Origin of the sequence: Psychroflexus salarius (genome assembly GCF_900129035.1) — a bacterium.
Taxonomy (GTDB): Bacteria; Bacteroidota; Bacteroidia; order Flavobacteriales; family Flavobacteriaceae; genus Psychroflexus; species Psychroflexus salarius.
The window spans coordinates 173,015-288,357 of sequence record NZ_FQTW01000002.1; the positions used below are offsets into that span (position 1 = coordinate 173,015).

Here is a 115,343-nt window from a genome sequence, read left to right on the forward strand (position 1 = left end):
ACGGTTTGATCTATAAATTGTTGGCGTAATTCATCATTAGTTTTACGCTTTAATTTCCACTTCATAGATTGCTCGGTATGTGTAGACTCTTCGTCTGTCGGGCCAAACATCATTAAAGAAGGCCACCACCAACGGTTTAGTGCATCTTGAGCCATTTCTTTTTGTTCTTCAGTTCCGTTACAAAGCGTTAGCATAATTTCGTATCCTTGACGCTGGTGAAAACTTTCTTCCTTGCATACACGCACCATTGCACGTGCGTAAGGACCAAATGAGGTGTTACATAATGGCACTTGGTTAATAATTGCAGCGCCATCAACCAACCAGCCTATTGCACCAATATCTGCCCAGGTTAAAGTTGGATAGTTAAATATACTTGAATATTTTGCCTTACCTGTGTGTAATTGCTCGTATAATTCTTCTCTAGAAATACCCAAAGTTTCACAAGCTGAATAAAGATAAAGACCATGTCCAGCTTCATCTTGAACCTTAGCTAATAGAGCTACTTTTCTTCTTAATGAAGGTGCTCTAGTAATCCAATTACCTTCTGGTAGCATACCAACAATTTCAGAATGTGCATGTTGAGAAATTTGACGGATATGCGTTTTACGATACTTCTCAGGCATCCAATCTTTTGGCTCTATTCGTTCATCTCTCGCAATTTTTTCTTCAAAAATTTTCTCTAAATCTTTAATTTCATTTTGACTCATAGCTTCAGATTTTATTGATTTTTAAACATCAAAATCGACAACAACGTCTTTTGATGTTGGGATGGCTTGACAACTCAGAACAAAATTTTGTTCAACTTCATCTTTTTCAAGCGCATAATTAATTTTCATTTCTACTTCACCCTTAACCACTTTACACTTGCAAGTACTACAAACTCCACCTTTACAAGCAAATGGCAAATCCGCTCCAGCTGTTAAAGCAGCATCGAGTATATTATCATCGGTTTTAGACATTTCAAAGTGAAATTCTTTTCCGCCATCTAAAACCGTTATTTGAGTTCCATCTTTTCGTTTAGCCATAGCCGCTTCAGCACGTTTTTTGTCTGCTTCAGAAACACCTGTCACAAAAAGCTCGTAATGAATGTGGTCTTTAGATAAACCTTTTTTAACGAGCTCATCTCTAATCATGAATATCATTTGCTCTGGACCACAAATAAAGCAATCACTCACAGCATCTACGTCTAAAACAGTTTCAGTTAACTGTTGAATTTTCTCAGGTGTAAAGCGACCATTAAACAACTCAATATCACGTTGTTCTCGCGTTAAAAAATAAAATATTTCTAACCGACCGAAATATTTATTTCTAAGTTGTTCAATTTCTTCTTTAAATATAATTGATTTAGCGTTCTTATTCAAATAAAATAACTGACATTTTGCATTTGGCTCTTCTGCCAAATGCGTTTTTATCATCGATAAAACAGGCGTAATACCAGAACCAGCAGCAAAAAAGACATAAGTGTTATCAGACTCAGGCTTTACCTCAACACCAAAATCTCCACTTGGTGGCATGACTTCTAGAGTGTCACCTGCTTTAAGTTCTTGATTAACAAATGTTGAAAATTTACCTTCAAAAATTTGCTTTACAGCAACTTTCCATTGCCCTTCAACAGGACTTGAACACAGCGAATAAGAACGCCTTACATTTTCACCATTAATAATTTTTTTTAGTGTTAAATGCTGCCCTTGATGAAATTGAAACTCTTGCGCAAGGTCTTGAGGAACGTCGAAAGTGACTACCGAGCAATCATCGGTTTCTTTGTAAACCTCACTAACGTTTAACGGAAAAAATTTTGCCATTTATAAATCGATTTACACAAAACTAACAATTGTTAGTTTATACATCAATAAAAATCATGTTAATTTTTAATTTTCTAGAAAGTTTTAAGACACTTGAAATTATAAGTTAGGATTTATTCTGCCTTATTATACCGTAAAGCAAAATAGTTTCTAGGTCAGCTTTTAAGTCTTCAACAGTGAGATGTTTGCGCTTAGCCACCCATAAATTGAGTGTTCTAAGTGTTGATAAAATTGAAAATAATATAACTTCAGGGTCGCGTTTGGTAATTGATTGCTCTTGAATACCATTTTTTATGATTTCTCTTAGCTCTTGTTCATATGTAAAACGCTTAGCTTTAAATTTATCTAAAGCTTCACCATTTAAATGAATCCATTCTGTATTTAAAACAGCTACGCTTTCAGGCTGTTGCAAACTTAAATCGATATGTTGCTGAATGATTTCAGATAATTTTTGTCTTGTTGAAAAACTAGGATTTTGATTGACATCGTGAATATGATTTACAAACGTATTGGCCAGATTTAAGACAATTGCTTCTAAAATAGCTTGTTTAGATGGTAAATGATTATACAAACTTGCCGCTTTAATATCAACCGCCTTGGCAATATCACGCATACTAACAGCCGAATAACCTTTTAGGCTAAATAAAAGTCCTGCCTGTTTAATAATTTCATCTCGTCTTGTCATTAATTAACTATTAATAAAATTCATGTGAGGAAACTTTTGTTTTAATTGACTTATTTTCACTTCTAAATTAGCCATAAATTTTTGATGAGCTTCACTTTGAGGATTGAAAGCCTTATGATGAAGTCCTTTTTGTATAGCTTCAACTTGGTTCATAACCTCTAAAGTTGATTGGTCTATGTAAACCGACTTAAATTTTTCCCAAATAAATTTAACTGCAGACAAACTAGGATGTGCTAAATCAGGCTTGTAAAATCGATAATCCCGCAACTCATCTACCAACAATTCATAAGACGGAAAGTACATCAAATCATGTTCAGACTCATCTATAAATTCATGTACAGCAGCAATTAGATGCGCTTTACTTCTAGAGTTTTCAACCAAACCATCCTTGAGATGCTTAACTGGCGAAACCGTAAATACCAGCTTAGACTCGGGATTTAACTTATTAACCAATCGAACAATTTTAGTAAGATCTTGTTTTAATTCTGCCACCGAACTTAAGTGTTTGGCAAACTCTTTAGATGGTATTTTATGGCAGTTGGCTACAAATGCTGAATTTATTTGTCGAGAATAATACCAAGCCGTTCCTAAACTAATAAATATCAAAGTAGAATGCTGAAGTGCTTGGCGTAGAACTTCAGTTGAAGTTTCTAGTTGATGTATAACCTCATCTTGGGTTGAAGCTGATAGTGAAGAATGTGCCAAAAAAGAATGATGTAAACCATCATGTTCAATCAACTCAAAATCTTGACGATATCCTGCCGCTAATTCAATTGTTTTTAAAATAGCTTTAGGATGAAACAAAACCCCAAACGGATTAGCTTTAGCTTGAAATTGATAGTAGCTTAATTGGTCATGAATATGGGTAGCAAAGCATGACCCTAACAACAAGATTTGACTTGAATAATCAAGCTTATAATTTGATGTTGGGAGATTAACTTCACTAAAAAATTTCATTTATAAAAGTGTTTGGGCTGCTTCAAGCGCATCAGGAATTCCTTCTGGTTTTTTACCGCCAGCTGTGGCAAAAAATGCCTGACCGCCACCGCCGCCTTGAATATATTTACCTAATTCACGGACTATTTTACCAGCATTTAGTTCTTCTGAAACAATAGACTTAGAAATATAACAAGTTAGCAAGGCTTTATTATTATATTTTGAAGCCAAGATTATAACTAAATCATCAAACTCTCCACCTAATTGAAAGGCTAAATCTTTCATAGAACCCGCGTCTAAATCAACTTGAGCTATTAAACGATTTATTCCGTTAATTGGTTTAATTTGAGATTTTAATTCACTTTTAATGTATTTTGCTTTTTCAGCTTTAAGTTGCTCGTTTTCCTTTTGCAATTGCGCAGATTCGCTTAAAAGCTTATCAATAGCCTTAGAAACATCTTTAGGCTGATTAAGTAAGGCTTCTATTTGAGCTAGTTTTTGGGCTTTATCATCTAAATAAGACTTCACCGCTTCTGCTGTAATGGCTTCAATACGCCTAATTCCAGATGCTACTGAACTTTCGCTAGTAATTTTAAAACTCCATAACTCACTTGTGTTTTTTACATGAGTTCCACCACATAATTCGGTTGATTGCCCAAACTGAATTGTTCTTACAGTATCATCATATTTTTCACCAAATAAAGCAATAGCACCTTCATTTATGGCCTGATCATAAGGTATATTTCTTTTTTCTACTAAGTTGAGTTGTTCTTGAATTCTAGCGTTAACAAAAGCTTCAACCTTAACTAATTCATCACTAGTTACTTTAGAAAAATGTGAAAAATCAAATCTTAAACTTCCTGAATGTACCATTGAGCCTTTTTGTTCTACATGAGTTCCTAAAACGTGACGCAAAGCTTGATGCAATAAATGAGTTGCTGTATGGTTTGCAGCAGCACATTGACGCTGATTAGCATCTACAACGGCATTAAAAGTAGCATTAATATTTTTAGGTAAACTTTTTGTAATGTGAATAATTAAATTATTCTCTTTTTTGGTATCAATAATATAGGTAATATCACCTGAAGGTGACTCTAAATAACCTTTATCACCAACTTGGCCACCACCTTCAGGATAAAATGGTGTTAGATTAAAGACTAGTTGAAAAAGCGCTCCATTTTTTTTTGAAGTAACTTTTCGATATTTAACGATTTTAACCGATGTTTCTAAATAATCGTAACCTATAAATTCTTCTTTATCATCTTCTCTTAAAACCACCCAATCCTCAGTTGAAGTTTCGGCCGCTTTTCTAGATCTTGATTTTTGCTGTTCAAGTTCAGCATTAAATTCGTCTTGATTTAATGTAAAACCATTTTCTTCTAAAATCAATGCGGTTAAATCAATAGGAAAACCAAAAGTATCGTATAATTCAAAAACTTTTTTTCCTGAGATGGTTTTAGTTGCACTTTGCTGCATGATTTGGTCTAACAATGTTAAGCCTTGATCTAATGTCCTTAAAAACGAATGTTCTTCTTCCCGAATCACATTTTGGCAAAGTTGCTTTTGCTTTGTGATTTCAGGAAATGCCTTACCCATTTGCTTACTTAGCACATCAACTAATTTGAAGATAAAGGCTTCTTTCATCTTTAAAAATGTAAAACCATACCTAATCGCGCGACGTAAAATTCGCCTGATCACGTAACCTGCGCCATTATTACTTGGCAATTGGCCATCTGCAATAGCAAAAGCAACAGCTCTTACGTGGTCGGCTATAACGCGTATTGCAATATCTACATCTTCAGTTTTACTGTAACTAAAACCTGTAATCGTTTCAATTTCAGAGATAATTAGTGTAAAAACATCTGTATCATAATTAGATTGTACACCTTGCATCACCATCGCTAAACGTTCAAAACCCATTCCGGTATCAATGTGTTTTGCTGGTAACTCAACCAATTTTCCATTAGCTAAACGATTAAACTGAATGAATACCAAATTCCATATTTCAACAACTTGTGGATGGTCTTGATTAACTAATTCGTGACCGGGCTTTTTGGCCTTTTCAGCATCGGTTCTAATATCAACATGAATTTCAGAAGCTGGACCACAAGGACCTTGATCACCCATTTCCCAAAAATTATCTTTTTTATTGCCAAGTAAAATTCGGTTTTCAGGAACAAATTGTTTCCAGATTTCAAAGGCTTCAGTATCTTTTGCTATGCCATCAACCTTGTCACCTTCAAAAATTGTAACATAAAGACTGTTTTTATCAATTTGTAGTACTTCAGTTAAAAACTCCCAAGCCCAAGAAATAGCTTCATTTTTAAAATAATCACCAATACTCCAATTCCCAAGCATTTCAAACATCGTGTGGTGGTAGGTGTCTTTACCAACTTCTTCTAAGTCGTTATGTTTTCCGCTAACCCGTAAACATTTTTGTGAATCTGTGATTTTAGTGATCTTAGGTTTAGAATTACCAAGGAAATACTCTTTAAACTGATTCATACCAGCGTTAGTAAACATTAAGCTTGGATCGTCTTTAAGTACAATCGGTGCTGATGGCACAATTTGATGTGATTTAGAAGCAAAAAAGTTTAAAAATTTATCGCGTAACTGTTGGGATTTCATAAGGCTTTACTAGTTGATGTTTGTGTTCAGTTTGTTTTGTCTTATCTTTGTAAGATACAAGGTATAAATTTGCTTAACTTGAGCAAAAATACTATAAATTTAAGGAATGAGTAAAGTAAAATATTACTACGATAGTGAAACCCTATCCTACCGCAAAATTGAAGCTAAAAAAAGTAAAAAATTTGCTGTAGTACTTACTTTTTTACTCGGTATAGTTGTTTCAAGTTTTTTACTGTTAATGCTCTACTTGAATATTCCAGGGATCGAAACACCAAAAGAGCGAAAGTACAAACGTGAGATTACACAAATGAAGCTTCAATATGAATTGTTGGATAAAAAAATGAACAATGTAGTTGAAGTTTTAGAAGATATTGAACAACGAGACAACAAAATATATCGCGTATTTTTTGAAGCCAACCCATTAACTTCAGAACAACGTCAGTCTGGTTTTGGAGGAATAAATCGCTATGAAAATCTCGAAAGTTTCGAAAACTCTGAGCTCATTGTATCAACTTCAAAAAAACTTGATGTTTTAACTAAACGCCTTGCTATTCAATCACAATCCTTAGATGAAATTGTACAACTTGCTAAAAATAAAGAAGCATTACTTGAAGCTATTCCAGCCATTCAACCTGTTAAAAACGATGATTTAAAACGTACTGCTTCAGGTTATGGAATGCGTTATCATCCGATTTACAAGTATCGTAAAATGCATAATGGTATGGATTTTTCAGCTCCGCGAGGCACTGAAGTTTTTGCTACAGGAAATGCAAAAGTTAAAAAGGCGCGTTTAACTTCTGGTTTTGGGAATCTTATTATTTTAGACCATGGTTTTGGTTATGAAACCTATTACGCACATTTAAAAGACTTAAATGTTAGGCGCGGGCAAACTGTTAAACGTGGTGAAATTATAGGTACAGTTGGAAATACAGGTGTTTCTACTGGTCCACATTTGCACTATGAAGTCAGAAAAGATGGCCGACCAACCAACCCGATGAATTTTTATCATGGCGACTTAACGCCTGAAGAATACGATATCATGTTTAACATGTCTACACTTGAAAATCAATCTTTAGATTAAACATGAAATTAAGTGAGCAACATAAGTTATACTACACCATTGGTGAGGTAGCAAAAGCATTTAACGTTAACACTTCGCTGATTCGATTCTGGGAAAAAGAATTTGATGACATCAAGCCGAAAAAAAATGCAAAAGGCAATCGAAGATTTTCTCATGAGGATTTAAAAAAATTAGAACTTGTCTATCACTTAGTTAAAGAACGTGGTTTTACACTAGAAGGTGCCAAAACTCATCTTAAAGAACAACGGCAACAAACCTTATCTAAATTTGAAATGATCAGTAAATTAAAAGGTATAAAAGAAGAATTAACCGAAATAAAAAATAATTTATAATATGAAAAAGTGGCTAATCCCCGTAATTATAATTGTTCTAGTGGCAATTGGACTTTATAGTTGGACAAAAGGTTTTAATAACACTGCTGTAACTTTACAAGAAGATGCTAAAACCAAATGGAGTAATGTAGAAAGCGCCTACCAACGCAGAAGCGATTTAATTGGGAATTTAGTAAAAACAGTACAAGGTGCTGCTGATTTTGAAAAGAGTACATTAACTGAAGTTATTGAAGCAAGAGCAAAAGCAACATCAGTTAATATTGATGCTGGTAATTTAAATGCCTCACAAATTCAAAATTTTAGTCAAGCACAAAGTGGATTAACGTCGGCCTTATCTAAACTTTTAGTAAGTGTGGAGCGATACCCAGATTTAAAATCGAATCAAAACTTTATGAACCTTCAAAACCAACTTGAAGGTACTGAAAACCGTATTAATATAGAGCGTAATAAATTTAATGAAACCGTAGGCAGCTATAACAAACACATAAAAATATTTCCTAACAGTATTTTTGCTGGGTGGTTTGGTTTTGAAGAAATGACACGCTATCAAGCCGATGAAGGCGCTCAAAATGCACCTGATGTTGAATTTGATTTTAATAAATAAGTTATGAGTGATTTATCTGCATACATCTCAAAAAAAGAAGAAAAGTATATTGTTGACGCCATAAAAACTGCTGAGAAAAATACTTCTGGTGAAATTCGCGTTCATGTAGAAAAAAAATGTCCTGCTGATGATGCTTTTGATCGAGCCTTAGAAGTTTTTGAAAAACTAGAAATGCATAAAACCGAACTACAAAATGGTGTTTTATTTTATGTTGCCATCGAAGATCATAAATTTGTTATATGCGGTGACAAAGGTATTAATGATGTTGTTCCAAAAAATTTCTGGGAAAGTACCAAAGATATTGTAATTAGTAACTTTAAACTAGGTAATTACTCTCAAGGTCTAGTTGACGGCATTTTAAAAGCTGGAGAAGAACTTAAAGCACATTTTCCTTACCAATCTGACGATGAAAATGAACTCTCAGATCAAATTTCAAAAGCTTAGTTTATGTATTTAAAATCAACAAAAAATCTATTTGTATTAGTCGTCTTTACACTAATTACAGCAATTAGTTTTGCTCAATATTCAATTCCAAAAATACCTAAGACTGAAACTGCAGTTTATGATAAAGCCGATATCCTTGACCAAGATGAAGAACTGGCGTTAACTAGAAAATTAATTAGCTATGCTGATACAACATCAACACAAATTGTTTTTGTAAGTATAAAAAGTCTTCAAGGAGAAAATATTAACCTCTTAGCAGCCGAATGGGCAGAAAAATGGAACATTGGTCAACAAAAAAATGATAATGGTTTGATTATTTTAATGTCTGAAAATGATCGTGAAATAAGCATTCAAAACGGGTATGGCTTAGAACCTTACTTAACTGATTTAACAACTAGTACAATCATTAATCAAATTATTATTCCTGAATTTAAAAAAGCAAATTACTATAAAGGTTTAGACCAAGGAACCTCAGCCATCTTTGAAGTTTTAGCAGGAAAATTTGATCCTCAAGCCATTAAAAATAAAAATAGTGACGTTTCATGGTCGTTTCTAATCTTTCCCATCTTAATTGTGATTGTTATTTTTATTATTGCATCACGTCGTAAAAACAATGGTGGTGGCTCAGGTGGTAGACGTTCAGGCTCACCTGATTTGTTTGATATATTAGTTTTAAGTAGTCTTGGTCGAGGTGGCTTTGGCGGCGGCAGTTTTGGCAGCGGTTCATCTTCAGGTGGTTTTGGCGGCGGATTTAGTGGTGGCTTTGGCGGTGGAAGCTTTGGCGGCGGAGGCGCTAGCGGAAGCTGGTAAATTATACCAAATCTCCTATAAAATAAGATAAATAAATAGTTTCTAATTGCCTTTCTCTTTGTCTCATCTTGTAGAATGTGTGGTATTTCTTCTATTGCTCGATTTCGAAAATTTCTTCTACAGTGGTTGTAAACGCTTCAGCCATTTTTAATGCCAATAAAGTTGAAGGTACATATTTACCCTTTTCTATGGCGTTAACTGCTTGACGACTACTACCAATAGCTTTAGCTAAGTCGGCTTGTGTCATATTTTTTTTGGCACGCCAAACTTTGATGTGGTTTTTTATGCTACCTTCCATTTGAACTCAATTTTAATTTTATTTGAAATCTTGCAATAAAAATAATAAGTAAGGTAAACATATTGTAAACCATTATAGAAAAGAAGTCTAAACCATGAACAAAAATAAATGCTAAAATCAAAACAGCATAGTTTACGTAAACTGCCCAAGCTAGTGATGATAGCCGAAGTTGAGCTATAAACTCATCTTCAATTTTTTCTTTAGAAAAGGCAACTAAAATTCCGCCTATAATCACAAAAGTACCTGCCAAATCGTTTAAAATATTTTGGGAAGTCCAAATGAAAAAACCATTTTTATCAGAATCAAAGCTATCTGAAGTATAAAAACTGAGTAGCTTCACATCAAAAAACTCAGGTTCTAAGTCGTTTGATAAAACCACTAAACCACCAATTATACCAATACTAAAAATAAGCCAACCTACTAGTTTTACTGAATTTGGAAATAAATACGTTTGCATAGTCAATTATTTTATACCAAATGTAAACAATAATTTACAAATGTCAAAAATAATTTACTTTTTACGCATATAAACTGAAATCGGAACACCTGTAAAATCAAAATGTTCACGTAATTTATTTTCTAAAAAACGTTTGTAAGGTTCTTTAACGTATTGCGGCAAATTACAGAAGAAAGCAAATTGAGGTTGCGGTGTAGGCAACTGCGTTATAAACTTAATCTTTACATATTTACCTTTTGTTGCCGGTGGTGGATAATTTTGAATAATTGGCAGTAAAACATCATTAAGTTCACGTGTTTTTATGCGTTTACTTCTGTTTTTATAAACCTCAACAGCTGTTTCTATAGCCTTATATATACGTTGTTTATTTAAAACAGATACAAATACAATTGGTACATCTGTAAAAGGTGAAATTCGAGCTTGAATAGCTGCTTTGTAATCTTTCAGTGTATTGGTGTCCTTTTCTATTAAGTCCCATTTATTGACAAGAATTACAATCCCTTTTCTATTTTTATCTGCTAGCCAAAAAATATTTTGAACCTGACTATCAAAACCGCGATTGGCATCTAAAATTAAAATAATGACATCTGAGTTTTCGATAGCACGAACACTTCTCATGACAGAGTAAAACTCTAAATCTTCTTTTACTTTAGCTTTACGTCTAATACCAGCCGTATCCACTAATTTAAAGTCGAAACCAAAGCGATTAAATCGCGTATCGATTGAGTCCCGCGTTGTCCCTGCAATATCAGTTACAATGTAGCGGTCTTCGCCAATTAAAGCATTAATAAATGATGATTTTCCAGCGTTTGGTCGGCCGACAACGGCAAATTTGGGTAGCTCATCAAAATCGTCAACAGCATCTTCTGGAAGTGCTTCAACAACTTGGTCAAGCAATTCACCGGTTCCGCTTCCATTAATTGCGGAAATACAATAAATCTCACCTAGACCTAAATTATAAAACTCAACTGCATCTAGGCGTGCCTTGTTAGAATCGACTTTATTAACCGCTAAAACTACAGGCTTATCGTGTTTTCGAAGTAATTTAGCCACTTCATTGTCCATTGGAGTAATCCCAGAAGTCACATCAACTACAAACACAATTACATCAGCTTCATCAATGGCAAGTTCTACTTGTTTATCGATTTCTGCTTCAAAAACATCATCACTACCAACAACATAACCGCCGGTATCAATTAAGGTAAATTCTTTTCCATTCCAATCAGATTTACCGTAATGCCGATCTCTTGTAACGCCACTTACAGCATCTACAATGGCTTCACGCCTTTTGATTAAACGGTTAAAAAAAGTTGATTTGCCTACGTTTGGTCGGCCTACTACTGCTACAATTCCCATGAGTGATAATTAATAATTTGCAAATTTACGTCATTATTTAGAGATATAGTTGAAATACTTAAGCTAAGCTCTAATTTTGAAAATTTATGTACTTTTAGTTTTTTATAATTTTATGGCTAAAATTTTAAGTGTAGAAGAATTAAATGAGCAACTTCAGCTAAAACCTAGATTTAAAGTTGAAGTTAATGATGCTAATATTCAAAAACGTTTTTCAGCTGAAAAAAATCATCAGTCTAAAAATAATGTGATCATCAAGTCTTTAGACGAGCATATTTGGCTGTCCATTCAAAAAATAGAAAAGCGCTATTATTCTCCGCGTTTACATGTTGAAATTGAGCAAAGAGAAAAACATTGCATATTGCATTGCACGTTTGGGCCTGACCCAAATTTGTGGACGATGTTTATGTTTGTACACTTCTTTTTAGGCTTAGCTTTTATTGGGGTATTGACCTTATATTACACCAATACCACTTTAGGAAATTCTAACATCTTAGCTTATAGTTTAATGCTTACGATTGCTTTATTGTGGATTGGTTTATACGTTTTTGCAAGGAATAACAGACAAAAAGCAGCACCTCAGTCAAAACAGCTGCTTAAGGTTTTGGCAAATGTAATTAGTTAGAATTATCGTATCCGAAGCGTTTAAGCTGATTGGGATTGCTACGCCAGTTTTTATTAACTTTTACATACAATTCTAGGTGAATTTTTTTATCAAAGAATTTCTCTAAGTCTTTTCGAGCTTCAGTACCAATACGCTTAATTCCTTTACCTTGATGACCGATAATAATACCGCGTTGTGAATCACGCTCGACCATAATAATACTTCTGATCTTAATGATTTTATGAGACTCTTCGAAGGCTTCAGTTTCAACTTCTACACTGTAAGGTATTTCTTTTTTATAATGAACTAAAATACGTTCACGAATCTTTTCATTGACGAAAAAGCGCTCAGGTTTGTCTGTGAGTTGATCTTTAGGGTAAAACGCAGGTGATTCAGGAAGTAGTTCAACTAATCTAGATTTGAGATTATCTACACCGAAATTATTTAATGCCGAAATGGCGTAGACTTCAGCCTTTGGTAATTGTTGTTTCCAATAATCGATTTGCTCTTCAACAAATTCTTGATCGTTTAAATCGATTTTATTCAACAATAAAATGACTGGAATAGCTGTATTTTGAAGTTTAATGAAAAAATCTTCATCCTTTAAAGCTTTTTCACCTGTTTCAACCAAATATATAAGTACATCAGCGTCTTGAAAAGCAGATTTCACAAAATCCATCATCGACTCTTGTAAGGTATAAGCCGGTTTTATAATTCCTGGTGTATCACTAAACACCATTTGGTAATTTTCATCGCTTAAGATACCTAAAATTCGATGACGTGTGGTTTGAGCTTTATTGGTTATAATTGACAATTTTTCACCAAGAATAGCATTCATTAATGTTGATTTTCCCACATTGGGATTCCCAATGATATTTACAAATCCTGCTTTGTGTTTCATAATTAAAATTTTATTCAAAAAAATTGAGCTACCTTATTTTAAAGATAGCTCAATTTAAATAATACCAAATCTCCCATAAAATAAGATAAATAAATAGTTTCTAATTGCCTTTCTCTTCGTTAAAAAAATGAAACGTAGCTATGGCTATGATTAATTTTTTTGCCTTGATTAAGACAATTATAATTCAATTTCTTTTGGTCTCATCTTATAGAATATTTTGTATAATTCTTTAAACCTTGTTTTATTTCAATTTCTTTTTGACTTCAACTTCTTGGTAAGCTTCAATAACATCGCCTTCTTTCAGGTCGTTGTAGTTTTTAATCTGCATACCACAATCGTAGCCTTTAGAAACTTCTTTTACGTCATCTTTAAAACGTTTTAATGATGCTAGTTCACCAGTGTAGATTACAATTCCATCACGGATTAATCTAATGCCAGAATTTCTATAAATTTTACCAGAAGTTACCATACAACCAGCTATAGTACCAATTTTAGAGATTTTAAATGTTTCTCTAACTTCAGCGTTACCAGTTATTTCTTCTTTAAGTTCTGGAGACAGCATGCCTTCCATAGCATCTTTAATATCGTTAATCGCATCATAAATAATTGAGTACGAACGGATATCAATTTCTTCTTTATCAGCAAGCATTCTAGCATTTCCAGCAGGCCTAACATTAAAGCCAATAATTACAGCATCAGATGCTGATGCTAGAAGCACATCGCTTTCAGTAATGGCACCAACGCCTTTATGAATTATATTGACTTGAATTTCTTCAGTAGATAATTTTTGTAAACTATCAGTTAAAGCTTCAACAGAGCCATCAACATCTGCTTTTAGAATAATATTTAATTCTTTAAAGTCTCCTAATGCAATACGTCTTCCGATTTCATCAAGTGTAATGTGTTTTTGTGTTCTTACGCTTTGTTCACGTTGCAATTGTGTTCGTTTAGAGGCAATATCTTTCGCTTCACGTTCATCTCGCATCACCTGGAAGGTATCACCTGCCTGTGGCGCTCCATCTAAACCTAGTAATGACACAGGTGTTGATGGTCCAGCTTCTTTAATTTTATGACCACGCTCATCGTGTATTGCTTTTACTTTACCGCTTGTGGTACCAGCTAAAACATAGTCTCCTACTTTTAATGTTCCTGATTGAACTAAAACTGTGGAGACATAACCTCTACCTTTATCTAAGAAAGCTTCAACAACAGTACCTGTAGCCGTTCGGTTAGGGTTTGCCTTAAGTTCTAAGATTTCAGCTTCTAATAATACTTTTTCTAATAAATCTTTAACACCATCACCTTTTTTAGCAGAAATATCTTGTGATTGAATTTTACCGCCCCAATCTTCTACTAAAAGATTCATATTAGCTAAAGATTCTTTTACTTTGTCTACGTTAGCAGTAGGTAAATCGACTTTATTAATTGCAAATATAATTGGCACACCAGCGGCTTGTGCGTGAGAAATAGCCTCTTTGGTTTGAGGTTTTACATCATCATCTGCTGCAATTACAATAATGGCAATATCAGTTACTTGAGCACCTCTTGCACGCATAGCTGTAAAAGCTTCGTGACCTGGTGTATCTAAAAAGGCTATTTTTTGACCACCTTCAAGAATAACGCCATAGGCACCAATGTGTTGGGTAATTCCACCACTTTCGCCAGCGATAACGTTTTCTTTTCTAATATAATCTAATAAAGATGTTTTACCATGATCAACGTGTCCCATTACGGTAACTATAGGAGCACGAGGTTCAAGATCTTCATCATTTTCTTCTACTTCTTCAACAGGTGCTTCAATTTCTGCTGTTACAAACTCTACTTCATAACCAAATTCTTCGGCAACAACTGAAAGTGTTTCAGCATCAAGACGTTGGTTCATCGTCACCATCATACCAAGTGACATACAGGCTGAAATAACTTTAGTTACGGGAACGTCCATCATAGAAGCCACTTCACTAACGGTTACAAATTCAGTTACCTTTAATACTTTGCTTTCAAGTTCTTGTTGGTCTGTTTCGTCTTGAGAACGTTGACGATGTTGTTGACGTTTATCTTTTCTATATTTAGCACCTTTACCTTTACTAGATTTTCCTTGAAGTTTTTCAAGTGTTTCTCTAATTTGCTTTTGTACATCAGCTTCAGAAGGCTCTTCTTTTACAACTTGTTTTTTCTTATTGCCGCCTTTAGATCTGTTATCTCTAAAGTTTGGTTTATTAGGTGCGTTTTTATTGATACGCTTACGCTTACGTTTTTTTGAGGCGGAGTTGTTTGAAGATTTTTTATCATCTTCTTTCTTTTTAGGTGTCTTTTTAAACTGATTTAAATCAATTTTTTGACCCGTAAAATTAGGTCCTTTTAACTTTGTGTACTGAGTTTCGTGCTTAACATCTTCAACTTTTTCTTCTGAATCCTTTTTTGGTGTTTCTGTTTTTGAAGTCTTATCTGAAACTTTTGAGGCTGAAGGATTATTTTGACTTGGTTTTTGAGCTGATTTTTTGGGTTGGTCTTTATTTGTTTTAGGCTTAGGCTTTTTGGCTGATTTGTCTAAGTCTATTTTACCAACTTGTTTTGGTCCAGATAGTTTTGTTTTATTGGACTGCTTTTCTTTCGCTTCGGCTTCTTTTTTTGCTTTTGCTTCGGCTTCAGCTTCGGCAGCTTTTTTGGCTTTTTCAGCTTCGGCAGCTTTTTTTGTGGCTTCGGCTTCGCGCTTTGCTTCTTCTTCTTTTTTCTTTAGAAGTTCTTTTTCTCTTGCGAGTCGAAGTGCTTCTTTTTCTTTTTTACGCTCTTCACTTACTTCTTTAGATTCAACACGCTTAGATTTATCTGTCTCAAATTTATCAAATAACACTTGATAAACATCTTGAGATATCTTAGTTGTGGGACGCGCCTCAATTTCGTAACCCTGAGAACCTAAATACTCGACAGCTCTATCAAGTGATATATTAAATTCTTTAAGTACCTTATTTAATCTTTTTTGTTTTGCTTCAGCCATAAATTGCCTCTAATAATTCTAATTTAATATTCAACAAAGATGAGTTTAAAAAACTTATTCTTCAAACTCTTCTTTTAAAATTTTGATGACGTTTAAAATCGTTTCTTCTTCTAAGTCAGTTCTTTTTAACAAATCGCCGACTTCTAATTCTAGTATACTTTTGGCTGTATCAAGGCCAATTCTTGAAAATTCGGCGATCACCCAATCTTCAATTTCATCTGAAAATTCAGATAACTCAACATCTTCATCCTGAACATCATCTCTAAAGACTTCAATATCATAACCTGTTAATTTACAAGCTAATCTAATATTGTGACCACCACGACCAATCGCCTTAGAGACTTCTTCTGGTTTTAAAATAACCTCAGCATATTTTTTATCTTCATTCAGTTTTATATCTACTATTTTAGCAGGACTTAAAGAGCGTTGAATATAAAGTCTCGGGTTGGTTGTGTAATTAATTACATCTATGTTTTCATTGCCGAGTTCTCTAACTATTCCGTGGATTCTAGAACCTTTCATTCCTACACAAGCACCAACAGGGTCAATTCGATCATCATAAGTATCTACTGCAACTTTTGCTTTTTCTCCTGGTACACGTACAGCATCTTTGACATTGATTAAACCATCAAAAACCTCAGGAATTTCTTGTTCAAATAATTTTTCTAAAAACTTAGGTGAAGTTCTTGATAAAATGATTGATGGTTTATTACCCTTAAGCTCAACATGTTCTATAACACCCCGAATATTGTCTCCTTTTCTGTAAAAATCTGAAGGTATTTGATGATCTTTAGGAATCACTAACTCATTACCTTCATCATCAAGTAAAATTACAACATTACGTCTTACATGATGAACTTCTGCAGAGTAAATCTCACCAGTTAATTCATTAAAGTGTTTGTAAGTATTTGTACTATCATGCTCATTAATTTTAGAAATTAAATTTTGACGCAAAGCTAAAATTGCTCTTCGACCGAGTTGAAATAATTTAACTTCTTCAGAAACATCTTCGCCAACTTCAAAGTCAGGTTCTATCTTTTGAGCTTCAGAAAGTGATATTTCTTTATTTTCATCTTCAACTTCACCGTCATTTACAACGATACGGTTTCGCCAAATTTCAAGATCACCTTTATCTGGATTAATGATAATATCGAAGTTATCGTCTTCACCATACTTTTTTTTCAATGCGTTTCTAAACACATCTTCAAGTATAGCCATTAATGTAACTCTGTCTATTAATTTATCGTCTTTGAACTCAGAAAACGAGTTAATTAAATCGATATTCTCCATATCACTTTTTGTTAAAATTTATCATCACTTTTGCTTCAATTATATCTTGTAATGGGATGGTTTTAGTTTTTTGAACTGTATGTTTCCCTTTTCCGACAGGCTTAGGTTCTCTTGCTTTCCACTCTAAAGAAATACTTTCGCCGTTAGCCTCAACCAAATCGGCTTTTATGGTTTGATCTTCTAGTTTTACCTCTAGTTTACGATTAATATTTTTTTGAAATTGCCTTGGCAAACGCAAAGGTGAAGTAGCCCCAAATGATGAAACATCTAGTGAAAAATCTTCAACTTCACGATCTAAATTATGCTCAACAGCACGACTTAATGCAATGCAATCTTGAATTGAGACATCTCTATCGCCATCAATAACCAGTTTAATATGGTTTTGAGAAGATATATCAAAATCTACTACAAATAAATGCGTATGTTCTTCAAGTGCGCTGTTTATTAAACGTTCTATGTGTGAAGCATCTAGTGCCATAAGCCTATAAAAAGAGGGGACAATTGTCCCCTCGCATAATTAATCTTTTGCAAATATACATATTTATTTTGATTTAGAAAAAACAAAGCTTATTCGGAATAAATTTTGTATTTTTAGTTAAAATTTAAGATCAAAATGAATAAAATTTTAGTCCCAACAGATTTTTCCGAACAAGCCAATAATGCATTAAAAGTTAGCGCTCAAATTGCTAAACAACATGATTGTGAAATTTACTTATTACACTTATTAGATTTACCATTAGACTTAATAGATCCCGTAAATGAAGGTGTTGGTAACGATTTACCTGAAGCTTTATTTTTCATGAAGCTGGCACACAAACGTTTTACAGAAACTTTTGAAACTTTTGAAAAAGAACTTGAAGGTATAAAAGTTCATGAAACAGTTGAGTTTAATGAAGCTTTTGATGGAATTTTAGAAATCTCAAAAAAATACGAATGCGATATGATTGTTATGGGTTCTAACGGAGCTGAAGGCTTAAAAGAAATATTTGTTGGCTCTAACACTGAAAAAGTAGTTAGACATGCAGAAATTCCGGTATTAGTTGTTAAAGAAAGTTTAGACATATCAAAAATTAAAAGCATTTCATTTGCATCAAGTTTAAAATCTAGCCAAAAATCTACTTTTACAAAAGCCATTAATCTTGCTCAAAGTTTTAATGCTCAACTCAAATTAGTTTACATCAACACACCAGAAAATTTTAAGACAACCCGACAAATCAACGAACGTTTTAAAACTTTTACAGAAGACATTAACCTTGATGAAATTGATTTTAAGGTTTATGCCGACAAGTCTATTGAAGAAGGCATAAAAAACTACTCGGAGGATATTAATGCTAACATGATTAGCATTGGTACACATGGCAGAAAAGGAATTTCTCACTTCTTTAATGGCAGCCTTTCTGAAAACCTAGTCAACCATTCTAAACGACCAGTAATTACATTTAAAATTTAAGCAAAGCTTGTTTTAAGCCAGAATTTACAAAAGACCAAATAAAATTCCATAAAGATTTAGTTTGGTCTTTTTCTATATTTTGTAATTGAAAAGAAGTGTTTAGAGAACGCTTAATCATTTTATTAGCCATTAAACTTACAAATTGGCGTTTGCGACCTTTATTATTATACAAAGTCACTTCAATATCAGATGAATTTAAATTAAAAATGCCACTAGCTGAATTATCTCGTGATCTTATGTTAGTCTTAATTGAATTAAACTTACCTGAAATACCCGTTTTAATACTTTGCTCTAGTAATTCTGAAAAACGATTGGCTAAAATATTTTGACCACTTATTTCGGCTGTAAAATCTTCGGTTGAAGTAGATAAATTGTAAGATAATCCCAAATTAATTTCGGAAGCTTTATTAAGCCTAAATTGAGCATTTAGTCGAGCTAAATTAGATGACTTTGGTAGTTTAAAATTATTTAAATTAGTTAAAGTTAAATTCAAATCATTAAATACAACAGGCGCAAAATCTTTATTAATCCTATGTTTTTCTGCGTAAGTAATCGTTGCATGATCAACCCATAAGCTGTCAAGCATAAATCTAAAATTTAAATTTTGTAGCTGCTGTACATAATTAAGTTTTAAGCTTTTGTCGTCTTTAAGCGTTTTATCTCTTGAAATTTTAAAGTTTAAAGAATCTGTTTTTAAACGACTTAATCTTAGATTAGAAATACTTGTGTTTTTAAAATTTAATTCTGCCAAAGTTGAATTAATTGAAAAGGCTTCTAAATGCATTAAATCGGTTTCATGACTAATTTGTTTCCCGTAATCATGTTTTGAAAACAGCGGTAAAATTTTGAGTTGAGCTATTTCAAATGCCTTATTTTTATAATTAAACTTACTAAGCTGAAGTTTTTGTAAATGATTAATAGGATAGTTTAAATGATCAAATCTTAAATAACTTAATTGTTCTAAGTTGAAGTTTTTATAGATATTAACTTGATTAACTAATGTATTTAGATTAGTTAATTTTCCTGTTTTTTGAGCTTTGTTAATTGTAAAATTGACATTTTTTAGCTCAAGTTGATTTAAGCTTACTTTTTTATCCTGGGACTGACTCGATTTTTGAGTAGTTTTATTTAGTGCGTTAACTTCAACAGAAGCAGTGTTTAATTGCAAGTATTCAATTTCAACTTGGCTACTCGTGATTGTAGATAGGTAATTCAAATTCAGTTTAACTTCTTCTGCATCAATCTTCAACTTGGGTGACTTATAATTAACATTTACAAGCGATAAATTTCCTAATAAACTAATATTTAATTCAACAAAATTTAAGCCTTTAATGCCAAGGAGTTTCTGTTCAGCTTTATGTTTAATAATGGTAAGACCTATAAAATACAGGCTAAAAACGACTATTAAAGTAATAAGCGGTTTTTTGTAACTGATTGTTTTCATAAGTGTTTACTCGAATTATACATTAGAAAATCTATTACGGCCTGAAACTACTTCAAAATCAACATTTCATTGGTGATTTTATCGTGTTTTCAAACCTCATCATAAAGTTCTAGCGCATATATCAAGTTTAAAGATACACTTTATCTATATAATTTAGCCATGTAAAAACAACATTGGTAAATTGTTATGGCAAATTTGTTTTGCAGAGTTTTTCTTAGTCGAGAAAACCAGATTAAATACGCTTAAATTTTTAGCAAACATGACTATAGTGTCATAACCAACGCTGGCGCATTTTTTAGCAGAAGAGATATGATTTTCTGAAATTCTTTGAATGCCAATATTAGACAAAACTTCGTTGATTTTTTGCTTGGTAGTTAATTGTATTTGCGTTAATTCAAGGTTATTTTGTACTGAAAGCAAGTCTATGTTTTTCTCTGAAAAATCATAAATTTCACTTAACACAGAAAACACCTTGTGTTCAACATTAATAGAAAAGTCTGTTGGGAGTAGTAGTTTTTTAGGTGATTTTAGACATGTGTTTTTAGACACTAATAAAACAGGGCAATTAACCTTAGTAATAACATCAACCGTTTTTTTATCTAAATCAATTTCGTCTTCAATTTGGTGTTGATGGCTATTACCAACAATAATTAAGTCTATATCTTGGCGTTTAACAAAATCGCGAATACTATCAAGATATTGACCTTCAATAAAATGTGTATTTAATTGATGTAATGGATTGTTTTGATCTTTAAAAACCTTTAAATCTTTGTTGAGTTTAGATTCAAAAATTGTGTTGCATTTTCCAGAGCAGGAATCTCCGGAGCAAGGCTTTTTGACGTGCATTAACGTGATTTTCGCAGGCTTATCTCGCAAAAGAATGCTTGCATACTTCATCACGTGATTAGCTGTGCTAGAAAAATCGGTTAATAATAAAACATTCATAAGCCTAAATATGGCTACAAATGTATTTTAGAGTTTTTAGTATTTACATGACAAAAATCATGTTTCAAGAGATATTTTTAAGTGCTTCAAAATCATTGATTTTAATATTTCTTCCTTCAACATCTATAATGCCTTCTTTCTTAAATGTAGAAAGTGTTCTAATTAAACTTTCTGAAGCGATCCCGGCAACTGCAGCTAAATCTGCTCTTGAAATTCTTATTTGTTTCAGTTTGTTTTTCTTTAAACGTTCAGCAAAGAGTAAAATGGTTTGGGCAGTTTTCTTTTTCACAGAACTGTAAGCCATTTCTAAAAGCTGTGTTTTAGTTTCGTTTAATGAATCGCCCAAAGTATCGATAAACTCAAACATAACTTGTGGGCTCTGAACAAAAAAGTTTTTAAAATCCTCTAATGAGATTTCGTAGAGTTTGGTTTTTTCTAAAGCTGTAGCGTTCTCGATAAAGCTAGTGGTTTTGGTAAAGCTGATGTGTCCAAAAAAGTTATCGTCTCTAAAAAGTGCTGTTGTCAACTCTTTACCATTTTCTTCAATTTGATGTGTTTTAACAACGCCGTGTTCTATCAAAAAAACTTTATTAGCTGTTTGTCCTGCCTCATAAATATGCTCGCCAGCTTGGTAAAATTTAAGCTCAAAATCTTTGATTTTTTCTTTTAAAGCCTCAAAAGATTGTAAGTTATTATTAGTTGAATTTTGTGCTTGTAATATTTTTGTCTTGGCTAAACGGCTTTCTATGGCACTGATAAGCTCGTCTTCTTCAAAAGGTTTTGTCAGGTAATCATCGGCGCCGAGATCCATTCCTTTTCTAATATCTTTATGATCGGTTTTAGCAGAAAGAAAAATAAAAGGTATGGCTTGTGTTTTAGGGTTATCACTTACAGCCTTTAAAACATCGTAACCATCAACTTTTGGCATCATGATATCGCATACAATAATATCAGGCATAAAGCCTTCAACTTTTGCAATACCAATTTCGCCATCTTGTGCTGTTTCGACAGTATAGTCTGAAAGTTCTAAAATTTCAGCTGTATTCTCTCTAACAGTTGTATCGTCTTCAATTAAAAGTATTTTTTTACTCATGTCTTTTTGGGATTTCAACGAAGAAGCTAGTACCTTGATTTTCTTCACTTTCAAACCTAATATGTCCGTTTAAATTTTCTAAATGTACTTTTACAATATTGAGACCAATGCCAGTGCCTTGGTTAAGAAGTGCATTTTCGGCTCTAAAATAGCGTTCAAAAATATGTTTATGATCTTTTTGTGGAATTCCCATTCCTTGATCTTTAACTTCAAATTTAATGAATTTTGAGTCGCTATTATCAATATCAAAATAAATGTTGGTATGCTCTGGCGAGTATTTGATAGCGTTATTAAGAAGGTTAGATAAAATAAGCTCAAGTACATTTTTATCTTGGCGTAAGATAAAGTCTTCAATTTGTTTTGGGTAGTGTAAATCTTGACCTTCTTTTAATGTAATATTGGCACTATAAACTACTTCATTAATAAGGTTTACAAGGCTAAATTCTTCAAATTTATAAGTCACTTTTCCAGACTCTAAGCGTTCTACTGAAAGAAAATCGTTTAAAATTCCGGTTAAATAGTGAACTTTATTTTTTATGGTTTTAAGGTGCTTTTCGCGTTTTTCTTGTTGTTCTTTTTCGGTGTATTTTCCGATTAAGGTTGTTGATGTTAATATGCCGCTTAAAGGTGTTTTAAATTCGTGCGAAACTAAAGATAAAAATTTGGTTTTCAAGTCGTTAAGCTCGCGTTCTTTTTGAAGTGCGTCTTTAGTTTTAGCTTCAGCAATTTTACGTTTTTTAATTTCTTTTTCTAAAGTTTTATTGAGCTTGGTAAGCTCTTCTATAGAAGATTGAAGCTCTTTAGTTCTTGATTTAACTTTAGCTTCGAGCTCTACATTTAACTGCTCTATTTCTTGCTCGTTTTCTTTACGAAGTGTAATATCGGTAATCAAAGACATCACATAGTGTTCGCCGTCAAACTCAAAAGGATTTAAACCTGCTTCAACGGGAAATTCATCACCATTTTTTCTCACCCCAAATAAATCTCGCCCAATTCCCATTTGGCGTTTTTTAGATTGCTCCATGAAATGGTCCACATGTTTGTGGTGGTTATGATGGTATTTTTTTGGGATTAAAATATCGAGTTTTTTACCGATAAGTTCGGCTTTTGAATACCCAAACATTTCAGCTGCAGAGGTATTAACTTCAATTATAATTTGGCTGGTGTTGACTACCAAAACACCTTCAGAAATACCTTCAAAAAGAAGTTTAAAAACTTCAATATCTTTAGAAATTCTACTATTATTCAATCAATAAATTTTGTTAACAAATATAAGCCTTATTTCAAAACTGTTGAAGTTATCAAGCTAAATTTAGCTTGTTTATACTTTAAAGACTTTTATTGCCAATTTAATTATAAAGCTGTTTTTTAATGAAAGCTGTTTTTTAATTTAGTAAAATCTAAACAGTTAAAAATATGGGCTTACTTGGTTCAATCGTTAAATCTGCGGTTACATTAAATCAGAAATTAAACATCAAATCACAACCTAGTAAAAAAACGCAAGAAGCTGTTTTACGTGAGCTTTTAAAAGCTTCTAAAAACACTGCTTTCGGGAAATACTATGGTTTTCATCAAATATTACAATCGAAAGATTTGCTTCAACAATTTCAAAGCAATGTACCTATTCATACTTATGGCAAAATGAAATTTTGGTGGGAACAACAGCAAAAATTTAGCGATATTACATGGCCTGGAAAGCCAGATTATTTCGCTAAAACAAGTGGCACCACTGGTAATAAGAGCAAACGCATACCAATTACTAATGATTTTTCTGATAGTATGCGAAAAGTAGGCCTATCCTTAGCTACTGAGCTACCAAATTTTCCTGTACCCGAAGAAGTTTTTGAAAGCCACGTGTTAATGCTTAGCAGTTCAAGTAATTTAAATCTTCACGAAAATGGGCATTTAGAGGGTGAAATTAGCGGTATTAATATTCATAATTTTCCTGATTGGTATGACTATTTTTATTGCCCAGGAAAAGAAATTGCTGCGATTGATAATTGGGATGAGCGCATTGAAGAAATTATTAAAAAAGCGCCAGAATGGAATGTTGGCTCTATCGCTGGTATTCCTTCTTGGGTGTTAAGAATGTTGCAAGCCATTATGGAGCATCACCAACTTGATTATATTCAAGATATATGGCCTAACTTTAGAGTTTATGTGAGCGGTGGCGTCGCCTTTGAAACTTACCGAAAAGATTTTGAAAAAATTTCGAATAAAAGTCTCATTATCATTGATACTTACCTGGCTTCTGAAGGCTTTTTTGCTTACAGCGCTCATCCAAATTCAATGGCTATGCGGCTTGCTATAAATCATGGCTATTTTTACGAGTTTATACCATTTGATGAACGCGGTGTAGATGAAATGGGCGAAATTTTAGAAAACCCTAAAGTTTTTGACTTATCTCAAGTGAATACGACTGATGAATATATTTTAGTCGTTTCAACAAATGCTGGTGCTTGGCGATATGTTATTGGAGATACCATAAAATTCACTAATCTTTCGCCATTTGAAATTAAAATTACCGGTCGCACAAAATTCTTTTTAAACGTGTTTGGCTCTCAATTGTCTGAAGAAAAGCTAAATGCAGCGGTTGTTTACACAGCCAACAAACTTGAAGCTAGTGTTAACGAATACATGGTTGGTGCCTTTAGTGAAAATAACCAACATATACATCAATGGATTGTTGTTACTGATGACAACATCAATCACAAAAAATTTATAAGCTTACTTGATGATAAGTTGAAATCATTAAACCATAACTATAAAGTTGCAAGACAAAAAACAATAGATGAAGTTAAACTTAAAGTTATCAGTAAAAGTGATTACGCCAAATACTTAGAGAAAACGAGTAAAAAAGGCGGTCAGGTAAAAGTTCAAAAAGTGATGCAAGGTGAAGCTATAAAGACTTTTTTAGATTTTTTTGATTAAAGATCTAGGTAAGGCTCTAAAATCGACTCGTCTTGTGAACATAGCAGCACATCTTCTTTTGGCAAATAGTATTTTAAAATTTTGCGCTTGTACTTTTCCCCTATTAAATCATGTTCTATAATGAAGTTCTTTGTAGCTAGAATCTCTTCATGAAATCCATGTGAAATCGCAATATAATCTGCGTCATGTTCTACTTTCTTTTTGAATTTTTTAGACCATAAATATTTAATTCCAAAAATGATCATTTGTAAGTTGGTGTGCTGTTTATAATCAACAATATGACCCAACTCATGTGCAAACCAACCTTTTAAGACCTGGCTAGGAACATCGTCAATTTTTAACTCTTTATGATCTCTAATATGAGCATTCAGTTTAATTCTGTACTGTTTAACACCTGTAAAAATTGAGCTCAACGAAATAATGGGTTGAGCCTGCATGGTAGAGGATTTAACACTTACTTTTTCAAGGCTAATTTTAATATTATTTAAGGTTTTATACTGTTGAGCCACCTCACGAAAGCAAGTTTTAATTCTGTCATTATTGATGTGCTTAAAGCTAATTTGCATAATATTGAAAATATTCAAATTAGGATAAATCTTATATTTTAGTTAATAATGAAGTGTTAAGATTTAATTTTCTTCATTAAAGATAAAATTCATGAGTTTCAATCATTAAAAACTTAATTCAAAAATGTGATTTTAGAAACAAGAAAAAGAGCAATTCTAAAACTCTTCAAACTAAAACATCGTAATCTAAATAAAGCTTTTCTTGTAAGCTTATTTTAATTCAAAATTAAAATAGATTATCATTAAAATTAAGCATGCTTTTGACGTTATCATACAAATCTGGAAACTGAGTTTTGAGTTCTTTCGGTGATTCGAAAAAAGTTTCAATGAGTACCGAAATAAACTCAAAATTGTTCGTAAATGCATAATTTCTTAGAAGTTTTGAAGCCTTAAGATGTTGTCTAAATCCTGCATTGGAATGTATTTTATGCTTAATTTTATCATAGTGTCGCATAAACAGAGTTGCTCCTATGGCACTATTCTTTCGCTTTTCAAAATCAAAATGCAGCACATGCACGAGTTCATGAATGCCGAGATTAAGATTGTCATTTTCAATAGCATAACCTTCTAAAAAGTCTTTCCAAGAAAATACGACCGCTTTGTAAGCTGGGTTAAACTCGCCTTTGTGTAATGCTTTATTCGATGTAGATTGAAATGCCTCAGGATAAATCACAAAAGTACTCAGAGATTTAAACCTGTAATTTCTATACCCAAAAGTGAGCATGATTGCAGTAGATGCAATAAGAACTTTATGTTGATTAGTAATGTAGACGCCTGACCTACCTTCAAATTGATGATGCTTGATGAATCTTGCTACACGATGTTCAAAATATAATTTCTTCTTAGGTTGAAGTTTCTGGTAAAACCCAAATTGATTTTCGAGTATATATATCTGATCTTCAGAAAGTTTCCGTTTTCTAAAATATAGATGAGTGTAGAAGGGTTTTGGTGAAATATAACTTACCCATAACTCTTCAACTAAAGCAAACATTGATCGTATAATTACGATTAAAAGAATTAATACTGACAATAGCATAAGAGCTGTAATTATAGAACGTCCTAGTGCTTTGTTATCAAATAGAGAAGCTTCGATCATCAATGAAATGTTTAAAACATCAGCTAAATAACTCATCATATTCATTAAATAATAAAGAGCAAAAACTATAATTCTTATGCAAACACATTATTAAATCACTTAAGTTTAAAAGAACTTAGGCTATTTGTTGCTTCGTCTAAATATTTAGAATATTTAAACTCATTAGCAGAGTAGCTAAATTTATAGACCTTTTTATTATGTTTATAGTAATAGACTTTATATAAATTAGCAGCAAACTTGTATTTTGAATCTCGTCGATAGCCTTGACGACGAAAGCTTAAGATAGATAATTGATCTGAAACTTTTGAATGCTTAAAGTTATTACTATTTGGTTTAATTTTAGCTATTTCAGTATTTAGGTAGTCATCAAAACTTTGCTGATTCAAATTTAACCGCTTCAAATTTATTATGGCTGAAGAATACTCGCCTGCGTCAGCATCAATTATAGTTGAATTTTTATCTTCAAATTGATCTTTGTTTTTTTTATTGCCTCTTGCACGATAAACTTTGCCATTAACAGTTGTTTCTGAAATATAAAGCGGATAAATTTGTTTTTTGGGCGCAACGCTTACTAATATTGAGTCATAATAAGCTTTGTCCAAGTTTAGTTGTCTCCATCGTTTTGGATAATAAAAACTGAATTCTTCGGTTTCATAAACCTTAACAACGGTGTTAGTTCTTGGATCTAAAATGGTTTTTGTTCCACCACATGAGGTACACAAACCAAAGGCAAAGATTAAAAAGAGGACAACTATTCTCATATAATATTAAAAATTAGCAATTAGGTAATTTTAAAAAATCTCAAACTTAATAGAATTAATTGAAAATGAAGGCTACTAAATTAAAATTATACTAATAAATAAAAGTAAAATTAAATGGGTGCAATAAAATTTAAAACTCACCTGTCACCTTACATAAAACTTAGCCTTTGAGTTCATTTACATCATCAAAACTTCAAAGAATGAGTAAATAAATATTTGTAATTTTCTATAAATTAGTCTGAATTAAATTGCTAATTTTTAGTTCAGTAATTAGTTAATTAAACGCACCCGTATTATATAAATGAAAAAGCCCAAACTTAAGCAACTAATTGACAAAAAAGATGAAGACTCAGATTCACTATTAGCTTTAATCTATTATTTTGCTAAAGATTGGATGCGTCCTTCACCATCACATTCTCTAGCATTACAGATTCTTATTTTTATTTTAAAATTGCCTGCTTTAATCTTGTTTCTTACTTTATCGCCTGTGATTTTTATAGTAATGTTTATCACACTTGTAATTGGCTTATGAAACAAGAGCGTGCAGTCTTTAGCTTAGTTATAGTTTCAGGATTACTGTTTTTGTTTCATCAGTATCTTCAAAATGAAACCGATATAAATATTACTTTTCTTAATAACTATTTAGACCCTTTTTTGCTTATGCCTTTACTCTTATATGCCGTGCTTTGGGAACATCGGATTGTTTTAAAAAATAAAAACATGGTTTTAAGCTATACAGAGATATTTGGTTACTTTGTATTGATGGTGCTCTTGGGAGAAGTATTGTTTCCACTCATCAGCAAAAAGTTTACAGCTGACTATTGGGACATTCTAGCTTATGCTTTAGGAACTCTTGCTTATATCATCGCAAAGGAGATTTCGTCTTTTAAGAAAACAAAATTAAAGCATTTATTAGAGTGATGTTTTAATATTTAAAACTGTTTGAGTATGATCGCTATAAGCAGAAATTAAACTCTTAATAATATAATCTGAAATCTAATAGTTTACAAAGCTTATACTGTTTTTGAAACATCTTTTCAACCACTTCTTTTATATCATCATTCTGATAAAACAAGCTAAAAAACAGGCGATCTATGGTAAAAGCACTTGACAAACTATCAGACTGAAAACCATAGCCTGAAATAGCTCGAGCTCCTGTAACATCTAAAAAATACTGGCATTCTTCATCAGTGAGATCTAGAACCTTGAGATTAGAAAAATGAATAATTTTCCCTGTCATTTGCCCTTCAAAAAGCTCTGCAATTTCTTCTATGCTATAGTAATAATCGTTTATTAAAATATTGTTTATTTCACCTGGAAAAACTAGATAAATAATTTCATAATCTTGAAAATGATGATCATCATATAATAAAGCGTTGAGACTTTCTTCTAAACCCTCAATCGTATCACAGGTTTTATATATACTTGAAATTCCTTGCGTCAGGGCTATATCCTCAAGTATTTGGACCACATTGGTGGCTTTTACACTATCAACATCCGGAACAGCTTCAAGACAATAAATAAAATTTTCATTTTCCATGAGTCATCATATCTTCAAAATAGCTTAATTAGATCAATTACGAAATCATTCAGAGATAATCTTCTTCAACTACACTTTTTTAAGTTAAAAAAAATCAAACAATCTAGCTACTATTTTTACTCATTAACACAAACAGACACCTATATAAAATATAATTAATTCACCTCACCTGACGGACGTTTTTGGTGATGTAACTCAAAGAAACTAAATAGAGTAATTACTTAACTAAATTGAAACTAATTTTAATTTAGTTTAAGGTATGTTAATGTTTGTATATAAAAAAGGTATGATCTTCTCAGTATATAATACAAAAAACCCGGGAGCTTGTCCGGGTTCTATAATTCAATTTTTTATAGTGCAGAATTAATGCTCAATGATTAATGGGCACTTATATAATGCGAATATACATATATACTTATTATGAACAAAGCTATTAACACTTTTATTTACAAACCTAACTCTAATGTAATACCAACGTTTATGAATCAAAATTATAGCCTATTTTATTTTCTATAATATCTTTAATTGAATCATTATTCTTAAAATTAGCAAATAGAGAATCTATTTTAGATGTTGTTTCCTTACATCTATTTACTGATATTTTCTCTAGAAAATAACAAATAACTTTAATAGAAGAAGACAAAGAATGTTTTTTGTTCTTTTCAACATTAATTAGTGGGGTAGATTTAATACCTAGCGGTGTGTAAGAATCAAATAACAAATCACTATGCGCACAGATGTTGCGAACAAACAAAATAGTTGAAAGGTAATTTTCAAAAACACTCAAACTCTTAATTCCGTAATTATTTGCAATTGTTTTCTTTAACTCTTTGTTATGTAAAGACAAAAATAATTTAATGACGCTACCAAAAGTTAAATACTCTAAAGTCTTCCAAGCTGGTGCATAAATATCGTTTTTATGTTTACTATGGTGCTTTTTAATCGGCTTATTATTTTGAACAAACTTCTCATTATAAATAGATGGAAATCCATTTACGTATTTGTATGAAACAATTTTTTTATCAGCAAACCAAGTAGGATTTTTATCGTAATAATTAGAAACATAATAGATAAGTTGCGTCTTGAAATTTATCTCTATTCTATTTAGTGCTTTTAATAAAATATGCTTTAAATCAACATCTAAGTAATACAGTTTTACAACATCAGAAAATTTCGTGCCTTGTTTTAGATTATGGTCTTTATCAACTTCAAAAGGATGCCAGTAAAAACCTAAACGATAGTAACCTATGTCCAACAAGATTTCTTTAGCTTTTTCAATACCTAAATCCATCACCATATTTCGTTTCTGAAGCTTATTTATTTGTTCTTTAATTGTAGTAGCCTTTTTACCCATTACTTATTTCTTTTTCTATTATCATACTGTAAGCTTATCCTAAAGCCAAACTATTCAAAAATATAATATAATTTTAATCTATGAACGCAAACTAACTTGTTATAAGAATAATGGTTGATACGCAACATCCACTGACATTTCTGGAGATGTAACTCAAAGAAACTAAATAGAGTAATTGCTTAACTAAATTGAAACTACTTTTAATTTAGTGTGAGGTATATTAATGTTTGTATATAAAAAAAGCTCTGACCTTCTCAAAATATAACACAAAAAAACCCACTAATAAAATTAGTGGGTATCTTAGTAGCGGGAACTGGACTCGAACCAGTGACCTTCGGGTTATGAGCCCGACGAGCTACCTACTGCTCTATCCCGCGATATATGTTTAAAAGTATCTTTTTAACTATCGGACTGCAAATATAAGATTAATTATACGTTTGACCAAATAAAAAATAAATTTATTTATTGCTCTATGCTTGTCGACTGAAATTCAATTAATTGCCCAGCACTAAATTTTGCTCGGACTTGAATCGGATTACAACAAACCTCACAATCTTCTATATATTCTTGAAAACTCACTGAAGTATCTAAAAGAAAACTAATGCTTTCCCAACAATGTGGGCATTGAAAAAAGTGCTCATACATCTTAAAACTCGACATTTAATAATTGTCCCGTTAATTGAAGAAGCTGAAGCTCTGCTAACTTAGCATCATATTTCGCTAAATTTAAACTCGTCTGAGCGTTTAACAAATTAAGCTGTGCTTGCCTAAATTCTACTGATGTAACTTGGCCTAGCTTAAAGCGTTCTTGGGTTCTTTTAAAATTGTTCTTGTTTGTCTCTACATTTTTGCGTTGTAAATTATAGATATAACGTCTATTTTTATAATTATCGAAAGCATTCTGAATATCACGCTGAACATTTTGCTTGATTTGTTCCTTTTGAAGCTGCTGATTTTCGTAGGCAATTTTAGCATTTTGAATTCTCACTGAAGTCTGACCACCATCAAATAAATTCCATGTTAAATTTACGCCTGCAGAGTAGCCATCGGTGGTTTGTGTAGAACCAGGAAAAAAGGGCGATTCTGGACTTATATTTCTATTCCAGCCATAAGAGCCAAATAAGTTTACTGTTGGTAAATATCCCGAATAACTAATTTTTTTGTCATATTCTGATATTAGTAAGTTTTCTTCAATTTGTTGAATCGATACATTGTTGGCTTTGTATTCAGAAATATACTGCTCAAGTTTTAAAATTGGTAAAAAACGAACGGTTGTATCAACTTTAAAATTATCATCTAAATCATCTTCATTTAAAACAACTTTTAAGTCTCGCTTAATGTTAAATAAATTTTGTTGTTCATTGATTAGTGAAATACTATCATTAGCCACATCAACTTCAGCATTTAAAACATCTAACTTATTAATTTGTCCATATTGAAATTGATATTCAACACGTTTTAATCGTTCACGTGATAGACTAAGTGTATTTTTTAAAACCTCGACATTCTTAAGTCGTCTTGCCAACTCATAATACACCGTAAACATTTGTGTTATTGTTGTTTCTATGGTTTCGCGTGCTTCTAACTTTGATAAGTTATACTGAAGTTTTAATTGCTTAAAATTATAACGTCGGCCTAGGCCATCGAATAAAGTATAATTAAAATCTAAGCTCGTATTATAACGTCTTGTTTCTAAATCAGTTTGGTCGATTGGGTCTTGACCCTCAACTTCAGCTAAACGATCTTGTAGACTAAAATCGAAACCAAAATTAGTACTTAAAGTAGGTAAATATCCTGAGTTTAATATACTGGTATTATTTTCTGAAATTTCAACATTATTTTCAGCTATTTTAATACCATAGTTATTATCAAGTACATGATTTATAGCTTCAGCTTTTGTAAGAACTTCTTGTGCAGTTGAAGTGACTACAACTAAGCATAAACCTAAAAGTAAAGATAGTTTATTGTTTTTCATTATAGTTGTCTTCTTCTAATTGTTCTTTAATCGCTCGCTCCACTTGTTCTTTTTCAACTTGGCTTCCTGTAAAAAGCCATTTTGTTTTAACTTTTACTGAATTACTTATAGACAAGAAAATAGGTAATAAAATTAGGGTTAAAACAGTCGCCACACCGATACCATAAGCGATAGATATGGCCATAGGTATTAAAAACTGCGCTTGTCGGCTTTGTTCAAAAATAAGTGGTGCAAGGCCTGAAATTGTGGTAAGCGAGGTTAAAAATATAGCTCTAAACCTAGATTTTCCAGCCTCAAACAAGGCATCATTAAATTTTAAGCCTTCTCTTAAATTTGAATTAAACTTACCTATAAGCACTAAACCATCATTAACCATTATACCAATAAGTGCAATAACACCTAAAAGAGATAAAATATTAATTGGAAAGCCATGAATATAGTGTCCCCAAGCAACCCCAATTAAGCTGAATGGTATGAGTAAAATAAGCATAATTGGCTGACTAAAACTTCTAAAAGTAAATGCTATGACTACAAATATTAAAAATAAAATCACAGGGAAAACTTGACCAGCTGAACCACTTGTTTTACCAGCTTCCCGATTTTGACCTTCATAAGAAACTGAAAGTGATGGATATTGATTTAAAATATCAGGCATTACAGTGGTTTTTATTTCATCTAAAATTTCAGTAGAGCTGTCATTAGGGTTTTCTAAATCGGCTGAAACCTGAATTTCTCGACGACCATTTAAATAACTAATAGATTCGGTTCCTCTAACAATTTGATAGCTTGCTATTTCATTAAAAGCCACTCGCGACCCATTAGGCGTAACAATTCGTAAATCATCTAAATTTCTAATAGACGATCTTTGATTTTCATTATATCTTACCCAAACTCTAATTTCGTCTTTACCACGTTGAAATCGCTGCGCTTGAGCACCAAAAAACGCGTTCCTAACCTGACGCATCACTTCACCTAAGTCAAGTCCTAAAGCATAAGCCGTTGTTTTTAAATCGATTTCAATTTCTTTAATACCTTTTGGGTCATTATCTGTAACATCTTTCAGCTGCGCATTATTTTCCATCCAACTCCTAAGCTCAACTTTTGCCGATTCAAGTTCATCTAGGTTATTACCCAACAACGAAACAGATACTGGCAACCCACCAAAATTACTACCAGAACCAAACGTAATACTCTCTACGCCATAAATAGGTCCGGTTTCTTCTCGAATAGCATTTGTAATTTCAGCTGAAGAAAAATCTCTCGCTTCTCCCGGTAGTAAATTAACTTGCAACGAAGCTTTATTATTTCCAGGGCCGACCCGTTTGACTGTGTTTTCTATAACTTGAAGATGATCAGTTTGCTTTTCGGTAAAAGTTTTATTTACACGCCAAGCCGCTTCTTCAACTATTGAAATAATTGAATCAGTTTTTTGTGGGTTTACACCTTCTGTCATTAACAAGCTTACTTCAACGCGATCGCTAGCGACACTTGGAAAAAAAGTAACACGAATAATACCGCCACCAACCGAGCCTATTGTTAAGGCTAAAGCTGCAATTAAAATAGCCATTGAAAATAAACGATTGTTTATGACAAATCGCAAAACTGGAGCGTAAGAATTATCGCGTAAATATCGCATAACGCGATCTCCAAAAGCATTTACATGTCGCATTTTGGCAAAAAATCGCCCTAAAAGTGTTCGTTTCTTTACTTTCTTTTTCTTTGGCCTAATAGCCTTAGAATGCGCAATATGTGCTGGTAATATTAAAAAGGCTTCAATTAGTGAAATACTTAGTGTTAATAAGACTATAATTGAGACTTCACTAAAAAATTCACCTATTCGACCTTCTAAAAAGAAAAACGTCGAAAAAGCTAAAATAGTTGTAATAATCGCTGAAATAATAGGCGGTATAACTTCAACTGCACCGTCAATTGCTGCTCGTATAGGTGACTTTCCTTTTTCATATTGTTGATAAATATTTTCAGCAATAACAATTCCATCATCAACTAAAATACCAATAACAATAATCATCCCAAATAGCGATAATACATTTATGGTTACCCCGAATGCATTAGCAAAAATAAACATACCTAAAAATGAAAGCGGCAAACCTACTGAAACCCAAAGCGCTAAACGTATATTTAGAAAAATTGAAAGGAAGATTAAAACGAGTAAAATACCAACAGCTCCGTTTTCTATTAATAGTTTAGTACGCTGATTAAGCGTTATTGATGAATCACTAACAACATTGAGTTGAACATTATTGTTTTTAGCATTAAAGTTGGCAATATATTCTTTTATGGCGTCTGCAGATGAAATTAAATCTTCTGAATTAGTATTGCTAATCACCATTGTAACTGCAGAGTCGCCATTATAAAAAAGGGCATTTGGTGTTTCTTCAAATTTATCGCGCACTTTTGCTACATCTGATAGTAAAATTGATGACCCACTTGGTGTTGATTTAACTATAACATCATTTAGTTTATCTGCATAATAGCTGCGATTATCAGCACGAATTAGATAATCTTCAGCATCGGTTTTTATTGTTCCTCCTGTTGAAAGTAAATTAGAGTTACGCACTTTTGCGGCTACTTCTTCAAAGGTCAAATTATAAGCTAATAGGGCATCTTGACTTAAAGCTATTTCAATTTCCTCTCTAGGAAAACCACGGATTTCTATTTGAGAGATACCATCTATTAACCGCAAGTCAGATTCAACTTGATAGCTAATATCTTTTAAGGTCTTTAAGGGAATATTTTTACCAGAAATTGCAAATTGTATAGTTTGTCTTGTAGTTTCAGTCTTGGCAACCACCAAAGGTTCCATCCCAACAGGAAAATTTGGAACTCGATCAACAGCATTTTTCACTTCAGTTAGAAGTACATCAATATCTTCACCTTCTTCAATTTCAACTGTAATAGAACCACCGCTTTCTCTAGCAACAGCTGTTGTTCTATCAATACCTTCAAGTCCTTTAAGATTGTCTTCAATTTTTAAAATAATACCTTCTTCAATTTCTTCTGGTGAAGAACCTGGATAAGTAATATTGATATTGATTATTTTTGATTCTTGAAGCGGAAAAAATGATGATTTTAAGCTTAAGGCACCAACAATACCAAATATTATAAATGATAGAATAACGACGTTAACAGCAACTTCGTATTTTATAAAATAAGTAATTAATTTTTTCAAAGCCTCTGTTTATTTTTTAAGCTTAATCAACATTCCTGAATAGGCGCTTGACAAATTAGACGTCATGATGGTATCGCCATTAGCAAGGCCTTTTATAATCGCTGTATTTTCGTCGTAATAAACAGGTTTAACTTGTTTTAAGGCTAAAACTGAATCTTTAACGATAAAGACTTCAGCGTTGTTTCTGACCAAAGACCGACTTATTTTGTAAGCATTTTTAACCAGCTGGCCATATATTTCAGCTTCTAGATACATACCTTCTTTTACCCGTGAATCGTTTACCATAATAAAGGTTTGTACGCTTTGAGAGTTTGAATCAACTTGTGTATTAATTCGAGTTATTTTTCCTTTGGTCTGAAATTTTTTATCGATGCCAAATAAATTTACAGTATCGCCAATTTCAACATAATCTACCAAAGCCTTTTGTAAAGCAACTTCTAACTCAAATTCGCCAGGTTTAATAAATTCTCCTAAACGCTGGCCTGGTCTCACTAAAGTTCCTGGAGTTATACTAGCCTCGGTTAATATACCATCAAAAGGTGCTTTTAAATGAAATTTTGCCAATCTGACTTCTAGATTTTTAATGTTATAAAATGAAGTGATCACACCACGACCGTTGATGAAGTATCTAAGATTTGAAGACTCGATTTCAGGCAATGGTTGAAGTGGTTCATGAACTGAAAAATCTTTGACGTAGGCATCCCATTCTTCAAAATGTTCTGGATAATCTAATCTGATGTCTGGAAGAATTGAAATTAATAAATTATAAAATTCGCTTTTTGTTGACTTTAAGTTTGCAACAAACTCTTCATTATTAATTTTGACCAAAGTTTCGTCTTTTTTGAAAGCTTGACCTGGCCTAAATAATTTATCGCTTTGTTCAAAAATACCTTGTACTTCGCTAAACAGCTCAAATTTATTTAAAGCGGTAACTTGACCATTTGTTTTAACAACAACCGGTATCGTAGTGTTTTTAACAGTTTTTACTGCTATTGGTTTAGCGATGGTTTTATTTGGACCTACTGTTTTTGTATTGCTCTTTACTATATAAATAGCGCCAAAAACTGAACCAGCTATGATAATGATTCCAAGAACAATTAATATTATTTTTCTCATTGATAAACTATTAATTTGGCGGTAAAATTAGCAGATTACTCAAGTTTAGTTGGTTAATACAATCACAATTATTTAATATCATCTAACTGAAGTTGAACTTTCTCCCAATTTTCCATTTGCGTTTCTAAATCTGATTTTAGTGATTTATAATTTGTAAAAAAATCAGGTTGACTTACAGTTTCATCGTAATTTTCAGCCATTTTTTGATCAATATCAGCAATCTTCTTTTCTAATTTTGTGATGTTAGACTCAATTGAACTCAATTTGTTTGATAGCTTTTTATACTTTTTCTGAATCTGATAATCTTGTGCAGGCGAATTTTTAGATTTCACTGCTGGTTTTTCTTCAGTTTTTTGCTCGACTTGACGCATGTTTTCAAGCGCTCTTGATTTTAGATAATCATTAATATCACCTAAGAATTCTTTTACCTTATGGTTTCTAAATTCATAAACCGTATCGGCGAGACCTTGTAAAAAGTCTCGATCGTGCGATACTAAAATTAGAGTGCCTTCAAAATTGGCCAAGGCCTTTTTTAATACATTTTTAGATTGAATGTCTAGGTGATTTGTTGGCTCATCCATGATTAAAACGTTAAATGGTGCTAAAATCATTTTAGCCAAAGCCAATCGGTTTCGTTCACCTCCGGAAAGTACTTTAACGTATTTTGAAACATCATCACCTCTAAATAAAAATGCACCTAAAATATCACGGACTTTACTTCTATTAGATTCATTTGCTGAATCAATCATCGTGTCTAAAACTGTTTTATTAGGGTCTAAATATTCAGCTTGATTTTGAGCAAAATAACCAATTTCTACATTGTGCCCTAACTTCAAATGGCCATCATAATTAATATCACCAACAATTGCCTTTGCCAAGGTTGATTTTCCTTGCCCATTTTGGCCTACAAAAGCAATTTTAGCGTTGCGTTCTATCGTAAAATTAACATCACTAAAAACTTGATGCTCCCCAAAACTTTTGGCAAGATTGTCGGCTTCAACAACAACTTTTCCAGGATTTTTAGAAATTGAAAAGTTTACAGCCATGGTGCTTTGATCGTCTTGATCAACTTCAATAATATCTGTCTTTTCTAACTTTTTAATCAGTGATTGAGCCATTGAAGCCTTGTTGGCTTTAGCTCGAAATTTATCAATTAACTTTTCGGTTTGTTTGATTTCTTTTTGCTGATTTTTTTGAGCGGCAAGTTGTTGCTCTTGAATAGTTTTACGCAACTCTTTGAATGCTGAATAAGGTTTGTTGTAGTCATAGATTTTACCAAGCGAAATTTCTATGGTACGGTTAGTTACATTATCTAAAAACATAGTATCGTGAGAAACAATGACTACGCAACCTGAAAAAGAAACCAAAAAGCTTTCTAACCACATGATACTTTCTATATCAAGGTGGTTGGTTGGTTCATCGAGTAAAAGGATGTCGTTACTTTGCAATAATAGCTTGGCAAGTTCTATACGCATTCGCCAACCGCCAGAAAAGGTATCTGTTTGCGCTTGAAAATCTTCAGCTGTAAAACCTAATCCCTTTAAAACGCGCTCGGTTTCACCTTGATAGTTGTAACCGCCTAAAATTTCATACTGGTGCTGATAATCGTTAAGATCTATCATTAATTGATTGTAGGCTTCACTTTCATAATCAGTACGTTCTGCTAATTGCGTATTGATGTCAAGGAGTTTAGATTCAATTTCTACAATACTATTGAAAGCTTGATAAGCTTCTTCTAAAACAGTCCGACCTTCTTCAAAATCTATATCTTGCCTTAAAAAACCAATATTAATATTTTTTTCTTTGGCTATTTCACCTTCAAAATCTGTTAAATCACCTGCTAATATTTTGAGCATAGTTGATTTTCCAGCACCATTTTTACCGATGAGTCCTAGCCTATTTCCTGCGCTTAACTTAAAGCTGATGTTATTAAACAAATAAGTTCCACCGAAGGAAACTGATAGTTTATTTATATGTAGCATTTATTACACTTAATTTGTGCAAATATTGGTATTTTTGTGATTCAATACTAAACAAAACCCGAGAATGTTAAAAGGCACTAAATTATATAGCATTTTTACTGGTACTTGCCCAGTTTGTCATGAAGAAAGCATGTATAAAGAATCTAACCCATACAATCTAAAAGCAATTTATGACATGCATGAACGATGCTCTAATTGTGACACAAAATACAAAATTGAACCTTCATTTTTTTATGGTGCTATGTATGTGAGTTATGGTTTAGGTGTCGCATTTGCTGTAGCAACTTTTATTATAGCTCATTTCTTTATAGGCTTAAGTTTGCTAAGTTCATTTGTATCTATAATTGTGGTTCTTGTTTTATTAATGCCGGTTATTATGAGGCTTTCCAGAAATATATGGATCAATTTCTTTTTTAGTTACAACAAAGCAAAGGCTAAACGACATAACGCTTAATATCTACGTCATCTAGAATTGGTTGTTTATAAAAGATATGTTGAACCATATTTTCGGCTAGATAAGGTGAAGCCAAAACACCACGGCTTCCATTACCATTAAATATAAAAAGTTGAGAATACTTTTCATGTTCGCCTAATATAGGTCTTCTGTCTTTTACAGTAGGACGGACACCAGCTAACTGGTCAACAATCTGGTAGTCTACAGAAAACATCGTTTCAAAAGCTTTAGACAGTTCTAATCGTATTGCTTCTGTTGGCTCATTATTCAATTCATGTCTTTGGTAATTAGCCCCAAATTTATACAAATCATTACCTAGTGGAATTAAAAAGTATTTCGATTTATAAATACTTTGGTTTGAATTAAGATCTTTAGAATGAATAATCAAATATTCACCTTTGTTTCCATAAATAGGTAAATGATTAAAAAAAGGATTATCAATTACACCATAACCCTCGCAAAAAATAACATATTGATAAGATTTTGATTGATATGAAACTGATGAATTACCAATCTTTAATTTATTATAGTTGAAATTATCAAGATAGAATGAATCATTAAAATACTTCATAGATTCATCTAAATAAGTGTTTAAGTCAAGCGTGTATATATGATTAACTTCGCCCAATTTAATGACTGCATTTGACAAATGTGGATGAGAAGGCGATTTAATGCTAGTAAGAAAATTAGAAATATAAGACCGTTCTGTAGCTGAAATAAAGTCGTTACAATCTTGAGGCGATTGAAGTAATTTAAACAAATTAGGTTGCTGGATGAAAGTTGTTTTTAATTTGGTTTCTATAGAAGAATAAAATTTAACTGCAGAAGCGTAAAATTCTTTTGCCATCCATACTTTTTTGTAACGTTTTAAAACTATTGGATTAAGAACACCACCAGCAACGCGGGTGGCTTGTTGCGAATTGTTAGAAACAATATCAAAACTCTTACCTAACTGCTCTAATTGATGTGCTAAAGATGATCCTGCAATACCAAAACCAACAACTAATACGTCTTTATGAGTCATAAAAAAAGCCTTTACGAAATGTAAAGGCTAATATATTGATTAAAAATGTAGAATTAGTAATTCCACATATCCAATTCGAAATTTCTAATTTCCTCTTTTAAACGTCTTGCTTCGAGTAACTGCATTTGTGCGTTATCATTAATGTAGTCAGTAACTTTTCTATCTTCATAAACATTTTCGGTTTTGTAGATAAAAGAATTAAAACGTCTTGAGTTCAGTAAGTGATCGAAGCTAATTGGCATAGCACTATTTTGAGGATTCAACACCTTAGAAGTGTGTAGTACCTGTCTTGCATCAGAAAACCAAACCCAAAAATAAGGGATTATTTGAGGCTCGCCACTATAAGTTGGGTTTTGAGATTGAATATCATAACCAGCCGGTGCAATACCTAAAAGACGATATTTCATTTCACCCTGACGTTTATCAAAATACCACATACCTTTGATAAAGTATTCTTTTATATCAGCAGCTGTAATTTCAGTTGCAACTAGGTAAGGTTTCATTTTTTTGATTAGCTCTTGTGGGTATAACTCAGGATAATTTTCAAGTTCTCCAGCAAGCGATCGTGTTTTAAAGGTTTCAACGGCTTCTGTACCTGTAATACCATACTGACCTAAAATACTTCCAGCTGCGTTAGGCAAAAATATAGCCTTGGTTGCATCTTGAATTTCCTTAAAATCACGCTTTTTGTTAAAGTAACTTGTAGCGTAGACTTCGGTTATACCTAAAGAATCATCAGGATTTTTAGCACCTCTTTCTATAGCTTCAACTAAAGTTGCAAAAAGTGATTTTCTGTTACTACTTACCGAGTTATCTTGGGTTGGATATAATAATGGAAAATTAATTTTTTGATTGAGATCAATTCGTTCCCAAACAACTTTAGACCATAGTATATCTCTATCTCCTACATAACCGTAAGGTAAAGGTTTATCATCATCAAATCTTTTTTGTTGAGCTGCTAAGTCTTCAATCTCTGAAGGCTTTTCAGCATTCAAAATATTTGACTGAGCAGATACTGTTACTGAAAACAGCAAAAAAGATAGTCCGATAAAATTAGCTTTAAATTTCATTATAATAATTTAATTAGTTTGTAAGTTGAACTAATAAAGCAGGCATATTTTTAACATTTACACCTGGTACATCAGCTTTAACATCAAAAATCTGTATGATATCGCCTGTTCTAGCAAGTTCTAATAAATCTTTAGCTCTTGCATTTAGCATATTGCCATTAACAACAACCGCTGGCTGACCAGGTACACTAATTGTAAAACGCTTTACAACAGGTGTAATATCAAAATCAAAGTTCTCAAAAGTTGCACCAATAGGCGAAATTTTAAGTGCATTACGTGGCATTTTAATAGCGCCACCTTCTTGTATTTGATCTCTTACAGTTGGTGTAGGTCTAGGCAAATCTTTAATTCTAAAAGTAGTTGAAGAAGTAATTTTTTCACCTTCAATTTCACCAGTTACATTAATTTTTAATTTAGTACCAGTCGTTGGTCTCACAACATATTGAGAACCTTTTACACGTTTCATGCCTGGAGCTGAAGCATTAACCTTATTTCCTGGAACACCAGGCATAGAAACCGTTATAGGGTTTTCAATACCACGGTAAACAACATTCATCTTATCTGCTGATACAATGGCTTGATTAGGTTTAGGAATAACTGAGTATGATTGGTTAACCGGTACTTCAATTTCTTTACCATCTTGGTTAAAAATCAATTTACCTTCAATCGTGTGATCACCAGCATTACCAGCATTTACATTTAATTTAACTTGACCACCTTCTAGAGTAAAATCTTCACCTTGTGTTAAAGATCTACCGTCAAGTTTTAAGTCCACTTTATTTGGCACTGTTGAATTATCAGTACGACCAAGAACGATAGCACCATCAAATGTATTACCTTGATAATAAGCACCTCTTGAAGTTTGTAATAAAGTAGAGTAGTTGTCCATTGAGGCAATTTGGGTTAATTGGCCTGAAAGCATTGATGATAAGATTTCATTCTCAAGAACTTTCAACTCGTTTTGCAAGGCTGTTATTTTAGTAATAGCTGAAATTAACGGAAAGCCTACATAATGATGACGAATATAATTTTGAGGCGTTGCTGCTTCAGGTGCATCTTTAGGCATAACTGGATCTGCACTAAACTGAGAATTTATAGATTCTAAGAAAGTTGCGTACTTAGAATCACCACCTAATACACTATTCATTTTATCTTTATAAGCTCTCATGTTTGCGATAAATTGTTCACCTTCAGGCTTCAATTTTTCGCCTTTCACAAAAAGTTCATTAACATAAGAAGATTTATCCATAGTTTCATAATCGGTAGGGTCTTCAACTGAACCATACATCCCTTCCTTAATTCCAGCAAAATAATTATAAAGTTCAGTAGTAGCTGCTGTTACCTGATCAGCTTTTTGTTTTACTTCAGCAAATTGTTCAGGTGATTCACTTGCTTTAACTGCTAAACCACTAAGAGCAGCCTGATTTTTGCTTTCAAACTTAACATTTGACTCTTCAAGTGTTTCATTTATTGAACCAAACGCAGACAAAACTTCCTTAGACATATTTAGTGCTAACATAGCGATAAACACTAAATACATTAAGTTAATCATCCGTTGTCTTGGTGTTTCTTTTCCTCCTGCCATAATTTATATCTTAATTAATCTAGTTTATAATTAGGCTTTAGGTCTCATAGCAGTTAACATACCACCATAAACTCCATTAAGCGAATTAAGGTTAGCCGTTAACGATTCCATTTGCTCTTTTAATTTACCTGCATTATCAGCAACTGCTTGGTTAATTTCTGCTTGTTTAGAAGCAGATTCAACTTGAACTTTATATAGACTGTTTAATGATTCCATTTGCGCAGCTGCCATAGTTAACTCTTCTCCATATTTTTTCTGAGAATTCATAGCTTCAGTTGTAGGAGCGATACCTTTAGCTGCTCCTTCAAAATTTTTGATGCTTTCACCTAAACTCTCCATAAGCTTAGAGTCAATTTTTGCTTCCTTAAGCATATCATCTAATTTTTTAGAAAGCATACCACTTTCATCCTTAGCCTCTTTTTTAGCTTGTTTAGAGTTTGACTCTCCGCCTGTTAACTCAGGATAAACCTTAGACCAATCTAATTCACTATCAACTGGTTCAAAAGCAGAAACTGTAAATACAAGCGCCTCTGTTACAAGACCGATTGTTAACATTAATCCTCCAGTTAAAGGTCCTATTTCAATATGCTGAATTTTAAATAATGCACCAATAATTACGATTGCGGCACCTAAACCGTAAACCATATTCATTAATTTCTTTCCTTTGTTTGACTTAGCCATAATAATTAATTTAATTTAGTTGTTTATTGATTGTTGATTTTTTAAAGTTGTATTTATCTTCTATTTAAGTTTAAAGAGTTGCCCAAGTAGTTTTGTACATTTCTAAAACCTATGTAACTTCTAGCTGTATCGGCATATTCGAAATCTCTAGTACTTACTTGAAGATAATAACTAACATCTTTCCAAGAACCACCTCGAATCACCTTACGCTTGTTGTTTTTATTATTAACATTAGGGCTCATACTTGACATATACTCGTATGAATTTGCATTATATGATGTATTGACCCATTCTGCAACATTACCAGACATGTTATACAATCCAAAACCATTTGGATCATATGCGTCGGCTTCTACAGTATAAAGGGCTTCGTCTGCTGCATAATCACCTCTTAATGGCTTAAAGTTTGCCAAAAAGCAAGCACGATCATCTTTAGTGTAAGGACCACCCCAAGGATAAGTCGCAGCCTCTAAACCACCACGTGCTGCATATTCCCACTCAGCTTCAGAAGGCAATCTAAATGACTGAACTCTTGAAGATTCATTTTTGCGACCTTTATTCTTTTTATAACTACTTAAATATTGTGTTCTCCAATCAGAAAACGCTTTAGCTTGATTCCAATTAACGCCAACCACTGGGTAATTACTAAAAGCAGCATGTTGAAAATAATCATTGTGCATTGGTTCATTGTACGAATAAGAAAAATCTTTTATCCAAACCGTTGTATCAGGGTAAACCTCAACAACATGCTCTTCAATAAAGTTCGTACGATCACCTTTGGCTCTTGCAGCCGCTTCAATATCCATCTCCTTGTAACTATACTTGAATTTAGTAACGTCTTTCATGCGCTCACCATTATACGACTGGTCTGAAGGCAAAAAGAACTCATCCATCACCATTACATAATCTTGGTCTGGATATTCTGAAGGTTTCCAGATTATATCAATATCCCAATTCAACTGCTTGTCAGTTGGATCATACAAAGTTGAGTATTGTTCGTACGGTGTTTGATTTTGTTGATTGTTTCCTCCAGCGTTTTGAGTTTGTGCATTTTTAAATGCAAAATCTTGAATAGAACCAGAATTTCCACCACCTTGACCGGCCTGACCTCCACCAGCTGTTGAAGCCATTTCAGCAAGACTTTGTCTTACAACAGAATCTCTAACGTAAAACACAAACTGTCTATACTCAGCATTAGTGATTTCGGTTTCATCCATATAAAAAGATGGAACAGTAACTGTTTTGGTAGGTGCGTTTTTCAGGCCTGCAATATCATAATCTGCCTTTCCCATAATAAAAGCACCACCTTCTACAAGTACCATACCGTATGGCTTTTCAGGATTCCAAGACTTACCATCAACTCCAACTAGCTGACCTTTGTCATTTTTACCACAACTTACTACAAGTAATGCAACAACAAAAATTTGGACGATTTTTTTCATTTCTTAATATTATTTCTAATAATTAGGCCGTAAACCTAAAATTTAATTTACAAAAAAACAATAATTTTCTTAATAATAGCTTAAAATAAGTAAAATTAATCAAAAATACCCTTTGAGTTTGGCATTATACCAGCGCTGAGGTATTTTACCAGCACATGCATCTTTATAATCTTGCTCGCAACATGATATAAACGTAAAATGAACGTTATTATTATGCAAAAAATTATCTGAGGCTTTAATCCACCATTTATTTGAACGCTTACTATGCAAGAACTCTAAATAATCATCATTTTTAAAATTTAAAGGCACTTTATAACTAATAATATTGCTATTTTCAATTGAAATATGTTCTGATAACTTTAAATTAAAACCTTCAATAAAATACCACAACATTTGTACTACAAGATGATTGAAAGTAGAAGTTGAAGATAGAGCATCAAGCTCTCCTAAATGAAAGCACTTTACACGATTACTCATTCCTGAATATCTAGCAATTGTACACATCTCCATACCATTAAAACCATTCGGCATGAAATGAGCCGAATCGGCCAAGGTTGACGAACTCAAGCAACTCAAATCTATTGTCACTAAATCTGAATCTCTTAAAACAGGCTCAACAATTGTAACATCTTTATTGATTTCTCCATACCTGTAAGCTTCAAAAAAAAGCTTTTCCATCAAATCAATTTCGTGTTGTGCATTATGAAATGTCAAATATCCTAAATTAGCATAATTGAATAAATTATAGGGTTCATCAACAATTATTTTACCTACAAACGAATGGTTTGAAAACTCCTCTTCTGCACTACCTAAATCAAATTTTGCATCGACATTAGTAACATTAATCATGTATTGAAAACCGTCAAAAGCTCTATAAATTGGATAAACAATATCTTGACTACCTCCAATTATTAAAGGAACTAGTTTATTTTTAAGTAATTCAGACACTACTGATTTAACCAGAAAAAAAGTATCATTAACAGTTTCTCCATATGTAATATGTCCTAAATCTATAATCTTACTACTCCAAGAACCAGGATTCAAGCTATAAAAATCATATCTTATTTGCTCATAATCTCCACTGTTGCATTTTGGCTTTAGGCTATTTCTATTTTCATCTACACTTAAAATTGCGATATCATAATCTTTTAATTCAATAGCTTCATCATGCCTATAAAATTTAACTTGATGAAACAATTGAGTTATCGCAGAAGGATTAAATTGACCTTTAAACTCTTCAGAAACAACCTGTAAGAACTCTAAATTCATTTATTTCTTTGATTTAGATTTACCTGTTCGGGCTTTAGATTTTGATTTAGCCTTTGTCTTCGCTTTTCGTTTTGGCTTTTTAGTATTTTTCTCTAAAATAGCTTTTGCTTCATCTAAAGACATCTCTTCAGCTTCAGTTGTTTTTGGTAGCTCTACTTTAGTTTTTCCTTTAGATAATTTAAATCTTCCCCAACGTGCCTTTTCAAGCTTAATCCCTTCATCTTCCCAATGATGAATTAACTTTTCACGTTCTTTTTTTAATTTATCTTCAATTAATTCTTCAATATCTTCATTAGATAAATTATCAAAATCGTATTTTTTATTGACATTGATAAACATACCATCCCATTTCAGGTAAGGCCCAAAACGTCCTACACCTTTTTGAACACCTTTATCTTTGTAGTGATAAATGGGTGCATCAGCCTTTTCTTTAGCTTTAATCAATTCAATTGCACGATCATAATCTACATCAAGCGGATCTTCACCTTTATCTAAAGAAATAAACTTTTTACCATAACGCAAATAAGGTCCGTATCTCCCTACATTAGTTTCCATTTTTTCTCCCTCATATTCCCCAATCTCTTTTGGTAATTTGAATAATTCTAAAGCTTCTTCATAAGTTATTGAACTTAAAGACTGATTAGGCTTCAGGCTAGCAAATTGTGGTTTTTCATCATCTTCTACACTACCTATTTGAACCATTGGCCCAAATTTACCTAAACGAGCACTGAGTGGTTTTCCTGTTTTAGGATCTTTACCTAGAACACGTTCGCCTACTTCACGTTCAGCATTTTTAGCAACATCCTCGACTATTGGATGAAAATTTTTGTAAAAATCGCTCATAATGGCAGTCCACCTAGCGTTTCCATCTGCAACTTCATCAAAATCCTGTTCTAACTTAGCTGTAAAATTATAATCAACAATACTGCTGAAATGATTGACTAAAAAATCATTAACGACCATACCAACGTCAGTTGGCACTAATTTACCTTTATCACTACCAACCATTTCTGAAAGCTGATGTGTTTTGAGCTCATTGTTTTTTAAAGTCAGTTGAATGTACTCACGTTCTTTTCCTTCAACTGATCCTTTTTCTATATATTTTCTATTTTGAATTGTCGAAATAGTTGGTGCATAAGTTGAAGGTCTTCCGATACCTAATTCCTCTAACTTCTTTACAAGAGAAGCCTCTGTATAACGTGCTGGCGGTCTTGTATAGCGTTCAGTTGCTTTAATGTATACATTTTCTAAGGCATCACCTTTAACCATTTTAGGTAAAAGACCTGCCTTTTCTTCGGCTTCTTCGTCGCTACCTTCTAAATAAACTTTTAAGAAGCCTTCAAAAGTGACAATTTCGCCATTAGCAGTAAAGTGTTGATCGCTTTTGTTGGAAGCAATTTTTACATTGGTTCGTTCTAGTTTTGCATCACTCATTTGTGAGGCAATACCACGCTTCCAGATTAATTCATACAAGCGTTGTTGATCTCGCTCTGCTGATATACTATGGTTCGCAAAATTGGTTGGTCTTATGGCTTCATGAGCTTCTTGAGCGCCTTTAGACTTACCTTTAAAATTTCGACTTTTATGAAACTCATTACCATAAGCTTTTTCAATTTCGGCTTGAGCTCCTTTTTTTGCGTCTTTAGACAAATTAACGCTATCTGTTCTCATATAGGTAATATGACCAGATTCGTAAAGTCTTTGCGCAATTTGCATTGTTTTACTCACTGAAAAGTATAATTTTCGAGAAGCTTCTTGTTGCAAAGTTGATGTTGTAAATGGTGGTGCTGGTGACTTTTTGGCTGGCTTTTTTGTAAGGTCGTCAACTTTAAAATTAGCTGATTTGTGTGCTTCTAAAAACGACTCAACTTCAGCTTGTTCTTTTAAGTTTTTAGGCAACTTAGCTTTAAACTTACTACCAGAATCTGTTGCAAATTCAGCATCAACACGAAATGATGCTTTTGGCGTAAAACTCAAAATTTCACGTTCACGCTCCACGATTAAACGAACAGAAACCGATTGCACTCGACCAGCAGACAAACCGCCTTTAACTTTTCGCCACAAAACCGGTGAAAGTTCATAACCTACTAAGCGGTCTAACACACGACGCGCTTGTTGCGCATCAACCAAATTATAATCTATTTCACGCGGATTTTCTATCGCACGTTGAATAGCTGATTTGGTAATTTCAGAAAAAACAATACGTTTTGTTTTTGATTTATCAAGATTTAACTCTTCGGCAAGATGCCAAGCTATCGCTTCTCCTTCACGGTCTTCATCACTAGCTAACCAAACCATTTCAGAAGAATTAGCAAGTTTGGCTAGCTTTTTAACCACATCTTTTTTGTCGCTATTAACAACATATTTTGGCTTAAAATCGCCATCAACATCAACACCTAACTCTTTTGAAGGCAAGTCTGCAATATGACCAAAACTAGATTCTACTTTATAATTTTTTCCTAAAAATTTTTCGATTGTTTTTGCCTTTGCTGGAGACTCAACTATTACAAGATTTTTTGCCATGAATTTGAAAATTTCTGTTACAAAAGTATGCGATTTTTTTGATTTCAATTAAAAATAAACGCTAAACTGAATTTAAGCAATCTTAAAACGAGCCATGACAACATGATTACAAATTAACTAAAATTAGGAAAAATGACACTTTGTCAGTTGTTTTATTACGTGTATCTTTGCGCAAAATTGAATGCGGTTATGGAGAAAGTCATAGACGAAGCAAAACAGGGCACAAGCTTAGTTAATACTCAAAATAGTAAGAACACGAAAAAACTATATATAGAAAGCTACGGTTGCCAGATGAATTTTAGCGACAGCGAAATTGTAGCTTCTATCTTACATAATAATGGTTACAACACAACCAATCAACTTGCCGAAGCTGATTTAGTTTTGGTAAACACATGTTCTATTCGTGACAAAGCAGAACAAACGGTAAGAAAGCGCCTTGAAAAATTTAACGCTGTAAAACGTGACCAACCCAACATGAAAGTTGGCGTTTTAGGTTGCATGGCAGAACGCCTTAAAAGTAAATTTTTAGAAGAAGAAAAAATCGTAGATCTTGTTGTGGGCCCAGATGCTTATAAAGATATACCAAATTTACTTCAAGAAGTTGAAGATGGTAAAAATGCAATGAATGTTATTTTATCTAAAGAAGAAACTTATGGTGATATTTCACCTGTAAGACTTCAAAGCAATGGTGTTTCTGCATTTGTTTCAATTACAAGAGGCTGTGATAATATGTGTACCTTTTGTGTTGTTCCATTCACACGAGGAAGAGAACGAAGCCGTGACCCAAAAAGTATTTTAGATGAAGTTAACGACTTATGGAATAAAGGCTTTAAAGAAATTACACTACTCGGCCAAAATGTAGATAGTTATTTATGGTATGGCGGCGGACTTAAAAAAGATTTTGAAAATGCTTCTGAAATTCAAAAGGCAACGGCTGTAAAATTTTCTGGTCTATTAGAATTAGTAGCCAAAGCACAACCTAAGATGCGAATCCGGTTTTCTACTTCAAACCCTCAAGATATGACACTTGATGTTATTGAAGTCATGAGTAAATACCGTAATATTTGTAATTATATTCATTTGCCTGTCCAAAGTGGAAGCGACCGAATTCTTAAAGCCATGAATCGCCTTCACACCAGAGAAGAATATTTTAACCTCATTGATAATATTAGAAAAATAATTCCTGATTGTGGCATCTCACAAGATATGATTGCTGGGTTCCCAACCGAAACTGAAGATGACCATAAAGATACTTTATCTTTAATGAAATACGTGAAATATGATTTCGGCTTTATGTTTGCCTATTCTGAAAGACCAGGAACTTTAGCGGGACGTAAAATGGAAGACGACGTACCTGCAGATGTTAAAAAAAGACGGCTTCAAGAAATTATAGCTTTACAACAAGAACATTCGCTTTATCGCACAAAACAACATTTAGGTAAAGTTGAAGAAGTGCTTATTGAAAAAGAATCTAAAAAATCTGATGCGCATTGGAGCGGCAGAAACTCACAAAATACAACCGTAGTTTTTCCAAAAGAAGATTATAAAATTGGTGATTATGTTAATGTAAAAATAATTGACTGTACGAGTGCCACCTTAATTGGCGAAGCAGTTGGTTATGGTGAATTACAATCTTAATTAGTAAAAATGGAATCTACCCAAGCAATTAAGCAACGTTTTGAAATTATAGGAAACGACCCTGGTTTAAATCGAGCAATTGAAAAATCTATTCGAGTTGCACCAACCGATATTTCTGTTTTAGTAACTGGAGAATCTGGTGTTGGTAAGGAAAGTTTACCTAAAATAATCCATGCCTTGTCACATCGTAAACATGCTAAATATATTGCTGTTAACTGTGGTGCAATTCCTGAAGGCACAATAGATAGCGAATTATTTGGTCATGAAAAGGGCGCATTTACAGGCGCAACTCAGTCTCGTGATGGCTACTTTCAAGAAGCTGATGGCGGCACCATTTTTCTAGATGAGGTTGGCGAGCTACCTTTAACAACACAAGTTAGGCTTTTAAGAGTCTTAGAAAATGGCGAATATATTAAAGTGGGATCATCGCAAGTTCAAAAAACCAATGTAAGAATTGTAGCCGCTACAAATGTTAATATGTTCGATGCTATTAAAAAAGATAAATTTCGGGAAGATCTTTATTATCGCTTATCTACCATCGAGATTAACTTACCTCCATTACGCGATCGCGAAGGCGATATACATTTATTGTTTAGAAAATTTGCCTCAGATTTTGCACTCAAATATAAAATGCCAACAGTTAGACTTGATAACGAAGCCGTAAAACAACTTAATAATTGCCGTTGGCCAGGAAATATTAGACAGCTTAAAAATGTTGCTGAACAAATTTCAGTATTAGAAACTAAACGAGAAATTTCAGCACAAACGCTATTGAATTATCTCCCAAAACAATCTTCTAACTTACCTTCAGTTATCAATGAAAAATCATCAAATAATAAGGGTGATTTCAGTAATGAAAGAGAAATTTTATACAAAGTGCTCTTCGACATGAAAAATGATTTAAATGATTTAAAAGAACTTACCTTAGAGTTGATGAACAAAGGTAATCTAGAACATGTTAAAGAAGAAAACGAAGGTTTAATCAACAAAATATATGGTGATGATGACGGTGAATTTTCAAAAACTTCCGCTCAAGACAAACTAGAAATTCTTCAAATTCCTGAAAAAAGCAAAGTCGAAAAACCAAAAAATGACCCTTACGATTTTGCTGAAGAAGTTGAAGAAGAAGAAACGCTATCTCTACACGAAAAAGAGGTCGAACTCATTAAAAAATCACTAGAACGTAATCAAGGTAAACGAAAACCTGCAGCAGATGAGTTAGGCATTAGCGAGCGAACACTTTACCGAAAAATCAAACAATACAACTTATAGATGAAACTAAAATACATCATTTTCGGACTTTTAAGCATGCTTTTAGTAAGCTGTGGAATTTACTCCTTCACAGGAGCTGACACAGGTAATGCAGAAACATTTCAAGTTAATTATTTCCAAAACAATGCTCGATTAATAGAACCTGGCGTTGATCGTGATTTCACACTAGCTCTACAAGAATTAGTTCAAAACCAAACGAGTTTAAGCCTGGTTAATCAAAATGGTGATTTAATCTATGAAGGTGAAATTACACGTTACGATGTATCGCCGATGACAGCAACTTCAAATGACAGAGCAGCTCAAAACCGTTTAACTATCGGTGTAAATGTGAGGTACTTTAATACGCTAGAACCCGAAAAGGATTTTGAAAAAAGTTTTTCATTTTATTTCGATTTTGACGCTAACCAACAATTAGTTGGTGCCGTAAGAGATGAAGCACATGAAGAAATTTTCACCCGTATTTGCCAAGACATTTTCAACGAATCATTAACCAATTGGTAAAATGAATTTAAGTAGGCTTCAACATATACTCAGATTCCCGAATGAAATTAATTCAACTGATGAAGACATCTTAAATGAAGCCATTGAACTTTACCCTTATTTTCAAGCCCTATATGCGTTAAAATTGAAATATCTCGCCAACACTAATAGTTTCAGGTTCAATCAATTTCTAAGAAAAACAGCCACTAGAACAACCAACAGAAAAGTTTTATTTGATTTTATAACGTCAACTGAATTTAAACAACTAAAAACGGTAAACCTCATTAATCAAAATCAACAAAAACTTGAAGAATTAAGCGAGCTAGAAAAAACTTTAGGCTTATCAAAACAAGAAGCCGAAACCATTGAAAATCCCGATTTATTTGAAAAAAAGAATCACTTAGAATTTGAAAAACAAGACAAGCATTCATTTAATGAATGGTTAAGCTATCTAAAAGTTGAGCCTGTCAATACTGAAAATAAAAAAGACAAGTCAAAAGATCTTGAAATTAAATTTGAAGATAATGAAGTGGCAAAACAACAAGAAATCATTAACAACTTCATTAAAGAAAATCCAAAAATTAAACCTGAAAAATCTAACCGAAGTCTTGAAAGAAAAATCGAGTTGAAATCAAATCCTTCGGAAATGATGACCGAAACATTAGCTAATGTATACTTAGAACAAAAGCGATATGACAAAGCAATTCAAGCATTTAATATATTAATTTTGAAAAATCCCGAAAAAAGTAGTTTATTTGCAAATCGAATTAATGAAATAAAGCAACTTAAAGAAAATAACATATAATGAGTACATTTTCAATATTTTTAATTTTAATCGTCATCGTAGCTTTTTTATTAATTGTTGTTGTGATGGTGCAAAACCCAAAAGGTGGTGGTTTATCTTCGTCTTTTGGAGGTGGTGGTTCACAGCAAGTAGGTGGCGTTAAACAGACATCAGATTTTTTAGACAAAAGTACTTGGGCATTAGCAACGCTACTATTAGTTTTAATTTTATTAGCTAACTCAAGTATTCTAAGTAACAAATCGGTTGGAGACTCAAAACTCCTTGATGAAAATTCAACTACTCAACCTGTAGAAAATACAAACGATTTAGATTTACCAGAAGCAGAATAATTTTTTAAAATAAAAAACAATAAATAATGCCAGCTTATGACAAGCTGGCATTTTTGTTTATTAAATGTCAGCAATTTTAAATTGGCATAATTTTCGTTTAGAAGTTTTCATAATTATTAAACTAAAAAAAATTAAATAATGGCAGTAAACATTAAACCCTTAGCAGATCGAGTGCTTGTTGAGCCTCAAGCAGCTGAAACCAAAACAGCTTCAGGAATTATTATTCCAGAAACCGCTAAAGAGAAACCACAACGCGGTAAAGTAGTAGCCGTTGGCAAAGGTAAAAAAGACCACGAAATGACGGTTAAAGAAGGTGATATTGTTCTCTATGGTAAGTATGCCGGAACAGAATTAAAGCACGATGGTGAAGATTACCTAATCATGCGCGAAGACGATATTTTAGCAATTGTATAATTATATAACACTAAAAACAAAATAAAATGGCAAAAGATATAATTTTTGATATTGAAGCAAGAAATGGCGTAAAAAGAGGTGTTGATGCACTTGCAAACGCTGTTAAAGTAACATTAGGCCCAAAAGGCAGAAATGTAATTATTGGTAAATCATTCGGTGCACCTTCAGTTACAAAAGATGGTGTGAGTGTTGCTAAAGAAATTGAGTTAGAAGATGCTCTAGAGAATATGGGAGCTCAAATGGTTAAAGAAGTCGCTTCTAAAACCAATGATCTTGCTGGTGACGGTACAACAACCGCAACTGTATTAGCTCAAGCGATTGTAAAAGAAGGTTTAAAAAACGTTGCCTCAGGCGCAAATCCTTTAGACTTAAAAAGAGGAATTGATAAAGCTGTAGAGGCAGTTGTTGCAGAATTAACTAAACAGGCCAAATCTGTTGGTGATACTTCAGAAGAAATTAAGCAGGTAGCATCAATTTCAGCTAATAATGATGACAAGATAGGCGAATTAATCGCTGAAGCTTTCGGAAAAGTAGGTAAGGAAGGCGTAATTACAGTTGAAGAAGCTAAAGGAACTGAAACTTATGTTGATGTTGTAGAAGGTATGCAATTCGACAGAGGTTACTTGTCACCTTACTTCGTGACAGATAGCGAAAAAATGACGACAGATCTAGAAAGTCCACATATTTTAATTGTAGACAAGAAGATTAATGCAATGAAAGAGCTGCTTCCTGTACTAGAGCCAGCGGCTCAAAGTGGAAAGCCTTTATTAATTATTGCAGAAGACATTGAAGGCGAAGCACTTGCCACATTAGTCGTAAATAAATTAAGAGGATCGCTAAAAATCGCTGCTGTAAAAGCGCCAGGTTTCGGTGACCGAAGAAAAGCAATGTTAGAAGATATTGCAATACTTACAGGTGGAACAGTAATATCTGAAGAACGCGGATTTACTTTAGAGAATGCTACTTTAGATATGTTGGGTACTGCAGAAAATGTTACAATAGATAAAGATAACACAACTATTGTTAATGGTGCCGGAGATAAAGACAACATTGTTAATCGTGTAAACCAGATTAAAGCCCAAGTAGAATCTACGACAAGTGACTACGACAAAGAAAAACTACAAGAACGTTTAGCAAAACTTTCAGGCGGTGTTGGTGTACTTTATGTCGGAGCAGCATCAGAAGTAGAAATGAAAGAGAAAAAAGACAGAGTCGATGATGCATTACACGCAACGCGTGCTGCTGTAGAAGAAGGCATTGTTTCTGGTGGTGGTGTAGCACTAATCAGAACTTTAAAAGCTTTAGAAGGTCTTAAAGTTGAAAATGCAGACGAGCAAACAGGTATCAACATTATCGCAAAAGCAATTGAAGCACCAATGAGAACAATTGTAGAAAATGCTGGTGGTGAAGGCTCTGTTGTCATCAACAAAGTTCTAGAAGGAACTAAAGGCTATGATGCAAAAACCAGCACATATGTCGACATGCTTAAAGCAGGTATTATAGACCCTAAGAAAGTTACACGTGTAGCTTTAGAGAATGCAGCTTCGGTATCAGGAATGATTCTGACAACTGAATGTGCACTTGTTGACATAAAAGAAGATGATAACAATGCTGGCGGTGGTGGAATGCCTCCAATGGGTGGCGGCATGCCAGGTATGATGTAATTCTAAATATCATATTAATCTTTATAAGCCGTTTCAATTTTTGGAACGGCTTTTTTTATTTTTTAAACTTAATCGACAAGAGATAGTCTCAAATGTGTATTTTTAATCTAAAAAAGTGTTTATGAAACAATTAGCCTACATTACGTTTTTAATTAGCTTAGTCAACTTCAGCTGGGCTCAAGAAAAATCTATTACTCAACATAGTGTAGATATTAATGGAGAGTCTATTGATTACACTGCAGAAGTAGCCACACTTCCGCTTTTGAATAATCAAAGAGAAGCAATTGCTCACATTCAATACACCTATTACACTAGAAACAGTAAAACTTACAAAACAAGACCACTAGTTATTTCTTTCAATGGCGGGCCAGGTTCGGGTTCTGTTTGGATGCACTTAGCTTATACAGGACCGCGTGTTCTTAAGATTTCAGACGAAGGATTCCCTGTTCAGCCTTATGGACATAAACAAAATCCGTTTAGTATTCTTGATGTTGCTGATATCGTTTATATTAATCCTGTAAATACTGGTTATTCAAGACCTGTCCTAAATGAAGAGGGAAAATTTGATAAATCTAAATTTTTTGGAGTCAATGCAGATATTAATTATCTATCTGAATGGATCAATACATTTGTTACCAAGAAAGATAAGTGGCTAGCACCAAAATTTTTAATCGGCGAAAGTTATGGGACAACTCGTGTTTCTGGCTTAGCTAATGCACTTCAAAACCAGCATTGGATGTATATTAATGGCGTTATATTAGTTTCACCAACCGAATTAGGACTTGATTTATCTGGACCTGTTGAAATCGCTAATCGCTTACCTTACTTTGCCGCTGCTGCTTGGTATCACAATAAATTAGCCCCTAACTTACAAAACAAACCTATTTTAGAAATGCTAAAAGAGGTGGAAGATTACACGATTAACACTTTAACGCCAGCACTTATAAAAGGTGGCTTTATAAAAGACTCTAGAAAACAACAAGTGGCTAACCAAATGGCTAAATATTCAGGTATAAAATCTGAAATCTTCTTAGAAAACAATTTAGATGTTAGCTACAATCTATTTTGGAAATCACTTAAGAAAAATGATGGCTTTACTATTGGAAGGTTAGATTCAAGATATTTAGGATTAGATGAAAAAACGGCTGGAACAAGGCCTGACTACAATGCTGAATTAACCTCATGGCTTCAGTCTTTTACGCCTGCAATAAACAACTACTATCGAAATGAGTTAAATTATAAAACAGATCTTAAATATAACATGTTTGGTAATGTTTATCCTTGGGATAGAACACAAAATAATAATACTGGTAAACAGCTTCGACAAGCCATGGCTCAAAATCCTAGTTTAAATGTTATGATTCAGTCAGGATTATTTGATGGTGCAACGACTTATTTTAATGCAAAATATACCATGTGGCATATAGACGACAGTGGAAAATTAAAAAATCGATTTACATTTAAAACCTATGAAAGTGGCCATATGATGTATTTAAGGAGAGATGATTTACAAACAGCTAATAATGATTTAAGAGATTTTATTTTAAAAAGTATTCCTAAAGAAAACAAGCCTATTAAATATTGATTTTAAAACTTTTCAAAACTAAAAAAAGCGAGGTGAAATTAAGCCTCGCTTTTTTTTTAATTTATATAAAAAATTACTCTACTATAAATTTACCTTTCATCAAAGCTAAGTGACCTGGAAAGCTACATATAAAATCGTATTCACCTTTCTCAGGAGCATCAAAAGTAATAGTTGTCTTTTCACCGCCACCAAGCATTTTTGTGTGAACAATTATATTGTCAGTGCTTTCTGGGATGTAGTTATTATCCTTAAATTCAACTGCTTTAGCACCAAACTCTTGCATGTTAGTTCCTTGAGCCAAAAGAACAAAATTGTGTCCCATAGTTTCAACACTCATCTTACCTACATGCTCTAAAGTTAATTCAACTTTATCGCCAGCGTTAACACGTATTTCAGACAGGTTATACTTCATTTGGTCATTACCTGTTAATCTTACTTTTGTAACACCTTCTTCTTTAGCTGATTTGGTTTCTTCAACTTTAGGCGTTGAATTTAATTTGATTTCTTTTTCTTCTTTCTTTTCTGTGTTTGACCCACAAGCTGCAAAAAGAATAGCAAAGCTTAAAGTTGAAATTTTTTTAAACATTTTCATAAATTAATTTAATTAAATTTTAATTGCTTATCTATTATCTAACTCTTTAAAACTTCTGTGGTTTTCACCAACATAAACCTGTCTTGGTCTACCAATAGGCTCTTTTTTTAATCTCATTTCTCTCCATTGAGCGATCCAACCTGGTAATCGGCCTAAAGCAAACATTACGGTAAACATATCTGTTGGTATACCTAGGGCTCTATAAATAATTCCTGAATAGAAATCAACATTAGGATACAGTTTACGCTTTACGAAATAATCATCTTCTAATGCTTCTTTTTCAAGACCTTTAGCAATATCAAGTATAGGATCTTCTACACCTAAATTACCTAACACTTCATCAGCAGATTTTTTAATGATTTTAGCACGTGGATCGAAGTTTTTGTAAACACGGTGACCAAAGCCCATTAGCCTAAATGGATCTTCTTTATCTTTGGCTTTAGCCATATATTTTTTAGTGTCACCACCATCTTCTTTAATTCCTTCTAGCATCTCAATAACGGCTTGGTTAGCTCCACCATGGAGTGGTCCCCAAAGTGCAGATATTCCAGCTGAAATTGAAGCAAATAAACCAGCATGTGAAGAACCAACTATTCTAACCGTTGAAGTTGAACAGTTTTGCTCATGATCTGCATGAAGAATTAATAGTTTATTTAGTGCTGATGCAATGACAGGATCAACATCATAATCCTGATTAGGCTTTTTGAACATCATTTTTAAGACATTTTCTACGTAACCAAGATTATTATCACCATAATCTAATGGCTGACCTGTACGCTTTCTTAGAGCCCAAGCACATATAACTGGAAATTTAGCAAGCAATTTAATAATTGCATTGTACATTTCTTCTTTAGAGTCTACATTTACTGAAGATGGATTAAATGCAATTAATGCACTAGTTAGTGATGAAACAACACCCATTGGATGAGCTGATTTAGGAAAACCATCTAAAATTTTCTTCATCTCTTCATCTACATTAGATTCCGATTTGATATCTGCATAGAATTTATCTAATTCAGATTTTGTAGGTAATTCACCAAAAATTAAAAGATAAGCAACCTCTAAAAAGCTAGCTTTATCGGCAAGCTCTTCTATAGAGTAACCTCTATATCTAAGAATTCCTTCTTCACCATTAAGAAAGGTAATTCCACTTTCGCAAGAGCCTGTATTTTTAAATCCTCTATCTAAGGTAATTAATCCCTTTGTAGAAGCCCTCAATGTAGAAATATCTATGGCATGTTCATTTTCGGTTCCCTTTACTACTGGCAACTCATAAGAATTGCCGTCAAAATCTATTTTGGCTTTCATATATTTAATTTTAATTTCAATGTTTACAAATTTAATGATTTACATGTTAATTAGGAGTTAATAAGCCTTAATAAAAAAGGATTTATTAAGGCTTATCGTTAAACTTATCAAAAAATAAAATTGAAATTTTACATCTGTATTTTAAATGCTGAACGTTGAGGGTAAATAGCGGTATCCCCTAATTCTTCTTCAATTCTAAGAAGTTGATTATATTTAGCCATTCGGTCGCTTCGTGAAGCGGAACCTGTTTTAATTTGGCCAGTGCTTAATGCAACTGCGAGGTCAGCAATCGTATTGTCTTCAGTTTCACCTGAGCGGTGTGACATAACAGCTGTATACCCAGCATTTTGCGCCATTTGAACTGCGCTAATTGTTTCTGTAAGTGTACCAATTTGATTAACTTTAATCAAAATAGAATTAGCTATATTTTCGGTTATACCTCTTGAAAGACGTTCTACATTAGTTACAAACAAGTCATCACCAACAAGTTGAACGTTTTTTCCTATCTTATCAGTTAAAACTTTCCATCCTTCCCAGTCATTTTCATCCATACCATCTTCAATTGATATGATTGGGTAATTATCGGCTAATTCTGCAAGATATTCGGCTTGCTCTTCAGAAGTTCTAACTTTACCTGTACTTCCTTCAAATTTTGTATAATCATAAGTTCCATCAACGTAAAATTCTGCTGCAGCACAATCGAGAGCTATCATAATTTCCTCACCAAATTTATAACCGGCATTTTCAACAGCTTTTTTAATAGAATCTAAAGCGTCTTCAGTTCCTTTTAATTTTGGCGCAAAACCTCCTTCATCACCAACAGCAGTGCTTAAACCTCTTTCTTTTAAAACCTTTTTTAAATGATGAAAAATTTCTGTTCCCATCTGCAATGCTTCAGAAAAATCTTTTGCTAGCACAGGCATCACCATAAATTCCTGAAAAGCAATAGGAGCATCACTATGAGAGCCACCGTTAATAATATTCATCATAGGCACTGGAAGTGTTTTAGTTTGAACACCACCAATATATCTATATAATGATAAACCAAGTTCGTTCGCAGCCGCTTTTGCACAAGCTAAAGAAACACCCAAAATAGCGTTAGCACCAAGTTTAGATTTATTAGGAGTTCCATCTAAGTCAATCATAATTTGATCTATTAAACCTTGATCAAAGACAGATATTCCTAGTAATTTATCAGCTATTAGTGTATTGACATTATTAACAGCTTTTAAAACACCTTTACCCATAAAATCCTTTCCACCATCTCTTAGTTCAACAGCTTCGTGCTCACCAGTAGAAGCGCCAGATGGAACAGCAAACCTTCCTAATGTTTCTGTTTCAGTAATTACATCTACTTCAATGGCTGGATTACCTCTTGAATCAAAGATTTGTCTAGCGTGGATATCTAAAATTACACTCATTATATATTGTTTTATTTGTTGCAATTTACGAAAACCTCTAAAAACAAAATTAAATTAAGTTGAAGGAAATTGAATTATTTCAACTTAATCGTTATAGTGTTGAGAAATAAATAATAAAACAACTCATATTTTATTCTTAATTCAGTTAAAATGAAGTTAATCGGCAATTCATTAGTTTACAATAACTAATATTTACAAAAAAAAAGCTATGAAAAAGATTAAATTATTTATGCTAATTGCATTATTGAACCTAAGTGCATTGACTATTGCACAAAACAAAATGGTTGGTGGAGCTGAAATGTATCCAACAAAAAACATTGTTGAAAACGCTGTAAATTCTGAAGTACACACAACTTTAGTTACTGCTGTAAAAGCAGCTGATTTAGTTTCAACTTTACAAAGTGATGGCCCTTTTACAGTTTTTGCACCAACAAATGCTGCTTTTGAAAAAGTACCTGCTGAAGCTTTAGAAAATTTACTGAAGCCAGAAAACAAAAAGCAACTACAAACAGTTTTAACCTACCACGTAATAGCTGGTAACTATATGGCTAAAGATGTTGTTGGTTTAATTAAAAAAAATAACGGTAAAGCGAAAGTTAAAACGGTTAGTGGAAATTATTTAACATTAATGTTAGATGGAAAATCTGTTATTATCCAAGATAATAATGGAAACAAGTCTAAGGTTACTATCGCAGACGTTAAACAATCTAATGGGGTTATTCATGTTGTAGATACTGTTTTATTGCCTTAAATTAGAATTGGTTTTATTTTTTGAAAGCCGTCTTATTGTTGTAAGACGGCTTTTATTATTTAATCATTTGTAGAAAATCATCAAATAAATAAGTTGCATCATTAGGACCTGGTCCAGCTTCTGGGTGGTATTGAACAGAAAAAGCCTTTTTATTTTTTAATTTTATACCTGCAATAGTTTGATCATTCAAATGAATATGGGTCACTTCAACATTTGGATTTTTTTGGGTTTGCTGTTTATCTATTGCAAATCCATGATTTTGGGAAGTAATTTCACTTTTACCAGTCTGTAAATTTTTGACAGGATGATTAATTCCTCTATGACCATTATGCATTTTATAAGTGGAAATACCAATTGCCTGAGCGAGTATTTGGTGACCCAAGCATATTCCAAAAAGAGGAATCTTTTTATCTAATACGGACCTAACAAGTTGAGTAACTTCAGTTAGTGGTTCAGGGTCACCTGGCCCATTTGACACAAATATGGCATCAGGCTGAAGTTTTAAAATGTCATCTAAAGAAACATTGTAAGGAAACACGGTTAACTGAGCATCCCTTTTAACTAGATGCTTCAATATATTAGTTTTACAACCTAGATCTAAAACGGCAATTTTGGGACCTGAATTAGATTCACCTAAATTATAAGTTTTTGAAGTTGAAACCTTTGATGCGAGCTCAAGACCCTTCATGTTTGGGTGATTAGCTAGTTTTTCCTTTAGCACATCTATACCTAAATCGAGATTACCTATAATAGCATTCATTGCGCCATGTTTTCTGATGTGACGTACTAAAGCACGAGTGTCTACATCTGAAATACCTTGGAGTCTGAATTGCTCTAAAAAAGATTTCAAACTATCATCTGAATTGACGCGCGATGGATTTAAAGAGAAATTTTTACAGACAAGACCTGAAATTTGTACCGTTTCAGATTCACTTTCGTCTGAATTAACACCATAATTGCCAATATGCGCATTGGTAGTAACCATAATTTGTCCAAAATATGATGGATCAGTAAAAATTTCTTGATAACCTGTCATTCCAGTATTAAAACAGATTTCTCCAAGAGTATAATTTAGCTTACCGATTGATTTACCATAAAAAGCTGTACCATCTTCTAGTATAACTACAGCTTTAGCTTTTTCATTAAAAGTTCTTGTGCTCATTAAATTAGATTAAAAAAAAAGGGATAAATGCGACATTTATCCCTTTTAGATTATAAATATTTTTGAGAGAAACTATTCATTCTCATTTTTAACATTATCACCTGAAGTTGCTTCTGGTGAAGCGTTCTCAGACTTAGTTTTTTTACCAGCTCTACGCGTTGATTTTTGTTTTGATTTATTGTTATCTAAGCTATAGACATCATTAAAATCTACAAGCTCAATCATAGCCATTTCAGCTGCATCGCCTAAACGATTACCAAGCTTAATAATTCTTGTATAACCGCCAGGTCTGTCACCTACTTTTGGTGCTACCTCTCTAAATAATTCAACAACAGCTTCTTTTTCTTTTAAAGAAGAAAACACTAATCGACGATTATGTGTAGTATCAAGTTTAGATTTAGTAATAATTGGTTCAACAAATTTTCTTAAGGCTTTAGCTTTTGCTAAAGTTGTGTTGATTCTTTTATGTTCAATAAGTGAACAAGCCATATTAGAAAGCATCGCTTTTCTATGTGACGAAGTTCTGCTTAAGTGATTAAATTTCTTTCCGTGTCTCATCGTTACAATTTTTAGACGTCTTAGTCTTTATCTAGTTTATATTTAGAAAGATCCATACCGAAATCAAGACCTTTATTTTCAACTAACTCTTCTAATTCAGTTAGAGATTTCTTACCAAAGTTTCTGAACTTCATCAAATCGCTTTTATTATAAGAAACTAGGTCTCCAAGCGTTTCAACTTCAGCAGCTTTTAAGCAATTTAAAGCTCTTACAGATAAATCTAAATCTACAAGTTTAGTTTTAAGCAACTGTCTCATGTGAAGTGATTCTTCATCATAAGTTTCGGCTTGTGCTAATTCATCAGTTTCAAGTGTTATCCTTTCATCAGAAAATAACATGAAATGATGAATCAAAGTTTTAGCAGCCTCAGTCAATGCATCCTTTGGGTGTATTGAACCATCACTAATGATTTCAAAAACCAATTTTTCATAATCAGTCTTCTGCTCAACTCTATAGTTTTCAATGCTATATTTAACATTTTTAATTGGAGTAAATATAGAATCTGTAAATATAGTCCCTATTGGTGATTTAGAATTTTTATTTTCTTCGGCAGTGACATATCCACGTCCCTTTTCAATAGATAATTCTAAATTAACTGAAACCGATGACTCTAAATTACATATAACTAAGTCAGGATTTAGGATATCAAAACCGGAAACAAATTTTTGAAAGTCACCTGCGGTAATTTGGTCTTTACCTGTAAGAGAAATAGAGACGGTTTCATTATCAACATCATCAAGACGTTTCTTAAAACGAACTTGTTTAAGGTTAAGAATAATTTCGGTAACGTCTTCAACTACACCTTTAATGGTAGAAAACTCATGCTCTACACCTTCAATCCTTACAGATGTAATCGCAAAGCCCTCTAATGAAGAGAGTAAGACTCTACGCAGTGCATTACCAACAGTTAAACCATAACCTGGCTCAAGTGGTCTGAATTCAAATTTGCCCTCAAATTCAGTTGAATCAATCATGATTACTTTATCGGGCTTTTGGAAATTAAATAATGCCATAGTTTTACTGTAAGTGATTATTTAGAATATAATTCGACGATGTATTGCTCGTTGATATTTTCTGGAATTTGTAGTCTTTCAGGAATATTAACATAAGTTCCTTCAAGTTTTTCGCTATTCCAAGTGATCCATTCGTAAGTAGCACTATTATTCGATAATGAATTCTGAATGGCTAATAGAGATTTAGATTTTTCTCTTACACCAACAACATCGTTAGCTCTGAGTTGATAAGAAGGAATATTTACGATTTCACCATTAACAACGATATGTTTGTGTGAAACTAATTGTCTTGCTGCACGTCTTGATGGTGCAATCCCCATTCTGAAAACTACATTATCAAGTCTTGATTCACAAAGTTGGAGTAATTTTTCACCTGTAATGCCTTGTGACTTACTAGCCTTTTCAAAAAGGTTTCTGAATTGTCTTTCAAGGATACCATAGGTATATTTTGCTTTTTGTTTCTCCATCAATTGGACGGCATATTCAGATTTTTTACCTCTTCTACGATTATTGCCATGTTGTCCTGGAGGATAATTTCTTTTTTCAAAAGATTTATCATCTCCGAAAATTGGTTCCCCAAATTTTCTTGCTATTTTGGTTTTAGGACCTCTATATCTTGCCATTATATATTAATTTAGTTTTATCATGGATTAAGGTCTCACTTCCTCCGATGATATTAATAATTTATTAAACTCTTCTTCTTTTAGGTGGTCGACATCCATTATGAGGAATTGGCGTAACGTCAATTATTTCAGTTACTTCAATACCAGAGTTATGGATTGATCTAATTGCTGATTCTCTGCCATTACCAGGACCTTTAACGTAAACTTTGACTTTACGTAATCCTAACTCATAAGCTACTTTTGAAGCATCTTCAGCAGATAATTGAGCTGCATAAGGTGTATTTTTTTTACTGCCTCTAAAACCCATTTTACCAGCTGATGACCAAGAAATCACATCGCCTTTTTTGTTAGCTAAAGATACTATTACATTGTTAAATGAGGCGAAAACGTGTGCTTCACCTATAGCATCTACAACTACCTTACGTTTTTTAGTTGATGATTTTGCCATAATAATTTTATTTAGTTACTTTTTTCTTATTAGCAACTGTTTTTCTTCTACCTTTTCTTGTACGAGAGTTATTTTTTGTTCTCTGACCTCTAAGAGGTAAACCAACTCTGTGTCTAATGCCTCGGTTACAACCTATGTCCATCAATCTCTTGATATTCATTTGAACCTCTGATCTTAACTCACCTTCAATAGTATAGTTAGCAATAGCTTCACGAATTTTAGAAATTTGTTCGTCAGACCAATCTGATACTTTAATGTTTTCGTCAACATTAGCAGTTTCTAAAATTTCTTTAGCTCTACTTTGGCCTATTCCGAAAATATAGGTTAACGAAATTACACCACGTTTTTGTTTTGGGATATCAACACCTGCGATTCTAGCCATAACTACCCTTGTCTTTGTTTAAATTTAGGATTCTTTTTGTTAATTACATAAAGTCTGCCCTTTCTGCGGACAATTTTGCAATCAGAACTTCTCTTTTTAATTGATGCTCTAACTTTCATAATCTTAATATCTATAAGTTATTCGAGCCTTAGTTAAATCGTAAGGACTCATTTCTAGTTTTACTTTATCTCCTGGCAAAAGCTTGATGTAATGCATTCTCATTTTACCAGAAATATGAGCTGTAACAACGTGTTCGTTTTCTAGCTCCACTCTAAACATTGCATTTGACAATGCTTCTATTATAGTTCCGTCTTGTTCTATTGAAGGTTGTTTAGCCATAATTATGCGACTGATTTTCTATTTTTACCACTTTTCATTAATCCATCGTAATGTCTGTTCAACAAATAAGAATTGACTTGCTCTATAGTATCAATAGCAACACCAACCATAATTAATAAAGATGTTCCTCCAAAAAATAGAGCCCATCCCTGCTGAACTCCTAATAAGGAAATAACTGCTGGAAAAACAGCTATTATTGCAAGAAATACTGAACCTGGAAGAGTGATTTGAGACATTATTCTATCTAAATACTCACCTGTTTCAGAACCAGGTCTTATGCCAGGTATAAAGCCGCCACTACGCTTAAGGTCATCTGCCATTTTATTGGTAGGGACTGTAATAGCAGTATAAAAGAAAGTGAAAACAATTATCAATAGACCAAATACTAAGTTATACCAAAGACCAAAAATATCTTGGAAAGCTGCAGTGACACCTTGAGCAGTTTCACTATCTGATAAGCCAGCAACAGCTGCTGGAATAAACATAATAGCTTGAGCGAAAATAATAGGCATAACTCCAGAAGCATTTAGTTTTAAAGGTATAAATTGTCTAGCACCACCAACAGCTTGTTTTTCAAATTTACCAGAGGCTGATTTCCTTGCATATTGAACAGGAATTTGTCTTACAGCCCTAACCAACATAATTGAAGCATAAATGATCACAAACCAGATTACTAATTCTATAAGTATCATGATCAAACCTCCATTACCTTCACTAGTTCTAGAACTTATTTCCTGAACAAAAGAAAGCGGTAATGTAGCAATAATACCAACCATAATTAATAATGAAATTCCATTACCAATACCTTTATCGGTTATACGCTCACCTAACCACATTGCAAAAATACAGCCTGTTGTAAGAATAATAACAGATGAAGCAACAAATGTAAATGAACTATCTAGCAAAAATGCATTTGCTGGTAATGTACTGTATAAGTTGTAAATATAGCCAGGACCTTGAACTAGCGTAATAGCTATAGTTAACCATCTAGTAATTTGTGTGATTTTTTTACGACCACTGTCACCTTCCTTTTGAAGTTTTTGAAGATATGGAATAGCTATTGTCATTAACTGAACAACAATTGAAGCAGATATATAAGGCATAATACCAAGTGCAAAAACAGAAGCATTAGAAAAAGCTCCTCCAGTAAATGCATTTAGCAAACCTAGTAAACCACCATCAGTTTGTCTAGATAAGTTATCGAGTGCGGAAGCATCAACACCAGGTAAAACAACTTGAGCTCCAAATCTATATACTAAAAGTAAACCGAGAGTTAAGAGAATTCTATTTCTTAACTCTTCGATTTTCCATATGTTTTTAATAGTGTCAAAAAACTTCATTGTAAATACTTAAATTATTTCTATTTTTCCTCCAGCGGCTAAAATAGCTTTTTCAGCTGATTTAGAAAACTTATTGGCTTTAACTTCTAGTTTAGCTTTTAACTCACCGTCAGCTAAGATTTTAACAGGATTATTTTTATTAACTACACCTAAGGCAATTAGTTCTTCAACAGTGATAGTTTTATCAATCTTATTATTATCAACTAATTCTTGTAGCTTGCTAATGTTTACTGTTTGATACTCAACACGATTGGGATTTGTAAAACCAAATTTCGGCAAACGTCTTTGAAGTGGCATTTGACCACCTTCAAAACCAATTTTTCGAGAATAACCAGATCTAGATTTAGCACCTTTATGACCTCTTCCTGCTGTCCCTCCATTTCCAGAAGCTTCACCTCTACCTTTTCTAGTAGAATTTGACTTTACTGAACCTTTTGCGGGTTTTAGATTATGTAATTCCATAATTATATTTCTTCTACAGTAACTAAATGATTTACTTTATCGATCATACCTTGAACAGATTTAGAAGATTCTAAAATGTTAGACTGACCAATCTTTCTAAGACCTAAAGCTTCTAAAGTAAGCTTTTGGTTCTTTGGACGCTTAATAGCGCTCTTTACTTTGGTAACTTTTAATTTTGCCATTTGACTATCCGTTAAAAAGTTTTTCAAGAGTAATACCTCTTTGCTTCGCGACTACCTCAGGACTTCTTAGTCTTAAAAGCGCGTCAAAAGAAGCTTTTACCATATTGTGTGGGTTAGTAGATCCTTGATTTTTTGATAATACATTGTGTACACCAACAGATTCAAGAACAATTCTTGTAGGACCGCCAGCTATAACACCTGTACCTTCAGATGCAGGCATAAGCAAAACTTTAGCACCACCGAATTTACCGGTAATTTCATGTGGTATAGTCCCTTTGTAAAGAGGAATTCTAACAAGATTTTTCTTGGCATCTTCAACTGCTTTAGAAATAGCTTCTGCTACTTCTTTAGATTTACCAAGACCTTGACCAACTACACCGTTTTCATCACCGACAACTACAATTGCTGTAAAACCAAAAGCTCTACCACCTTTCGTTACTTTAGTTACACGTTGTACTCCTACAAGCCTATCTTTTAAATCTAGACCGCCTGGTTTAACGGTTTCAACATTTTTATATTTATGAAACATATTTTAAAATTTTAATCCACCCGAACGGGCGCCTTCAGCTAGTGATTTAACTCTTCCGTGATATAGATATCCACCTCTGTCAAATGAAACTGAATTAATTCCAGCGTTTAATGCTTTCTTAGCAACAGTTTCACCAACAACCTTAGCGGCTTCAGACTTATTAAGTCCATCAACGTTTACATCTTTATCTCTAGACGAAGCTGATAATAAAGTAACACCATTGACATCATCAATCAGTTGTGCATAAATGCACTTATTACTTCTATAAACAGAAAGTCTAGGTTTAGAAGCTGTACCAGTAATAGTCTTACGAATACGCTTTCTAATTTTTAATCTTCGAACTTCTTTTGAGAATGCCATAATATTATGCTGATTTACCTGCTTTACGTCTAATATATTCACCTACATACTTAATCCCTTTTCCTTTATAAGGCTCAGGCTTTCTAAACGATCTGATTTTAGCAGCAACTTGAGACACAAGTTGTTTGTCAAATGATGTTAATTTAATGATTGGATTTTTACCTTTTTCAGATATAGTTTCAACTTTTACTTCAGGAGCAAGATTTAAAACAATGTTATGTGAAAACCCTACGGCAATATCAAGCTTCTGTCCTTGATTTGACGCTCTATAACCTACACCTACTAATTCAAGTTCTTTAGTAAATCCTTCAGAAACACCTAAAACCATATTATTGATCAGGGCGCGATATAAACCATGCTTAGATTTAATATCTTTTTTTTCTGAAGGTCTTTCAAGTAAAACTTGATTGTCTTCAATTTTTACATTGATATCGCTAACTTTTTGTGTTAGCTCGCCTAACTTACCTTTAACGGTGATAATGTTGTCATTAAGTTTAACTTCAACATTATCTGGTATGTTAATTGGACTATTTCCTATTCTTGACATTATATTAAATTTAATATTAATAAACGTAACAAAGAACCTCACCACCAACGTGTTCACGTTGTGCTTGTTTTCCTGTCATAATTCCTTTAGAGGTAGACATTATTGCTATTCCTAGTCCATTTAAGACTCTTGGAATATCTTCTGAACTACTATACTTTCTTAAACCAGGCTTACTAGCTCTTTGAATTTTTTTAATGACAGGATCATTTGTGTGTTTATCGTACTTTAACGCTATTTTGATGATTCCTTGTTTATCGTCATCGATAAATTTATAACTTAAAATATATCCTTGATCGAATAGTATTTTTGTTATTTCTCTTTTAAGATTAGAAGCTGGTATTTCAACAACTCTGTGAGAAGCTGATACTGCATTTCTAATTCTTGTCAAATAATCTGCAACTGGATCTATATTCATCTTTGATTATTTATTTAATTACCAACTTGCTTTTTTAACTCCAGGAATTAAACCCTTATTAGCCATTTCTCTAAACATAACTCGAGAAATACCAAATTGTCTAATATAACCTTTTGGTCTACCTGTAAGTTTACATCTATTATGAAGTCTTACAGGAGAAGAGTTTTTTGGTAATTTTTGTAAAGCTTCAAAATCACCGGCTTCTTTAAGTGCGGCTCTTTTCTCAGCATATTTATCTACCATTTTTTGTCGCTTAACTTCGCGAGCTTTCATTGATTCTTTAGCCATAATTACTTCTTTTTAAAGGGTAAACCTAGTTCTGTTAAAAGAGCTTTAGCTTCTTTATCAGTATTTGCAGTGGTAACGAAACTAATATCTAATCCAGAAATTCTATTAACCTTATCGATATTTATTTCAGGAAAGATAATTTGTTCTTTAACACCTAAATTGTAGTTACCACGACCGTCGAAACCATCTGCATTAATACCATTAAAATCTCTTACTCTAGGTAATGCTGATGTAATCAAACGATCTAAAAACTCATACATTCTATAACCTCTTAAAGTTACTTTTACACCGATTGGCATACCTTTACGCAGCTTAAATGATGCGACATCTTTTTTTGAAATTGTTGATACAGCTTTTTGGCCAGTAATTAATGCAAATTCTTCCAAAGAATGATCAATTAATTTTTTATCAGCAATTGCAGCTCCAACACCTCGACTTAAAACAATTTTTTTAAGTTTAGGTACTTCAAATTGATTTGAATAACTAAACTCTTCTTTGAGAGCATTCAAAATTCTATTTGAGTATTCTTCTTTTAATCTTGGTACGTAAGTCATAATTAAATTACTTCTTTAGTCTTCTTAGATATTCTAAGTTTTTTACCATCCTCAAACTTATAACCAACTCTTGTCGTTTGATTGTCTTTAGTAAGTAAAGAAACATTAGAAATATGAATTGGAGCTTCTGTCTTATCAATTCCGCCTTGAGGGTTATTTGCTGAAGGTTTCTTATGTTTAGAAACCATATTGACGCCTTCTACAACAACTCTATCTTTATCCTTAAGGATTTTAATAACTTTTCCATCCTTGCCTTTGTCTTCTCCCGCTATTACGCGGACTTGATCATTGAGTTTAATTTTAAACTTTTTCATGAACTTTAATTTTAAAGCACTTCAGGTGCTAGTGAAACAATTTTCATGAATTGGTTATCTCTAAGCTCTTTGGCAACTGGTCCAAAAACACGAGTACCTCTCATTTCTCCTGTAGGGTTTAAAAGAACGCATGCATTATCATCAAATCTAATGTAAGATCCATCAGGTCTTCTAACTTCTTTGCTTGTTCTTACCACTACGGCTGTTGATACAGCTCCCTTTTTGATATTTCCATTAGGAGTTGCTTCCTTAACACTTACAACGACTTTATCACCAACTGATGCATATCGCCTTTTAGTGCCGCCAAGTACTCTTATAACTAGAACTTGTTTGGCACCAGTGTTATCTGCTACTTTTAATCTTGATTCTTGCTGTACCATTTTATTTTGCTCTTTCTATTATATCAACCAACCTCCAACGCTTTGATTTGCTCAAAGGTCTTGTTTCCATAATTCTGACAGTGTCGCCTTCGTTGCATGAATTTTCTTCATCATGAGCAACATACTTTTTAGTTTTTAAAACGAATTTACCATATAAAGGGTGTTTCATTTTTTTAACTTCAGAAACAACAATAGATTTCTCCATTTTGTTGCTTGTAACGACACCAATACGTTCTTTTCTTAAATTTCTTTTTTCCATTTAATTAGAATTATTCTAATTCCCTTTTTGAAAACTCTGTATTGATTCTAGCAATAGTTTTTCTCATTTTATTAATCTCAGATGGATTATCTAATGGAGATAACTGATGTGTTAGCTTTAGATCTTTTAATTTAGCTTGACTATTTACTAACGCATCTTTTAAGTCAGATACAGATAATTCTTTAATTTCAGACTGCTTCATAATTATTATTCTTGATAGTCTCTAGCTACAATAAACTTAGTTTTAACTGGCAGTTTTTGTGCTGCAAGACGCAATGCCTCTTTAGCAACATTTAGTGGTACTCCACCAATTTCAAATATAATACGACCAGGTTTAACTACAGCAGCGTAATATTCAACAGAACCTTTACCTTTACCCATACGTACTTCAAGAGGCTTTTTTGTGATTGGCTTGTCTGGGAATATTTTAATCCATAACGAACCTTCTCTCTTCATATAACGGGTAGCAGCAATACGAGCTGCTTCAATTTGACGTGAATTTATAAAAGTAGAATCTAAAGATTTAATACCAAATGTACCATTAGAAAGTCTATGACCTCTTCCGGAAACACCTTTCATTCTTCCCTTTTGATGCTTACGATATTTTGTCCTTTTTGGCTGTAACATGATTTAATCTTTTATGATTAATTACTTTCTACGTCGTGCTTTACGACGTGCTTTTCCTTTGCTTTCATTTTTAGAAAGACCAACTAATGGAGACAGCTCACGTTTACCATAAACCTCTCCTTTCATGATCCATACTTTAACACCTAGCCTACCATAAGTTGTATGGGCTTCTACTAAGGCGTAATCAATGTCAGCTCGAAAGGTTGATAGAGGAATTCTTCCTTCTTTGTAAGACTCTACACGTGCCATTTCAGCGCCGTTTAATCGTCCTGCAATTTGAATTTTGATTCCTTCAGCATTCATTCTCATAGCTGCAGCAATAGCCATTTTTGTTGCACGTCTATAAGATATACGATTCTCAATTTGTCTTGCCACACTGGTAGCAACTAACTGAGCATCAAGTTCAGGTCTTTTAATTTCAAAAATATTAACCTGAACTTCTTTGTCTGTGATTTTCTTAAGCTCTTCTTTCAACTTGTCTACCTCTTGACCACCTTTCCCGATAATAATACCAGGTCTAGCGGTAGTGATAGTAACGGTTACAAGTTTAAGCGTACGCTCAATAATCACCCTCGAAACGCTAGCTTTTTGGAGACGGGCATGAATATACTTACGTATTTTATCATCTTCAGCTAGGTTATTACCATAATCTTTTCCTCCATACCAGTTAGATTCCCAACCTTTAATGATTCCAAGTCTATTACCTATCGGATTTGTTTTTTGTCCCATAATTCTCCTTAGCTTTGCGTATTATTGTTTTCACCAAGTATCAACGTTACATGGTTTGATCTTTTTCTAATTCTATGAGCCCTTCCTTGTGGAGCTGGTCTTAATCGCTTCAACATACTAGCACTATCAACCTTTATTTCACTAATAAATAAATTAGCAGACTCAACATCAGCATCTTCATTTTTAGCTTGCCAATTAGCAATAGCAGATAGCAGTAATTTTTCAACTCTACCTGAAGCCTCTTTAGTTGAAAACTTCAATATATTTAAGGCATCATTTACTGATTTCCCTCTAACAAGGTCAGCTACAAGTCTCATCTTTCTAGGTGAAGTTGGACAATTATTCAACTTTGCAAATGCTAGATTAGCTTTAGCTTCTTTTAGCTTTGCAGCACTTTCTCTTTTTCTAACTCCCATGACTTATTACTTTTTACCCTTATTTTTAGAACCCTGATGACCTCTAAAAGTTCTAGTTGGTGAAAATTCTCCTAATTTATGGCCTACCATATTTTCTGTAATAAAAACCGGAACAAACTGTCTCCCATTATGAACACCTACAGTTTGACCAACAAAGTCTGGAGTAATCATAGACGCTCTAGACCAAGTCTTAATAACAGATTTTTTTCCTGACTCAACATTTTGAGCAACTTTTCTTTCTAATTTATAATGGACAAATGGTCCTTTTTTTAATGAACGAGCCATATCAATTATTTCTTTTTACGTTCTAAAATATGCTTACTGCTAGACTTTGTTTTTGATCTAGTCCTAAAACCTTTTGCAGGTATACCATTACGAGATCTTGGATGCCCTCCAGAAGCTCTACCTTCACCACCACCCATTGGGTGATCAACTGGATTCATTACCACAGGTCTAGTTCTAGGTCTTCTACCTAACCATCTACTTCTACCAGCTTTACCCGAAATGCAAAGCTGATGATCACTATTAGAAACCGCACCGATTGTAGCTAAACAGTCCGCAAGAATTAATCGTGTCTCGCCAGAAGGTAATTTAATAGTAACATACTTACCTTCTTTAGCCATTAATTGAGCAAAAGTCCCTGCACTTCGTGCCATAATAGCACCTTGACCAGGCCTTAACTCAACACAGGAAATAATTGTCCCAAAAGGAATTTTAGATAACGGCATTGCATTACCTATCTCTGTAGGAACATTATCTTTTCCAGAAAGAACAGATTGACCTACTTTTATACCGCTTGGAGCGATAATATATCGCTTTTCACCATCAGTGTATTTCAATAATGCAATAAAAGCTGTCCTATTAGGGTCATATTGTATTGACTCTACAGTTGCTTCAACACCTTGCTTATCACGCTTAAAATCTATAAGCCTATATCTTCTCTTATGACCACCACCGATGTAGCGCATAGTCATTTTTCCTTGATTGTTACGACCACCAGACTTTTTTAACGGTGTCAACAAAGACTTTTCCGGCTTATCAGCTGTGATAATGTCGTTATTATTCACAACTTTAAAACGCTGGCCTGGAGTATTTGGTTTTAATTTTCTAACCGACATTTTATCTTATTAAAGATTATTATATAAATCTAATGTATCTCCTTCCGCTACTTTAATCATAGCTTTTTTGTACGCATTAGTCTTACCTGAGACAATACCTGTCTTAGTATATCTTGTTTTGTATTTAGGTAAAACCCTAAGAGTTCTAACCTTATCTACGCTAACATTATAAGTTGATTCAATTTCATTCTTAATCTGAACCTTGTTAGCCTTAACATCAACCAAAAAAGTAAAAGTATTTTGCACTTCACTTTGATCTGTTGACTTTTCTGTGATTAATGGTTTTAAAATTACACTCATAATTAGATTATTTACCTAAAATATCTTGTAAAAATTCGACTTGCGCTTCAGAAATAAAAACAAAATTAGAATTCAACAAAGTATAAGTGTTTAATTCTGAATGCTTTACTACTTTAGTGCGGTCTAAATTTCGCGACGACAAATATACATTTTTATTATTGTCTGTCAACACAAATGTTGATTTTTTATTTTCAACATCAAATGATGATAAGACTTTTTTAAATTCTTTAGTTTTTGGTGATTCAAAAGTAAAGTCCTCTACAATAAAAAGTTGTTTGTCTGCAAGTTTCTGTGACAAGGCAGATTTACGCGCTAGACGCTTAAGCTTTTTATTAAGTTTTTGACTATAATCCCTTACTCTTGGACCAAAAACACGACCACCACCTTTAAATATAGGTGATTTAATACTACCTGCTCTAGCAGTTCCAGTACCTTTTTGCTTTTTAATTTTACGAGTACTACCTTTAATCTCAGCTCTTTCTTTAGCTTTATGCGTTCCTTGTCTTAAATTAGCTAAATGCTGTTTAACATCAAGATACATTGCATGATTATTTGGCTCAATTCCAAAAACACTATCAGAAATATCAATATTTCTGCCTGTTTCTTTACCATTAATATCTAATACTGCTACTTTCATTATTTAAGAATAGTTACATAAGAGTTTTTATGTCCAGGTACACATCCTTTTACTACTAAAAGGTTTTTCTCTGGAACTACTTTTAAAACTCTAAGATTTTGAACTTTTACTTTTTTGTTTCCCATTTGTCCAGCCATACGCATCCCTTTAAAGATTCGAGCTGGATATGAAGCTGCACCGACTGATCCAGGTGCTCTCAACATGCTTTGCTGACCATGAGTTCTTTCTGAACCGCTAAAACCGTGTCGTTTAACAACACCTTGGAAACCTTTACCTTTAGAAGTACCACTTATGTCAACAAATTCACCTTCGGTGAAGATATCAACAGTAATGTGATCTCCTAATTTAAATTCTTCTTCGAAACCTTGGAACTCAATAACTTTTCTTTTGACAGAAGTACCAGCTTTTTTAAAGTGACCTAAGTCAGCCTTGGTGGCATTTTTGTCTGATTTGTCATCGAAACCAAGTTGAAGAGCATCATACCCGTCAACCTCACTGGTTCTGACTTGGGTAACGGCACATGGACCAGCTTCGATTACTGTGCATGGAATATTTTTCCCATTTTCATCGAAAAGGCTTGTCATACCGATTTTTTTTCCTATTAACCCAGACATATTTATAATTATTAATTAGTAATTAAACTTTTATTTCAACTTCTACACCACTCGGCAGCTCAAGCTTCATCAAAGCATCAATAGTCTTTGAAGATGAACTGTAAATATCAAGTAACCTCTTGTATGAATCAAGCTGAAATTGCTCTCTTGCTTTTTTATTAACGTGCGGTGACCTAAGAACAGTAAATATCTTTTTCTTAGTCGGTAACGGTATTGGACCAGTAACCACAGCACCAGTAGTTTTTACGGTCTTCACAATTTTTTCTGCAGATTTATCTACTAAATTGTGATCGTAAGATTTTAATTTTATTCTAATTTTTTGACTCATGACTTCTTATTATTCGTTTGAACCTGTTGCCGCTTTGATTACTTCTTGAGAAATATTAGACGGTGTTTCTTGGTATTCAGAAAACTCCATTGTTGAAGTTGCTCGACCAGACGATAATGTTCTTAAAGTAGTAACATAACCAAACATTTCAGATAACGGTACGTCTGCTTTAATAATTTTTGCACCCGAACGATCTGACATGTTATTAACTTGACCTCTTCTTCTATTTAAGTCACCTACAATATCACCCATGTTTTCTTCGGGGGTAACAACCTCTACTTTCATAATAGGCTCAAGAACGACAGCCCCAGCTTTTTTTGCAGATGCTTTATAACCCATTTTCGCAGCTAATTCAAATGACAATTGATCTGAATCAACAGGATGGAATGATCCATCTTTTAAGGTAACTTTTAAAGTATCCATTCTAAAGCCTGCTAAAGGTCCGTTTTTCATAGCTTCTTCAAAACCTTTTTGAACAGATGGTATAAATTCTTTAGGTATACGACCGCCTTTAATTTGATCTACAAACTGAAGACCTGTACCTTCAAAATCGTCATCAACTGGACCCATTTCAAATACAATGTCGGCAAACTTACCACGTCCACCAGATTGCTTTTTATAAACTTCACGATGTTCTGCAGACTTTGTAACTGCTTCTTTGTATTCAACTTGAGGCTCACCTTCATTAACTTCAACCTTAAATTCACGTTTTAGACGATCCACTAAGATTTCGATATGAAGCTCTCCCATTCCCGATATAATTGTTTGACCAGAAGCATCATCAGTCTTAACTTGGAATGTTGGATCTTCTTCAGCTAATTTACCTAAAGCAACACCCAATTTTTCAACATCTGCTTTTGTTTTCGGTTCAACCGCAATACCAATAACTGGATCAGGAAAAGTCATGGACTCAAGAACAATTGGATGATTTAAATCCGTTAAGGTATCACCAGTTTTAATATCTTTAAAACCAACAGCAGCGCCTATATCACCAGCTTCAATTTTATCTATCGGCTGTTGTTTATTAGAGTGCATTTGGTACATTCGAGAAATACGCTCTTTTTTACCAGAACGGTTATTTAATACATATGAACCAGCATCTAAAGTACCTGAGTATGTTCTAAAAAAAGCTAAACGACCAACAAAAGGATCGGTAGCAATTTTAAAAGCAAGTGCAGAAAACGGAGAGTCTACATTAGGCTTTCTAACTTCTGGCTCTCCAGTAGTTGGATTTTCGCCCTCGATAGCTTCAACATCAATTGGCGAAGGTAAGTATCTCATCACAGCATCAAGCATTGCCTGAACACCTTTATTTTTAAAGGCTGAACCACACATCATTGGTATAATGGACATGTCAATAGTTGCAGCTCTTAAAGCAGCGATGATTTCATCTTCTGTGATAGAATTTTCATCTTCAAAGAATTTCTCCATCAATTCCTCATCATATTCCGCAACAGCTTCAACTAATTCTGCTCTGTATTTATCAACATCAGCTTGTAATTCAGCAGGAATATCAATTTCCTCATAAGTCATTCCGAAATCTTCTTCATTCCAGATAATAGCTTTCTTAGAAATTAAATCAACCACACCTTTAAAGTCAATTTCATCACCAATAGGAACCTGTAACGGCACCGGATTGCCGCCTAACATTTCTTTAACTTGCTTACACACATTAAAGAAGTTTGCACCTTGGCGATCCATTTTGTTCACAAAACCTAATCTCGGTACTCTGTATTTATCGGCTTGTCTCCAAACTGTTTCAGATTGTGGTTCAACACCATCAACCGCACTAAACAAAGCAACTACACCATCAAGCACACGCAAAGAACGTTCAACTTCAACTGTAAAGTCAACGTGACCCGGCGTATCAATAATGTTTACTATGTACTCATGGTCTTTGTAAGGCCAAGTACAGTGTGTTGCAGCCGAGGTAATTGTAATACCACGTTCTTGCTCTTGCTCCATCCAGTCCATAGTTGCCGCCCCATCATGAACTTCACCTATTTTATGACTAATACCTGTGTAATACAAAATACGTTCAGTAGTCGTGGTTTTACCTGCATCAATGTGAGCAGCAATTCCGATATTTCTAGTAAATTTTAAATCTCTTTGTGCCATTATTTTTAGAATCTAAAATGTGAAAATGCTTTATTGGCTTCTGCCATCTTATGGGTATCAACACGTTTCTTAACCGCAGCACCTTCTTCTTTAGCCGCAGCAAGAATTTCAGCTGCTAATTTAGCTGACATTGTTTTTTCATTACGCTTTCTTGAATATCCAATTAACCATTTCATAGCAATTGATATTTTTCTGTCAGGTCTAATTTGAGATGGGATTTGAAATGTAGCACCACCAACACGTCTACTTTTAACTTCAACGTGAGGCATAACATTTGACAGAGCGTCTTTCCACAACTCTAGCGCAGTTTTTTCATCATCCTGTTTTTTATCTTCTACAATATCCATTGCATCATAAAAAATCTTAAACGCAATTGATTTTTTACCATCCCACATCATCATATTTACAAATCTAGTAACGAGTTGGTCGTTAAACTTTGGATCTGGCAATAATGGTCTTTTTTTGGCTTGTCTTTTTCTCATGTCTCTGCTTTAAGATTTATTTTTTTGGACGTTTTGCACCATACTTAGAGCGTCTTTGTAAACGACCTTCAACACCAGCCGTATCTAGAGCACCACGAACAATGTGATACCTAACACCTGGTAAATCTTTTACTCTACCACCTCTAACTAATACTATCGAGTGCTCTTGAAGATTGTGACCCTCACCTGGAATGTAAGCGTTTACCTCTTTACCATTTGTCAACCTTACCCTAGCTACTTTTCTCATAGCTGAATTAGGTTTTTTTGGTGTAGTTGTGTAAACACGCGTACAAACTCCACGACGTTGAGGGCAAGAATCTAAGGCAGCCGATTTACTCTTCTTAGTCATCGAGCGTCTTCCTTGTCTTACTAACTGTGAAATTGTTGGCATAATTTTACTTAAATTATTTATTCTTAATTTTTAAGGTTTGCAAATGTATTAAAATATATTTAGCCAACAAATTTTAAATCATTAATTTTCAAGCCGAAAGAAACACATAACCCGTTGAAAAGAATTTTATTTATTCGCATCTGTCTTTGCGCAATTTTGATAGTATGCGCTGGAAGAACTGAAGCACAGCAAATCAGTTTTTTGGATTCAATTTCATCTGAAATTGAAAAAATTAATTTGATAAAATCTGAAATTGAAAGAATAAATAAGAAAAAAGCACTTATCTCCTATTTAAATCAGAATAGCTTTCCATTTGCGAAAATAGACTCATCAACAAACAAAATTATCTTTGGCGAAAAGATCAAACAAATCATTGCCAAACCACATGATAAGTTAACAAGGAAAATTTTAGACAACAAAACTATTCAAGTTGAAACTTTAAGTGCATTTAATACTGAAATAGATAAACTCAAAAAGCGTTTAACAAATAAAGGCTATCCATTTGAAAACATCTCAACCAAATTGATTGAAATCGAAAATCAAGTTTTATACATATATATAAGTATCGAAATACGTAACAAAAGAATTATTGACGAGGTAGTTATTAAAGGTTACCAAAACCTACCTAAACGACTCATCAAAAATAAGATTAACAATCTTATAATGAAAAACAAAAAAGTAGACCTAATCAAAGAACTCAAATTCTTTGAACAAGAGCTCCCGATTAAATTAAGGACTGAAATTAATTACCTTTACAAAAAAGATACTACCAAATTATTTATTTACGCAGACAAAAAGCTTGAAAATGAATTTAGTGGAATATTAGGGTTTTCAAATGAAGACAACAATTTTGAATTAAATGGTAACGCTAATCTCAAACTTCAAAATCTAATTAACTTAAACGAAAAACTTAGGCTTCAATACAACAACACTAACTCCGATCAAGAAATCATCGACCTAAACTTAGGTCTTCCCTTTTTATTGAACACACCCATTAAAAGCGAAACAAGGTTTCATATATTTAACCAAGATAGCACTTTTAGCAACACAACATTTGAACAAAATTTAAACTATATAGTTAATAAAAAGATTAAACTAGGCCTACTTTACAATTCAGAAACGTCGAATAACACCATCAACTCTAACGAAGATTTCAACTATAATGGAATTGGCCTAACATCGCAAATTAGCTTTGATGATTACGGAACACTCAGCTTAAGAATGCAAACTGGAGAACGAAAAACAGAATTAAAAAAAACAAGAAGCAGAATTAAACTAGCTTACAATAACACATTAAAATTTAACAAACTTTATTCTACTGAAGTTAACATCAACTTTGCAGAAACTTACGCAGATGATTTTTTTGAAAGTGAAGTATTTAGGATTGGTGGTATTCATGATTTAAGAGGCTTTTTAGAAAACAGTATAATAGCAACACAGTATTCGTTAATGAAAATCAACCATAACTTTAAACTAACAGAAGAACTTACAACACTAGTGACAACTGATTTTGGACAAACTAGAAACAAATTAAATTTAAACAACGCTCTGTACTTTTACAGTTTTGGCTTTGGGCTAAGTTTAAAACAAACTAAATCTAACATAAGAATAATTCTAGCTAATGGATTTTCAAATAGACAAAATTTTGATGCTCAGGATACGAAAATTCACATTGTGTTGAGTAGTTATTTTTAATTTAAACATAAAATATGTTAAGATTTAACACCTTTAATTTTAAATTAATGTAAAAAAATGTTGTGCAATTAAGTATTTATTTACATTTTTGGCATTGGCTAATTCAAATAAATTAATAAAATGAAAACAAAATTTAGTGGATTTCTGACACTTTTACTAGTGTTAGCAGTGCAAATTGGTTTTGCACAAACTAAAACAGTGACAGGTAATGTTACTGATGCAGACGGTTTACCACTTCCCGGGGTAAACATCCTTGTTAAAGGTACAAACACGGGAACACAGTCTGACTTTGATGGTAAATACTCTATTAAAGTATCAGCTGACCAAACGCTTGTGTTTAAATACTTAGGTTTTAAAACACAAGAAATTCCAGTTGGAAGCAAATCAACCGTAGATGTTAGTATGGTTGTAGATGCTGCTGAATTAAGTGAAGTGGTGGTTACAGGTTACACAACTACAACTAAAACCAAATCAACTGTAGCTTCACAAACAATTTCAGCAAAAACTATTGAAAACAGACCAAACGCATCATTTGTGCAGACTTTATCTGGACAAGTTGCCGGTTTGAATATTACAACTGCTTCAGGACAACCTGGTGCTAATTCAACTGTAAATCTCCGTGGTGTTTCTTCTATTAATGGTAATACTGAACCGCTATTTATTATCGATGGCGCTCCAGTTGATGAGGACAACTTTAGAAGTTTAAACCCGCAAGACATCGCAAGTATTGATGTTCTTAAAGATGCTGCTGCAACTGCAATTTATGGTAATAGAGGTGCTAATGGTGTTATTATTATTAAAACAAGAACTGGTGAATATAATTCTGATTTAAAGATTAATTATACAGGTATCATGAGTTTTAATTCATTACAAGATAATGATTATGATTTAATGAATTCACAAGAGCAATTAAGACTTGCTAGAGATCTTAATTTAGGATATTCTGCAGGTATCGCCGGACCTACATTACAACGACCATGGTTGCCAAGATGGATTAATAGAGACCGACAGCCAGGACCTTTGACAGACGAAGAGATCGCAAGTGCACCGACATTTGACTGGTCTGATTTTTTCTTTGATGCTGGTCTTTCAGAAAACCACACATTGAGCTTGTCAAGCGGTAGTGCAAACACTACACAGTTTACATCTATTGGTTACAACAATACAGACGGTATTCTACAAGATTCAGATTTAAAACGTTTTAACATTAGAAACAATATAAGTGGTCGTTCAAAAAATGATAAATTTAACTACAGTACAAATTTATCACTGAATTATTCTGAGTCTAACGAGCCTAATTCTATTGGTGGTTCAGGAATTAACCGAAATTATATATTGGGTGCTTATCAGTCTGCACCATACGTAACACCAGGAGATTACACAAATGGTGAAGATTTAACTGAAGGACTATCGTTTGTAAATACGCCTTTATTCTTACTAGATAGATTAAATACTTATACTAGAAAAGAAGAGGAAATTAAAATCATTGGATCAATTAATGCTAGTTATCAAATTACTGATGATTTACAATTTAGATCGGTCAGTTCAATGGATTATCAAAATGAAATCTTAACAAGAGCTGAAGGCCCTGAATCATTTAATGCCATATTGTTTGCACAGACTGGTAATGAAACACCTGGTTTTCAACAACAAAACTCAAGAAGAGTTTTTTCTTTTAATCAATTAACTTCTCTTAATTATTCTAAAACATTTAATGAAAAACACTCTTTAAGTGCAGGTTTATTTAGCGAGTATTTCAAAGCGCACTTAAGAAGCTTTGGCTATTTTGCAGAAGGATTAGACCCTAAAACATTCTATCCTGGAGATGGTGCTGGTTTCGTTGGCGATAACGCCGCTAATGACTTTTTTGTAGATGATGGAACAGCCTTAATTAGGAATGCAGGTTTATTTTCATATTTCGGTCAAGTAGACTATGATTATGCCGAAACATATGGTGTTCAAGCAACAGTTAGACGTGATGCATCTTACAGATTCGCAGATTCGAATACCTGGGGTACATTCTGGTCTGCATCTGCACGCTGGAATATTAACAATGAAGAATTCATGAAAGGTGTAGATTTTGTGGATGTTTTAAAACTAAGAGTTTCTTATGGTACTGCAGGTAACCAAAGAATTAACGGAGGTACATATTTTACCACTCCTGATGCTACAAGAAGTCTTTTCGCAACAGGAACTGGTTATGGTGGTGCAAACTCGGTATTTTTATCTCAAATTGGAAATAATACTTTAAGATGGGAGACTGTGGCTACTACAAACCTAGGTTTAGACTTTGAATTATTTGATTCTAAACTTAGAGGTTCTGTGGATGTTTATAACAGAGAAACAACCGATTTATTTCAAGGCACACCAATTTCAGCTATTAATGGAGCTACTTCTATTAACGCTAACACAGGTAGTTTAACTAATAAAGGGGTTGACTTCAACTTAAATTATGATGTTGTAAGAAGCGTAAAGCCAGGTGACCTTAACATCAATGTAAGCCTAGTCGGTAATTACAACTCAATTGAATTACAAGATTTACCAAGTGATGATGGAGAAATAATTGGAATTGGTCGTAATGGTGGTAAATTATTTGAATATTATAATGTGCGCTATGCAGGTGTTAACCCAGCTAATGGTAACTTATTATTTTTAGATGCTGATGGCAACTTGACAGAAAACCCTGACCCAGATGCAGACAGAGTTTGGTCAGATAAAAATATTATCCCAGATATGAATGGTAGTTTTGGGCTAAATATTGATTATAAAAACTTTTTCTTACAAACTCAATTCAATTACGTCATTGGGGTAGATAGATTCGATAATGATCTAGCTGGATTCCAAGATTTTACAGATGCAGGCCAATTTAGAAATAGTAGAGATTTATTAAGAGCATGGACACCAAATAATAGGGTAACTGATATCCCTAGAGCAGACACTGCACTGCAAACCTTTGCTAATACAGACAGATACTTAAGAGATGCAGATTTTCTAAGATTAAGATTCTTATCTTTTGGATATAGTGTTCCAAATAATGTATTGAAGGACACTGGAATATCAAATGCTAGAGTGTTTGTTAATGGTGAAAATCTTGTCACATTCACTGAGTGGAGAGGATTTGACGCAGAGGCCGATAGTAATACAAGTAGAATTTATCCAACACCTAGAACCATTTCGTTAGGATTAGAGTTAAGTTTATAAAAACAAATAAAATGAAAACATTAAATAAAATATTTTTATTAGGCTTTATCATCTCTCTTATGAGTTGTGAAGACGCCTACGAAATTGATCAACCCGGTCGATTGACAGTTGAAGCCACATTTGAAACTGTTGATGATTTACAGTTGGGATTGTTAGGAGTTTACGATAGATTAGATGCAACTCCTGAAATTGCATTAAGTGCTAATTTCACAGATGAAATTTCAATTGGTTTTGACAGTGGTGGACAAGGTATACTGCTGTATAATTTCCAACTAAATGCAGCAAGCGCAGCTGCATCAACGTTTTGGACCAAGAATTATTTCGGTTTAAACGCAGCTAATCGTGTATTAGAAGCAGCTGAACTGATTGAACCAGAACCTGGACAAGAAGATCAGTACAATAGCATTGTAGGTCAAACCAGAGCGCTGAGGGCATACATGCACTTCGAATTATTAACATACTTTTCTACAGACCTAAAAGATGATTCTGCACTTGGTGTAATACTAATGGACTATGTCCCAGGTATTGATGAACTAAAGATGAGAAATACCAATGGAGAGGTATTTAATGTAATAGAAAGTGACCTAGAATTTGCATCAAACAATATTGATCCGAGTCTAGGTGATGTTACCTTTTTTACAAGAGATGCTGTAAAAGCGCTTCAAGCTAGAATCGCTGCATTCAGAGGTGAGTATGATGTTGTTGAAACTATTACAGAAGACTTATTAACAACATATAACATTGCTGATGCAAATACATATGCAAGTATGTTTTTAGATGATCCGCAATTAGTAGGTGAAACTATTTTTAAGCTTGAAAGAGCAATAGGCGATAACTACGACGGTCAAGGTAGTACAGGCTCAGTAGCAGCTGGTGGCTGGGCTGGAGCTGTGTTTGCTTTTGTTGACAGTACAATTGATGGATCACCATATTTTGAAATGAGTCGTTCATTGTTTGAATTATATGATCCAAACGGTGTTAGAAGATTCGTAAATCTAGATCCATCATCTGTGATATTCCCAGCACCAGGTGGCTCACCAATACCAACTGAGGATATACTTGTGATTAGAAAATATCCTGGCGGAGGACAACCATTATTAAATGACTTGCAAATATTTAGAGCTGCTGAAATGCACTTACTACTCGCAGAAGCTAAAGCATACCAAGGTGCTTTTGTTGAAGTTCAAAATTTAATCCAAGAACTTAGAACCGCTAGAGCTGATGCAGCAACAGTAGATGAGCCAACCACGACAGCTGAAGCTTTAGGTCTAATATTAGAAGAGAGACGTAAAGAATTCTCTTTCGAAGGTCATAGATATAGAGACTTAAAAAGAATTGGTCCAGATGCCTCTGGCCCAAGTGCAAGTGTTGACAGAGCAGATAATGACTGTTTACCAAATGGTGGAAATTGTACGCTTGAACCAACAGATTATAGGTTCACTCTTCCTCTACCAATTGTTGAATTCAATGCTAATCCTGATTTAAGACAACAACAAAATCCAGGATATTAACAAGCTAAGCGAACATGAAAAATATTTTTAAAATATTTACAATTGCAATCCTTTTCGCAACTTTCACTAGTTGCGAAGAGGATGTTGTTGTATTTGATGCAATAAATGGACAAGAAGCCTATTCGTTTAGTGCTGAAAGAAAAACCATAACAAATTGCGATCCTAATACAACAATCACAGTAGAATCTACAATTAAGACAAATTCTGATAGAACAATCAACTTAAGTGTAGATGAGACCTCAAATGCAAGCCCATCGCATTATGAATTACAAAGTTCAGTAACAATACCGGCAGGTGAATATATAGGATCTGCAGACTTAAGCTTAAACTTTGATGAAGTTGCACCAGGATCTTCTAACGAGTTAATCATTAATCTTGAGAATCCTTCTGGAACTATAATTAGCGCTAGAGGAAAACAGACTATTGCGTATGAAGGTGTTTGCACACTAAATAGTGTGAGACTAGACATAGCGTTTGATGATTACCCTGAAGAAACTGCTTGGTTTTTAATTGATGGAAGTGGCCAAGTTGTGGCTGACAGTGGCGGAAGTTTCGGAACATATGCAGACCAAACATCTTATTCTGAAAGTTTTTGTTTACCTTCGGGATCTTATACCTTTGAAATATATGATCAATTTGGTGATGGAATATGCTGTGCATATGGGAATGGTAGTTACAATTTAACGTTAGTAACTTGTGAAGGAGAATCAAATATATTATCAGGTGGTGAGTTTGGTCAATTAGAATCGACACCATTTGATTTATAAATAAATTATTATGAAAAAAATATTTAGAACGATAACAACACTAGCATTAATTTTATTAATAGCTTCTTGTGAAGAAGACCCAGTTGTATTTGACAATATAAACGGGCAAACTATGTTAAAATTTGATGAAAGTACATCAGTACCATTTTCATTGGAAATCGGTACTACAGAGACACTTAGTTTAACACTAAGCTCAAGTGTAGTTTCAGATGTTGACAGAACTGTAAATTTAAGTGTCAATGAGGATTTAACAACTCTTCCTGCTGATGCTTATAATTTTGACACAAATGCTGTAATACCTGCTGGTGAATACTCAACTGAGGTTGAATTTACAATAACAGATACTAACTTAGATTTTACACAGACGTTTGACCTAGTATTAAATTTAGAAGGCAGCTCAGAATCTTTGAACTTAAGCATTCCAGAACCAACTCAAACAATATCAGTTAGTATTACTTGTCCAATCCCTAGCGACTTTATGGTAGGTGATTACGAAATCGCTGATGTATCAGGGGCTATCGGCCCAGCAAATGGAACATCGAATTTTGCTCCAGGTGTAGTTACTCTTGAGGCAAACGGAAGTACAAGAACATTTACAAGTCAAGTATTACCAGCTTTTAATGAGGAAATTGAAAATATAACAATTAACTTAAATTGTGATGTATTTCAAATTGGTGATGTAGACCCTAGTTTGGCTTGTACATCTGGTGTAAGTTACATTTTTACAGCAACAGATAGAGATGACTCTTCTACTTACAATGTAAATGGAAGTGATGAATCTTTTATAATTAATTACATTGAAGATCCTGAAGGCTCATGCGGTGGTCCCTTTATATCTTCATTTAGTTTAACAAAAATTAATTAGTGTTTTATTCATCTTAATGAAAAAAGGAGGTAAACTATGTCGTTTACCTCCTTTTTAACATTATTGTAGATAAATAAAAATTACAAATTAGTATATTTGAAATAAAAGTCATGAATAGAATATTATTTATATTAGTTCTAGTAACAGCTTTCAGTTATTCTCAAACAAAAGAACAATTTAGAGAAATTAAAAACTCGTATGATGTTAAACTAATTGAGAAAAATTTAAATGAGGTAAAAAAAATTGAAAATGAAAGACATCAAAGGGTAAATCAATATTTATTAGAAAACCCACAAACACCTCGCAAAATAATTAAGGGAAATCAAATTTCAGTAATACATGATATACAAGATAATATTCCAATATATAGATCGAATCTGAACGTTAATGCTGCAGAAGCTACAAGAACAAATTTTCTCCAAACAGGTGGCAGTTTAAATTTAAACCTCGAGGGCGAAAACATGTTTATAGGCATCTGGGAAGTTGGTGGAAAATCTAGAACAACACACCAAGAATTTCAAACGGCTTCAGGTAGTAAAATAATTTTTTCAGATGCAGGAAATGATATAACATATCACTCTACACATGTATCAGGCACAATGGTTGCTACTGGTTTAGTACCTGATGCAAAAGGCATGGCTCCGAAAGCCACACTAAGATCGTATACAGCATCGGCAGATGCAAGTGAAGCTGGTAGCGAAGCGAGTAATGGTCTACTAATTTCTAACCATTCTTATGGTGTACCAGTTGAAAACGTAAACGCTGAATTCATGGGTAGATATAATAATGATGCCAGAGCATGGGATTTAATACATAACAGTAGCCCTTATTATCTTGCGGTATTTTCAGCTGGTAATGATGGCAATGAAACATATAATGGTGGTATAAGATTCGGATACGATAAATTAACTACTGAAAAAAATTCTAAAAACAATTTAGTTGTAGCTAATGTAGAAAATGTTAATTTAGATTCCAATGGAGATGTAATTAACCCACCATTTGGTAGCTCTCAAATACAAATAAACAGTACAAGCAGTCAAGGTCCTACAGATGATGGAAGAATTAAGCCAGATATATCAGGTTTAGGTACTGACATATATTCTACATCTAGTAATGGCGATAATAGCTATGGTTTTTCATCAGGAACTTCAATGTCTGCACCAAATGTAGCTGGTAGTTTATTATTGCTTCAAGAATTATACAATAATCAAAACCAAGAGTTCATGAGATCTGCAACAATAAAAGCATTAGTTTTAAACACAGCTAGTGATGCTGGAAATGTTGGTCCTGACGCTATCTATGGTTGGGGATTACTTAATTCTAGAGATGCAGCTAACACAATACTAAATGAAGTAAATAATGAATCAATAATTTCAGAAGAGACACTTACTTCAAATGAAATAAAAACATTTGAGGTTACTTGTAAAGGTGGAGAAGATTTAAAGGTAATGATTGTTTGGAACGACCCAGCAGCTAATGCAACGACTAGTAATACTCCGAACGATCCTACACCAAAACTAGTAAATGACCTAGACCTTAGAGTAGAAAATAGCTCACAGACTTATTTACCTTGGAAACTTGATTTAAATAATGTAGCAGGACCTGCAAATCAAGTTGATAATGATGTGGATAATGTAGAACAAATAATTATTGATAATCCAAATCAAGGTGAAGTTTTCACAGTTACAATATCTCACAAGGGTATTCTTGATAGCGGTGTTCAAGATTATAGTATTGTCATCAATGGAATTAACGCGCACACATTAAACGCTTCAAATTTTGAAAATAAGCAACAAATATCAATTTGGCCAAACCCGGTTAGAAATCAATTAAACATTACAAGTTTATCAGATTTTGAAAACAATGTAGAAGTTAAAATTTACGATATCAGTGGACGTTTAGTAAAGTCTGTAGCTGAACAATCTACGAATACGATAAAAGTGAATACATCAAATTTAATTAAAGGTGTCTACTTAGTTAATATTACTGATGGACAAAATACCATTCAAAAGAAAATTATAAAAGAATAAAACGAGTTTATTCTTTTACAAAACTTAAGGCTAGCATATCTTTGCTAGCCTTAATTGTTTAACATGGAAAAAGACAAGATTATTTTTGGTGCTCATAGTATTAACGAAGCCTTAAACGAAGCTGTAGATATTGATAAAATACACGTTAACTTAGCTACAAAGGGTAAATACAATGATATTGTATCAAAAGCTAAGGCACAGCATATAAAGGTAAGCTTTGTACCACATCAGAAATTTAAGAAATATGAACATCTCAACCACCAAGGAATTTTAGCCTTTGTAGCTTCAATTAGTTACAGAGAACTTGAGGAAACAGTTGAAGCTATTCTTAAAGCCAATCCTAAACCAACTTTTTTGCTACTTGACGGTATAACTGATGTAAGAAATTTTGGAGCAATTATAAGAACAGCTGAATGCACAGGGATTGACGCAATTATTATCCCGACACAAGGTAGCGCTACAATCACTAAAGAAACCATTAAGACTTCAGCAGGCGCTGCATTTAAAATTCCTATCATCAAGGTTGCCCATATTAAAGATGCCATCTTTTATTTACAATCATCAGGAGTGGAACTAATCGGTGCCAGCGAAAAATCAGAAACATCAATCACAGAAGTTAACTTCAACAAAGCCAACGGTATAATTATGGGTAGCGAAGGCAAGGGAATTCAACCAAGTATTTTAAAAATGTTAGATGTCAAAGCTAAAATTCCAATGACCGGTGAAATTAATTCATTGAATGTATCAGTTGCATGTGGAATGTTCCTCTATGAAAATTTGAAACAAAAAGGCTAATTCACTTCATCATCAACCGAGTTTCTAGAGCTTTCATCAAAATACCAGTCTATTTCAGTTGAAGTCCCTAGTGTAGTAGTAATGCTTTCATTTTCAGCTGTATCAATAGGATTAAAATTACCATGCTCATCAAATTGCTGCATAAATTCAGTTTCAAAAGTTGTTTCGTCTTCTTTTTTTGGCTTGTGCAATTCAACTTTAGCCACTTCCGGTTTAACAAAATAACTAATTAAAAAACCTATTATAAAACCTGATAAATGACCTTCCCAAGAAATACCTTCTTTATAATTAGGTAAAGTTCCCCAAACCAAACTGCCATAAACAAAAACAACTGATAAAGCTAAAGCGATTAAACGATAACTTTTAGATTTAATTCCGTTGAAAAACAAGAAACTAGCTAAAAAATAAATCAAACCGCTTGCGCCAATATGATAAGATTCTCGACCAATAAGCCAAGTTAATAATCCAGAAAAAAAGTAGCCTTGTAACAAAACTGACAAATGCTTTTGCTTATAAAAAAAAGCCAAGGCTGAACTTAGTATAACAATTGGCAGACTATTGCTGTATAAATGATTAATACCAGAGTGTATAAAACCCGAAGTTAAAATACCAACAAGGCCTTCAAATGTTCGAGGAAAAACACCAAAATTATTAAAATTTAGATGATAGCGAATCTCAACCCAATAGACCAACCATATAATGAGTAAAAGTATGAGTGGTAAAAAAATAAAACGATATCTAGAATAAAAGTTCATAATATTAATATAGCAATAAATCATCCAAACACAAAGAAGTGTAAAACTGTCAGTAAAATTGTAATTTTACCTTATGAATAATACACCACTAGCTGAACGACTTAGACCAAAAAAACTTGAAGATTTTCTTAATCAAGAGCATTTAGTAGGTGCTCAGGGCTCTGTTAAGAAATTACTTGATAATAAGGTGTTACCTTCACTTATTTTCTGGGGACCGCCTGGTGTTGGAAAAACAACATTGGCTAATATTATTGCTGAAACAACAAAACGACAGTTTTTTACACTTTCAGCCATCAATAGTGGTGTTAAAGATGTACGTGAAGTCATTGAAAAAGCTAAACAGAATAATGGATTATTTGCTTCGAACCAAAACCCTATTCTATTTATAGATGAAATTCATCGGTTTAGTAAATCCCAACAAGACTCATTATTATTAGCAGTAGAAAAAGGTTGGATTACACTGATAGGCGCTACAACTGAAAACCCAAGTTTTGAAGTTAATGCTGCACTACTATCTAGATGTCAAGTCTTCACACTAAATGCGTTTAATCAAGAAAATTTAAAGCAATTACTTGATAAAGCAATCAGCACAGATGAAATTTTAAAAGCAAAAGATATCTATATTAAAGAGTATGAAGCCTTGATAGGGCTAAGCGGTTTTGACGCTCGTAAACTCCTCAATAATTTTGAAATTGTGGTCAATGCTTTTAGCGCTTCCGAGAAAATAGAGATTACTAACAATAAGGTAAAAAATAGCTTACAACAAACAAGTTCACGCTATGACAAAAATGGCGAGCAACATTATGACGTGATTTCAGCCTTCATTAAATCAATACGAGGTAGCGATGTTAATGCAGGCGTCTATTGGTTAGCTCGCTTATTGGATGGTGGCGAAGATGTTAAGTTTATTGCTAGAAGATTAATTATTCTTGCGAGCGAAGACATTGGTTTGGCAAATCCGACTGCATTAGTTATGGCTAACAATACTTTTCAAGCGGTCAATTCAGTAGGTATGCCAGAAGCCCGAATTATCTTAAGCCAATGCGTGATCTATTTAGCCAGTTCACCAAAAAGCAACTCGTGTTATATAGCTATTAATAAAGCCATGATGGCAGTGAAAGAACATTTGAATGCTGAAATACCACTATCATTAAGAAATGCACCTACACAACTGATGAAGGATTTAGGTTATGGCAACAACTATAAATATGCTCACGATTATAAAAATAATTTTGTTGAGCATGAATTTATGCCTGAGCAACTGAAAAACAAAAGCTTTTATAAACCAAGTGAGAACCCTAAAGAACTTCAATTAAAGCAAAAACTTAAAAAACAATGGGGAAAGAAATATGAATTTTAAAGCTTTTTGAATACTATTGACTTAGTTGAGGGCTCAGTTTGATTATCATCCCTATATTCAACAATAAGGTCTCCATTTGGCTTAAAATAAGCAGCTCCAACAAAGTTATTAGTGGTAAATATATAAGTACCTCGATCAGCTTTATCAAGTGTAGCATATTCAGATTGATCTTTTGAAGCAACTAATTTATAATTTTTTGCATCTTCTATAAGCCAAAATATTTCTCCCCTATATTTATAATTAATTTTCTTTGAACTTTTAATGAGTTCTTTTGAGATTTTTTTACTAGGTTTTGAGTTAGAAATACTTGGCTGATTATTTGGTTGCTTAAGATCAAGTATCGAAAAGCCTAAAAAGGTATTCTTGAGCGCCTCAGTGTATGAATCCTTAAACTTCTTCTTCCGACTCTCACCTACACCTGAAGTATAAACCACTTGTCCGTTACAATTGATCAAGTTAAATTGTAAGCGCTTTCTCATGAAAGAGTCAATCTCATTAAGCTGAAATTTCAATAATTGGCAAGGTGATTTTAAAACTTCTAAGGGCAAGTCTTCAACATCCATATAGACTTCAAAACCTTCTTCTTGAAGCAATACACGTGCTAAAATATTAAGCTGAAATTGGTTATTTTCTTCAAAAAAGCTAAACTTATAAGGAACTTCAATGTATTTATAATCGTGATTAGTAGTTTTAGGCTGAGCATTTACAGAAAAAGTTAATAGAGATATAAAACAGGTGATAAGTAAGTATGTTCTCATTATAAAATATGTTTTAATTCAGACAAACACTGAATTGACTTGCCTTCAAAGGTATTATCTTTTCCGAAAAAAATACTAGACATACCAACTTTTTCAGCTCCTTCAATGTCTGCCTCTAGGTTATCGCCAATCATAACACTCTCATTTTTTGAAGCCTTTGCCAAATCTAATGCATGATTAAATATGGCAGGATCTGGCTTCTTGACGCCGACATCTTCAGAAGTGGTGACTGTCTTGAAAAAGTTTATAATTCGGGAAGACTTCATTTTACGGTATTGAACACTTCTAAATCCATTGGTGATTAAATGTAGCTGATAAGTTTCTTGCAAATGCTCTAAAGTCTCAATAGCATAAGGAAACAAATGATTAAAATCAGATAAATGTTCAATATAAGACTCTGAAAGTGCAATGACTAGATTTGGTTCTGCTTTGAAGTTTAACACTTCAAAAGCTTCATTTAATCGGGCATATCGTAAATCTTCCTTTGAGATTTTATTCTCCCTAAACAACTTCCAATATTTTGCATTAATCGGTTCGTAAACTGGTAAAAATTCACTTAAATTAAGTTCAACATGGTGTTTTTTAAAAATAGACTCAAAAGTTAAACCTGAATTTTTATCAAAATCCCAAAGCGTATGGTCTAAATCGAAAAAGATATGTTTAAGATGTTTCATTAAGAAAGTTTATCAAGTAATTTAAATAACTTATTTTTTAGGTAATCTTCACTAAAATCTGCATTTGAAACCACTAAATAAAGTGGCAGATGATGTTTTTTTAGCACTGATTTTAATCTCAATAGTTGTGCTTCTAAACCACTAAAGTTTGCTTTTTCAAGCAATTTACTATTCATCACATAAGGCGTGAGTTTTAACTTAGAAACTTGCTCTAAACTCAAATCATAAAAATAAAAAGGCGTTGCTGTTCCTGCACGGTAACCAAGTTGATTAGGATAACCCATAGAAAAGTCTTGCTGAATTTCAAGTTTATTTAAAAACTCAAAAGTAGTCGGAAAATTAATCCCGTAATTTTTAATAAGTGAAGAGTTTAAATTTCTGTTTACAATGGCTTGCCATCGTTTTTTTTCTTTACTTAATATTTTTATATCCTGAATAGCTTCAAAACCGGGTAAAATTCCTAACTGAGAATAATCTCCCATTGATTTTATTAACTTATGATAAATGCGCTTATGATGACTTATGCTTTTAGAATTCCTGGTATAATTGCTTAGTTGAAAGAAAAAATGAGTTGAAATATTATGCTTTCTGGCAAACAAAATTAATTCGTCGTAAACGTCATATGGATCTTTAGATAGCCGAAGTATTGATTTTATACGATAATAAATAGATTTAAATTTTAAGTTGAAAATATCACGAAAACTAGCACCGACAAGCCTTACAAATCCACGATGATTGTAAGCAAAAGCCTCAGCAATAGCGATATTTAACTGCAGTGAATATTTAGAAGTTGTAGGTTGTAAATCAAATTTTTTAGCCAAAATTGCTTTAAATTGTGCGGCCCAAATTTCAACTACCGGAAGATGTAAAAACTGTTTTTGATAAGCTAAAGATTCTTCAAAAGGATAACATGAAAACTCATTTTTAACATGTGGTTGATACTCTTCATAACGACTCAATAGATAAAAGCTTGCTGAAAAAATATCAAATGGTAAATCACTATCGTTAGAAACTCTAAAAAAGCATGGAACATCTAGATCTTCCCAGGTCTCTACAATAATACTAACATCTGAGATACCTTGTTCTTCAAGCAAACCAAATTGTTGAATAAACACCTCATTACCTAACCTATTCTTAGCATACGAAAACTTTACGCCTTGAAAGGCAATAAAATTTTCAACTTTTGATGTAAATTTAACTTTAAAGCCTAATAGTTCACCACAAATTTGATCAAAAATGTAATGCAATCGAGATGTATTTTGGGGAACATAAACAAGAATTTCCATAAATTAAATCAAAGCTTCATCTGCGAAACTAAAGTAAGATTTTTCTGTGATAATCAAGTGATCAAGTAATTTTATATCTAAAATTTTACCAGCCTGTTTTATTTTATCTGTAATCGCTTTATCAGACTGACTAGGCTTTAATGTTCCTGAGGGATGATTATGAGCCAAAATAATACTAGTCGTATTTTGAGCTATCGCTTTTTTAAATAATAAACGAGTGTCTACCATTGTACCTGTAATACCGCCTTTACTCAAGTGATGTTTATATATAATTTTGTTAGAATTATTGAGCATAAGTACCCAAAACTCTTCATAATCTAACTCGCCTATAATCGGTTGCATAACTTCAAAAACATCCTGACTAGAGCTTATTTTTTCTAGTTCAAGTGCATCTTCTAAGCGCCGACGCCTACCTAACTCTATCGCCGCTATAAGGCTTATAGCTTTTGCTTCACCAATACCTTTAAATTGCATAAACTCTTCAACACTAGCTTTAGAAAGGTGTTGTAATTTATGCTGATAACTTTGTAATATGCGCTGGCACAGTACAACAGCCGATTCATTTCTATTGCCAGAGCCAATAATAATCGCTAGTAATTCAGCATCAGTTAAGCTATTTTTTCCTTTGGCTAATAACTTTTCACGCGGACGATCATCTGCAGATAGAGATTTGATGCTTAAGTTTGTAGTTTGGTTAGTTGTTTTCATTCTGATAAAAATAAATTGTGCAAAAAAAAATAAACCACCTCAACACGAAGTTTCAACAGGTAACATCAAAACAGGTTGAAGCTATGATTAATTACTTTCCTTTAGCTGAAATAATTACAGCTAGAAAAGATACTATTTTAGTCTCAGAAATTCCACTTTTATATTCTAAAAATGAATTAATTGGTCATATCGCCAACTCGAATCCGCAGCTTGAACATTTTAAACTCAACTCAAAATTAAAAGTTATTTTTTGTGGACCACAAGCTTATATATCTCCGCAGTTATTTCAAAGTGAAGAATTACCAACCTTTAATTTTGCACGTCTTCATATTGAAGGAGACGTTTCATTAAAACCAGTTGAAAGTACGCTAGAAGACATTAAGCGTTTATATCAACATTTAGACACTTCAACTAGTGACCTATTTCAAGCACAACGTGGTAAGATAAACGAGCTTAGCCAATATATTACAGGATTTAGTATTAAAATTAGCTCTATTGATTTCCGCTTTAAATTAAGTCAAGACAAATCAAAACATCACCAATTAATAGCTCTAAAAGAACTAGAAGAAGCTTCAAAAATGGCTATTCATAATTATTTAGAGCAATCTTTAAAACCTAATCTTCTAGTTGACTAGCAAATTGATTAAGGTCTAAACCGCCGTAATTTCCACTGCTCATCATTAGTAAGACATCATGCTTAAATTCTTTTAAGTCTAAAAAAGCCTTAAAGTTTTTAGGAGATGTAAACACTTGTAAATCCTCTCGGTTAAAGGCTTCTAAAATATCTTTTTTACCGAGCGTTTCAAGTTGCTTAATTTCAACAGCCTTAGGTGAGTAAAATACAATAGCCTCATCGGCTTGATCTAAAGCATGATTATATTCAGTTAAAAAATCCTGATTAAGGCTACTATACGTGTGAAGCTCTAAACAAGCTATTAGATGACGGTTGGGATATTGTTTTTTTACTGCATTTGTAGTGGCTTTAACCTTTGAAGGAGAATGTGCATAATCCTTATACAATACAATTTTATCATTTTTAAATAAAAGCTCTAAACGTTTTGAAGCACCTTTAAAGCTTGCTATGGCTTCATAAAAATCATCTTCGTCAATACCCATATGCTGGCAAATCCACTTAGCGCCAGCTAAATTTTCTAAATTATGCTCCCCAAATATTTCAAGCGGCAAATCACCTTCTGGTGTTTCAATAAATGTTTCGCCATCTTCAATTGAATAATTAGGGATTGAGTAAGCATGTTTTCGGGTTGGTTTAGTGGCATTTTTGGCTAAATCAGCTAAAACATGATCACTTTCATTATAAACCAAAGTTGAACCATTGGTCATGGTTTCTAAAAAAACTTCAAACTGTTTAACATAATCTTCAAAAGTTGGGAATACATTAATATGATCCCACGCAATTCCACTTAACAAAGCAATATTGGGTTGATAGAGGTGAAATTTTGGCCGTAAATCTATTGGCGAAGATAGATATTCGTCACCTTCTAATAATATAAAATCATTTTCTTGGGTTAAATGAACAGCGTTTTCAAAACCATCGAGTTGCGCACCTAACATGTAATCAACCTCTTTGTTGTGGTAATGCAATACATGTAAAATCATGGCTGTTATAGTGGTTTTACCATGAGAACCACCAATAACAACGCGTGTTTTTTGCTTTGAATGTTCAAACAAAAATTCAGGATAAGACATGATGCTTAGGCCCAAATCTTTGGCTTTTAAAAGCTCAGGATTATCTGGTTTTGCATGCATTCCGAGAATAACAACATCTATTTCAGAGGTAATTTTATCTGGAAACCAGCCATCTTGAGGTAAAAGTCCAACCGCTTGGAGTTTTGACCTAGATGGCTCAAAAATTTGATCATCACTTCCGGTGATAGTTTCGCCTTTTTGATGTAAGGCAATAGCTAAACTGTGCATCGCACTACCGCCAATTGCTATAAAATGGATATGCATAGAATAATTTTATTTACAAAGTTAAGTTTTATGACGCTAATTTTGATTTAAGTTGTTTTAATTTCAATTTTTCTTCGCTAGACAATTTTTTGGATGATACTTGAACTAAAATTGATTTCAATTCTGAAGTTGAGTAAGATGCCAAGTTTTTAATTGAATTAAGCTGAAAAATAAAATTGAGATGATTAGTGACTTGGTATGCTTTAATAGCAGTTGAAATTTGTTGTTTTGTTTTATTGAAATCTCTATACAAGGCTATTAATTTTTCGAAACAAGTTTTTGACTTTCCGATAGCCACAGCCTTAAGGTAAAATTTCTCGGCTTGGTTGAAGTTACCATCATAAGATTCAATATAACCTTTTGCTAAAGCAGCATCTACAGGACTTATTTTTTCGAGTTGATTAGCATATTTATAGGCCGTTGATTTACTCCCACCAATAATACCTGGTAATTCCATATAAAGCTGAACCAGTGCCCAACGTGATTCAATATGTTGAGAATCAAGTTTGGTTGCTTTTTTTAAATGTAACTTAACATCACCTAATAAGGTTAATGCCTTAAAGCGGTTAACTGACTTGGCATATAAACCCAAAGCACCACCATACCTAAAATGATATTCGGCATTATTAGGGAACTGTTCAACTAGGACTTTATTAGTTTCAGCTGCTTTTTGCCACTGCTCTAGCCTAGCATAAGTTTGACCAAGCAATGCTCGACTTTCAACTTTATATCGATCTTTTTGTGGTAAACTTAATAGAATTGTTTTTGCTTTTGTAAAATCAGCGTTATTGTAAGCTTTTTTAGCTTCACCAAATTGATTTTGTGACCAGCTTTGAATGCTTATAATTATTAAAACTGTAAACCAGAAATACTTCATTTTTTTTAAGTAGAACAATTATTCAAAACAAATGTAAAACACTCCTATTAATAGAACTTTGATATTAACTTTTTTAATTCAGTTTTAATTCAAACTACTCCGTTTGGCATCAAATTTTAAGAAAATAAAAATCAATATTAAAAATCCCCATAAACCAGATCCGCCATAACTAAAAAATGGTAAAGGAATTCCGACAGTTGGAAATAAGCCAATTACCATTGCGATGTTAACAAAGAAGTGAAAAAATAAAATACCGATAACTGAGTAACCAAAAACACGGTTGAATTGGGATTTTTGTCGCTCTGCTAGATAATATAATCTTAGGATTAGACATGCAAATAAAATAATGATAATGCTTGAGCCTAAAAATCCCCATTCTTCACCAACGGTGCTAAAAATATAATCTGTATGCTGCTCGGGAACAAATTTACCTTGGGTTTGTGTACCTTTTAACCAACCTTTTCCAGTTAAGCCACCACTACCAATCGCAACTTGACTTTGATATAAATTAAAAGCTGAGCCTTTAATATCAACTTGGTCGCTGAGTAAAACTTCAAACCGGTCTTGTTGGTGAGGTAACAGAACATTATTAAATATATAACTGACTGAAAATGAAAAACCAACCCCTAACAACCCGATGACTAAGTACTTCCAGAGCTTTTTGCGTTTATTTTTATTTAAAATATATGCTAAGACTAAAATCAAAATTAAAATTACAGAAACGATGATTACACCAAACTTTAAAGTTAGAACAAATAACACAGCCGCTGATATTGAAATAGTTAAGTACCAATGTGGTAAGCCTTCGCGATACATTGGTAAAATAAATGAAGCATAAATTAGCGCACTACCTGCATCAGGTTGTAACATAATAAGACCAACTGGTACCGCAATAATAAAAAAAGCCTTCAATTGATACTTAAATAACTTTAAGCTGACTTGTATTTCGCTTAAATATTTTGCCATTGCTAAAGCTACCGCAGCTTTAACAAATTCTGCTGGCTGAATACTAAACAACCCAAATGAATACCAAGCAGTCTGGCCAGCAATTGTTTTACCAAAAAAAAGAACACCTACTAATGATAAAATGGCCAGTAAATAGATAATACTTGCAAAACGTTCATAGAATTTGACTTCTATTGACGTTATTACAATAACAAGTAAAAAGCCTAAAGCTATAAATAAAATTTGCTTGCCATAAATAGCAGAAAAGTCAAATATATTAGCATCGGCTGAAGTTAGTGTAGTCGAATAAATATTACCCCAACCAAAACCAATGAGTAATGCGATTAGCATAATGCTTAACCAATCTATCTGTAAAATTGTTTTTTGCGCACCCATTACTGTTGACTAATTGTATCTAAATCTTGATTTTTGTATGGTTTTGCATATTCTTCTTCTAAGCTTTGGTTTAAAACCCATTGCTCTAAATCGGTTCGTTCAATTTTATCTTTGAGGTACTTTTCAATCATCAAGCTTGAAATACGACCAGCGTAGGTTGAGCCATAACCACCATTTTCAACAAATACAGCAATGGCAATTTTAGGATTCTCTTTGGGGGCAAAAGCTACAAAAATAGAATGGTCTTCTAACTCAACAATCTCTCCATTAATTCGAGCTTTATTTTGAGCTGTTCCTGTTTTTCCGCAAACCTCAATACCTGGAACTCTTAAAAAGCGAGCTGTACCATAATTGAATACATCATGCATACCTTCAATTATAGGCTCAAAATGTTGTTGATCTATAGTTGTAATTTGTTTTTCAGTATATTTTGGTTCGGAAATAGCTTTACCATCAATTTCTTTTAAAATATGAGGCTTATAAAACCAACCCCGATTAGCGATAGCAGCCGTTACATTAGCTAATTGAATTGGTGTTGTTAAGACTTCACCTTGACCAATAGCGTTAGATAGTGTTGCGGTTGCATACCATTTATACTTCGGGTAATTATAAGCTCTGTTGTAATATTCTGCATCTGGCACTAATCCAGCTCTACCAACTGGTAAATCATACCCAAGAAAATTACCAAGGCCAAAACTTTTTAAATGCTTAGCCCATACATCGATTCCTTCTTGTGGTGTTTCAAACTTTTCGATACTTCGCCGATATATTTGAGCAAAATAAGTATTACAAGAATAAGCAATACCTGAAATTAAAGCTACAGGACTAGAGTGTGCATGACAGCCCATTCGTGCACCTCGACCATAAGTGTACCCACCATAACATTTAAAATTTTCTTCTATCTCTACAACATTTTCTTGTAACGCAATCAAGCCTGTTAAAGCCTTGAAAGGTGACCCAGGTGGATAAACAGCCTGTAATGCTCGATTATAAAGTGGTTTTGAAATTGAATCATAATACAAACGGGTAAAATTACGTGAACGTTTACGTCCAACTAGCAAATCTGGATCATAAGATGGAGCGGTAATTAAACTCAAAATTTCACCTGATGAAGGTTGAATAGCCACAATACCACCGCGTTTATTTTTCATTAATAGCTCACCATAAGCTTGTAACTTAGAATCTATTGTTAAAGTAATATCCTTTCCCTTTTGAGGTAACGTGTCAAAAGCACCATTTTTAAATGACTTAATATTTCTATTAAACCGATCTCTCAAAAAGTGCTTGACACCTCTTTGACCTCTCAATTCTTCTTCATATTGCTGTTCAACACCTTGACGACCAATAAAATCACCTGATTGATAATAAGGATTTTTTGAGATATCACGATTGTTAACTTCAGCGATATAACCTAAGATATTAGAACTATGTTTGACATCATAATCACGCAAAGAACGTTTTTGAATAAAGAAGCCTTTATATTTATACATCTTTTCCTGAACATACGCGTACTCGCTTTTGGTGAGTTGCGGTGTAATGACTGAAGCCAATTTGGGTGAATAGATAAAAGCCTTTTTAATTTGTTCTTTTAGCCGCTCAGGTGTTAATTTTAATAAATTCGCGAGTTCAAGTGTATCAAATGACTCTAACTCATTTGGTATAACCATCACATCGTAAGCTGGTTGATTACCAACTAAAAGTTCACCATTTCGGTCATATATATAACCTCTTTGCGGGTAATCAAAAACTTTTCTAATGGCAATATTTTTAGAAACATCATCATAAGAATCGTCTATTAACTGAATATAAACTAGACGAGCTAAAAATATTAAAGCCGTGATGCAAACTAGTAAAACAGGTAATATTTTTCTCACTTAATTTGCTTTTGGAGAAGTTGAAGAATTAAAATATTAACTAAAACACTCAATAATGTTGATGCTATAAGTTTTTCAAGAAACAATTGCCATAAGTTAATATTAAAAAACTCGAGTGAAAATAAGATGACATGATGTAATAAAATCACTAAAAAGACATAACTTATTTTTTTTAACAAGACCGCATTGTTAATACTCAAGGTCTGATAATCATAACTTAAGCCAAAATTGAAATGTAATAATTGTGGCCTAAAATAAGCAATAACTAAACTTGCCGTTGCATGCATTCCACCGGTATTTTGAAATATGTCTATACTAAGCCCTAATAAAAATGCAAGAATTAAAGTCTGAATTCGATTGGCATGTGGTGGTTGTAAGATAATAAATAAAGGATAGACGTAAGGTACAACATTATTTAGAATTAACAATTTATCAAAAATAAAAACCTGAGCCAATACAACACTGAGAAATAAAATGATATGATATAACCGATTATTCGCTTTCATTGTCGTTTTTATTTAGAGTACTTATAGCTTCGGTTTTATTGTTTCGTTTTAAAATGTAAACTTTACCTAAATTAGTCATATCATTAAAAAGTCTAACCTCTATCTCAAAATAGCCTTGAATCAGTTCAAAATCTTGTATTGTACCAATAGGCAATTCTTCTGGAAAAATAAATGATTTACCACCTGTGATAATGGTGTCTCCAATGGCTACTGGAGCTGATCGAGGAACATCTTTTAGTTTAGCAACTTCAACTGAAACAGCATCCCAAGTCAAAGTTCCAAAATGATTGGACTTTTTTAATTTAGCATTTATAGATATATTGCGGTTTAAGATTGAAATAACACGTGAAAAATTAGCTGAAGTATATTCTGTAATACCTATAATTCCCAAGCTTGAAAATATAGCTAGTTCATTTTCAATACCATCATTTGTGCCTTTATTTAATAGCAAATAATTATCTGGATTATTGTAGCTGTTAGAAACAACTTCTGCTGGTATAATTGTATAAAGGCTATCGTTTAAGTTTAGGTCTTGAGTTATTTTAGGCTTTGTTGTGTCAAGTTGATTTAAGCCTTCTAAGTTGAGTAACTGTTCGCGTAAAAACTTATTTTCTTGATGTAAAACTTCATTTTGAGATTTTAAATTGAAGTATTCACTAACCGAAGCCTGCATGCTATATATGTTAGCACTAATAAAATTGGTTGAATTTACAAAGTTTGTGTTTTGGTATGTGTGTGCGTAAAATGTAAGTCTTAAACCTGAAACTAGTAATAACAGAAACACTAAAAACACCTTATATTTAATAAGAAAATTAAGTATTTGCTGCATTTAATGGCTTATTCTTGAATTAACACTGGCTTAAAGCGCTCTAGGTTTTTTAAAGTAATTCCTGTTCCTCTAACAATAGCTCTTAAAGGATCTTCAGCAATATAAACAGGTAAATCTGTCTTTTGCGATAGACGTTTGTCTAAACCTCTTAACATAGAACCACCACCAGCTAAGTAAATTCCTGTATTGTAAATATCAGCGGCAAGTTCTGGAGGTGTTTGCGAGAGTGTTTCCATAACAGCATCTTCAATTCTTAAAATTGATTTATCGAGAGCTTTTGCTATTTCTCGAAAAGAAATTTCGACTTGTTTAGGCTTTCCTGTCAGCAAATCACGACCTTGAACGTTCATATCTTCTGGAATAGTCTCTAAATCTTCAGTCGCAGACCCAATCTGGATTTTAATCTTTTCAGCTGTGCGTTCTCCAATAAATAAGTTATGTTGAGTCCGCATGTAATAAATGATATCATTGGTAAATACATCCCCAGCGACTTTAACCGATTTATCGCAAACAATACCACCTAAAGCAATTACGGCTATTTCGGTAGTACCACCACCAATATCAACAATCATATTACCTTTTGGCTGCATGATATCTACACCAATACCAATTGCGGCTGCCATAGGTTCGTGAATTAAATAAACTTCTTTACCGTTAACACGTTCAGCTGAATCTTTAACCGCTCGCATTTCAACTTCAGTTATGCCGCTTGGAATACAAATAACCATGCGTAATGAAGGAGTAAATAAACGCTTTTTTAATGCAGGGATTTCTTTAATGAACATGCTTATCATTTGTTCACTTGCTTCAAAATCAGCTATAACACCATCTTTTAAAGGTCTAATAGTTTTAATGTTTTCATGGGTTTTCCCTTGCATCATTGCAGCTTCTTTACCAGCAGCAATGATTTTACCAGAAATTCGGTCGCGAGCAACAATAGAAGGACTATCAACAACCACTTTATCATTATGAATTATAAGTGTATTTGCAGTACCTAAATCAATGGCTATATCTTCAGTTAAAAAATCAAAAAATCCCATGTGCTATTTATCTATATTGTAAAGTTACGTATTAATGTTTAAAGTGTCTTGTGCCAGTCATTAACATTGTTAGATGGTTCTCATTACAATAATCAATGCTTAATTGGTCTTTAATTGAACCACCTGGCTGAATAACTGAAGTGATACCAGCTTTATGAGCAATTTCTACGCAATCTGGAAATGGAAAAAAAGCATCACTTGCCATTACGGCATCAGCTAGACTGAAATTAAATGACTTTGCTTTATGAATAGCTTGATTTAAAGCATCTACTCTTGAGGTTTGGCCTGTTCCGCTTGCTAAAAGTTGTTTATTTTTGGCAAGTACTATTGTATTAGACTTGGTGTGCTTACAAATTTTTGAAGCAAATAATAAATCTGTAATTTGTTCCTGAGTAGCTTCTTTATTAGTCACACAATTCAAATCTTCTATAGCATCTGTTTTTAAATCTTTATCTTGAACTAAAACCCCATTTAAGCATGTCCTAACAGTAGGTTGCGTAAAATTAAATTGTTTTTGGACTAAAATAATTCGATTCTTTTTTCCTTTTAAAATAGCTAATGCTTCAGTTGAAAAACTTGGTGCAATAACAACTTCGCAAAATAATTGATGGATTTCTTTTGCTGTTTCTTGGTCTACTTCTGCATTGGCAATTAAAATCCCGCCAAAAGCAGAAACAGGATCGCCAGCTAAAGCGTCTTTATAAGCTTCTGAAATAGTAGAGCGCTGAGCTAAACCACAAGCATTGTTGTGTTTTAAAATAGCAAAAGTTGGCGCTTCATTTTGAAATTCGGCCATTAAATTTACAGCCGCATCAACATCTAAAAGGTTATTATACGATAATTCTTTACCATGCAATTGATCAAAAACCGAATCAAAATCACCAAAAAACTGACCACCTTGATGCGGGTTTTCACCATATCTTAAAGTTTTACCATTGCCATAACTTTCTTTAAACGCATTAACACTATTATTTGAGTTTAAGTAGTTAAAAATCGCTGTATCGTAGTGAGATGAAATATTAAAGGCTTTAGACGCAAAATTTTGTCTTGTTTCTAGGTTAATTTCACCATTTTGAGTTTGTAAAAGTTTTAAAACACTAGCATAATCGTCACGCGATGAAACACACCAAGTATCTTTATAATTCTTGGCAGCTGCACGAATAAGTGAAATTCCGCCGATGTCTATTTTTTCAATAATATCTTGTTCGCTAGCACCAGAAGCCACAGTATCTTCAAACGGATACAAATCAACAATAACTAAGTCGATTTGTGGTATATCATAAGTTTGCATCTCTTCTTGATCACTTTCAACCGATTGCCGATTTAAAATTCCACCAAAAACTTTAGGATGTAAAGTTTTAACGCGACCACCCAAGATTGAAGGATAATCGGTCACAGATTCTACAGGTATAACATTAATTCCTAAAGATTTAATAAAGGTTTCTGTACCGCCAGTTGAATAGATTTTTACACCTAATTCATCTAAGCGTTTTACAATAGGTTCTAAACCATCTTTGTGATAAACTGAAATTAAGGCTGAATTGATTTTCAGGGAAGCGCTCATAGTAAAAAATTAAGTTGCGAAAGTAAGATTTTAGCTTAATAAATTAAAGTAAAAAGTTCTAAAAAATCAAATTACTTTAAATACAAACGCTTTGATTTATAATCGATAACAGCTTTTGACTTCTCTAGAACGTCAGCTCCCAAAATACCGTGAACTTTTTCAGAATCGTGATTCTCTAAAGCTGTGTTAACGTGTGATAAATCAAAAATAACTAGTTTCATTTTTTTTTGGATCCACTCGCCTATTTCAATTTTATTATCTTGAGAAGATTTTGTGAGCATATTACTTGCTCCTGCACCAGCTGCCCGAATATCGCTATCTTCTGGAAGCAATGAAAAGTAATCGGCAACAGCCAAATCTATGCAGGAACTCGATGCGCCAGTATCTAAAATAAAGTCGCCTTCAATTCCGTTAATTATGGCATTACAATGCAAATGACCGGTTGAAATCACTTCTAACTTAACACTTGAATAACCTTTAGATTCAAGGATTTTACGCAATGATGGCATTTTTAGAAATTTTTGCAAATATAGACTTTCAAAATGAATAAATTTGCGACATGAATTTTATAGACACGCACACCCATTTATACGTTAAAGATTTTAATGAAGATATTGAAGCTGTTGTAAACCGAGCGCTCAGCAACAATATTACCAAATTTTGCCTACCAGCTATAGATTCTGAAACCTCTCAGGCAATGCTTGATTTACAGTTGAAGTTTCCAGATCATATGCATATCATGGCCGGCTTACATCCAACATCAGTAAGCAATAATTACAAAGCAGAACTTGAGCATGTTAAACAACAACTTAGCCAGCACAACTGTATTGCTGTAGGCGAAATTGGCATAGATTTATATTGGGATAAAAGCTTTTTAACCGAACAACAAGACGCATTTAAAGCACAAATTAAACTAGCAAAACAACACCACCTACCAATTGTAATACATTGTAGAGAGGCTTTTGACGAAGTTTTTGAAGTTCTTGAAAGTGAAAAAGACGATGATTTATTTGGTATTTTTCACTGTTTTACTGGAACATTAGAACAAGCAAAACAAGCGATTAATTTAAACATGAAATTAGGTCTTGGTGGAGTACTTACCTTTAAAAATGGAAAGATTGATCAATTTATGCACTTAATTAATTTAAAGCATATTGTGTTAGAAACAGATGCACCTTACCTTGCACCTAAACCTTACAGAGGCAAACGAAATGAAAGCAGCTACCTTATAAAAGTCGCAGAGAGACTTGCAGAAATACATAACAGAAGTATTGAAGAAATTGCTGAAATCACAACCCAAAACGCAAAAACCGTCTTTAACATATAAAATATGAATGAACCGACTAAAATACTTTTAATCTATACCGGCGGAACTATTGGAATGATTAAAGACCCAGTTACCAATTCTTTAAAGGCATTCAACTTTGATCAGCTGTTGTCTAATATTCCAGAATTAAAATTATTAAGCCACGAAATTCATACCCTTAGTTTTGAAGACCCAAAAGACTCATCTGATTTTAACTGTGAAGACTACATCAACTTAGCGACAATAATTGAAACTAATTATGAAATTTACGATGGTTTTGTGGTTTTGCATGGAAGCGACACAATGTCTTACACAGCTTCGGCAATTTCATTTATGCTTGAAAATCTGACAAAGCCAGTTATATTTACAGGCTCACAACTTCCAATAGGTGATTTACGTACCGATGCTAAAGAAAATTTAATCACAAGTATTCAAATTGCAGGACTTAAAAATGAAACTAAAAGCTTAATTCAGGAAGTAGGCTTATACTTTGAATATAAATTATACCGTGCCAACCGAACGACTAAAATTAACGCTGAACACTTTGAGGCTTTTGCCTCGTTGAATTTTCCAGCAATGATAGAATCAGGTGTTAATCTAAATATTAATTACTCCTGTTTAATTCATTCAAAAGCACGAAAACTAAAAGTTCACAAACAACTCGACAACAATATTATTATTATAAAAGTTTTTCCAGGATTGAATGAGGCAACATTTAGTCACTTGATAAACACTCCAAATATAAAAGGGATAATTTTAGAAACATTTGGTAGCGGAAACACCAAAACAGAAGACTGGTTTTTAGATACCATTAGAAAAGCGATCAGAAAAGGTATTCATATCGTAAACATTACGCAATGTAGCGGTGGAAGTGTCGAAATGGGGAAATATGCAACCAGCAAACACCTATTAGAAGCAGGTATAATTGACGGAAAAGACATGACAACTGAAGCCGCTGTTGGTAAAATGATGTTTTTACTCCCAAAAAAACTTGATAAAAATGTTTTTAAAACTATCTTTGAGACTAGTCTGAGAGGTGAAATGAAATAATTTAACGTGTTAATAATAAGCAGTTCATAATTTTTTTTGTTATTTGCTGACAAAATTTGTTTATTTGACATCTTAAAGAGAAGTGACCGAGCGGTCGAAGGTGCACGCCTGGAAAGCGTGTGTTCTGATTGTATCAGAACCGAGGGTTCGAATCCCTTCTTCTCTGCGAAATGTAAAATAGTAATATAATTTAATCAATATATTTTAATAATTCTAAGACAAACAACAATGAAAAGATTATTTTCAATTTTAGCCATTTGTACAGCAATGGCTTTAGGTAATTTCAATGCACAAGCTGCACAAAATGATGTTGTAACCGAAAACATCACCGTAAATTTTGTTCAAGATGACGCACAAGATGGCGCTTCTGAAGAAAGTGTCGGATTTCACCAAGAACTTAAAAAACGTTTTATTGAAGGTGGACCAACATTTATGGGAATTGTACTTCTTTGTTTAATTCTTGGTTTAGCCATTGCATTCGAACGTATTATTTATTTAAATTTAGCGACAACAAACTCTAAAAAACTAGCTCAGAAAGTAGAAGATGCTATGAATAGTGGTGGTGTTGAAGCTGCAAAAGAAGTTTGTAGAAACACAAGCGGTCCTGTTGCATCAATTTATTACCAAGGCTTAGACCGTATGGATGAAGGCGTTGAAGCTGCCGAAAAAGCAGTTGTCGCGTATGGTGGAGTACAAATGGGACAACTTGAGAAAAACGTATCTTGGGTATCATTATTTATTGCCCTTGCTCCAATGCTTGGTTTCATGGGTACTGTAATAGGTATGATTCAAGCCTTCGATAAAATTGAAGCAGCTGGTGACATGCAACCATCTTTAGTTGCAGGTGGTATTAAAGTAGCACTTTTAACAACAGTATTTGGTCTTATTGTGGCTATTATTCTTCAAGTTTTTTACAACTACATTATCGCTAAAATTGATGCCATTGTTAATGATATGGAAGATGCATCAATTACTTTAATCGATATGTTAGTAGCTCATAAAAATAAATAATATCAACAATGAATAAAATCACAAACATATTTAAAATATTAGTTGGTGTAGTTGGCACAATTTTATTTTTGCGTGTATTCTACACTGGTGACGATGTAATTGAAGCTGACGCTTCATTACAAGATTCTGTTCTTGCGCCATTAATGTACGTATCTTACATTATATTAGCATTAGGTGTTGTATTTACGCTACTTTTCTCAATTAAATCTCTGTTTACAGGGGATGTCGTGAAGACATTAATTTCTTTGGGAGTATTTGTAGTAGTTTTAATTATCTCTTATGCTATGGCAAATGGTGTAGAAACACCGATGAGAGATGGTGAAATTCTATCTGAGAGTGGCTCAAGATGGGTTGGTACAGGTTTAAATGCTTTTTACATATTAGCTGTTTTGGCTGTTGGCGCTATGCTTGTTTCAAGTGTTAAAAAATTAATCACTAGATAATTATGGCAAAAAGAAGTGCACCTGAAGTTAATGCAGGATCGATGGCAGACATCGCATTCTTACTGCTTATCTTTTTCTTAGTGACCACAACTATTGAAACTGATAGCGGTATTAGCAGAAAACTTCCTCCAATAGAAGAGAACAAAGAAGATCCGCCACCACTTAAAGAGAAAAATATCTTTATAGTTTTGGTTAATGCTAATGAGGAGATTTTTGTAGATCACCACATCGTTAAAGAAAACCCGATGAAATTAGAGGATTTAAGAGCAAAAGCAGTTGAATTTTTAGATAATGGTGGTGGCACTGGTGACGAAGCTTGTAATTATTGCCAAGGAACTGGTGACCAAGAATCATCTGATAATCCTGTAAAAGCTGTTATATCATTACAAAACGATAGATTAACAGAATATGGAACCTATATCGCTGTTCAAAATGAGCTTGTTGCTGCTTATAACCAGTTAAGAAATCGAGAAGCTCAACGCCTTTACCAAGTTGATTTTACCGAAATGGAAAAAGCCTTTAAAGATCCTAATTATACAGGTGATAAAGACAAGTTAAAGGAGAAAATAGAGAAAATCAAAGACATGTACCCTCAAAAGTTATCTGAGGCTGAACCAAAAAAATAGTCTAAAAACATAACATAATATGTCAAAGTTTAAAAAAAATAAAGGTGGTGGAACACCTGGAATTTCGACGGCATCTTTGCCTGATATTGTTTTTATGCTACTATTCTTTTTCATGGTTGTAACTGTTATGCGTGATACAAGTCTTAAGGTGAAAAATATTTTACCATTTGCAGATCAAGTTGAAAAACTTGAGAAAAAAGACTTAGTTATGTATATATATGCTGGTAAACCTTCACCTAGATATCAAGATCAATATGGTACAGAGGCAAGAGTTCAGCTCAATGACAACTATGCTAAAATTAGTGATATACAGCAATTCATTTATCAAGAAAGACAAAGCAAACGAGAAGAACTTGTAAAGTATTTGATAACTGCCCTAAAAGTAGATAAAGAAACTAATATGGGTTTAGTTTCTGATATTAAACAAGAGTTACGTAAAGCTGAGGCTTTAAAAATAAATTATACAACTAAACAAGGTGATGCGTCACTTAATTTAGAATAAAAAATAAGTTTATTTGTCTGATTATTAAATAAAACATCCAGTAACTTGGATGTTTTATTTATTTAAAGCTATTTTAGTTTGATGAAATATCCTCTTTTAATATTAATTATATTATTGACCGCCGAAAATATTGCTCAAACGGTTGATAAAAGGTCAGATTCAATAACAGAGAATACAAAATCGTTTTATAGAGAGGATCAATTTTATGCTGGAGTAAGCTTCAACCTACTAACTAAGCTTAATAATGATATTCAGCAATCAGGTTTTTCTGGTAGTTTTGATTTAGGGATTATTCGTGATTTCCCATTTAATGAAGCCTCTACTCTAGCACTTGGCGTTGGTGCAGGTATAAATATTAATACTTATAACCAAAATGTTTTTTTAGGAGAAACGCCTGATGGGAATGATATTGTAACAGCCTTAGGCACATCCATCGAGTATTCTACAAATAAGTTTTCTACACACGTCTTAGAACTGCCAATTCAGTTAAGATGGAGAACTTCTACCATAAAAGATTATGCATTTTGGCGTGTATATGCAGGCATAAAACTTGGATATATCTATTATTTTAAATCAACATTTGAACAAGAAAACAATACTGTTATCCAAACAGATTTAGATGCCCTGAATAGATTTAGAACTTCAGCCTTTCTATCTTTCGGTTATAACATCGTAAATATTCAAATACAATATGATCTGAATCCATTATTTAATGGTCAGTTTACAAACACCGAATCAGAAATTGGGATTAATCCACTTAGACTAGGTTTTATATTTTACATTTTGTAAATAAAAAGTAAAGGAATTAAAAGCTGAGTTGCTAGTCCTAATAAAATTCCGACGACAACCTCTACTAAAGTATGTGCTTTTAAGTACAAACGCATGCTTGAAACAATCCCTAAACTTAAGATTAATACACTTATGTATAGAGATAAACTTAACTCAAAGTTATAACTAAGATAAATCATAAAAAAAGATAAAGAACTTAATCCTAAAGTGTGTAAGCTAACTTTAAATTTAAATAATAAACCTAAAAAACAAATAATTCCTGAAAATAATAAGGCCCAAAAAAAGTAAAATAAATGCTTATAATTATAGATATCAAAAATATAATTAATAATCAATAAATCGAGTACCAAAAAAAATAACAAAGGTAGCTTCCGCTCATTATAACTAGGGAGTCTAAAAGATGAAATCAATCTCATACTCTTCATAATAAACAAAAAAACAATTGGGATAAATATTGTTAAAATAGAAGTTGCTAAGACTTTAGCATAAACAATTGACTTCTGGAAAAAGTCTGGAAATAAATAAAAATAAGAAATTACTGCAATTATAGGTATAATGATAGGATGACAAATTACAGAAATAAATAAAGCTAGCTTTTTCATATTTCTTTTCGCAATCTTGCCACAGGAATATCTAATTGCTCACGATATTTAGCAACGGTTCGCCTCGCTATTGGATAGCCTTTTTCTTTTAGCAATTCAGTTAGTTTTGCGTCCGTATAAGGTTTTTTCTTGTTTTCTTTATTAACAACAGATTCTAAAATATTTTTTATTTCTCGCGTAGAAACATCTTCTCCTTGATCATTTTTCATTGACTCAGAGAAAAACTCTTTAATCAAAAAAGTTCCATAAGGTGTGTCTACATATTTTGAATTTGCTACACGAGAAACTGTACTAATATCCATATCAATTTTTTCGGCAATATCTTTAAGAATCATAGGCTTTATATCAGTCTCATCACCACTTAAAAAATAATCTCGCTGATAATTCATTATAGCACTCATTGTTGAAAAGAGCGTATGTTGCCGTTGCTTAATGGCATCAATAAACCATTTTGCTGAGTCTAACTTTTGTTTTATAAACAATACCGCTTCTTTTTGAGATTTGGTCTTATTTTTAGACTCTTTATAGGCTTTAAGCATATTGGCATATTCATGAGATACGTGCATTTCTGGTGAATTTCTGCCATTTAAAGTCAGCTCTAACTCACCGTTTTTAATACGTATTGTAAAATCTGGTATAACATGCTCGACTATTCGTGTGTTTGAGCTATAAGAAGCACCTGGTTTAGGGTTTAAGTGTTCGATAACTTCAATAGCAGATTTTAGCTCTTCTTCAGAGACAGAAAATTTAGATATGAGCTTTTGATAATGCTTTTTTGAAAACATATTAAAAGCTTCATTAATAAGCTGCTTTGCCAAATTAACTTCTTTTGAAGGTTTCTTTCGTTCTAACTGAAGACTTAAGCATTCTTGTAAGTCTCTAGAGCAAACACCAGCTGGATCAAGAGTTTGAACTATTTTTAAAATACGTAAAACGTGGTCTTCAGTAGTAAAAATGTTTTGGGTAAATGCTAAATCATCTACAATATCAATCAATTTACGTCTTAAGTATCCTGAACTATCTACACTTCCAATTAAAAATTCAGCGATCAATAAATCATCATCGCTTAAGTTTATGGTATGTAATTGATTTTTAAGGTATTGCGTAAATGAAATTCCTGAGGCGTATGGAATTTGGTTATCCTCAGAATCTTTAGAATAATTGTTAGCCTTCAACTTGTAACTTGGTACTTCATCATCACTTAAATAATCATCAACATCAAATTCAGTTTCTATAACTTCAGAATCATTTTCGTATTCTTCATTCTTGAACTCATCATCCTCATATTCGTCTTTTCCAGACTCAAGCGCAGGATTTTCTTCTAACTCATTTCGCAATCGCTGCTCAAAGGCAACAGTAGGCAACTGTATCAACTTCATCAACTGAATTTGTTGCGGTGATAGCTTTTGAGATAATTTTAAATTGAGTTGCTGTTTGAGCATGTTGTAAAATTAATTTTGTTCTATAAATTTAATGAATTTTTCGGGTAAATCTATATTGATTTTTATTAATTGCTTATCAATTGGATGCGTAAATTCTAATTGAAATGACTGTAAATATAAACCCTTATGTGGCAAGTTAGTTCTAAAATTACCTTGATATAATTGATCTCCTAGTATGGGATGTTGTAATAACTGAAGGTGCTTTCTGAGTTGATGTGTTCGGCCTGTAATAGGGTTTAGATGTACTAAACTGAATATCTCAGAGTTAATTATCATGGTGTCTTCAACTGAAATGATTGTTTTAGCTTGTTGTTCATCGATGGGTTGAGAAATTTCAATTGTATTTTTAGGAAACCTTCCAAAGCAGATGGCTCGGTAAGATTTAGTAATCTTTTGGTTTTGAAAAGCTTTAGACAATAGTGACTTGGCTTGAATCGTTTTAGCCACAAGCAATAGACCTTGTGTTACATTATCTAAGCGATGAACTGGTACAGGCAAATTTAAAGCATCTGGAAATTTACTTTTTTTGAGATTAAAAGGCAGCGCATGTTCTATGGTTTTAAAATAATTGCCGCTTGTTGGATAGCCGGCTGGCTTATTAATAACAGCCAGGAAATGGTCTTCATAAACGACTTCTACTTTTAGCTTAAAAATTTTTGCCGCATTATTCTCTGAAGAAATATAACTAATCACCATACCGTTTTCAAGCCAAGTTGCTGTTGAAGTTGGTTGATGATTAATTAGTATTTGTTGACGCTTTATTGCTTTTTTTAAAGCGGATTTTGTTGAAATATATGTAAAATTTGATAAGTTATAATCCTGCAAACGCGTTGGTGATTCTAAACCCTCTACATGATGTTCTTCTATAACATTCAAACTAAAAATCAGCGTTTTGAGGTGTTCTAGGATAAGGAATCACATCACGAATATTGCCCATTCCGGTTGCAAACAATACAAGACGCTCAAAACCTAAACCAAATCCTGAATGTACGCAAGTTCCAAACTTACGTGTTTCTAAATACCACCAGAGTTCGTCTTGGTCTACGTTAAGTTCTTCCATTTTAGATTTTAAAACATCAAAACGTTCCTCTCGTTGTGAGCCACCCACAATTTCACCAATACCTGGAAATAATATATCCATGGCGCGAACTGTTTTTTGGTCATCGTTTAAACGCATATAAAACGCCTTGATTTTGGCTGGATAGTCGAATAAAATGACGGGACACTTAAAATGTTTTTCAACTAAAAAACGTTCGTGCTCACTTTGTAAATCTGCACCCCATTCTTCAATGACATAATCAAATTTTTTCTTTTTGTTAGGTTTTGAATTCTTAAGAATATCAATCGCTTCAGTATAGCTCACACGCTTAAATTGATTATTGATTACAAAATCTAACTTTTCGCGCAATGGCATTGGTGAGCGATCTTTTTCAGGCTTAGATTTTTCTTCCTGTAACAAACGTTGTTCTAAAAATTCTAGATCGTCTTGGCAGTGCTCAGTAATGTAGCTTAAAACATGCTTAATAAAATCTTCTGCTAAATCCATATTACCGTCTAAATCGCAAAAAGCCATCTCAGGTTCAATCATCCAAAATTCAGCTAAGTGACGCGATGTGTTTGAATTTTCAGCTCTAAATGTTGGTCCAAAGGTATAAACGTTTCCAAGACCTAAAGCGTAAGTTTCAGCTTCAAGCTGGCCGCTAACTGTTAAGTTGGTTTCTTTTCCGAAGAAGTCTTCCTTAAAATTAATATCACCAGAAGTGGTTTTTGGTGTATCTTTTAAGTTTAGGTTCGTTACTTTAAACATTTCGCCAGCACCTTCAGCATCGCTACCTGTAATAATAGGCGTATTGACATAGAAGAAACCATTGGAGTTAAAATAGTCGTGTACTGCATAAGACAATTTTGCTCTAATCCGCATAATCGCACCAAATGTGTTTGTACGAACACGAAGGTGCGCTTGTTCTCTTAGCTTTTCTAAGCTGTGGCGTTTAGGTTGAAGTATGGTTTTTTTCACTTCATCAGTATCGGCAAGACCTAAAACTTCAACTTTAGAGACTTCTATCTCTACCGATTGCCCTTTGCCTTCACTTTCTTTTAAAACACCAAAAATCTTAATAGCCGAACCTATAGTTATTTGATCTAAAAGTGATTTATCAAAATTTTCAAAATCAACAACACATTGCAAGTTTTTAATAGTAGAGCCATCATTTAATGCAATAAAACGGTTACTTCTAAACGCTTTAACCCAGCCATAAACATTATAATCTTGATGTAAAT

The 115,343-nt window shown here is 33.2% G+C and carries 123 protein-coding genes and 2 tRNA genes (2 of these 125 running past the window's edge); 37 read left to right on the forward strand and 88 right to left on the reverse strand.

Features of this window, described 5'->3' with window-relative positions; genetic code table 11:
- The 5 genes from paaA to alaS form a co-directional block, all read right to left on the reverse strand.
- On the reverse strand, positions 1-707 hold the 5' portion of the coding sequence (gene paaA, locus BUB82_RS04015) for a 1,2-phenylacetyl-CoA epoxidase subunit PaaA (protein WP_073192201.1). It extends 250 nt beyond the left edge of the window; the window shows 707 of its 957 coding nt (coding positions 1-707); it begins with the start codon at positions 705-707; the stop codon falls past the left edge of the window.
- Between the two features lie 21 nt (positions 708-728).
- Positions 729-1,802 (reverse strand): 1,2-phenylacetyl-CoA epoxidase subunit PaaE, encoded by a 1,074-nt coding sequence (gene paaE, locus BUB82_RS04020; protein ID WP_073192203.1) that lies wholly within the window; start codon positions 1,800-1,802, stop codon positions 729-731.
- Positions 1,803-1,908: 106 nt separating this feature from the next.
- Positions 1,909-2,487, reverse strand: coding sequence for a TetR/AcrR family transcriptional regulator (locus tag BUB82_RS04025; protein ID WP_073192204.1), 579 nt, complete (start codon positions 2,485-2,487; stop codon positions 1,909-1,911).
- 3 nt (positions 2,488-2,490) lie between these two features.
- Complete coding sequence (locus tag BUB82_RS04030; protein ID WP_073192206.1) at positions 2,491-3,444, reverse strand: GSCFA domain-containing protein; 954 nt, start codon at positions 3,442-3,444, stop codon at positions 2,491-2,493.
- Positions 3,445-6,051: an alanine--tRNA ligase gene (gene alaS / locus BUB82_RS04035; protein WP_073192208.1), complete on the reverse strand. Its 2,607-nt coding sequence runs from the start codon at positions 6,049-6,051 to the stop codon at positions 3,445-3,447.
- Between the two features lie 106 nt (positions 6,052-6,157).
- On the opposite strand from alaS, the gene BUB82_RS04040 reads away from it, so the two are divergent.
- From BUB82_RS04040 to BUB82_RS04060, 5 genes are read left to right on the forward strand one after another with little or no spacing between them, the layout of a single operon-like run.
- Positions 6,158-7,132: a M23 family metallopeptidase gene (locus tag BUB82_RS04040; protein ID WP_073192210.1), complete on the forward strand. Its 975-nt coding sequence runs from the start codon at positions 6,158-6,160 to the stop codon at positions 7,130-7,132.
- Positions 7,133-7,134: 2 nt separating this feature from the next.
- A complete protein-coding gene (locus tag BUB82_RS04045; protein WP_073192212.1) occupies positions 7,135-7,464 on the forward strand; it encodes a MerR family transcriptional regulator in 330 nt (109 codons plus the stop codon).
- 1 nt (position 7,465) lies between these two features.
- Positions 7,466-8,068, forward strand: a complete 603-nt coding sequence (locus BUB82_RS04050) for a LemA family protein (RefSeq protein WP_073192214.1) — start codon at positions 7,466-7,468, stop codon at positions 8,066-8,068.
- Positions 8,069-8,071: 3 nt separating this feature from the next.
- Positions 8,072-8,512, forward strand: coding sequence for a TPM domain-containing protein (locus BUB82_RS04055; protein ID WP_073192216.1), 441 nt, complete (start codon positions 8,072-8,074; stop codon positions 8,510-8,512).
- A gap of 3 nt (positions 8,513-8,515) precedes the next feature.
- A complete protein-coding gene (locus BUB82_RS04060) occupies positions 8,516-9,322 on the forward strand; it encodes a TPM domain-containing protein (RefSeq protein ID WP_073192218.1) in 807 nt (268 codons plus the stop codon).
- Between the two features lie 91 nt (positions 9,323-9,413).
- On the opposite strand, the gene BUB82_RS04065 is transcribed toward BUB82_RS04060, so the two are convergent.
- The 3 genes from BUB82_RS04065 to der are packed head-to-tail and all read right to left on the reverse strand — an operon-like array spanning position 9,414 to position 11,433.
- Entirely contained in the window at positions 9,414-9,620 is a 207-nt protein-coding gene (locus BUB82_RS04065; protein WP_317041048.1) for a helix-turn-helix transcriptional regulator, read from the reverse strand.
- Entirely contained in the window at positions 9,610-10,077 is a 468-nt protein-coding gene (locus tag BUB82_RS04070; protein WP_073192220.1) for a hypothetical protein, read from the reverse strand. Before BUB82_RS04070 ends, BUB82_RS04065 begins: the two co-directional genes overlap by 11 nt.
- A 54-nt stretch (positions 10,078-10,131) precedes the next feature.
- A complete protein-coding gene (der, locus tag BUB82_RS04075; RefSeq protein WP_073192221.1) occupies positions 10,132-11,433 on the reverse strand; it encodes a ribosome biogenesis GTPase Der in 1,302 nt (433 codons plus the stop codon).
- Between the two features lie 112 nt (positions 11,434-11,545).
- Between der and BUB82_RS04080 the strand changes: the two genes are divergently transcribed.
- On the forward strand, positions 11,546-12,055 hold the full coding sequence (locus BUB82_RS04080) for a hypothetical protein (RefSeq protein WP_073192223.1): 510 nt from the start codon (positions 11,546-11,548) through the stop codon (positions 12,053-12,055).
- On the opposite strand, the gene era is transcribed toward BUB82_RS04080, so the two are convergent.
- The 4 genes from era to rimP all read right to left on the reverse strand — a co-directional run bounded on the left by era (position 12,048) and on the right by rimP (position 17,698).
- Positions 12,048-12,935, reverse strand: coding sequence for a GTPase Era (era, locus tag BUB82_RS04085; RefSeq protein WP_073192224.1), 888 nt, complete (start codon positions 12,933-12,935; stop codon positions 12,048-12,050). The genes BUB82_RS04080 and era overlap by 8 nt on opposite strands.
- A 241-nt stretch (positions 12,936-13,176) precedes the next feature.
- Positions 13,177-15,930 (reverse strand): translation initiation factor IF-2, encoded by a 2,754-nt coding sequence (gene infB, locus BUB82_RS04090; RefSeq protein WP_073192226.1) that lies wholly within the window; start codon positions 15,928-15,930, stop codon positions 13,177-13,179.
- A gap of 54 nt (positions 15,931-15,984) precedes the next feature.
- Complete coding sequence (nusA, locus tag BUB82_RS04095) at positions 15,985-17,220, reverse strand: transcription termination factor NusA (protein ID WP_073192227.1); 1,236 nt, start codon at positions 17,218-17,220, stop codon at positions 15,985-15,987.
- A 1-nt stretch (position 17,221) separates the two neighbouring features.
- Positions 17,222-17,698, reverse strand: a complete 477-nt coding sequence (gene rimP / locus BUB82_RS04100; protein WP_073192229.1) for a ribosome assembly cofactor RimP — start codon at positions 17,696-17,698, stop codon at positions 17,222-17,224.
- Between the two features lie 135 nt (positions 17,699-17,833).
- Between rimP and BUB82_RS04105 the strand changes: the two genes are divergently transcribed.
- A complete protein-coding gene (locus tag BUB82_RS04105; protein ID WP_073192231.1) occupies positions 17,834-18,670 on the forward strand; it encodes a universal stress protein in 837 nt (278 codons plus the stop codon).
- On the opposite strand, the gene BUB82_RS04110 is transcribed toward BUB82_RS04105, so the two are convergent.
- The 4 genes from BUB82_RS04110 to BUB82_RS04125 all read right to left on the reverse strand — a co-directional run bounded on the left by BUB82_RS04110 (position 18,660) and on the right by BUB82_RS04125 (position 23,401).
- Complete coding sequence (locus BUB82_RS04110; RefSeq protein WP_073192233.1) at positions 18,660-20,114, reverse strand: hypothetical protein; 1,455 nt, start codon at positions 20,112-20,114, stop codon at positions 18,660-18,662. The genes BUB82_RS04105 and BUB82_RS04110 overlap by 11 nt on opposite strands.
- Before the next feature lie 153 nt (positions 20,115-20,267).
- Positions 20,268-21,059 carry a universal stress protein gene (locus BUB82_RS04115; RefSeq protein ID WP_073192235.1) on the reverse strand — a complete coding sequence of 264 codons (792 nt, stop codon included), beginning with the start codon at positions 21,057-21,059 and terminating at the stop codon, positions 20,268-20,270.
- A 64-nt stretch (positions 21,060-21,123) separates the two neighbouring features.
- Complete coding sequence (locus BUB82_RS04120; protein WP_073192236.1) at positions 21,124-22,152, reverse strand: response regulator; 1,029 nt, start codon at positions 22,150-22,152, stop codon at positions 21,124-21,126.
- A complete protein-coding gene (locus tag BUB82_RS04125) occupies positions 22,145-23,401 on the reverse strand; it encodes a PAS domain-containing sensor histidine kinase (protein ID WP_073192238.1) in 1,257 nt (418 codons plus the stop codon). The genes BUB82_RS04120 and BUB82_RS04125 overlap by 8 nt, the downstream gene beginning before the upstream one ends.
- Positions 23,402-23,568: 167 nt before the next feature.
- Here BUB82_RS04125 and BUB82_RS04130 point away from each other — a divergent pair, with 167 nt between their 5' ends.
- Positions 23,569-25,083, forward strand: coding sequence for a GH3 family acyl-acid amido synthetase (locus BUB82_RS04130; RefSeq protein WP_073192240.1), 1,515 nt, complete (start codon positions 23,569-23,571; stop codon positions 25,081-25,083).
- On the opposite strand, the gene BUB82_RS04135 is transcribed toward BUB82_RS04130, so the two are convergent.
- From BUB82_RS04135 to BUB82_RS04145, 3 genes are all read right to left on the reverse strand, one after another.
- On the reverse strand, positions 25,080-25,649 hold the full coding sequence (locus BUB82_RS04135) for a hypothetical protein (RefSeq protein ID WP_073192242.1): 570 nt from the start codon (positions 25,647-25,649) through the stop codon (positions 25,080-25,082). The two genes, BUB82_RS04130 and BUB82_RS04135, sit on opposite strands and share 4 nt — an antisense overlap.
- Positions 25,650-25,875: 226 nt before the next feature.
- On the reverse strand, positions 25,876-26,781 hold the full coding sequence (locus tag BUB82_RS04140; protein ID WP_159432023.1) for a zinc-dependent peptidase: 906 nt from the start codon (positions 26,779-26,781) through the stop codon (positions 25,876-25,878).
- 59 nt (positions 26,782-26,840) lie between these two features.
- Positions 26,841-27,506: a hypothetical protein gene (locus tag BUB82_RS04145; RefSeq protein WP_073192243.1), complete on the reverse strand. Its 666-nt coding sequence runs from the start codon at positions 27,504-27,506 to the stop codon at positions 26,841-26,843.
- A gap of 301 nt (positions 27,507-27,807) precedes the next feature.
- On the opposite strand from BUB82_RS04145, the gene BUB82_RS04150 reads away from it, so the two are divergent.
- Positions 27,808-28,038, forward strand: a complete 231-nt coding sequence (locus BUB82_RS04150; protein WP_073192245.1) for a hypothetical protein — start codon at positions 27,808-27,810, stop codon at positions 28,036-28,038.
- Positions 28,035-28,427: a hypothetical protein gene (locus BUB82_RS04155; RefSeq protein ID WP_073192247.1), complete on the forward strand. Its 393-nt coding sequence runs from the start codon at positions 28,035-28,037 to the stop codon at positions 28,425-28,427. Before BUB82_RS04150 ends, BUB82_RS04155 begins: the two co-directional genes overlap by 4 nt.
- A 55-nt stretch (positions 28,428-28,482) precedes the next feature.
- Here the strand turns inward: BUB82_RS04155 and BUB82_RS04160 are convergent, their stop codons facing one another.
- The 8 genes from BUB82_RS04160 to BUB82_RS04195 all read right to left on the reverse strand — a co-directional run bounded on the left by BUB82_RS04160 (position 28,483) and on the right by BUB82_RS04195 (position 38,663).
- Entirely contained in the window at positions 28,483-29,046 is a 564-nt protein-coding gene (locus tag BUB82_RS04160; protein WP_073192249.1) for a DUF6642 family protein, read from the reverse strand.
- Between the two features lie 478 nt (positions 29,047-29,524).
- Complete coding sequence (locus BUB82_RS04165) at positions 29,525-30,400, reverse strand: Abi family protein (protein ID WP_073192250.1); 876 nt, start codon at positions 30,398-30,400, stop codon at positions 29,525-29,527.
- A 304-nt stretch (positions 30,401-30,704) separates the two neighbouring features.
- Positions 30,705-30,777 (reverse strand) — tRNA-Met (locus BUB82_RS04170).
- Positions 30,778-30,862: 85 nt separating this feature from the next.
- Positions 30,863-31,045, reverse strand: coding sequence for a CPXCG motif-containing cysteine-rich protein (locus BUB82_RS04175; protein ID WP_073192460.1), 183 nt, complete (start codon positions 31,043-31,045; stop codon positions 30,863-30,865).
- A 1-nt stretch (position 31,046) separates the two neighbouring features.
- The gene (locus tag BUB82_RS04180; RefSeq protein WP_073192252.1) at positions 31,047-32,375 is read right to left on the reverse strand and encodes a TolC family protein; all 1,329 of its coding nucleotides are present in this window, start codon (positions 32,373-32,375) and stop codon (positions 31,047-31,049) included.
- A complete protein-coding gene (locus tag BUB82_RS04185) occupies positions 32,362-35,565 on the reverse strand; it encodes an efflux RND transporter permease subunit (RefSeq protein WP_073192254.1) in 3,204 nt (1,067 codons plus the stop codon). Before BUB82_RS04185 ends, BUB82_RS04180 begins: the two co-directional genes overlap by 14 nt.
- A 9-nt stretch (positions 35,566-35,574) precedes the next feature.
- Complete coding sequence (locus BUB82_RS04190; RefSeq protein WP_073192256.1) at positions 35,575-36,681, reverse strand: efflux RND transporter periplasmic adaptor subunit; 1,107 nt, start codon at positions 36,679-36,681, stop codon at positions 35,575-35,577.
- Between the two features lie 68 nt (positions 36,682-36,749).
- Positions 36,750-38,663 carry an ABC-F family ATP-binding cassette domain-containing protein gene (locus BUB82_RS04195; RefSeq protein ID WP_073192258.1) on the reverse strand — a complete coding sequence of 638 codons (1,914 nt, stop codon included), beginning with the start codon at positions 38,661-38,663 and terminating at the stop codon, positions 36,750-36,752.
- Positions 38,664-38,727: 64 nt separating this feature from the next.
- On the opposite strand from BUB82_RS04195, the gene BUB82_RS04200 reads away from it, so the two are divergent.
- Positions 38,728-39,117 (forward strand): DUF983 domain-containing protein, encoded by a 390-nt coding sequence (locus BUB82_RS04200; protein ID WP_073192260.1) that lies wholly within the window; start codon positions 38,728-38,730, stop codon positions 39,115-39,117.
- Here the strand turns inward: BUB82_RS04200 and BUB82_RS04205 are convergent.
- The 7 genes from BUB82_RS04205 to topA form a co-directional block, all read right to left on the reverse strand.
- Positions 39,098-40,141, reverse strand: coding sequence for an NAD(P)/FAD-dependent oxidoreductase (locus tag BUB82_RS04205; RefSeq protein ID WP_073192262.1), 1,044 nt, complete (start codon positions 40,139-40,141; stop codon positions 39,098-39,100). The two genes, BUB82_RS04200 and BUB82_RS04205, sit on opposite strands and share 20 nt — an antisense overlap.
- 53 nt (positions 40,142-40,194) lie before the next feature.
- The gene (gene porN / locus BUB82_RS04210) at positions 40,195-41,211 is read right to left on the reverse strand and encodes a type IX secretion system ring subunit PorN/GldN (protein ID WP_073192263.1); all 1,017 of its coding nucleotides are present in this window, start codon (positions 41,209-41,211) and stop codon (positions 40,195-40,197) included.
- 13 nt (positions 41,212-41,224) lie between these two features.
- Positions 41,225-42,796 (reverse strand): type IX secretion system motor protein PorM/GldM, encoded by a 1,572-nt coding sequence (porM, locus tag BUB82_RS04215; RefSeq protein WP_073192265.1) that lies wholly within the window; start codon positions 42,794-42,796, stop codon positions 41,225-41,227.
- Between the two features lie 30 nt (positions 42,797-42,826).
- Positions 42,827-43,477, reverse strand: a complete 651-nt coding sequence (porL, locus tag BUB82_RS04220; RefSeq protein ID WP_073192267.1) for a type IX secretion system motor protein PorL/GldL — start codon at positions 43,475-43,477, stop codon at positions 42,827-42,829.
- Positions 43,478-43,530: 53 nt separating this feature from the next.
- A complete protein-coding gene (porK, locus tag BUB82_RS04225) occupies positions 43,531-44,919 on the reverse strand; it encodes a T9SS ring complex lipoprotein PorK/GldK (protein ID WP_073192269.1) in 1,389 nt (462 codons plus the stop codon).
- 99 nt (positions 44,920-45,018) lie between these two features.
- Positions 45,019-46,188, reverse strand: a complete 1,170-nt coding sequence (locus tag BUB82_RS04230) for a formimidoylglutamase (protein WP_073192271.1) — start codon at positions 46,186-46,188, stop codon at positions 45,019-45,021.
- The gene (topA, locus tag BUB82_RS04235; RefSeq protein WP_073192273.1) at positions 46,189-48,711 is read right to left on the reverse strand and encodes a type I DNA topoisomerase; all 2,523 of its coding nucleotides are present in this window, start codon (positions 48,709-48,711) and stop codon (positions 46,189-46,191) included.
- Positions 48,712-48,900: 189 nt separating this feature from the next.
- Here topA and miaB point away from each other — a divergent pair, with 189 nt between their 5' ends.
- The 8 genes from miaB to BUB82_RS04275 all read left to right on the forward strand — a co-directional run bounded on the left by miaB (position 48,901) and on the right by BUB82_RS04275 (position 56,898).
- Positions 48,901-50,349, forward strand: a complete 1,449-nt coding sequence (gene miaB / locus BUB82_RS04240; protein WP_073192275.1) for a tRNA (N6-isopentenyl adenosine(37)-C2)-methylthiotransferase MiaB — start codon at positions 48,901-48,903, stop codon at positions 50,347-50,349.
- A gap of 9 nt (positions 50,350-50,358) precedes the next feature.
- Positions 50,359-51,621: a sigma 54-interacting transcriptional regulator gene (locus BUB82_RS04245; protein WP_073192277.1), complete on the forward strand. Its 1,263-nt coding sequence runs from the start codon at positions 50,359-50,361 to the stop codon at positions 51,619-51,621.
- Positions 51,622-52,122, forward strand: coding sequence for an LptE family protein (locus BUB82_RS04250; protein WP_073192279.1), 501 nt, complete (start codon positions 51,622-51,624; stop codon positions 52,120-52,122).
- A gap of 1 nt (position 52,123) precedes the next feature.
- Positions 52,124-52,906: a hypothetical protein gene (locus BUB82_RS04255; RefSeq protein ID WP_073192281.1), complete on the forward strand. Its 783-nt coding sequence runs from the start codon at positions 52,124-52,126 to the stop codon at positions 52,904-52,906.
- Positions 52,906-53,235 (forward strand): preprotein translocase subunit SecG, encoded by a 330-nt coding sequence (gene secG, locus BUB82_RS04260; protein WP_073192282.1) that lies wholly within the window; start codon positions 52,906-52,908, stop codon positions 53,233-53,235. The genes BUB82_RS04255 and secG overlap by 1 nt, the downstream gene beginning before the upstream one ends.
- A gap of 138 nt (positions 53,236-53,373) precedes the next feature.
- The gene (locus tag BUB82_RS04265) at positions 53,374-53,649 is read left to right on the forward strand and encodes a co-chaperone GroES (RefSeq protein WP_073192283.1); all 276 of its coding nucleotides are present in this window, start codon (positions 53,374-53,376) and stop codon (positions 53,647-53,649) included.
- Between the two features lie 26 nt (positions 53,650-53,675).
- The gene (groL, locus tag BUB82_RS04270) at positions 53,676-55,313 is read left to right on the forward strand and encodes a chaperonin GroEL (RefSeq protein ID WP_073192284.1); all 1,638 of its coding nucleotides are present in this window, start codon (positions 53,676-53,678) and stop codon (positions 55,311-55,313) included.
- A 121-nt stretch (positions 55,314-55,434) separates the two neighbouring features.
- Positions 55,435-56,898, forward strand: coding sequence for a S10 family peptidase (locus BUB82_RS04275; RefSeq protein WP_083574467.1), 1,464 nt, complete (start codon positions 55,435-55,437; stop codon positions 56,896-56,898).
- A 73-nt stretch (positions 56,899-56,971) separates the two neighbouring features.
- Here BUB82_RS04275 and azu read toward each other — a convergent pair whose 3' ends face one another.
- The 3 genes from azu to eno all read right to left on the reverse strand — a co-directional run bounded on the left by azu (position 56,972) and on the right by eno (position 60,219).
- Positions 56,972-57,490, reverse strand: a complete 519-nt coding sequence (gene azu, locus BUB82_RS04280) for an azurin (protein ID WP_073192285.1) — start codon at positions 57,488-57,490, stop codon at positions 56,972-56,974.
- A gap of 27 nt (positions 57,491-57,517) precedes the next feature.
- Positions 57,518-58,798, reverse strand: a complete 1,281-nt coding sequence (locus BUB82_RS04285) for a citrate synthase (protein ID WP_073192286.1) — start codon at positions 58,796-58,798, stop codon at positions 57,518-57,520.
- Between the two features lie 128 nt (positions 58,799-58,926).
- A complete protein-coding gene (gene eno / locus BUB82_RS04290) occupies positions 58,927-60,219 on the reverse strand; it encodes a phosphopyruvate hydratase (protein ID WP_073192287.1) in 1,293 nt (430 codons plus the stop codon).
- A 208-nt stretch (positions 60,220-60,427) separates the two neighbouring features.
- On the opposite strand from eno, the gene BUB82_RS04295 reads away from it, so the two are divergent.
- Entirely contained in the window at positions 60,428-60,970 is a 543-nt protein-coding gene (locus BUB82_RS04295; protein ID WP_073192289.1) for a fasciclin domain-containing protein, read from the forward strand.
- A gap of 55 nt (positions 60,971-61,025) precedes the next feature.
- Here the strand turns inward: BUB82_RS04295 and carA are convergent, their stop codons facing one another.
- The 33 genes from carA to rpsL form a co-directional block, all read right to left on the reverse strand.
- Complete coding sequence (gene carA, locus BUB82_RS04300; RefSeq protein ID WP_073192290.1) at positions 61,026-62,132, reverse strand: glutamine-hydrolyzing carbamoyl-phosphate synthase small subunit; 1,107 nt, start codon at positions 62,130-62,132, stop codon at positions 61,026-61,028.
- Positions 62,133-62,204: 72 nt separating this feature from the next.
- Positions 62,205-62,690 carry a 50S ribosomal protein L17 gene (gene rplQ / locus BUB82_RS04305; protein ID WP_073192291.1) on the reverse strand — a complete coding sequence of 162 codons (486 nt, stop codon included), beginning with the start codon at positions 62,688-62,690 and terminating at the stop codon, positions 62,205-62,207.
- Between the two features lie 20 nt (positions 62,691-62,710).
- Entirely contained in the window at positions 62,711-63,703 is a 993-nt protein-coding gene (locus tag BUB82_RS04310) for a DNA-directed RNA polymerase subunit alpha (protein WP_073192292.1), read from the reverse strand.
- Between the two features lie 17 nt (positions 63,704-63,720).
- Positions 63,721-64,326 (reverse strand): 30S ribosomal protein S4, encoded by a 606-nt coding sequence (gene rpsD, locus BUB82_RS04315; RefSeq protein ID WP_073192293.1) that lies wholly within the window; start codon positions 64,324-64,326, stop codon positions 63,721-63,723.
- A 64-nt stretch (positions 64,327-64,390) separates the two neighbouring features.
- Positions 64,391-64,774 carry a 30S ribosomal protein S11 gene (gene rpsK, locus BUB82_RS04320; RefSeq protein WP_073192295.1) on the reverse strand — a complete coding sequence of 128 codons (384 nt, stop codon included), beginning with the start codon at positions 64,772-64,774 and terminating at the stop codon, positions 64,391-64,393.
- A gap of 7 nt (positions 64,775-64,781) precedes the next feature.
- On the reverse strand, positions 64,782-65,156 hold the full coding sequence (rpsM, locus tag BUB82_RS04325) for a 30S ribosomal protein S13 (protein ID WP_073192297.1): 375 nt from the start codon (positions 65,154-65,156) through the stop codon (positions 64,782-64,784).
- Between the two features lie 2 nt (positions 65,157-65,158).
- Positions 65,159-65,275, reverse strand: a complete 117-nt coding sequence (gene ykgO, locus BUB82_RS04330) for a type B 50S ribosomal protein L36 (RefSeq protein WP_003442659.1) — start codon at positions 65,273-65,275, stop codon at positions 65,159-65,161.
- Positions 65,276-65,279: 4 nt separating this feature from the next.
- Positions 65,280-65,495, reverse strand: a complete 216-nt coding sequence (infA, locus tag BUB82_RS04335) for a translation initiation factor IF-1 (protein WP_073192298.1) — start codon at positions 65,493-65,495, stop codon at positions 65,280-65,282.
- A gap of 2 nt (positions 65,496-65,497) precedes the next feature.
- Entirely contained in the window at positions 65,498-66,835 is a 1,338-nt protein-coding gene (gene secY / locus BUB82_RS04340; protein WP_073192301.1) for a preprotein translocase subunit SecY, read from the reverse strand.
- 9 nt (positions 66,836-66,844) lie between these two features.
- On the reverse strand, positions 66,845-67,297 hold the full coding sequence (gene rplO, locus BUB82_RS04345) for a 50S ribosomal protein L15 (RefSeq protein ID WP_073192303.1): 453 nt from the start codon (positions 67,295-67,297) through the stop codon (positions 66,845-66,847).
- A 2-nt stretch (positions 67,298-67,299) separates the two neighbouring features.
- Positions 67,300-67,479 carry a 50S ribosomal protein L30 gene (gene rpmD / locus BUB82_RS04350; RefSeq protein WP_073192305.1) on the reverse strand — a complete coding sequence of 60 codons (180 nt, stop codon included), beginning with the start codon at positions 67,477-67,479 and terminating at the stop codon, positions 67,300-67,302.
- A 4-nt stretch (positions 67,480-67,483) separates the two neighbouring features.
- Positions 67,484-68,008, reverse strand: a complete 525-nt coding sequence (gene rpsE, locus BUB82_RS04355) for a 30S ribosomal protein S5 (protein WP_073192306.1) — start codon at positions 68,006-68,008, stop codon at positions 67,484-67,486.
- A gap of 3 nt (positions 68,009-68,011) precedes the next feature.
- Positions 68,012-68,368, reverse strand: coding sequence for a 50S ribosomal protein L18 (gene rplR / locus BUB82_RS04360; RefSeq protein WP_073192308.1), 357 nt, complete (start codon positions 68,366-68,368; stop codon positions 68,012-68,014).
- 4 nt (positions 68,369-68,372) lie between these two features.
- A complete protein-coding gene (rplF, locus tag BUB82_RS04365) occupies positions 68,373-68,915 on the reverse strand; it encodes a 50S ribosomal protein L6 (protein ID WP_073192310.1) in 543 nt (180 codons plus the stop codon).
- Positions 68,916-68,931: 16 nt separating this feature from the next.
- Positions 68,932-69,330, reverse strand: coding sequence for a 30S ribosomal protein S8 (rpsH, locus tag BUB82_RS04370; RefSeq protein WP_073192312.1), 399 nt, complete (start codon positions 69,328-69,330; stop codon positions 68,932-68,934).
- 18 nt (positions 69,331-69,348) lie between these two features.
- Positions 69,349-69,618, reverse strand: coding sequence for a 30S ribosomal protein S14 (rpsN, locus tag BUB82_RS04375; RefSeq protein WP_073192314.1), 270 nt, complete (start codon positions 69,616-69,618; stop codon positions 69,349-69,351).
- Between the two features lie 2 nt (positions 69,619-69,620).
- Positions 69,621-70,172, reverse strand: coding sequence for a 50S ribosomal protein L5 (gene rplE / locus BUB82_RS04380; RefSeq protein ID WP_073192316.1), 552 nt, complete (start codon positions 70,170-70,172; stop codon positions 69,621-69,623).
- A 2-nt stretch (positions 70,173-70,174) separates the two neighbouring features.
- On the reverse strand, positions 70,175-70,486 hold the full coding sequence (gene rplX / locus BUB82_RS04385; protein WP_073192317.1) for a 50S ribosomal protein L24: 312 nt from the start codon (positions 70,484-70,486) through the stop codon (positions 70,175-70,177).
- Positions 70,487-70,497: 11 nt separating this feature from the next.
- Positions 70,498-70,866, reverse strand: coding sequence for a 50S ribosomal protein L14 (rplN, locus tag BUB82_RS04390; RefSeq protein WP_073192319.1), 369 nt, complete (start codon positions 70,864-70,866; stop codon positions 70,498-70,500).
- Position 70,867: 1 nt separating this feature from the next.
- Positions 70,868-71,125: a 30S ribosomal protein S17 gene (gene rpsQ, locus BUB82_RS04395; RefSeq protein ID WP_073192321.1), complete on the reverse strand. Its 258-nt coding sequence runs from the start codon at positions 71,123-71,125 to the stop codon at positions 70,868-70,870.
- A gap of 10 nt (positions 71,126-71,135) precedes the next feature.
- The gene (rpmC, locus tag BUB82_RS04400) at positions 71,136-71,327 is read right to left on the reverse strand and encodes a 50S ribosomal protein L29 (RefSeq protein ID WP_073192323.1); all 192 of its coding nucleotides are present in this window, start codon (positions 71,325-71,327) and stop codon (positions 71,136-71,138) included.
- A gap of 5 nt (positions 71,328-71,332) precedes the next feature.
- Positions 71,333-71,752, reverse strand: a complete 420-nt coding sequence (gene rplP, locus BUB82_RS04405; protein ID WP_073192325.1) for a 50S ribosomal protein L16 — start codon at positions 71,750-71,752, stop codon at positions 71,333-71,335.
- A 21-nt stretch (positions 71,753-71,773) separates the two neighbouring features.
- Positions 71,774-72,481, reverse strand: coding sequence for a 30S ribosomal protein S3 (rpsC, locus tag BUB82_RS04410; RefSeq protein ID WP_073192326.1), 708 nt, complete (start codon positions 72,479-72,481; stop codon positions 71,774-71,776).
- Between the two features lie 8 nt (positions 72,482-72,489).
- Positions 72,490-72,897, reverse strand: coding sequence for a 50S ribosomal protein L22 (gene rplV, locus BUB82_RS04415; protein ID WP_073192328.1), 408 nt, complete (start codon positions 72,895-72,897; stop codon positions 72,490-72,492).
- Positions 72,898-72,903: 6 nt separating this feature from the next.
- Positions 72,904-73,182, reverse strand: a complete 279-nt coding sequence (gene rpsS, locus BUB82_RS04420; protein ID WP_073192330.1) for a 30S ribosomal protein S19 — start codon at positions 73,180-73,182, stop codon at positions 72,904-72,906.
- A gap of 5 nt (positions 73,183-73,187) precedes the next feature.
- Complete coding sequence (rplB, locus tag BUB82_RS04425) at positions 73,188-74,015, reverse strand: 50S ribosomal protein L2 (RefSeq protein WP_073192332.1); 828 nt, start codon at positions 74,013-74,015, stop codon at positions 73,188-73,190.
- A gap of 9 nt (positions 74,016-74,024) precedes the next feature.
- On the reverse strand, positions 74,025-74,315 hold the full coding sequence (gene rplW, locus BUB82_RS04430) for a 50S ribosomal protein L23 (protein ID WP_073192334.1): 291 nt from the start codon (positions 74,313-74,315) through the stop codon (positions 74,025-74,027).
- A 7-nt stretch (positions 74,316-74,322) separates the two neighbouring features.
- Complete coding sequence (gene rplD / locus BUB82_RS04435; RefSeq protein ID WP_073192336.1) at positions 74,323-74,952, reverse strand: 50S ribosomal protein L4; 630 nt, start codon at positions 74,950-74,952, stop codon at positions 74,323-74,325.
- The gene (gene rplC / locus BUB82_RS04440; RefSeq protein WP_073192337.1) at positions 74,952-75,566 is read right to left on the reverse strand and encodes a 50S ribosomal protein L3; all 615 of its coding nucleotides are present in this window, start codon (positions 75,564-75,566) and stop codon (positions 74,952-74,954) included. The genes rplD and rplC overlap by 1 nt, the downstream gene beginning before the upstream one ends.
- A gap of 22 nt (positions 75,567-75,588) precedes the next feature.
- Entirely contained in the window at positions 75,589-75,894 is a 306-nt protein-coding gene (gene rpsJ, locus BUB82_RS04445; RefSeq protein ID WP_073192339.1) for a 30S ribosomal protein S10, read from the reverse strand.
- 9 nt (positions 75,895-75,903) lie between these two features.
- Positions 75,904-78,012 (reverse strand): elongation factor G, encoded by a 2,109-nt coding sequence (gene fusA / locus BUB82_RS04450; RefSeq protein WP_073192341.1) that lies wholly within the window; start codon positions 78,010-78,012, stop codon positions 75,904-75,906.
- Positions 78,013-78,017: 5 nt separating this feature from the next.
- The gene (rpsG, locus tag BUB82_RS04455; protein ID WP_073192343.1) at positions 78,018-78,494 is read right to left on the reverse strand and encodes a 30S ribosomal protein S7; all 477 of its coding nucleotides are present in this window, start codon (positions 78,492-78,494) and stop codon (positions 78,018-78,020) included.
- Positions 78,495-78,510: 16 nt separating this feature from the next.
- Positions 78,511-78,885 carry a 30S ribosomal protein S12 gene (gene rpsL, locus BUB82_RS04460; protein ID WP_073192345.1) on the reverse strand — a complete coding sequence of 125 codons (375 nt, stop codon included), beginning with the start codon at positions 78,883-78,885 and terminating at the stop codon, positions 78,511-78,513.
- Between the two features lie 201 nt (positions 78,886-79,086).
- Here rpsL and BUB82_RS04465 point away from each other — a divergent pair, with 201 nt between their 5' ends.
- From BUB82_RS04465 to rlmB, 7 genes are all read left to right on the forward strand, one after another.
- Positions 79,087-80,580: a BamA/TamA family outer membrane protein gene (locus BUB82_RS04465; protein WP_143185641.1), complete on the forward strand. Its 1,494-nt coding sequence runs from the start codon at positions 79,087-79,089 to the stop codon at positions 80,578-80,580.
- Between the two features lie 120 nt (positions 80,581-80,700).
- Positions 80,701-83,781, forward strand: a complete 3,081-nt coding sequence (locus BUB82_RS04470; protein ID WP_073192348.1) for a SusC/RagA family TonB-linked outer membrane protein — start codon at positions 80,701-80,703, stop codon at positions 83,779-83,781.
- A gap of 11 nt (positions 83,782-83,792) precedes the next feature.
- Positions 83,793-85,292, forward strand: coding sequence for a RagB/SusD family nutrient uptake outer membrane protein (locus BUB82_RS04475; RefSeq protein ID WP_073192349.1), 1,500 nt, complete (start codon positions 83,793-83,795; stop codon positions 85,290-85,292).
- Positions 85,293-85,306: 14 nt separating this feature from the next.
- The gene (locus BUB82_RS04480) at positions 85,307-86,059 is read left to right on the forward strand and encodes a DUF1735 domain-containing protein (protein WP_073192352.1); all 753 of its coding nucleotides are present in this window, start codon (positions 85,307-85,309) and stop codon (positions 86,057-86,059) included.
- A 10-nt stretch (positions 86,060-86,069) separates the two neighbouring features.
- A complete protein-coding gene (locus tag BUB82_RS04485) occupies positions 86,070-86,924 on the forward strand; it encodes a BT_3987 domain-containing protein (RefSeq protein ID WP_073192354.1) in 855 nt (284 codons plus the stop codon).
- A gap of 110 nt (positions 86,925-87,034) precedes the next feature.
- Positions 87,035-88,954 (forward strand): S8 family serine peptidase, encoded by a 1,920-nt coding sequence (locus BUB82_RS04490; RefSeq protein WP_234949757.1) that lies wholly within the window; start codon positions 87,035-87,037, stop codon positions 88,952-88,954.
- Between the two features lie 63 nt (positions 88,955-89,017).
- Positions 89,018-89,749, forward strand: coding sequence for a 23S rRNA (guanosine(2251)-2'-O)-methyltransferase RlmB (gene rlmB, locus BUB82_RS04495; RefSeq protein ID WP_073192357.1), 732 nt, complete (start codon positions 89,018-89,020; stop codon positions 89,747-89,749).
- On the opposite strand, the gene BUB82_RS04500 is transcribed toward rlmB, so the two are convergent.
- A complete protein-coding gene (locus tag BUB82_RS04500) occupies positions 89,746-90,504 on the reverse strand; it encodes a rhomboid family intramembrane serine protease (protein ID WP_073192359.1) in 759 nt (252 codons plus the stop codon). The two genes, rlmB and BUB82_RS04500, sit on opposite strands and share 4 nt — an antisense overlap.
- A gap of 73 nt (positions 90,505-90,577) precedes the next feature.
- On the opposite strand from BUB82_RS04500, the gene BUB82_RS04505 reads away from it, so the two are divergent.
- On the forward strand, positions 90,578-91,864 hold the full coding sequence (locus BUB82_RS04505) for a replication-associated recombination protein A (protein ID WP_073192360.1): 1,287 nt from the start codon (positions 90,578-90,580) through the stop codon (positions 91,862-91,864).
- Here the strand turns inward: BUB82_RS04505 and BUB82_RS04510 are convergent.
- From BUB82_RS04510 to radC, 4 genes are read right to left on the reverse strand one after another with little or no spacing between them, the layout of a single operon-like run.
- A complete protein-coding gene (locus BUB82_RS04510; protein ID WP_073192362.1) occupies positions 91,861-92,622 on the reverse strand; it encodes a hypothetical protein in 762 nt (253 codons plus the stop codon). The two genes, BUB82_RS04505 and BUB82_RS04510, sit on opposite strands and share 4 nt — an antisense overlap.
- Positions 92,622-93,296: a YjjG family noncanonical pyrimidine nucleotidase gene (locus BUB82_RS04515; protein ID WP_073192364.1), complete on the reverse strand. Its 675-nt coding sequence runs from the start codon at positions 93,294-93,296 to the stop codon at positions 92,622-92,624. The genes BUB82_RS04510 and BUB82_RS04515 overlap by 1 nt, the downstream gene beginning before the upstream one ends.
- Positions 93,296-94,582, reverse strand: a complete 1,287-nt coding sequence (locus BUB82_RS04520) for a DUF7033 domain-containing protein (RefSeq protein WP_073192365.1) — start codon at positions 94,580-94,582, stop codon at positions 93,296-93,298. The genes BUB82_RS04515 and BUB82_RS04520 overlap by 1 nt, the downstream gene beginning before the upstream one ends.
- A 3-nt stretch (positions 94,583-94,585) precedes the next feature.
- Positions 94,586-95,290 (reverse strand): RadC family protein, encoded by a 705-nt coding sequence (gene radC / locus BUB82_RS04525; protein WP_073192367.1) that lies wholly within the window; start codon positions 95,288-95,290, stop codon positions 94,586-94,588.
- A gap of 17 nt (positions 95,291-95,307) precedes the next feature.
- On the opposite strand from radC, the gene BUB82_RS04530 reads away from it, so the two are divergent.
- On the forward strand, positions 95,308-95,925 hold the full coding sequence (locus BUB82_RS04530; RefSeq protein WP_073192369.1) for an FMN-binding negative transcriptional regulator: 618 nt from the start codon (positions 95,308-95,310) through the stop codon (positions 95,923-95,925).
- Here BUB82_RS04530 and BUB82_RS04535 read toward each other — a convergent pair.
- From BUB82_RS04535 to BUB82_RS04575, 9 genes are all read right to left on the reverse strand, one after another.
- Positions 95,906-97,261, reverse strand: coding sequence for a UDP-N-acetylmuramate--L-alanine ligase (locus tag BUB82_RS04535; protein ID WP_073192371.1), 1,356 nt, complete (start codon positions 97,259-97,261; stop codon positions 95,906-95,908). The genes BUB82_RS04530 and BUB82_RS04535 overlap by 20 nt on opposite strands.
- 28 nt (positions 97,262-97,289) lie before the next feature.
- Positions 97,290-98,138 carry a tetratricopeptide repeat protein gene (locus BUB82_RS04540; protein ID WP_073192373.1) on the reverse strand — a complete coding sequence of 283 codons (849 nt, stop codon included), beginning with the start codon at positions 98,136-98,138 and terminating at the stop codon, positions 97,290-97,292.
- A gap of 84 nt (positions 98,139-98,222) precedes the next feature.
- Complete coding sequence (gene rodA, locus BUB82_RS04545; RefSeq protein WP_073192375.1) at positions 98,223-99,479, reverse strand: rod shape-determining protein RodA; 1,257 nt, start codon at positions 99,477-99,479, stop codon at positions 98,223-98,225.
- Positions 99,479-101,353: a penicillin-binding protein 2 gene (gene mrdA, locus BUB82_RS04550; RefSeq protein WP_073192377.1), complete on the reverse strand. Its 1,875-nt coding sequence runs from the start codon at positions 101,351-101,353 to the stop codon at positions 99,479-99,481. Before mrdA ends, rodA begins: the two co-directional genes overlap by 1 nt.
- Positions 101,350-101,859 carry a rod shape-determining protein MreD gene (gene mreD, locus BUB82_RS04555; RefSeq protein ID WP_073192379.1) on the reverse strand — a complete coding sequence of 170 codons (510 nt, stop codon included), beginning with the start codon at positions 101,857-101,859 and terminating at the stop codon, positions 101,350-101,352. Before mreD ends, mrdA begins: the two co-directional genes overlap by 4 nt.
- On the reverse strand, positions 101,846-102,688 hold the full coding sequence (gene mreC, locus BUB82_RS04560; protein WP_073192381.1) for a rod shape-determining protein MreC: 843 nt from the start codon (positions 102,686-102,688) through the stop codon (positions 101,846-101,848). Before mreC ends, mreD begins: the two co-directional genes overlap by 14 nt.
- 8 nt (positions 102,689-102,696) lie before the next feature.
- Positions 102,697-103,728, reverse strand: a complete 1,032-nt coding sequence (locus tag BUB82_RS04565; RefSeq protein WP_073192383.1) for a rod shape-determining protein — start codon at positions 103,726-103,728, stop codon at positions 102,697-102,699.
- 31 nt (positions 103,729-103,759) lie between these two features.
- Positions 103,760-105,292, reverse strand: coding sequence for a bifunctional phosphoribosylaminoimidazolecarboxamide formyltransferase/IMP cyclohydrolase (gene purH, locus BUB82_RS04570; RefSeq protein ID WP_073192385.1), 1,533 nt, complete (start codon positions 105,290-105,292; stop codon positions 103,760-103,762).
- Between the two features lie 71 nt (positions 105,293-105,363).
- Positions 105,364-105,801, reverse strand: a complete 438-nt coding sequence (locus tag BUB82_RS04575; protein WP_073192387.1) for a retropepsin-like aspartic protease — start codon at positions 105,799-105,801, stop codon at positions 105,364-105,366.
- Positions 105,802-105,851: 50 nt separating this feature from the next.
- Here BUB82_RS04575 and BUB82_RS04580 point away from each other — a divergent pair, with 50 nt between their 5' ends.
- The 8 genes from BUB82_RS04580 (at position 105,852) to BUB82_RS04615 (ending at position 111,019) form a co-directional block, all read left to right on the forward strand.
- Positions 105,852-106,619 (forward strand): TatD family hydrolase, encoded by a 768-nt coding sequence (locus tag BUB82_RS04580; RefSeq protein WP_073192389.1) that lies wholly within the window; start codon positions 105,852-105,854, stop codon positions 106,617-106,619.
- Positions 106,620-106,622: 3 nt separating this feature from the next.
- Positions 106,623-107,648 carry an asparaginase gene (locus BUB82_RS04585; RefSeq protein WP_073192391.1) on the forward strand — a complete coding sequence of 342 codons (1,026 nt, stop codon included), beginning with the start codon at positions 106,623-106,625 and terminating at the stop codon, positions 107,646-107,648.
- 76 nt (positions 107,649-107,724) lie between these two features.
- Positions 107,725-107,814: transfer RNA gene (locus BUB82_RS04590), tRNA-Ser, on the forward strand.
- A 62-nt stretch (positions 107,815-107,876) separates the two neighbouring features.
- Positions 107,877-108,659 (forward strand): MotA/TolQ/ExbB proton channel family protein, encoded by a 783-nt coding sequence (locus BUB82_RS04595; protein ID WP_073192393.1) that lies wholly within the window; start codon positions 107,877-107,879, stop codon positions 108,657-108,659.
- An 8-nt stretch (positions 108,660-108,667) separates the two neighbouring features.
- Entirely contained in the window at positions 108,668-109,102 is a 435-nt protein-coding gene (locus BUB82_RS04600) for a hypothetical protein (protein ID WP_073192395.1), read from the forward strand.
- Between the two features lie 2 nt (positions 109,103-109,104).
- The gene (locus BUB82_RS04605; RefSeq protein WP_073192397.1) at positions 109,105-109,728 is read left to right on the forward strand and encodes an ExbD/TolR family protein; all 624 of its coding nucleotides are present in this window, start codon (positions 109,105-109,107) and stop codon (positions 109,726-109,728) included.
- A gap of 19 nt (positions 109,729-109,747) precedes the next feature.
- The gene (locus BUB82_RS04610; protein WP_073192399.1) at positions 109,748-110,230 is read left to right on the forward strand and encodes an ExbD/TolR family protein; all 483 of its coding nucleotides are present in this window, start codon (positions 109,748-109,750) and stop codon (positions 110,228-110,230) included.
- Between the two features lie 81 nt (positions 110,231-110,311).
- On the forward strand, positions 110,312-111,019 hold the full coding sequence (locus BUB82_RS04615) for a porin family protein (RefSeq protein WP_073192401.1): 708 nt from the start codon (positions 110,312-110,314) through the stop codon (positions 111,017-111,019).
- On the opposite strand, the gene BUB82_RS04620 is transcribed toward BUB82_RS04615, so the two are convergent.
- The 4 genes in view from BUB82_RS04620 to asnS are tightly spaced (at most 9 nt apart) and all read right to left on the reverse strand, a layout consistent with a single transcriptional unit that may run on beyond the window.
- Positions 111,007-111,621, reverse strand: coding sequence for a hypothetical protein (locus BUB82_RS04620; RefSeq protein WP_073192404.1), 615 nt, complete (start codon positions 111,619-111,621; stop codon positions 111,007-111,009). The two genes, BUB82_RS04615 and BUB82_RS04620, sit on opposite strands and share 13 nt — an antisense overlap.
- Entirely contained in the window at positions 111,618-113,063 is a 1,446-nt protein-coding gene (gene rpoN, locus BUB82_RS04625; protein WP_073192406.1) for an RNA polymerase factor sigma-54, read from the reverse strand. The genes BUB82_RS04620 and rpoN overlap by 4 nt, the downstream gene beginning before the upstream one ends.
- Before the next feature lie 9 nt (positions 113,064-113,072).
- Positions 113,073-113,939, reverse strand: coding sequence for an RluA family pseudouridine synthase (locus BUB82_RS04630; RefSeq protein ID WP_073192408.1), 867 nt, complete (start codon positions 113,937-113,939; stop codon positions 113,073-113,075).
- Between the two features lies 1 nt (position 113,940).
- Positions 113,941-115,343, reverse strand: partial view of an asparagine--tRNA ligase gene (gene asnS / locus BUB82_RS04635; RefSeq protein ID WP_073192410.1) — the 3' portion only. The gene runs 37 nt beyond the window's last position; the window shows 1,403 of its 1,440 coding nt (coding positions 38-1,440); its start codon lies off the right edge, out of view — the gene reads right to left on this strand; its stop codon occupies positions 113,941-113,943.

What these genes read in the sequence shown, in the direction of transcription:
- BUB82_RS04050 (WP_073192214.1), top strand. Translation starts at nt 7,466, where the DNA reads ATGAAAAAGTGGCTAATCCCCGTAATTATAATTGTTCTAGTGGCAATT.
- rplF (WP_073192310.1), bottom strand. Translation starts at nt 68,915, where the DNA reads ATGTCAAGAATAGGAAATAGTCCAATTAACATACCAGATAATGTTGAA.
- BUB82_RS04160 (WP_073192249.1), bottom strand. Translation starts at nt 29,046, where the DNA reads ATGGAAAATGAAAATTTTATTTATTGTCTTGAAGCTGTTCCGGATGTT.
- azu (WP_073192285.1), bottom strand. Translation starts at nt 57,490, where the DNA reads ATGAAAATGTTTAAAAAAATTTCAACTTTAAGCTTTGCTATTCTTTTT.
- BUB82_RS04195 (WP_073192258.1), bottom strand. Translation starts at nt 38,663, where the DNA reads ATGCTACATATAAATAAACTATCAGTTTCCTTCGGTGGAACTTATTTG.
- BUB82_RS04475 (WP_073192349.1), top strand. Translation starts at nt 83,793, where the DNA reads ATGAAAACATTAAATAAAATATTTTTATTAGGCTTTATCATCTCTCTT.
- BUB82_RS04175 (WP_073192460.1), bottom strand. Translation starts at nt 31,045, where the DNA reads ATGTATGAGCACTTTTTTCAATGCCCACATTGTTGGGAAAGCATTAGT.
- porK (WP_073192269.1), bottom strand. Translation starts at nt 44,919, where the DNA reads ATGAAAAAAATCGTCCAAATTTTTGTTGTTGCATTACTTGTAGTAAGT.
- BUB82_RS04150 (WP_073192245.1), top strand. Translation starts at nt 27,808, where the DNA reads ATGAAAAAGCCCAAACTTAAGCAACTAATTGACAAAAAAGATGAAGAC.
- BUB82_RS04500 (WP_073192359.1), bottom strand. Translation starts at nt 90,504, where the DNA reads ATGAACTTTTATTCTAGATATCGTTTTATTTTTTTACCACTCATACTT.
- infA (WP_073192298.1), bottom strand. Translation starts at nt 65,495, where the DNA reads ATGGCTAAACAACCTTCAATAGAACAAGACGGAACTATAATAGAAGCA.
- BUB82_RS04155 (WP_073192247.1), top strand. Translation starts at nt 28,035, where the DNA reads ATGAAACAAGAGCGTGCAGTCTTTAGCTTAGTTATAGTTTCAGGATTA.
- BUB82_RS04230 (WP_073192271.1), bottom strand. Translation starts at nt 46,188, where the DNA reads ATGAATTTAGAGTTCTTACAGGTTGTTTCTGAAGAGTTTAAAGGTCAA.
- BUB82_RS04065 (WP_317041048.1), bottom strand. Translation starts at nt 9,620, where the DNA reads ATGGAAGGTAGCATAAAAAACCACATCAAAGTTTGGCGTGCCAAAAAA.
- rplB (WP_073192332.1), bottom strand. Translation starts at nt 74,015, where the DNA reads ATGTCGGTTAGAAAATTAAAACCAAATACTCCAGGCCAGCGTTTTAAA.
- BUB82_RS04585 (WP_073192391.1), top strand. Translation starts at nt 106,623, where the DNA reads ATGAATGAACCGACTAAAATACTTTTAATCTATACCGGCGGAACTATT.
- rpmC (WP_073192323.1), bottom strand. Translation starts at nt 71,327, where the DNA reads ATGAAGCAGTCTGAAATTAAAGAATTATCTGTATCTGACTTAAAAGAT.
- BUB82_RS04080 (WP_073192223.1), top strand. Translation starts at nt 11,546, where the DNA reads ATGGCTAAAATTTTAAGTGTAGAAGAATTAAATGAGCAACTTCAGCTA.
- topA (WP_073192273.1), bottom strand. Translation starts at nt 48,711, where the DNA reads ATGGCAAAAAATCTTGTAATAGTTGAGTCTCCAGCAAAGGCAAAAACA.
- BUB82_RS04070 (WP_073192220.1), bottom strand. Translation starts at nt 10,077, where the DNA reads ATGCAAACGTATTTATTTCCAAATTCAGTAAAACTAGTAGGTTGGCTT.
- rpsL (WP_073192345.1), bottom strand. Translation starts at nt 78,885, where the DNA reads ATGCCAACAATTTCACAGTTAGTAAGACAAGGAAGACGCTCGATGACT.
- BUB82_RS04485 (WP_073192354.1), top strand. Translation starts at nt 86,070, where the DNA reads ATGAAAAAAATATTTAGAACGATAACAACACTAGCATTAATTTTATTA.
- BUB82_RS04180 (WP_073192252.1), bottom strand. Translation starts at nt 32,375, where the DNA reads ATGAAAAACAATAAACTATCTTTACTTTTAGGTTTATGCTTAGTTGTA.
- BUB82_RS04265 (WP_073192283.1), top strand. Translation starts at nt 53,374, where the DNA reads ATGGCAGTAAACATTAAACCCTTAGCAGATCGAGTGCTTGTTGAGCCT.
- porN (WP_073192263.1), bottom strand. Translation starts at nt 41,211, where the DNA reads ATGAAATTTAAAGCTAATTTTATCGGACTATCTTTTTTGCTGTTTTCA.
- BUB82_RS04480 (WP_073192352.1), top strand. Translation starts at nt 85,307, where the DNA reads ATGAAAAATATTTTTAAAATATTTACAATTGCAATCCTTTTCGCAACT.
- BUB82_RS04540 (WP_073192373.1), bottom strand. Translation starts at nt 98,138, where the DNA reads ATGAAGTATTTCTGGTTTACAGTTTTAATAATTATAAGCATTCAAAGC.
- BUB82_RS04045 (WP_073192212.1), top strand. Translation starts at nt 7,135, where the DNA reads ATGAAATTAAGTGAGCAACATAAGTTATACTACACCATTGGTGAGGTA.
- rpmD (WP_073192305.1), bottom strand. Translation starts at nt 67,479, where the DNA reads ATGGCAAAATTAAAAGTTACCAAAGTAAAGAGCGCTATTAAGCGTCCA.
- era (WP_073192224.1), bottom strand. Translation starts at nt 12,935, where the DNA reads ATGAAACACAAAGCAGGATTTGTAAATATCATTGGGAATCCCAATGTG.
- rplX (WP_073192317.1), bottom strand. Translation starts at nt 70,486, where the DNA reads ATGAAAAAGTTTAAAATTAAACTCAATGATCAAGTCCGCGTAATAGCG.
- paaE (WP_073192203.1), bottom strand. Translation starts at nt 1,802, where the DNA reads ATGGCAAAATTTTTTCCGTTAAACGTTAGTGAGGTTTACAAAGAAACC.
- BUB82_RS04130 (WP_073192240.1), top strand. Translation starts at nt 23,569, where the DNA reads ATGGGCTTACTTGGTTCAATCGTTAAATCTGCGGTTACATTAAATCAG.
- nusA (WP_073192227.1), bottom strand. Translation starts at nt 17,220, where the DNA reads ATGGAGAATATCGATTTAATTAACTCGTTTTCTGAGTTCAAAGACGAT.
- miaB (WP_073192275.1), top strand. Translation starts at nt 48,901, where the DNA reads ATGGAGAAAGTCATAGACGAAGCAAAACAGGGCACAAGCTTAGTTAAT.
- BUB82_RS04275 (WP_083574467.1), top strand. Translation starts at nt 55,435, where the DNA reads ATGAAACAATTAGCCTACATTACGTTTTTAATTAGCTTAGTCAACTTC.
- BUB82_RS04580 (WP_073192389.1), top strand. Translation starts at nt 105,852, where the DNA reads ATGAATTTTATAGACACGCACACCCATTTATACGTTAAAGATTTTAAT.
- BUB82_RS04135 (WP_073192242.1), bottom strand. Translation starts at nt 25,649, where the DNA reads ATGCAAATTAGCTTTAAGCACATCAATAATGACAGAATTAAAACTTGC.
- rimP (WP_073192229.1), bottom strand. Translation starts at nt 17,698, where the DNA reads ATGGCACTAGATGCTTCACACATAGAACGTTTAATAAACAGCGCACTT.
- eno (WP_073192287.1), bottom strand. Translation starts at nt 60,219, where the DNA reads ATGAGTGTAATTTTAGATATCCACGCTAGACAAATCTTTGATTCAAGA.
- BUB82_RS04115 (WP_073192235.1), bottom strand. Translation starts at nt 21,059, where the DNA reads ATGAATGTTTTATTATTAACCGATTTTTCTAGCACAGCTAATCACGTG.
- porL (WP_073192267.1), bottom strand. Translation starts at nt 43,477, where the DNA reads ATGGCTAAGTCAAACAAAGGAAAGAAATTAATGAATATGGTTTACGGT.
- rlmB (WP_073192357.1), top strand. Translation starts at nt 89,018, where the DNA reads ATGGAAAAAGACAAGATTATTTTTGGTGCTCATAGTATTAACGAAGCC.
- BUB82_RS04145 (WP_073192243.1), bottom strand. Translation starts at nt 27,506, where the DNA reads ATGAGAATAGTTGTCCTCTTTTTAATCTTTGCCTTTGGTTTGTGTACC.
- BUB82_RS04295 (WP_073192289.1), top strand. Translation starts at nt 60,428, where the DNA reads ATGAAAAAGATTAAATTATTTATGCTAATTGCATTATTGAACCTAAGT.
- rplP (WP_073192325.1), bottom strand. Translation starts at nt 71,752, where the DNA reads ATGTTACAGCCAAAAAGGACAAAATATCGTAAGCATCAAAAGGGAAGA.
- rpsJ (WP_073192339.1), bottom strand. Translation starts at nt 75,894, where the DNA reads ATGAGTCAAAAAATTAGAATAAAATTAAAATCTTACGATCACAATTTA.
- BUB82_RS04620 (WP_073192404.1), bottom strand. Translation starts at nt 111,621, where the DNA reads ATGAAAAAGCTAGCTTTATTTATTTCTGTAATTTGTCATCCTATCATT.
- rplQ (WP_073192291.1), bottom strand. Translation starts at nt 62,690, where the DNA reads ATGAGACACGGAAAGAAATTTAATCACTTAAGCAGAACTTCGTCACAT.
- BUB82_RS04510 (WP_073192362.1), bottom strand. Translation starts at nt 92,622, where the DNA reads ATGAGAACATACTTACTTATCACCTGTTTTATATCTCTATTAACTTTT.
- rodA (WP_073192375.1), bottom strand. Translation starts at nt 99,479, where the DNA reads ATGGGTGCGCAAAAAACAATTTTACAGATAGATTGGTTAAGCATTATG.
- BUB82_RS04250 (WP_073192279.1), top strand. Translation starts at nt 51,622, where the DNA reads ATGAAACTAAAATACATCATTTTCGGACTTTTAAGCATGCTTTTAGTA.
- BUB82_RS04285 (WP_073192286.1), bottom strand. Translation starts at nt 58,798, where the DNA reads ATGAAAGCCAAAATAGATTTTGACGGCAATTCTTATGAGTTGCCAGTA.
- BUB82_RS04310 (WP_073192292.1), bottom strand. Translation starts at nt 63,703, where the DNA reads ATGGCATTATTTAATTTCCAAAAGCCCGATAAAGTAATCATGATTGAT.
- rpsN (WP_073192314.1), bottom strand. Translation starts at nt 69,618, where the DNA reads ATGGCTAAAGAATCAATGAAAGCTCGCGAAGTTAAGCGACAAAAAATG.
- rplW (WP_073192334.1), bottom strand. Translation starts at nt 74,315, where the DNA reads ATGAGTGTAATTTTAAAACCATTAATCACAGAAAAGTCAACAGATCAA.
- der (WP_073192221.1), bottom strand. Translation starts at nt 11,433, where the DNA reads ATGGGAATTGTAGCAGTAGTAGGCCGACCAAACGTAGGCAAATCAACT.
- BUB82_RS04245 (WP_073192277.1), top strand. Translation starts at nt 50,359, where the DNA reads ATGGAATCTACCCAAGCAATTAAGCAACGTTTTGAAATTATAGGAAAC.
- BUB82_RS04595 (WP_073192393.1), top strand. Translation starts at nt 107,877, where the DNA reads ATGAAAAGATTATTTTCAATTTTAGCCATTTGTACAGCAATGGCTTTA.
- rplO (WP_073192303.1), bottom strand. Translation starts at nt 67,297, where the DNA reads ATGGAATTACATAATCTAAAACCCGCAAAAGGTTCAGTAAAGTCAAAT.
- BUB82_RS04565 (WP_073192383.1), bottom strand. Translation starts at nt 103,728, where the DNA reads ATGGGATTTTTTGATTTTTTAACTGAAGATATAGCCATTGATTTAGGT.
- BUB82_RS04200 (WP_073192260.1), top strand. Translation starts at nt 38,728, where the DNA reads ATGTTAAAAGGCACTAAATTATATAGCATTTTTACTGGTACTTGCCCA.
- alaS (WP_073192208.1), bottom strand. Translation starts at nt 6,051, where the DNA reads ATGAAATCCCAACAGTTACGCGATAAATTTTTAAACTTTTTTGCTTCT.
- BUB82_RS04190 (WP_073192256.1), bottom strand. Translation starts at nt 36,681, where the DNA reads ATGAGAAAAATAATATTAATTGTTCTTGGAATCATTATCATAGCTGGT.
- BUB82_RS04110 (WP_073192233.1), bottom strand. Translation starts at nt 20,114, where the DNA reads ATGAAAACAATCAGTTACAAAAAACCGCTTATTACTTTAATAGTCGTT.
- BUB82_RS04535 (WP_073192371.1), bottom strand. Translation starts at nt 97,261, where the DNA reads ATGCATATCCATTTTATAGCAATTGGCGGTAGTGCGATGCACAGTTTA.
- mreD (WP_073192379.1), bottom strand. Translation starts at nt 101,859, where the DNA reads ATGAAAGCGAATAATCGGTTATATCATATCATTTTATTTCTCAGTGTT.
- radC (WP_073192367.1), bottom strand. Translation starts at nt 95,290, where the DNA reads ATGAAAACAACTAACCAAACTACAAACTTAAGCATCAAATCTCTATCT.
- secY (WP_073192301.1), bottom strand. Translation starts at nt 66,835, where the DNA reads ATGAAGTTTTTTGACACTATTAAAAACATATGGAAAATCGAAGAGTTA.
- rplN (WP_073192319.1), bottom strand. Translation starts at nt 70,866, where the DNA reads ATGGTACAGCAAGAATCAAGATTAAAAGTAGCAGATAACACTGGTGCC.
- infB (WP_073192226.1), bottom strand. Translation starts at nt 15,930, where the DNA reads ATGGCTGAAGCAAAACAAAAAAGATTAAATAAGGTACTTAAAGAATTT.
- rpsD (WP_073192293.1), bottom strand. Translation starts at nt 64,326, where the DNA reads ATGGCAAGATATAGAGGTCCTAAAACCAAAATAGCAAGAAAATTTGGG.
- rpsQ (WP_073192321.1), bottom strand. Translation starts at nt 71,125, where the DNA reads ATGGAAAAAAGAAATTTAAGAAAAGAACGTATTGGTGTCGTTACAAGC.
- rpsS (WP_073192330.1), bottom strand. Translation starts at nt 73,182, where the DNA reads ATGGCTCGTTCATTAAAAAAAGGACCATTTGTCCATTATAAATTAGAA.
- rplC (WP_073192337.1), bottom strand. Translation starts at nt 75,566, where the DNA reads ATGTCTGGGTTAATAGGAAAAAAAATCGGTATGACAAGCCTTTTCGAT.
- groL (WP_073192284.1), top strand. Translation starts at nt 53,676, where the DNA reads ATGGCAAAAGATATAATTTTTGATATTGAAGCAAGAAATGGCGTAAAA.
- fusA (WP_073192341.1), bottom strand. Translation starts at nt 78,012, where the DNA reads ATGGCACAAAGAGATTTAAAATTTACTAGAAATATCGGAATTGCTGCT.
- rpsH (WP_073192312.1), bottom strand. Translation starts at nt 69,330, where the DNA reads ATGAATATAGATCCAGTTGCAGATTATTTGACAAGAATTAGAAATGCA.
- secG (WP_073192282.1), top strand. Translation starts at nt 52,906, where the DNA reads ATGAGTACATTTTCAATATTTTTAATTTTAATCGTCATCGTAGCTTTT.
- mreC (WP_073192381.1), bottom strand. Translation starts at nt 102,688, where the DNA reads ATGCAGCAAATACTTAATTTTCTTATTAAATATAAGGTGTTTTTAGTG.
- BUB82_RS04025 (WP_073192204.1), bottom strand. Translation starts at nt 2,487, where the DNA reads ATGACAAGACGAGATGAAATTATTAAACAGGCAGGACTTTTATTTAGC.
- BUB82_RS04055 (WP_073192216.1), top strand. Translation starts at nt 8,072, where the DNA reads ATGAGTGATTTATCTGCATACATCTCAAAAAAAGAAGAAAAGTATATT.
- BUB82_RS04610 (WP_073192399.1), top strand. Translation starts at nt 109,748, where the DNA reads ATGTCAAAGTTTAAAAAAAATAAAGGTGGTGGAACACCTGGAATTTCG.
- ykgO (WP_003442659.1), bottom strand. Translation starts at nt 65,275, where the DNA reads ATGAAAGTTAGAGCATCAATTAAAAAGAGAAGTTCTGATTGCAAAATT.
- BUB82_RS04030 (WP_073192206.1), bottom strand. Translation starts at nt 3,444, where the DNA reads ATGAAATTTTTTAGTGAAGTTAATCTCCCAACATCAAATTATAAGCTT.
- BUB82_RS04470 (WP_073192348.1), top strand. Translation starts at nt 80,701, where the DNA reads ATGAAAACAAAATTTAGTGGATTTCTGACACTTTTACTAGTGTTAGCA.
- rpoN (WP_073192406.1), bottom strand. Translation starts at nt 113,063, where the DNA reads ATGCTCAAACAGCAACTCAATTTAAAATTATCTCAAAAGCTATCACCG.
- porM (WP_073192265.1), bottom strand. Translation starts at nt 42,796, where the DNA reads ATGGCAGGAGGAAAAGAAACACCAAGACAACGGATGATTAACTTAATG.
- BUB82_RS04060 (WP_073192218.1), top strand. Translation starts at nt 8,516, where the DNA reads ATGTATTTAAAATCAACAAAAAATCTATTTGTATTAGTCGTCTTTACA.
- BUB82_RS04205 (WP_073192262.1), bottom strand. Translation starts at nt 40,141, where the DNA reads ATGACTCATAAAGACGTATTAGTTGTTGGTTTTGGTATTGCAGGATCA.
- rplV (WP_073192328.1), bottom strand. Translation starts at nt 72,897, where the DNA reads ATGGGAGTTAGAAAAAGAGAAAGTGCTGCAAAGCTAAAAGAAGCTAAA.
- BUB82_RS04120 (WP_073192236.1), bottom strand. Translation starts at nt 22,152, where the DNA reads ATGAGTAAAAAAATACTTTTAATTGAAGACGATACAACTGTTAGAGAG.
- BUB82_RS04255 (WP_073192281.1), top strand. Translation starts at nt 52,124, where the DNA reads ATGAATTTAAGTAGGCTTCAACATATACTCAGATTCCCGAATGAAATT.
- rpsK (WP_073192295.1), bottom strand. Translation starts at nt 64,774, where the DNA reads ATGGCAAAATCATCAACTAAAAAACGTAAGGTAGTTGTAGATGCTATA.
- BUB82_RS04040 (WP_073192210.1), top strand. Translation starts at nt 6,158, where the DNA reads ATGAGTAAAGTAAAATATTACTACGATAGTGAAACCCTATCCTACCGC.
- BUB82_RS04600 (WP_073192395.1), top strand. Translation starts at nt 108,668, where the DNA reads ATGAATAAAATCACAAACATATTTAAAATATTAGTTGGTGTAGTTGGC.
- BUB82_RS04575 (WP_073192387.1), bottom strand. Translation starts at nt 105,801, where the DNA reads ATGCCATCATTGCGTAAAATCCTTGAATCTAAAGGTTATTCAAGTGTT.
- rpsM (WP_073192297.1), bottom strand. Translation starts at nt 65,156, where the DNA reads ATGGCTAGAATCGCAGGTGTTGATATCCCAAAACAAAAACGTGGTGTA.
- BUB82_RS04105 (WP_073192231.1), top strand. Translation starts at nt 17,834, where the DNA reads ATGAATAAAATTTTAGTCCCAACAGATTTTTCCGAACAAGCCAATAAT.
- BUB82_RS04515 (WP_073192364.1), bottom strand. Translation starts at nt 93,296, where the DNA reads ATGAAACATCTTAAACATATCTTTTTCGATTTAGACCATACGCTTTGG.
- rpsC (WP_073192326.1), bottom strand. Translation starts at nt 72,481, where the DNA reads ATGGGACAAAAAACAAATCCGATAGGTAATAGACTTGGAATCATTAAA.
- BUB82_RS04490 (WP_234949757.1), top strand. Translation starts at nt 87,035, where the DNA reads ATGAATAGAATATTATTTATATTAGTTCTAGTAACAGCTTTCAGTTAT.
- BUB82_RS04165 (WP_073192250.1), bottom strand. Translation starts at nt 30,400, where the DNA reads ATGGGTAAAAAGGCTACTACAATTAAAGAACAAATAAATAAGCTTCAG.
- rplD (WP_073192336.1), bottom strand. Translation starts at nt 74,952, where the DNA reads ATGAAAGTAGCAGTATTAGATATTAATGGTAAAGAAACAGGCAGAAAT.
- rpsG (WP_073192343.1), bottom strand. Translation starts at nt 78,494, where the DNA reads ATGAGAAAAAGACAAGCCAAAAAAAGACCATTATTGCCAGATCCAAAG.
- rplE (WP_073192316.1), bottom strand. Translation starts at nt 70,172, where the DNA reads ATGACTTACGTACCAAGATTAAAAGAAGAATACTCAAATAGAATTTTG.
- purH (WP_073192385.1), bottom strand. Translation starts at nt 105,292, where the DNA reads ATGAGCGCTTCCCTGAAAATCAATTCAGCCTTAATTTCAGTTTATCAC.
- BUB82_RS04605 (WP_073192397.1), top strand. Translation starts at nt 109,105, where the DNA reads ATGGCAAAAAGAAGTGCACCTGAAGTTAATGCAGGATCGATGGCAGAC.
- BUB82_RS04615 (WP_073192401.1), top strand. Translation starts at nt 110,312, where the DNA reads ATGAAATATCCTCTTTTAATATTAATTATATTATTGACCGCCGAAAAT.
- BUB82_RS04140 (WP_159432023.1), bottom strand. Translation starts at nt 26,781, where the DNA reads ATGAGTTATTTAGCTGATGTTTTAAACATTTCATTGATGATCGAAGCT.
- carA (WP_073192290.1), bottom strand. Translation starts at nt 62,132, where the DNA reads ATGAGCACAAGAACTTTTAATGAAAAAGCTAAAGCTGTAGTTATACTA.
- BUB82_RS04520 (WP_073192365.1), bottom strand. Translation starts at nt 94,582, where the DNA reads ATGGAAATTCTTGTTTATGTTCCCCAAAATACATCTCGATTGCATTAC.
- rpsE (WP_073192306.1), bottom strand. Translation starts at nt 68,008, where the DNA reads ATGTTTCATAAATATAAAAATGTTGAAACCGTTAAACCAGGCGGTCTA.
- BUB82_RS04505 (WP_073192360.1), top strand. Translation starts at nt 90,578, where the DNA reads ATGAATAATACACCACTAGCTGAACGACTTAGACCAAAAAAACTTGAA.
- rplR (WP_073192308.1), bottom strand. Translation starts at nt 68,368, where the DNA reads ATGGCATTCTCAAAAGAAGTTCGAAGATTAAAAATTAGAAAGCGTATT.